Below are 111,187 nucleotides of genomic sequence, written 5' to 3' on the forward strand. Positions count from 1 at the left end.
TCTGTTCAAGAAGATCTGCGCGCCTTGCCACACCGTGGGCGTCACCGATCACATCGGTCCCGATCTCCTCGGCGTCACGGACAGGCGTGATCGCCTGTGGTTGTCGGAGATGATCATGCATCCGGCCAGACTGCGCGCAAAGAAAGACCCGACCCTCGCCGAGCTCGAGGCGAAATACAAAGGCGTCCGCATGCCAAACCTCGGCCTGTCGGCGAGCGACGCATCGGACCTCATCTCGTATCTGGCCACCAGGACGGCGCAGATTAACGAATTGCGGGCCCAACCCGAGGAGCAGCATCTCCACACCGCGCAAGGCGGGGCTCATCACGAGCACAAATAGACAATCGGTTCCCACTGCCGTACCGAGCTCTCCGTCCGGCTGACTGGCACGCTCTCTGCGCCGAAGAAACGGTCGCCGCCTATGGAAGGCAACAATCAATAACAGGTCGTGCTGACGTGGCTGACGGGCCCACCCACCCACGTGCTTTGCGGTGTCGACGTGCAGGTGGTCGATCGGCTTGAGCTGGAATTCTGCCGCATATTGTCGCCCATGTTGCTGAGGGTGCCGCTGATCGCCATTGCGGTCTTGTTGTTATCCTCGATACGCTTCTGATCGAGCTGCAAATAACAGGACGCAAAGGCATCCGTTCCCGGCTTGAAGCCATAGTTCTTACATGTTTGCGTAAGCTTCTCCGCGGCCTTCCCGGTCGCCGGTTCGTTGGACACGCAGCCAGACAGGCCGATGGCGGCGGCGAGTGCCGCAGCAATATGAAGCTTCATGATTCTCCCCCGTCAAGATTGAGGGAATGAAGCAAATCGCCGAAAAGTTGTCGAGGCAAAAGGGTCGATGTGTCGATGTTCATCAACACCTATCGCTACGTGACCCATTGCCACCAGGCTCTCAAAAAACGGCGCTAAGTGACGGGCCAATAATCTCTTCGGCAGATTGTTCGCAGCGGCGAACGTAGGCTGGCCAACCCTTAACCAGGCGGTTCATTCAACGCGGATCACGTCTCGAATGATGATCGGATCATATTGTGATGGCGCTCCGTTGAACCGTGGCAACTGATTTGCCAAACCTTCCGCTCCCTCTCGTTTCGCAAACGAAAACGCCGGCAAAATTCCTTCAAGATTGGTCTTCAGATAGACACGTCCGCACATGTGCGATCCTCCCCGACGGGGGTATCGCGACCTCTGCGGTCGTCAACAGATCACGGCAAGAACAGCAATTCGTTTGGGGAGCCAACGATCGCGAAACGCTGTCCGACTTTTCCGACAAAGCGAAGTCGAAAATGTCAGAAGGATTGTCGGAAAATGTCGGAACATATCGGGAATTGGAAACCGTCTCTGACTTTCATTTAAAGCGATCTTAGCAGCGGCGCTACTGTCCAGTCGCCTGGACGGAGTCTGTCAACGTAAACGCCTAAACCGGTTCCGCGGCCGCTGACTATGATCTCTTTACCTGAGGAGAGATTGCGTCTTACCTCCTCCGGAACACCACACAGGCGGTTGAATATGATCGGAAAGCCCTGCAGCTCGATCGACGATGGGCATCGACTGGAATAGTGCCGGTTGGCATCTGCAACGGTAAAAGAAAGCTCGACTTGCGCCCCTGCGACTAAGGCAATGATCATCGGACCAGCGTAGACGACAGCGTGCCTCCCGACAAAATAGCCAAGAAACGGAGCGCCAATCACCGCAACCGCCTTTCTGACCTCGCCCCCGCCCGGAATCGAGGACAATCTTCTGGCGACGATCCACACTGCGCCGCCACCAGAAAACACTCCGGCACAAATGCCGACAAGGAATGTGCGGTTCAGCCACTCCGTCGACGGCAAGAATTGAATGCCAAACATCTTGGCCAATAGAGGCAAAGCTCCAGCTGCCGCCCAGATCCCAATTACGATCCCCGTCTTGCCAAGCGATTGACCTGGCGCATTTCCTCGTTCGCTCATCTCTCTCCGCATTTCTCTCGACAGAGTGCACATTTGCGCACCTGTGACAGGGCGGGGGTTGTAGCGTCAAGAGCATCAATCACTGAGTGAAAACGACTTCTAACGATGGGATTCGAACCCACGATCCCTTGCCCCCCGGAGAGCGGGCTATTTTTGCGCGGCCCTCGTAGCGCAGGTGGTTGAAGGCTCTCCAGTCATCCTGTTCGGGACTTAGTTCGGGACTCCGTGACTCGTTTTTGCTTTAGCCGGATGGCTTTAGCATTGCGTCGTGTGTGTGTTCCACGAAGAGCGGATCGTCTTCCACGGTCTGCGCAAAAATGCGGTGATCAATCTGTTGGAGGTCGGTTGCACCGAGAACCAGGTCGGGGCGATCTGCAGCATGTCGGCGCAGATGGTTCAGGACTACGGCCGAGAGGTCGCACTGCGGTCATGGGCGAAGGATGCAATGAAGCTTATGGAGGCTCGCTGGAGCGAGATTGAACCGGCTGCTTTCCGAAACAAGACCGGAACATGAATTGGAAACCGTTTCCAAATTGTTGGAAACTGGCAACGTTTTACAGAGCAGAAAAATTGGAATTTAGTCAGCGTTTTCAAGAAGTTTTGGTGGGTGATCACGGGCTCGAACCGTGGACCCGCTGATTAAGAGTCAGCTGCTCTACCAACTGAGCTAATCACCCATCCAGACCGCTTCGCTGTGTGTCGCCAAGGAGCGTTACAAGAAGTCGATCTTGAAGTTAATGCGAGGCTGATATAAGTCCCGCCAAGTCGTTGTTTTGGTGGGTGATCACGGGCTCGAACCGTGGACCCGCTGATTAAGAGTCAGCTGCTCTACCAACTGAGCTAATCACCCATCCGGACCGCCTCGGCGTTTGCCGCTGCGGTCTGGAGGGGCGTATAAAGGCGTTCCCTCACCTTGTCTAGCGTCGATTGCAAAATTTCTGAGAAAAAATTCCAGCGGCCCGGAAAGCCGGCTTTTCCACAGGCGTCTGCCGCACCCCTGGCGCGTTGCGCCCGGGACGCTGGCGGCCAACTCACTGAATCGACACGCCCTCCTTGCCAATATTTGACCGCCACGCCACAGCCAGGCTGATATCTGCCTGCGGCCGCATGCGCCGCGTCAGAGCAAAAGTTCGCCGGCGGCGATCTTCACCGCATGGCCGCCGATGCGCGCCGAGTTGATCCGGCCGCCCGCCACATCGAGATGCAGGTGGATGTAGGACGGCCGACCCATTTCCACCCCCTGCTCGATCAGGAAGGGATGGTGACCATCGACCAGCTGGTCAAAATGGTGGATGGCGCCGGAAAGGGCTGCGGCAGCAGACCCCGTTGCCGGGTCCTCGAAAATGCCCATGTCAGACTTGAACATGCGGGTGTGGAACCGCGCCGTGTGATTGATGCCGCCGCGACAGTAGAGATAGGCCGATGCCAGCCGACCTTCGGCAAGCGGTGCCAGCTGCTCCCAACGCTGCGGGTCGAACTCGACGTTGGCGACGGCGGAGACATCGTGCAGCGGCACCATGACGAACGGCGAGCCGGCGCTCCAGAAAGACGGCGCATGATTCTCGAAGCCGATCTGCGAAGTCTTCAGGCTCAGCGCATCGGCCAGCGCTTGTTTGTCGAAGCGGGCGTCGAGCCGCGCCGATTTGCGCGGCAGGTCGAATTCGGCAAAGCTCGCCTCGCCGGGCTTGATGCGCACGGCGCAACGCACCGGCCCCACCTTTTCCTCCAGCACCTGCACCAGATCGGCATTCTCCTGCGATGTGCCATGCGCTGCCTCGGCGATCGCCACGGCCGCGCCGACCGTCGGGTGCCCGGCGAAGGGAAGCTCATGCCCGGGCGTGAAGATGCGCAGCCGCGCCGTGTGCGCAGCGCCCCCGGGCCTCCGGATGAACACCGTCTCCGAAAGGTTGAATTCCTGCGCGATCGTCTGCATCGCCTGATCGTCGAGCGCATCCGCCCCGAAGACGACGGCCAGCGGATTGCCCTCCAGCCGGTTCTGCGTGAAGACATCGTAGATCGCGTAGCTGAGCGGCATTTATTTCCCCTTGCGCATATACTCCGGCCACGAACTTGCAATGCCATCGGCCGGGCGGCAAGCGCAAAAACGCCATCCCGCGCGGCGCCGTTCGCTATCGGGATACCGCTGCCGCACCCGGCCGAAAGCGTTGCCGCCATTGGCTTCTCGCGACGCCTGAGCGGTACAATCGACCGGTCCCTCCGCCTGCCGGTGACGGGAATGTGATCGCTGCTGTTCGCAAGGCTCGACCGCGACGCGGATTTGGTGTTGATCTATCGCCTGCCGCCCGAACAATGCCTTGGGCTCGGGCCACGACATCCATTCAGCCGGGAGCAAGAAGCACGCCGCATGAGACCGACCCTGGACACCGTGGCTTAGGCAATGCGGCAAGCGATGCAGCGGACGGATGACCGGACGATCTGGGGCGCGTTGGCGCTCGCACTGATGCTGCACGCCCTCGCCTTCACGGCGCTCTCGCGCCTTCCCCCCAAGTCGATGCCGCCACCTCACGCAGAAGGCAGCATCGACGTCGAAATCCTGGCCGAAATGCCGCAGAAGGAGACGCTGATACCGTCGCGCCCCGCCGAGGCGAGCCAGCCCATGAGAGAAACGCAGCACGCGGAACCGAAAGCGCACCCCGATAGCAACGCTCAGCGCCGCGCCGCAGCCACACCCACGCGGCAGCCGCAGCCGCTGGGCATGGTGCACGCCGACACGCTCTATTCCGCCGGCATCCTGGCTTCGCCGCGCAGCCGACAGGCGCGCAAGGGTCTGGCGCAGCTGGCACCTGAAGAGCGGGTAGTGCAGCTCTGCAATCTGGAAGCGATGGAGCAGGTTCACCGTTGGAAAGCGGACTTCGATCCGGACTTCCTCGTCGCCTATGCCTTTTCAGGCGTGCGATTGTCAGGTGGGGTGTTGAAGGCCAATGGCGGGGCGTTTCGCAGCGAGCGGCAATGGTGGCGCATCGCCTATTCCTGCGAGGTCGCTGCGGACGGCAATTCCGTCGTCGGCTTCGCGTTCAAGGTCGGCGACGCGATCCCCCGTGACCAATGGCAGGACCTTGGCCTTCCCGTCGCCGACGCTGCCGGGGACTGAGGGCCCGGGAAACCTGAGCCGTCAGGCCGCATGATCGGCCCGGTGCAAAACCGCCCTTCGGCGCCCGCCAAGCCGCCGTCGCTTGTTGCCGCGGCAGAACTCGAAAACATGCTGCGTTGCATTAAAGACGCCATGTAATTCTCTGAATCGATTCAAGCATTTATCCCTCGCCCCTTGAACCCTGCGGACCGTCCCAGGCTGCACAGCCCTGACTGACCGCGCCGCTTCGATGGCGCGAACACCAATCTCGCGGTTGCATCGACACCGCTGCCTTCGCCCGACTGATCGCTCATAAGAATCAAACATTTGACACATACCAACCGTATGGTATGTTTTCCACATGCCCAGACCGACCAAACAATCACCCGAACGCGGCAACGCCCGGCACCGGCTTCTCGAGGCGGCGCGCGACATCATCCGCGCCAAAGGCTTTGCCGCCACCAGCGTCGAGGATCTCTGCCGCGCGGCCGACGTCACAAAGGGCGCGTTCTTCCATCATTTCGCCAGCAAGGACGCGCTCGGCGTCGCGGTCGCCGATTTCTGGGCGGAAACGACGACCGACTTCTTCGCCGCCGCGTCGTATCACGCGCCGCCCGACCCATTGGCGCGTGTTCTCGCCTATGTCGCGTTCCGCAAGGCGATCATCCTCGGCGAGATTGCCGAATTCACCTGCCTGGTCGGCACCCTGGCGCAGGAGGTCTATGCCAGCGCACCCGACATTCGCGATGCCTGCGGCCGCAGCATCTTTGGCCACACCGATACGCTGGTCGTCGATATCGAGGCAGCGCGCCTCGACCGCGGCGTTGCCGATGACTGGACGGCCGAAAGCCTCGCCCGGCACACGCAGGCCGTCATCCAGGGCGGCTTCGTGCTCGCCAAGGCTGGCAACGATCCCGCGCTTGCACGCGAAAGCCTCGACCATCTCGACCGCTATATCCGGCACCTGTTTCACGTCACCTGAGGAGGATGCGACATGAGCGATACCACCCATATCGGATGCGCCTGCGGACAGACGCGGCTCAAGGTGCAGGGCGCGCCGATCCTCGTGTCGGAATGCCTGTGCGACAGCTGCCGGGCGGCGGCCACCCGCCTCTCGACCCTGCCCGGCGCCCGCAACATCCTGACCTCCTACGAGGCCACCCCTTCCGCCGAATATCGCAAGGACCGGATCACGATTATCTCCGGTGAGGAAACCTTAAGCGAATTCCGGCTCTCCCCCGACGCCGGCTCACGCCGCGTCATCGCCACCTGCTGCAACACGCCGGTCTTTCTGGAGATGAAGGGCGCCCATTGGCTGAGCCTCTACCTGCACCTCTGGCCCCAGGCAACGCGCCCGAAGGCAGCGCTGCGCACCATGGTCGGCGACCTGCCCGATGCTTCGAGGCTGCCGAAGGACATTCCCAACCTGAAGACCCATACCGTGTCGTTCTACGCCAAGCTGCTCTGGGCCTGGATCGCCATGGGCTTCCGCAATCCGAAAATCGCGATCGCACGCAAGATCGAGGCCTGACGGCTGGGCCGAAGCATCGGCGCCTTGCTGTGGCCATCCAGGTGAAAGAGCAGCACGTGAGCGGCGAGACCCTGCCGGGCGAAATCAATACTGATTGTGCCGTTGCCTTTGGCATGTATGGTGCCGGCCATGGACAAGACCACGACATTCCCGCTTTCGCTCCCAGGCTATGAAATCGAAGGGCTGATCGAAGCGGATGCGTCGCGGTTGATGCCGCTTTTTCATAGCTGTCAGGACTATGTGGTGCTGGAACGCGGCCACCCGCCGGACGCCGCCGTGGCGCTGGAGGAATTTCGAAGCTTTCCGCCCGGACGAACCGCTGCCGACAAATTCGTCTTCGGCTTGAAGTCAGCCACCGGCGCGCTCGCCGGCATGCTCGCCTGCGACCGCGATTATCCGCAGGAGAAATCCTGGTGGATCGCGCTTCTGATGATCGACCCGGCCCTTCGCGGGCAAGGCGTGGCGAAAGCCCTGTGCGGCGATTTCTTCGGGTGGCTGAAGACGCAAGGGGCCGACCGCGTGGAACTCGCCGTCTTCGCCGAGAACGTGGCCGGACTTTGCTTCTGGCAAGGTCAGGGCTTCACGCTGGTTCGAACCGCAGGGCCGGTCGCAATCGGCATGAAGCAGCATAGTCTGCAGGTTTTGGCCCGGCCGTTATGAACGGCTGAACGCTGCAAAGTTAGCCTAGAAGCCTAATCTTCCGCTTGAAAAGCGGCGCCTGTTGGGGCAACAGCGCCTGCGATTTTCGATCATTGGCCGCCATCCGCGCGTCGCATGCGCATGCCCGGGGACTTTTACGCCCTGCCGAACGCGCCGCAAAGCTCACGGCGACGTTTCCAGAGCGCTGCAGGTGCCGCAGCAACACGCTGCGGCCACGCTCCGTGTCATCACGCGCTGCCGCGCGGGATCACCGCTTGCCGTCGAACAGCCAGGTAAGGATCGGCAAAATGAACGGCGGATAATTGTGCGCACCCGGGTCCGGCCCCCAGATGGCAATCGCCTCGTCGATCTCAGGCTCCGGATCGTCGGCGATATGGGCTGCCACCTTTTCGACCAGCGCTTCGGCCGTCTCCGCCACGCGGTAGAGCCGGAACACCGTCACCGCCCGCCCCATATGGAGCACGTGGTAGCCAGGCTCGGCAGTTGCCGCGCCGAGGTCGATGCCGGTCTCCTCAAGCGCCTCCCGACGGATATTGCCGGCGATATCGCAGCGCCCGTCGACGATGTCATCAGGCTCCAGCGAGCCTGAGGGGCTGTAGACCCGGGCCGGATTGGCCGTGTGCGAGCCCATGCGCACGAGGATCAGCGCGCCATCGGAAGACACAATCACCGGCATGGCGAACAGGTGGAAGGCGGCGTCCGTGCGCGTCTTTCGCCACCACAGGAAGGTCGAATAGGGCACCACGTGCCCCTCGCCCACCACGCGGCCGTGCTCGATGCGAAGCGCCCGCTGCAGCACCATGCGCCCGTCGAAGAGGTGCGGGTTGGCGGCGATTTCCGCCCGCCAGTTTTCCTGGGCGGCCCCCACCTGATCCAGATGGAAAGGGTGCGGACTGTCCTTGACGCGGATATCGACGCCCGAGATCGGCAGGATTTCGCCTTCGTCAGGCCATTCAGCCGTGTTGCTTTCGAGGATTGCCATCGTCACACGTCCAGCGTCATCGCCACGGGGCAATGGTCCGATGCCTTCGGCCGGTCCCAGCCGGTGCGCGGATAGCGCTCCACCTCCTGTCCCGGCGGAAAGATCGTGCGGAAGGGCTGGCCGCCGCGGATGATTTCCGGCACCTGGGATGCGTTGCGCCGGGCAAGGGCTGGCGACAGCCAGATATAGTCGAGCTGGCAGAGGTGCCGCTCCTGCGGCCCGCGGCTGTGAAACAGCGTCCAGCGGTCGAGCACTGGCCGGCGCAGCATCGGGTTCTCGACGAAACCGTCCGCCGTCAGCGCGTCGAGCGCGCTTTGCTCTTCCTCGCGCGGCACGAACTCGTAGCCGTTGCGGCGGTCGCCGAGAATGTCGACCTTCTCCTGGTAATCGTTCATGTCGCCGCAGATCGCGAACATCTTGTCGGCCGTGTGCCCGCGGCCGAAGCGGCTTTCGATGATGTGGCGCACGGCTTTCGCTTCCGCCACGCGCACCGGCATCGTCGCCTGGCGCCCGTCCATCCCGTCGCGCGCCGGGCCCATGGATTTGAAATGCACCACATAGAGCGTCAGCGGCCGCCCGCCGATGCGCAGATCCAGCTCCAGGCAGTCGCGCTTGAAGATCCGGTCGGTCGGCCGGTTGGAGGAAGCGAGCGCATCGTTGAAGATATCGAGATCCGCATAGGTCAGCCCCGCGTGGCTTTTCACCTCGAGGCACTCGATCGGCTGGCCGTCGCGCGTCTCCTCGCGCATCAGAACCGCCACATCGATCCCACGCGAATCATTGCCCTCGATCAGGTATTTCTGGCGATAGCCGTTGCCGACCATGCGGAAGAGATAGTTGTATTCGAACGCCTGCAGCGACGCCATGTTGTCGGCCTCCTGCAGGCAGAGAATATCCGCATCGCAATCGGCAATCGCGAGCGCCGACATCTGCCGCGTATCGTCCGTATGGGCGATCGTGCGCGCCTCTTCCAGCCGCTGATACTCTGCCTCGCTCTTCACCTCGAAGAGCCTCAGCACCCGATCCTGCTTGAGCTGATTGCGAAAGCCGGAAAAATCGAAGCGGCTCATGAGATTTTCAATATTGAAGGTGGCAAGTCTAAGGGACATCAAGCAATTCCATGACTGAAGTGCCGCGGAGATTAGGCATTGAGCCGCAAATGTCGAGGATGATTTGGCCGGGGGTGGCGTGAGGAGGGATCGCCTTGCCAGTGGCTGGCGTTAACGCCTTGGCGAAACGCTCATCGTCTGCGATGTCGATTACATGAGGCCGCGCCGCCTCTGGGCGACTGCTGCAGAGCGGCAATACCTGCTGCCCCATGGCCCTCCCGCGTGCGCAACGGGTCTCGATGTGCTCCCGCCATCCACATGACGATGGTGTGTGGGCCAGCGGACCTTGCCATGGTGGCTATGCCGGTGAATGACGCCATGTGTCTTCTGTTGACATATGAGGGACAGCCCATAAGCTGCGCGCACGCCTTTGAGATCGACACCGTTACCGGAGACAGGGATCATGCAGGTGCCCCTCAGACACGCATGGCCAAGCGCATGAGACGGTTTCTGCTCGTGAGCCTCGCCCTTTGCTTTTCGGCCTTGGCGACCGCCGCCGCAACGCTCGACACCATTACGAAGCGCGGAACCGTACGTATCGGTTACATCTCTGATCAAGCGCCATTCTCCTCCGCCCAGCCGGGTGCCGAGCCGGTGGGATATGCCATCGACCTGTGCCGCAAGATTGCTGACGAGATCGAACATCAATCTCCGCAACTGAAACGCGAGTTTGTCGAGATGACGCTCGCCGGCGGCTTCGATGCAGTTGAGAATGAAGATATCGACTTGCTGTGCGGTTCCATCACCGTGAACTTGAAGAGGCGGGAAATCGTCGATTTCTCACAACCGATCTTCCTCACCGGGGCGAGCGCGCTGCTGCGCAAGGATTCGCCCAGCTACCTGCAGGCACTCTTTCGCACCGAACCGGCCATTCACGCCGTCAGCGAGCGCGCTGCCACAAACGTCATCGGTATGCGCGCCAACACGACGACGGCAGGGACGCTTCGCGAGCAACTCGCAACCCAGGAATCGACAACAAAGCTTGCCGATTTCAACACGCATGAGGACGGGCTCCAGGCGCTGGAGGACCGCCGGATCGATGCCTATATCGCCGATCAGGTGCTGCTCATCAACCTTGCCAAGCGGGCGCGCGATCCATCCTCGCTATCGGTCGGCGATCGCCTGATCACGCATGAACCCTACGCGATCGCGTTGCGCCGCAACGACGCCGACTTCCGTCTGCTGGCAGACCGCGCGCTCACGGATTTCTACCTTTCGGACGAGTTTCTGCCGCTGCTGGAGAGCTATTTCGGAGCCGAAGCGCCGATGCTGCACACGCAAATCATCATGCAACACGTGCCATAGGTCGCGTGCGGCGGGCGAAACATGCGATCCGGCGCATGCGAGGCTCGGGCCGGTCGACGCGTTTTGTGGGGCGTCCGAAGACGCTTGGCACTGCGATCCAGACCGCCGTTCTCGCGTAGCGCATATTCGTTGAGCAAGTCCTCGAACGCGTCGGGATTATCCCACCCGCTGTCACATCTCCGGCAGGCCGGCCTTTCGGAATCCGTCGACAAAATGGTCTCGTACAGCTGCATCGCGCAGCGGCTGGGAGCGGAGCCAATGGCCGATCGTGAAATGAGGGTGGGCGATCAGGAACAATTCTGCTTCTCGCCGCGCCTCCTCGCGGTGGCCCAGCTGCGCAAGCGTAGCCGCCAGGAACTTGCGTGAGTTGGTGCGATAGGTGTCTTTCCTGCGCAGTGTAGCGGTTGCCGCCTCGTAGTCGCGCGCGGCGTATTGCGCCTGCCCAAGATGACAAAGATACCAGCAGGCCGGATAGGGATTGAGGCGCAGCGCTTTTTCGATCTGCGCCAGTCCGTCGGCCACCCTGCCGTCGAGCACGGACATGTCGGACATGGCGGCCCAGGTGTCTGCGTGGTTCGGGTCGAGCTCCAGCGCCTTGGCGAAGGCGGCCTCCGATTCCTCCCATCGCCGCTCATAAGCCAGAATGGTCCCAAGGATGTAACGGCAGCCGGCATCGTTGGGATCAAGGTCGATCGCCTTCTGCGCGAGCGTCACCGCCATCCGGCGGTTGGGATCTTCCGGCTCGCCGAAATGCGTCCAGGCAAGCCAGCGGTTGTAGGCGAGCAGACCGACCGCCTCCGCATAGGATGGCTCGAGCTCGACCGCCCGCTGGAGCAGCATATGGGCCTCACGCTCGGTTTGCGGCGACTCTTCCGTCAGCAAGCGGGCGCGCACGCACAGCTCGTATGCCTCAAAGTTCTTCGGCCGCTTGCGCTGCGTCGGGATGGTCAGCCGGCCGACAAGGGCCTCGACAATCTTGGCGTTCACTTCATCCTGTAATTCGAAAACATCTTCCACCGTCCTGTCGAACCGGTCGGCCCACAAGTGCTGGCCGCCGAGCGCATCGATCAATTGAGCATTGATGCGCACACGGCCCATGGCGCGTCGGGCGCTCCCCTCAAGCACGTAGCGGACGCCGAGTTCCTGGGCGACCAGCCTGATGTCGACCGGCTTGCCCTTGTAGCCCTGCACGGAATTGCGCGCGATGACGAACAGGCCGGCAGTGCGGGAGAGGTCGGTGATCAGGTCTTCGGTCAAGCCATCGACGAAAGGCGCGTCCGCTTCATCCCCGCTCATGTTCGTGAACGGCAATACGGCGATCGAGGGACATTCGGGCAGCGGCAATTTGCTCTGCAGCGCATCCGGCCAATGCCACACGTGGACCGGGCGCGTGAGGTTCTTCAGGTAGCGTTCGCCCGCATCGAAGAACCGCTCGCCGATCTTGCCGACGATCTCGCCGTGAACCTTGGCCGAAATGCAGATACCGCCCGGTTCGGCCTGCGTCTCCAGGCGCGCCGCGACATTGACGCCGTCGCCGAGCACGTCCGAGCCGTCGTCGATGACATCGCCCAGATTGACGCCGACACGCAAAAGCAGGCGCCGGTCTGCGGAAGGCCCGACAGCAACAGTGGCCCGTTGCATTTCCAATGCCGCTGCGACCGCGTCGACAGCGCTAGCGAATTCGATCAGGAATCCGTCGCCCATGGCCTTGAAGATGCGACCGTTGTGGCGCATCACGGCCGGCTCGATAACGCCGGAACGCAGTTCCCTGAGGCTCGCCAGCGTTTCGACTTCATCAGCCTCCATCAGGCGTGAATATCCCACCACATCGGCAACGACGATGGCGGCAAGGCGACGCTGAAGAGATTGATCCGTCATGTGAGGACAAGCCTAACGACCGAATTGGCAGGGTATTGTTCGACCGCAGGTGAGTCAACAAGTGGCAGGAGGTCACGCCGGGGCGACGCCCACCCGCACGATCCCCACCGCCACCACATCGCCGACGCCTTTGCCCGGACGCACGCGTGCCGCCAGCGAGACAGAGGAGATCGATCTGGTCTTCGCGCCGGCCCCGATCTTCGCCTCGAACCACCCTGGCACCCGATCACGCTTCAGCCGGACAAGCGCTTCGCCGTGCAAGGAGCGGTGATTGCTGGAGCTTCACGGAACCTTGACTGGCGTCTTTCAAATAGGCCCAGGCGCAATTCATGCCGCTTGACAGTAGAACGAGCCGACAATAGAGACGCATCCAGGTCCACAGGGTGACCTGCCGCTCGCATGGCGTTATCGCCAGTGGTTAACCCCTGCCTTGGACAAGCTGATCGCCATTTCCCCCTAGGGGCAGTTGGAGCGATGGCAATGCGAGCCCCATCAAAATCATCCGACTTGCCCATGACGGGAGTTTTTGATGAGCGACCAATCGTCGTTGCCGGCTGAGCCGAAAAATTCACTCTTGAGTGGATCGATCCGATCCGCCTTCATTCGAACCAGCCTGCCAATCATCGTCGTAACGACGATAAGCGGCCTGCTGACCGTGGCCGATGCCATGCTTCTCGGCGCATTCGTAGGGGCTGATGCCCTGAGTGCGGTGACGTCAGTGTTTCCAATCTCAATGTTGTTGCTGGCTGTCTCGACCATGGTCGGCATCGGCATGGCCAGCATTTTGGGACGTCGACTAGGTGCCAAAGACATGGATGGGGCAATCGGCACCCTCGCTTCGGCACAGGGCCTTGCCCTTGCTGTCGCTGCCCTGGCAATGCTGACTTTTTTTGGACTGGGTGCCCATGTTGTCAGCTTGGCGGCGGGCGGCAACGTCCACCTTGGTGAGATGGGGTGGACTTTCCTTGCTATTTCATTTGCGACCGCACCGGCAGGGTTTCTGCTCTCTGTGCACGTCGACGCGCTCCGCATGGAGGGGCGGGTTGGCTTCATGGCTATGGCAGGCGTGTTGGTGACGCTCGCCAATATCGGTTTCAACGCATTGCTGATCGGGGTGTTTGATTTTGGAGTGGCTGGGTCGGCCTGGGGTACGGCCCTGGCGCAGGTATTGGGGCTGGGTGTCGTTGTTGTCTATCGCATGAGTGGCAGAGCAGGCCTGCCGATGGTCGGTTTGAGATACGACGGTGAATGGCGAGAAATGCTGGCCCTTGGGGCACCGCGCAGCCTCAATTTCATCGGTATTTCGCTCGGCTCGGCGGCGGTACTGTTCACCCTGCGACGGCTGGAGCTGCCGCAATCCGACATGACGATCGCAGCATATGGGGTGGTGATGCGCTTGATGACATTTGCCTTCCTGCCGCTGATGGGTATGAGCCTGGCCCTGCAGGCAATTGTCGGCAATGCGGTCGGTGCCAGGCAGGATGAGCGGGCGAAGCAGACGCTTTATTTTTCGCTTGCCGTAAGCGGAGTTTACTGCCTGCTGGTGCAACTGCTGCTGTTTGGTGCACGCGGCTGGCTGGGCGGACTTTTTGTGCCTGATGCCCCTGTCGGGCTGGAGGTGGCACGCATTGTACCACTGTACCTTCCAGCCTATGTCGCTTTTGGCCCGGTCATGATGGCCGCCAGCTATGCGCAAGCCATAGGCAGGGCGCGTCGAGCCGCTTTTCTCTCGCTGGGGCGAGCATATCTGTTCGCGATTCCACTGACCTTGGCCTTGCCCCACATTTGGGGTGAGACCGGTGTGTGGGTCGCCGCTCCGATGGCCGATATCTTGATGCTGATGCTCAGCATGTTGGTTTGGTGGCGTGCCCGCACTTACACCTCGCGAAAGGCCGGCGGCTTCGGATCAGGTTCACTCACTCCATAATTGGGTCATGCCCGCATCGCCACCGACGCGAGCGCGGCATCGGTCGACGAAATCGTTACGTATTTCCCGCTTGCCGGTGGCCCGCCGCCGGCGAGCGCTTACGCAATCGCTGTAATCTCCAGCTCCTGCCCGCCGACTGTCGCCACATCGCCGACGCCCTTGCCAATCAGCACTCTTGCCACCGGCGAGACATAGGAGATCGATCCGGTCTTCGGATCCGCCTCGTCCTCGCCGACGATGCGGTAGGTCTGCACCCGGCCGTCGTCGCGGCAGAAGGTGACTGTGCTGCCGAAGGCGACCACGTCGGTCGAGGTTGGGGCAGAGACGAGTTCGGCGGTGCGCAGCCGTTCGGCAAGATAGCGAAGGTCGCGCAAGGGACCGGCCGCCTGGCGCCGGCGCTCGTTCACGTCGTCGATCCCGCTCGTCGCATCATAGGCCGCGCGTGCCTCGCGCTGCTGCTCTTCCAGTGCCTTCAGCCCCGCTTGCGTGACAAGGTTCGGATGCGGCGAAACCGGGCGGTCAGGCAGAAGTGTTTCCGCAGCGGTTTCGGCACTTTCTTCCTTGGTAAAGGCAACACTCACGATCGAACTCCGTTTCGGCGCAGGCCGGCTTTTACATAGCATCCGGGCGAAAGCCCACCACGGGCAGAACCGAAGCGATGGATGCCCGAGCGCAAACGATGATATTGCCTCATCCGTTCGCAGCGGTCACCCCGCATTGTCCCGATGTCCGCCGATAACACCGTCACCGGCCGGCGACACGCTCTTTTGGCGGGGTCAACGCGCTCGCGGCTCCAACACCGTCACAATGCGAAAATCCTCTGACGACCGGCGGAAAATGCCAGCAGTACGCCTCCATAAAAACAACGGGATACCGCGATTTTCTGACTCAGTTTGTGACGTGAAAGACCAAGCCCGGCAAACCACCCTGCCGCCGCGCTGCGCTCGGCGCGGCGCGGCGGTCGCCCTCGAACAACGGCCCGCCCTGCAGCGCGAGTTCATCGCGCGCCAGTGCCACCAGCGCACCGGCCTGCCCCGCGGCCGCCAGGAGGAAGGCCTCGTCGAATCGGCCGGCCAGTTCCGGATCGAGACGAAGCAGCAGCCGCGGCAGCCACTTGCCCTTGCCGGACCAGCAACCGCGTCCAAGGAGCGCTAGGTCGCACAGCGGCTGGTGAAGGGCGCTAGCAATCGCCCGCACCTCCGCCTCTGGCCGCTCGTCCTTCAGGTCGTCGAGCAGGTCGGTGATCTGGTAGCGCAAGAGGTTGCGCCGCTCGGCGCCGATCTCGCCTGGCCCTCGCGCAAGCGCTGCGCTTGCCTCGGCCTGCAGGCTGCTGCCGCGTTCGATATTCCGGCCGATCACCGCGCCGCCCGCCAGCATGTCGAGAAGCACGGGGTGGCCGCCCGCAACATCCTGATCGACGAACCAGTTCAGCGTTTCGAAATCGTGGACGAATGCCTCGACGGGAAACGCGTCCGTCGTAAAGCTTTCCCGCCAGGCGCTTTCCAGGGTCTCATGCAGCACGACGAGATCGATATCCGAAGACGGCGTGCCCTCGCCACGCAGGATCGAGCCCGCGACGATGGCAAAGGCCGCGTCCGGGAAGCGCTCGCGCACAATCGTTTCCGCCGTGCGCACCGCCGCCAGGCGCTGCTCCACCTTTCTTGCGTCTTCGGCGAGATCCGCCTGGCTGCTTTTTTCGTTGTTCGACAAACCCGTCCCATCCCCAAAACGAAAAATCCCCCCGCGGCCGTCATCTCACGGGAGGATTCGTGACTGAAAGGCAAAACCTGCCGTCGCCGCTTTTCGGCGGCAACTCGGGCGCTCCTCGTGTTACTGCAGCGTGCGCGTCGGCGCCTGGCCGGGCTGGCCGGCCGATGCCGCCGCACCCGCCGGGTCTGCCGTGTTGCGCTGGCCGTCGAGGCCCGTTGCCACCACCGACACGCGGAACGTGCCGTCGAGTGTGCGGTCGAAGATCGAGCCGACGACGATGTCGGCCTCGTCGTAGACTTCCTCGCGAATGCGGGTCGCCGCTTCGTCGACTTCGAACAGCGTCATGTCCATGCCGCCGGAGATCGAGATCAGCACGCCCTTGGCGCCGCGCATCGACACTTCGTCGAGCAGCGGGTTGGCGATCGCGGCTTCCGCCGCCATCAGCGCGCGGCCCTCGCCGGTCGCCTCGCCGGTGCCCATCATCGCCCGGCCCATGCCCTTCATGACCGACTTCACGTCGGCGAAGTCGAGGTTGATCAGGCCTTCCTTGACGATCAGGTCGGTGATGCAGCCGACGCCCGAATAGAGCACGCGGTCGGCGATCACGAAGGCGTCGGCAAAGGTGGTCTTGGCGTCGGCGATGCGGAAGAGGTTCTGGTTGGGGATGACGATGACGGTATCGGCCGCCTCGCGCAGACGCTCGACGCCCTCTTCAGCCATCTGCATGCGGCGCTTGCCTTCGAAGCTGAACGGCTTGGTGACGACGCCGACGGTTAGGATGCCGGCCTTGCGGGCTGCCGCTGCAATCACCGGGGCAGCCCCCGTGCCGGTGCCCCCGCCCATGCCGGCGGTGACGAAACACATATGCGTGCCGCCGAGGTGATCCATGATCTCGTCGATCGATTCCTCCGCGGCCGCCCGCCCGACTTCCGGCAGCGAGCCGGCGCCCAGTCCCTCGGTCACCTGCGCGCCCAGCTGGATCAGCCGCGATGCCTTCGACATCGCCAGCGCCTGCGCATCGGTGTTGGCCACGATGAAATCAACGCCCTGCAAGCCCTCGGCGATCATGTTGTTGATGGCGTTGCCGCCACCGCCGCCGACACCGATCACGGTGATCTTCGGGCGCATCTCGGTGATCGTCGGCTTCTTGAAATCGTTCATGGCTTTGTCTCCTAGGGCGAACGCCGCCAAAACAACGGATCGGGGCGAATCAGGCAGCTGTTATTTTAGGAATTGAAAAAAGCCACGGAGAAGGCAAGAGAAAAGGGGAATGTCACTTTCCACACATGATTTGTAATTTGGCGTCACGGCGGAATTTCAGGTTGCCGGCCGGATCGCGCCGTCGGACTAATTAAGTCATTTTATCAGAGACTTGATTCAACTGCACCGCTGCAACCACCATTTGCCCCGGATCGAACCAGCAGCACTCTCTTCTGGCTTCGGCAGACCGAAAAGGTGCAGCACATCTCTTCCCGCTCCCTGTCAATTGGGAAACAGCGTCATCGCAGCACCCAAATGACGCAGACGCGAACTCCGAAATTGCGGCGAGGTTTTGCCCCTCACCCCAACCCTCTCCCCGCTTGCGGGGCGAGGGAGACCCGAGATTGCGGCCCCGTTTCAATCCCAGCACTTCTCCCATTCCCTCCTGCTGGATGAAACGCTGGGCGCGCCACACGCCCCTTCTCCCCGCCTGCGGGGAGAAGTTCCCGGTAGGGGGATGAGGGGCTGAGCGGAATGCGCGGGACGACAGTCGCGGCGCCGGTGGCGGCAGTCGCGCCAATCTCCTGCCTAAGCCGCAAAGCTCGGCCGCGCCCGCACCCGCTCAAGCCAGCGCTGGACGTTTGCAAGATCGCCCGGCACCTCCATCCCGAAGACATCGCCGAGCCAGGCGCAGACGCCCGCGGTGATATCGGCGATCGAGAATGTCTCGCCGGCAAGGAATGCCCGGCCGTCGGCAAGCTCCCGGTCGAGCCAGGCCCATTTTTTCGGCACCGCCTGTCGCTCGGTCTCGGCAAAGGCAGGAAACTGCGTGAGCCTCTCCTTGAAGAAGGCATCGGAATGCAGCGCCACGTTGCCGATCGTGCCGAAGATTACCAGCTCGGCCCGCCGGTTCCACATCTCCACCCTGGCGCGGCTGACGGCGTCGCTGCCAAAGAGCTGCGGCTCGCGGTGCGTCTCCTCGAGATAGCGGCAGATGGCAACGCTCTCGGTGATAACTGTGCCGTCGTCGAGCTCCAGCACCGGGATCTGCCCGAGCGAATTGAGCGCCAGGAACGCCGGCGCCCTGTGCTCCGCCTTCGAAAAATCGACATCCACCATCGGCAGCTCGATCCCCTTCTCCGCCATGAAGATGCGCACCCGGTACGAATTCGGTCCCATGCCCTGATAGAGTTTCATCGCTTCCTCCCATCGACTTGCGCGACACCACCGTCGCCCGTTCGCTGATCCCAGCACTATGCCATACCAGTTGCTTTTAGCAACCAGTTTTATTTAACGTATCGGTTTATCTCCGGAGAGAGGATAGACCGCGGGGTAAGGCAAGTCGGAAACAGATGATCGGCCAAGCCAGCCGGGTCAGCAAAGCTGACCCGGGTCAGCCGAGTTGACCTGGGTCAACTGAACTGACCAGGCCATACCGGGCAAACGCGTGCAGGCACATGCGAGCGGCCGCGCCACCTATGCCAGATTTGACAGGAGCAGATGTCGGTGGGCCTGGAACGCGGCCCGCTCCTGACGCCAGTGTTCGAGATGGCCGTCGCGCGCCAGCCGTTCGGCGACATCAGCTCCGAGCATCGAGACCATCGCCGCCTCGTCGCCCATGTGCTCCAGCACCGCCTCAACCATGGCAGGAAGTGCGGCGTCACAGGCGATGCCGTAGCTGTCGCAGAACAGCCGCAGGCGCGCGCTGCCGTTTCGCAGATCATCGAATGCCGCAGCCACCATTTCGCTCGAATGAAACGACAGCGGCACCGTCCAATAGGCGAGATAGGCAACGTCCCTCAACCTCGGCCCCGGCCCGGCGAGATCGAAATCGATGACCGCGGCCGGACGACCGTCGCGAAAGATCAGGTTGTAGGGCGCAAAATCATTGTGGCAGATGACCTCGTGGCGCGCGCTGTCCGGATACCGGAAAGCCCAGCGATCGGACGCTGTGTGGACGAAATCGACCGTTGCGTCGTGATAATCGCGAAGCAATCGGGCAGCAGCAACCAGCGCCTGCCCGTCCTGCCACAGTTCCGGCGCGCAGTCGGCCTGACCGTCGAGAAAGGCGAGGATCTCGCGCCCCTGCCCGTCGATCCCCAGAAACCGTGGTGACGCGCCGAAGCCCTTGGCTTCCAGGTGAAGCGACAGCCGGTGGATGCTGGCGCTTTGCGGCCCCATCCGCCGGCGCACGGTGTCGCCGATCCTGACGACACCGGCATTGACGTTGCCGCCCGAAAGCGTCGTCGCTGCAGCATCCAGATCTTGGCTCATCGGCTCACCTCTCGCGCAACCCATGGCCGCGGCGGGAAGGTCGGCTGCCGGCGCGCCGCTGTCAATGCGGGCGGCGTAATGCACCGTTTCCCGCCTCCGGCCCTCTGGTGTTGCGGGGTGGTCCGTTCGCATGCACACAAGCGGGTTGATTGCCGCCCGGCCACATGGTCTGTTGCCGCAAACAGGAGCCGCCCATGTCAATCAGAGCCCTCGCCCTTGCCGCCATTGCATTTTTCAGCGCCGGCGCTTCCCAGGCCGCCCTTGCCCCCAACTTCCAGCGCGCCAACGAGTTGACCGCCATCATCACCGCCGTGGCAGAGGCCGTGCCGAAATATCCGATCGACAAGATCATCAAGCAGGGACGTGATCGCTATGCGGTGATCGCCGGCGAGTGCACCGTCATCGCCCGCATCGTCGGCCTGCCGGCAAAGCCCGGGCTGGTCGGGCCGAAGCAGTTCAAGGTCGAGCTCGAAAGACCCCGCTGCGATTGATGGCTCTGGCGCCCCTTCGAACCGGCGCCGATCCCGCCGACATGCGGGCGCCATCAACGCCCGCCTGTCGCCCTCAAAGCCGCCAGGCGCTCGCAATCGCAAAATTCGCCTTCTGCCCGACGGGGATCGCGGTATCGCCATAGGCCTTCAGCGCCTGGCCGTCCGGCAGAGCCAGCGTCAGGGCGAAGCGTTCGCCCTCATAGACGCAAGCCTTCACTTCCAGCGCAATGCCCTCGGCATCCGGCCGCACATGCTCCGGCCGCACCAACACGTCGCGGTGAAGGCCGGCAGGCGCTGACCCGATCGCCCCGCGAAGCTGCGGCCAGGCGAGCGCGCGCGGCGCATGCTCGGCCACGGGCACCTTCAGGATCGAGCCGCGGCCGATGAGCCCGCCGACGACGGTGCCCTCGGGCCGTGCGTAGATGTCCGCCGGCGCCGCCAGCTGTACCAGCCGGCCCTCCGACATCACGGCGACATCGGTCGCCAGCGCCATCGCCTCCGACTGGTCGTGCGTCACATAGACCATCGTTGCACCGGAGCGTTCGTGGAAGATGCGGAAGGTTTCCTCCATCGACTTGCGCAGATGCTGGTCGAGATTGGCGAGCGGTTCGTCGAGCAGCACCACGTCAGGCGACGTCACCAGGCAGCGCGCCAGCGCCACCCGCTGCCGCTGCCCGCCGGAAAGGGCTGCCGGCCGGCGCTCGGCATAATCGGTGAGTTTCACCAGCGCCAGCGCCTCGCCCACCTTACGCCGCCAGGTCTCGCCGGAGATGCCGCGCACCTTCAGGGGATAGCCGACATTTTCCGCCACCGTCATATGCGGCCAAAGCGCATAGGACTGGAACACCATCGCCATGTTGCGCTTTTCCGGCGGCAGCGCCCGCGAAGCATCCGATAGCCGGCGTTCGCCATAGTCGATCGAGCCGTCCGTCGGCTGCTCGAAGCCGGCGATCATGCGCAGCACCGTGGTCTTGCCGCAGCCCGATGGTCCCAGCAGCGCCAGAAACCCGCCTTCGCGCACCGTCAGCGAAACGTTGGAGACGGCAGGCCGGCCGCCGCCGAAATCCTTGGTGAGGTGATTGAGGATCAGTTGCGCCACGGCAGCACGCCTTCTGGAAGGTAGTTTGCAAGGGTTTCGAGCGCCGCCATCAGCACTATGACCATGATGACGACCAGCACCGACAGCGCCGAGGCGAGATCGGACGAGCCGCTGTCATCGAGATTGAAGATGGCCACGCCCAGCGTCTGCGTGCCCGCCGACCAGAGCAGCGCCGAGACCGTCAGCTCATTGGCGGCGATCAGGAACACGAGGATGATCGAGGCACCGGCCGCCGGCGCCACCAGCGGCAGGATCACGTCGCGCATGCGCCGGAAGAAACCAGCACCCGATAGCCGTGCCGCCTCCTCCAACGACGGGTCCATCTGCAGGAAGGCGCTCATCACGGGCTTCAGGCTGACGGCAAGGAACGAGGAGAAATAGGCGATTAGGATGATCCAGATGGTGCCGTAGAGCGAGACATTGAGGATCGGCAACGGCGCTGCGAAGGTAAGGATGAAGGCGACCGCCAGCACGATGCCGGGCAGCGCATAGGGGATCTCGATCAGGATGCCGAGCGTGCCGGCAAGCACACCCTTGCGCCGGTTCATGAGATAGGCGGTCGGCACGGCAACGACCAGCAGCCCGAGGGCGGCCGAACTGGCAAGGAACAGCGAATTGCCAAAGGCGCTCAACGTCATCGTCTGGCGAAACAGGATTTCCTCATAGGCGCGCAGCGACACCGTCTGCCAGGTGAGCGGCACGCCATAGGCCGGCACCAGCGAACTGGCGATCAGCGCCGCGAACGGTGCCACCAGAACCAGGAACAGGATCGCCGCCAACCCAAGTTCAACCAACACCCGGAAACGCCCGAGCGAAAACGCGGCATTGGCCCCGGAAAGGCCGATGATGCGGTAGTCTTTGCCCGAAAGCGCCCGCTGCTGCAGGATCAGCCCCATGGCCGCGATCGCCGCGATCAGGCTGGAGATGAGCGCGATCTCACCGAAGGTGCCCGAGCCGAAGCTTGCAAGCCGCGTGTAAATCAGTGTCGGAAGCACGGAAATTCCGGCGGGAATGCCGAGGATCGCCGGAATGCCGAAATTGCCGACGCCGGAGACGAAGGCGATCGCAGCACCGGCGATCAGCCCGGGGGCTGCCAGTGGTGCGACGATATCGCGGAAGACGCGAAACGGCGATGCGCCGGAAAGCCTTGCCGCCTCCACCCCGTCGCGCGGCGAGGCGGAAAGCCCCGCCTTCAGCGCCAGGAACACCAGCGGCGCGTGCTGCACGCCGAGAAGCAGCGAAATACCGAAGAGCGAGTAGAGCGGCTGCGGGCTTCCGAGCGGCGGCGCGATGCCCAGCGTCTTCAAAAGCGGGCTTGCCGGCCCGGTCATCTCCACCCAGGCAAGCGCCGTGACCTGCGGCGGGATCATCATCGGCAGCATGAAGGCGAAGCTCAGGAAAAGCTTGCCCCTGATATCGGTAAGCGCCACGGCAAAGGCGAAAAGCGCGCCGATCACGACCGAGATCAGCATGCCGCCTGTCGCAGTTATCAGCGTGTTGCGGATGGCGGCATAGGTCGCGGGCTCGGTGAGCACGCCGATGGAATGGCCGCTCGCAAGCCCCGAAAAGCCGGCTTTGGCGAGGCTGATCAGCGGCAGCGCGCAGAGCAGGAAAAGGCAGGCGAGCACGAAGGGCACGAGCCAGCGCGGCTCGCCGGCCGGCGACGCGCCGGGCTTTGCCCGCCTCAGGCGCAAGGGGCCGCCATTGGAAATGCGCAGCCAGCGGGGCCGGCTGCGCATGGTTTCACTCTGTTTCGACATTCAGGCGATCAGTTCGTGCCGAAGATGCCGGAGAAGGTCTTGAGATCGGCGTCGGAGTTCTTCACCGCCGAAGCCGCGTCGATCGGCAGCACCTTGATCGTCTCGCGCGCAGGATAACCCTCGGGCAGCGCCACGCCGTTGCGCGCCGGGATGTAGCCCATCTTCACCGCCGTCTTCTGCCCCTCTTCGGAAATCAGGAAGTCGACAAACTTCTTGGCGGCGTCAGGGTTCTTGGCGGTCTTCAGGATGCCGACCGGCTCGGTGACGGCGGACACGCCTTCCGCCGGGAAGACGAACTCGACCGGAGCGCCCTTGGCCTTCTCGCGGATCGCCATGAAATCGACGATCATGCCATAGGCCTTCTCGCCGGTGGCGACCGCCTTCAGCACGCCGCCATTGCCGCCGGCAGCCGTCGCGCCGTTTTCGGCGAGCGCCTTGTAATAGTCCCAGCCGAGGCCGTCGATGCCGGCGAGCGTCTGCGCGTGGATGAGTGCGGCACCCGAGGTCAGCGGGCTCGGCATCGTTACCAGGCCCTTGGCGTCGGCCTTGGCGAGATCCTGCCAGCCCGCGGGCTTGGTCGAGGCCGAGGTGTTGTAGATGATGCCGGTGGTGATCATCTTGGTGGAATAGTAGGCGCCGTCGGCATCATAGAGTGCAGCATCGTAGCTTGCCGCTTCCGGCGACTTGTAGGCGAGCAGCTGGCCCGCTTCCTTCAGGCGCTGCATCGTCACGGTGTCAGCGATGAGGAGCACGTCGGCAACCGGGTTGCCGGCTTCGATCTCGGCCATCAGCTTGGCCATCAGCTTCGTCGTGCCTTCGCGCACCCATTCCACCTCGACGCCGGGATTGGCCGCCTTGAAGGCGTCGACGGTTGCCTGCGCATCCTCGTTCGGCTGGCTGGTGTAGAGCACCAGGCTCTCGGCAAAGGCGGCGGTGGAAAGCAGCGAGGCGACAAGCGCACCGGCAACGACGGAGACAAACGATTTCATCGACATATCCTCGGTTCAAGATGGCGCCGAGGCTTAGTGCGGATGTTTTACAGCGGTGTGACAGGTCTCACTCATGAGCGTTCGTTCAAGACCCGACCTGTGGATGCAGGCGAAGTTCATCGGGGCGTCGAAGGAAGGATGCCGCGGTAGCGCACATGCACGTTCGCCAACATATACAGGAACTCGCTATCACTATACTGCGCATAGTCGTAAACCTTGTAGACGCGAGCGAAATTCTCTGCCGCAAGCTTGGACTCCGGACCGAATATGTTGTCGACTTTACCAAAGTAGAAACCGAGATCCTTGAGATATCGCTGGATCAGACGAACGTCGGCCCCTGCCGCGTGAGCTTTCAGCTTCTCGAACTCCTCCTTTACGAACATGGACAGACGATCGTCGCTCCTCTTCGTGCAAAGCAACGTACAGCCAAGGTTCCCCACCTCGATCGCTGTGCTTATCGCATTCAGGATGAGATCGTAGTTGACGTGCGCTCCGCTCAAGGGCGCGGTGGCCACATTGAAGGACAGCATCAGGGAGGCAACCATCGACTTCACGGAAAAAGGGCTATTCAGGGAATAGCTCAGCACTTCGAAGACGCAACCGTCACCTTTGTAATCCGACGACAGATCAAGAACGCTGGCGAGATAGTCGCTATCGACCCCGCTGATCCGGTTGTTTTCGTCGTACCGAAGGCGCCCCTTCGCATCGTCGCTGCCATCCCCGGCGACCAGCACCTGGGTCGCTTCCAGAGAAAGCTCTCTGAGAGCAACCCCAATACGGCGCATGAGGATTGTGGCCATGACCGCCTCTGCCGCAGTCTTTTCCATTCCATGCGCGGGAACCAGGGCAGTCGCTTCGCCGATATACGCTTCAAGCGTGCCGAACGTAGCGTTGAACTCACCCTCTAGCCGACCGTACCAAAGTGGCGACCGCGCTGTCAGAGCAAAGCTCTGGCTTTCCAGTTTCCGCCAGAGCGCCCCGAAGTCATTGATTGTGAGCTCGAACACGTAGGGAATGTCCAAAGCAACATTAAATTCATCCGCCATTGGTTGCCTCCCGACGAACCCGGCACCGCCACCTGAAATAGAGTGCTCCCCAAGGTTACACTCACACATTGGCTGAGGGCGGCATAGCTATCCAAACGGGTTACGAGGCCCGCGTCGGCAGCAACGGGCCATGCGTCCGTGCCCGCATCTGAACCCGCCAGCGCGCCTCCCTCAAAAAAAATCGGCCCCGATGTCACACCGGCTGATCCTGTCTCGTCATGGTATCGGAACCAACGAAAGGAAACGGAACCATGACTGCCAAGATCGACCTTTTCGCCGCTGCCCCGCAACTGATGAAGAGCTGGACCAACGTGTCGATGGCCATCGCCGCCAGCCTCGAGCCCGATCTCATCGAGCTCGTCAAGATCCGCGCATCGCAGATCAATGCCTGCGCCAACTGCATCAATATGCACACGCAGGAAGCCCGCGCCAAAGGCGAGACCGAACAGCGCATCTACCTGCTTTCGGCCTGGCGCGAAGCCCCTTGCTATTCCGAACGCGAGCGTGCAGCACTTGGCTGGACCGAGGCGCTCACGCGCCTGTCGGAAGGTCATACCCATGAAAGCGCCCGTCAGGCGCTCGCCGAACAGTTCACCGAGGAGGACCAGGTGAAGCTCACGCTCATGATCAACGTCATCAACGGCTGGAACCGTCTGGCCGTCGGCTTCGGCCTGTGGATCGAGCCGGCAGCGGCAAAGTCTGCGCAGGCGGCCGCCTGATGGCGGGCAATGCCCATGAGGACGCAGCGGCGGGTTTTGACCCGCTGCGTCCGAAACTCATCCGTGTCGCCTATCGCATGCTCGGCTCGGTCGCCGACGCAGAGGACATGGTGCAGGAGGCCTTCATCCGCTGGATGGGGGCCGACCGCTCAGCTGTGCGCGAACCCGAAGCGTTCCTGCGCCGCACCGTCACCCGGCTCTGCCTCGACCAATTGAAGTCGGCGCGGCTTAAGCGCGAGACCTATGTCGGCCCCTGGCTTCCCGACCCCGTCGTCGAGGAGGAGCCGGAGGAAGACGTCACCCTGCCGCTGATGCTCGCCCTGGAGCGCCTGTCGCCGCTCGAGCGCGCCGCCTTTCTGCTGCACGACGTCTTCGGGCTCGGGTTCGAGGAAGTCGCCGCCACCATCGATCGCGATCCCGCCGCCTGCCGTCAGCTCGCCGCCCGCGCCCGCACCCATGTGCGCGAAGGCCGGCCCCGCTTCCAGGTCGAACAGTCGCGCGGCATCGAACTGGCGGAGGCCTTCTTCACCGCCTCGCGCAGCGGCAACCTGAAGGCGCTCGGCGCCATGCTCGCCTCCGATGTCAGCATCCACGCCGACGGCGGTGGCAAACGCTCGGCCGCCATGCACCCGATCCTCGGCTTCGATGCGGTCATCAAGGTGCACGAGCAATTGGCCGCCCTCTTCCGCAAGCACGGCTCCGATCTCGTGCGCGCCGGCTTCATCAACGGCCTGCCCGGCTTCGTCACCCGCGAGGCCGACGGCGAGCTGCAGTCGACAGCACTCGAGATCGAGGACGGCAAGGTGGTGGCGATCTACATCGTGCGCAACCCGGACAAGCTTGGACATCTGCATTAGCAGATGTCCGCCAGCGGCATGAAGCCGTTGCCCTGATGCGCTCACACGCTCGGACGCCAATTGCTGCGCCGGGCTTATTGCCCGATGCGGCGCTCCTGCATCTCTTCGCCGACGAAACAATTGTAGCCGGCTTTGGCGTCGACGCGTCGCACAAACGGCTCGGATCGCTGAAGCCGGGCAACGTTCGGCCCCCGTATCTCGACGATCAGCTTGCTGAGGATCGCCTCCCGAAAATCGCTCGTATCCGAGACTTTCAGGAGAAAGGCGCCGTCTCCACCGATCACGCAATGCTCGTAATAGGCGTCGAGATCCGGGATCGATTCCAGGTCCCCGCGTGGCAACAGGATCGGCAGTCCGTCGATGACGATGCCCTGGGCGACAGTCGAGTTGCGGGCGACGGGCGCCGGTACGCCGGAATTGTTCGCCCCGTCCCCCGAAATGTCGATCACGCGGCGCACACCGCGAAATGGGCTCAAGCGGAAGAGGTGTCGGGAAAACGCAAGCGCGTTGGAAATCGAGGTGAAGGATATCCGCCGTGTCGGTTGCCGTTGCAAAGTCTCGGAAAACTGGCGGGCGGTGTCGACGCCGTCGATCAGCGTCCAGGGCAAGACCTGCACGGCTGAGCCACCCCACTCGACATAGGTCACCGCGATCCTGCCGATCGGCCCGCTCCGGATGGCAGCGACCAGTTCCGGCTGAAGAAAGGCATCCACATAGCCTTGGCGCTGCAGCTGCTGCTCGTCGATCTCCATCGAATAGGAGACGTCGACGGCAAGGACCAGCTCGAGATCGACGTCAAACGAGGACCGCTCGGCGGACGTGCTGCCCGCCAGGAGACCGACGCAGACAAGAAGGGCGCAGTGCAGTTTCATCGCGGTCGCGAGCCCGTTGCGCGATGATATTACGCCCGTTCGGCGCGCTCGCAATGCGGGGGCGGCGCGCGCTCCATATCGTCGAAGGCGTAAACCACATGGAGCTTCACGACGGTGAGAAATACGTCGACCACGGCGGCACGGACCGCGCACCTCAGCTCGCGTCCGAAGGCCCAAGCCTGGTGTCACCCCTCATTGAGGGTGATCAGGCCGGCCGTCAGACTGCGGCCTGTTCGGCGTCACAGGAAGGCTTCAGGAAGCCGAGAATTTGACCGTTACGCCGCGCTGCCGAAAATACGCCTGCATGAGCTTCCGGCCGGAACGGTTGTTCTGCACGAGCCTGGCCGGGTCGAATACGGCCTCTTTCAAACCCGCCCGCGTCAACGCGGCCTTGAGCGTCGCGATATGCATGTCGATATCGGCATTGTCCGCCTGGAGCGATTCATAAATCCGGTTTGTTGCATCTGCTACGGTCGGTTCGCTCACGATTACACTCCTGTCATTGCCTGGCTGGCGCTTACCACATTTTTCGGCTTGACCCTATTGTGCTGAAAAACGCCCACGTCAATGGGTGGCGGCAAATTGGAGGATTGCGCCCGCCTTCGAAAAGGCAAGCACCGGAAGCATACCAGCGGGAACCGGCCCCTTGCGGTCGAAACGCATTGCAGCTTCGCACCGGAAGGGTCTTTTGTTCGGGGCGGAAATCAGATTTCCTTGAGTTTCGCTGGGCTGTCGAGGCTTCCGATCAAAGTTGCGCTTGCATCATTCAACCCCAAGACAGTGGTTGCGATATCGTGGGCTCGAAAACGATCTACGACCTTGTCGAGCGCCGCCACTGCCGTGATATCCCAGAAATGGGCCTGCGAAACATCGATAACCACGCTCGTACCCTTGGCTTCCTCGATATCGAATGCGTCGATGAAGACATCGGCCGAGGCGAAGAACACTTGCCCTGATACGCGATACTTCACCTGCCCGCGACTGGCATCGGTCTCTGTTTCCACCTTCATCAGGCGGGCAACCTTGAAGGTGAAGAACACGCCGCTCAAGAGAACGCCGATGGTGACGCCGAGAGCAAGGTTGGCGCTGAACACCGTGACAACAACGGTCACCACCATGACGGCGCTGGACATCTTCGGGTGAACGACCAGCGTCTTCAACGACGACCAATCGAACGTATCGATAGACACCATTACCATGATTGCAACGAGGGCAGCGACAGGAACCTGGGAGACCCATGGCTTCAACAGAACCATAAGGACGAGCAGGAATGCGCCGGCGAATAGCGTGGAAAGTCTTCCCCGTCCGCCATATTTCACGTTGCTGACAGTCTGGCCGATCATGCCGCAGCCAGCGATCCCTCCGAACAGGCTCGCGGCCGTGTTGGCGATGCCAAGGCCCGCACATTCCCTGTTCTTCGAACTTGGCGTGCCCGTGAGATCGTCAACAACACTTGCCGTCATCATCGATTCCAAGAGGCCAACCATGGCTATGGCAAGTGCCGGGCCGGCGATGATCGTCAGCGTCTCCAGCGTCATCGGCACGGCGGGCCAGCCAAAGACCGGCAGGGAATCGGGCAATTTTCCGAGATCCGCAATTGTCATGACCGGCAGCTGCAAGGCGATCGATGCGACTGTCAGGACAACAATGCAAATCAACGGGGATGGGATGGCGGTCGTGATCCTCGGTACGAGGTAGATGACTGCGAGGCCCGCCGCCAGCATGCCGTAGGCAAGCCAGTCTCCCCCGACAATATGCGGCAGTTGGGCTGCGAAGATGAGGATTGCCAATGCATTGACGAAGCCCGTCCGCACGGATCTCGAAACGAAGCGCATCAGGACCCCGAGACGGAGAAGCCCGAAAACGATCTGGATCACCCCGGCAAGCAGTCCGGCGGCGAAGAGATAAGCAAGTCCGTGAGCATGAACCAGGGGTGCCGCGACAAGGGCGACCGAGCCCGCAGCGGCAGATATCATTGCCGGACGGCCACCTGTGAAGGCGATGACGATGCCGATTATGAAAGAAGCAAACAGGCCGACCTGCGGATCGACGCCTGCAACGAAGGAAAACGCGATAACCTCTGGAATCAGCGCGAACGTCGCGACGGCCCCAGCGAGCATTTCGCGCATGGGATTGGCGGACCAATCCCGGCGGATCGAAGAAAATTGCATCTGAAGAGTTCTCGCAAAGCATGGCGAACGCGCTCTGCTGAGCGGTCGTTTGAATGGCATGCAGGTTTTGCGTGGTCTGGCGGATCGGCGGCCAGAAGAGCCACCCGGAATTTCACCGGGTCCGTGGTGAGTAAATTCGTAATATCGCAAACTTTCCGCATTGCAATATGAAATTGCAATGGCGGCGATCGGCGCGAAACGGCCGTTCACACGATGAACGGCGGCTTCTCCATTGCGTATGGGTCGAGGCAGGAACTGTCCGGCTACCGCCAATCGGCGATCAGGCGAGGACCTGGTGCGCGCCGGCTTCATCAACGGCCTGCCCGGTTTCGTCACCCGCGAGGCCGACGGCGAGCTGCAATCGACCACACTCGAGATCGAGGACGGCAAGGTGGTGGCGATCTATATCGTGCGCAACCCGGACAAGCTGGTGCATCTGCACTGACGCCGATTGCGCCCAAGTGCGGCTCAGCGGACTGCGGCCGGTGCCGGCGGCGACCCGTTTTACGATGAGCGAGAGCCGGGTCAGCGTCACCGCATGGAACGCACGTCGTTGCCAGTGCTGTGGCGTATGGCGCTGGGCCGATCTGGCGGCTCGACATTGGTGAAATCGGCGATGGCGGAGCAACCATCGACCCGCCTGTTCCCGACTTTTTGGCAATCTGGTATGGTTGCGTGCCATGAGCTTGAGCGTAGGCCATTCGCCATCGAAACGACGAGATGGGTGACGACGGGCCAGGGTAACAGCAGGCACGAGGGCACTTTCGGGGCCACTTCAATGTCGCCATCGCCATCCATCGCAACGCTCGACACCAGAGCGCTCAGGCAGCATTCCGAAGCGCTTTTCAGCCGCTGCCAATGGTCACGGGAGCAATTGCTGTCCTTCCAGGCGACGCAACTGCAATCCATGTTGCAGCACGCCATCCATTCCTCGCCCTATTATCGCGACACCATCGGTGCCCTCGTGGCGCGGGAGGCGGCGCTCGCCGCCTTTCCGGTATTGAACAAGCACGCGCTCATGGAAAACTTCGACCGGATCGTCACCGACACGAGGCTCGACCGACATCAGGTCGAGCGGCACCTCGACGGCGACGATCCGGGAAGCCTGCTGCTTGGTGAGTTCAGCGTGGCCGCCACCGGCGGAACGACGGGCGAGCGCGGGATCACCGCGTTCGACGGCGCTGCCTGGCTGGCTGCGATCGCCACCATGGTGCGCTTTCAGAGAATTATCGGCATCGAGGAAACCACGCGGAGCATGGCGGTCTTTGCGTCGTCCCCTGTCCACATCTCCCATAGGATCGGCGCCGAGTTGCGGGCGATCCGGCCCAAGGCACCCGGGCTGAACGTGCTGATGCCGACCGAGACGATCGTCGAAACGCTCAATGCCTATCAGCCCGAAGTCATTTCGACCTATCCCTCATTCGTACGCGTGCTGGCCGCTGAGCAGGAGGCCGGACGGTTGCGGATCAGGCCAAGGCTATTTCGCACCAGCGCCGAAACGCTGACGCAGGATGTGCGCGCTATCGCAGCCGAGACCTGGCAGGCGACCGTCGCCAACAGCTATGTCTGCACCGAGGCCGGGCCGATGGGTCACGAATGCCTGCGCGCCGATGGCCTGCATCTCGCCGAAGATGCCTTCGTCTTCGAAGTGGTCGATACCGACAATCGCCCCGTCGCTAACGGCACCCAGGGCGCAAAACTGCTTGTGACGACGCTGACCAACCGCACGCTGCCATTGGTGCGCTACGAGATCTCCGACATGGTCACCATGGCAAGCGAACCCTGTCCATGCGGCCTGCCCTTCTGGCGCATCGCCTCGATCGCCGGACGCCGGGAGGAAATGCTTCGTTTCGCCAAACGCGGCGGCGGCACGATCGATGTCCACGCGCACCGCCTGCGCTCGCCGCTGACGGGCACGGCCGGCGTGCGGCAATTCCAGTTCGTGCCGCTGCCCGACGGGCTGGAAATCAGGATCTCGGTGTTTCCAGGGATCGTCGCCGATGCCGTGAGCAGGAAGATCGAGGACGCGATCCGCGCGACGCTCGACGCGGTCGACGCCCAACCTTCAATCCTTGCCGTCAAGGTGGTCGACGCCATCGATCGCTCGGGCGCCGGGGCAAAGGTAAGGCTGGTGGCAACAGCGGCCGCGCGCTCCCCGGATAAGAGATAACACCCGGGGCTGCGTCGTCTGCAGCCCCGGCCACCGTCGCGTCACGCAATCGCACTGGCGGCGACCGCCACGTCGTTGTCCAGCGGATAGACCGGCCGGCGGACGCGTCGGTACGTGCGTGCGCCGATATTTGCGGTGCTCAAGCCATCGGCGTCGACTTCGATGATCTCTGATGCGATCGGGCCGAAGGCGGCGCGGAAATGCTGCTGCGACTTGACGACGACGACGTCGTAGGTCGCGGGCTCGATGCCGACGGCGCGAAAGAGGTTCTGGTCGAGCAACTGCTGGCGCTCGCTCGAAATCAGGATGTCAATGCCGGAGACATGGAAGCGCACGCTTGGGCCGAGAGACGCCGGCAGGCCCTTAAACATCGGCCCTTCGAAGATGATCCGCCCGTCGGAGATCGCCTGCACCGTGCCCTTGACCCGGATCGGCCCGCCGCCGACGGAAGGGTCGATCTTGCAGCCGAGCGTCACCTCGCGCTCGGCCCCGAGCCCTGCTTCGATCAGCTCGGCAACGACCGCCGGGTCGCACATCGCCCCGAAGGCGGCATTGGTGACACCCGCCTGCAAGAGGCCCGAGAGCAGGCAGGTGGAATCGCTATAGGCGCCGCAGCCGGGATTGTCGGAGAAATCGGCGATCACCAGCGGCCCGGGCTTGCGCTTGACTGCCAAATGTTTCGCGATGGCGCCCGGCAGTGCCGTCAGCGGCAATTGTTCATCCTGGTGTTCGCGCCGCTGCCAGATCTCGTCGCAGAGCCGCTCTGCATGCGCGATCGCATCGGCGTCAGCCACCTTCGCCTTGTCGTAGCAGATGACGGCCGAAGGGCCGGTGTTGTGGATGTCGGCGTCGTAGAAGCCGGCATTGATGGAGGTCGCGAGAATACCGTCCTCGCGCGCGATCGCATCGGCGATGTCAAGCAGCTCGGTCATGGCGCAGGCATGGGTGGTGCGGCCATCGTTGCAGCCGTTGATCATCGGCGGCTGGCGAATGGCAATGGCGGGCGCGATCTCGCGGCGCATCGCCGCTTCCAGCAGGGCCCCGGCTTTCGTCGCGCATTCCGCCATGTCCACATGCGGATAGGTGCGGAACGAGACGGCAATGTCGAGAAGGTCAGCCATCTCAGGCGCCGAATTGGCGTGCAGGTCGAAGGTGGCGGCGATTGGCAGGTCGGACCCGACAATTCCCCTCACCACCTGAAGCAGCTGGATCTGCGCGTCGTCTGATGTCTCCGTGCACATGGCGCCGTGAAAGACGATGAAAACGCCGTCGAGCTTTTCGCCCTCAAGTGCTGCCGTCACGTCTGCGACGAAGCGCAGGCGCGTCGCCTCATCGATCCGGCCACCGGGCTCGGCCCGGGCCGCCACCGTATAGACCGGCTCCCAGCCAAAACGGTCGCAACAGTCGATGAAGCCGCCGATTTCCGAATTGGTGCCGCGGCAATTGTCCTCGATCGCCGCACCCTTGAAATAGTGGCACATCTCGAAATCCTTGAAGCCGGTCTTCAGCTTCGAGAACGTGTTGGTTTCCTGGTTGAACTCGAGAACGGCGACCTTGAAGCTCATGGCATGCACTTTCATTCGGGGAATGGGAGAAGATCGAAGAGACGGGCGCCGGGGAAGCGCGAACACCCCGGCGCCGCGCCCGTCGCATGTTGCGCCCTGCGTGAAACGCAGCACGCGACATGCGAATTCCTTGGGAGAGGCTTGCCGCTCACAGTTTCCTTGTGAGGCTGCAGCTCATCCATCACCCAGGAGAGACCATTGAAGTGCCGACAGCGGCTATAGTTGCGAGCGGTTGCCGCGATGTCCCTTCTCCCCGCACGCGGGGAAAAGGTGGCCGGCAGGCCGGATGAGGGGCTTTAGTAAACCAGGCCACGAAGCTCGCCTGCCCGCCCCTCGCTATCTATCGGAAATATTCGCTCGTGCTTTTCGGCCGCGCCATGATGTCGAAGTCGAAATACTGCTTGCGGATCTTGTCGTAGGTGCCGTTGGCCATGATCGCCTCGAGCCCGCCGTTGAGCTTGCCGAGCAGCTCTTCGTTGCCCTTGCGCACCGCCATGGCGTTGCCCTGCGCCGTATCGAGGATGAAGCTGTCGCCGACGAAATCGCAGCAGCCGCTATCGTCCTTGGCCAGCCAGTCCGTCAGCGCCATCTGGCCCTCGAGGATCAGGTCGAGCCGGCCATTGGCCATATCGAGGAACACTTCGCTGAGTGTCGGGTAGAGCTTGACCTCGCTGTCGGGGAAGAACTCCTGCAGCGCCTCGACGGCCACCGAACCGGACTGCGTGCCGATCACCTTGCCCTTCAGCGCTTCCGGCGAAACGTCTGTTAGCCCCAGGTCCTTGCGAGCAATGAAGCGCATGGCGTTGAAGTAATAGGGCTTGGTGAAGTCCACTTCCTTCTTGCGGTCCTCGTTGATCGCCATCGAGGCGATCATCACGTCGAATTTCTTGGCTTGAAGTGCGGGAATGATGCCGGACCACTCGTTGGTGCTCCACACGCATTCAACCTTGATCTCGGCGCAGACCGCCTGGCCGATGTCATAGTCGAAACCTTTGATCTCGCCACCAGCCGTCACATAGTTGAATGGCGCATAATCGCCTTCCGTGCCGATCGAAAGCTTGTCCGCCGCAAGGCTCGTGCCGGCCATGGCGCAGGCGAAGAAAAATGCTGTCGCACGCATGAACTTCTTTTGCATGTCGTTCCCTTTGTCATCAGTCTCGGCGCCTTCGGGTTATCGCCCGCAAAGCCGCGCATCGGGCCGGACCCAATGTCGATTTCGCCTGCCAATCCCTGAATTTACTGCCGATCGTTGTTGCGTTTTCGCTTTATTATTCGTCGACAATGGGCGACGTTCCCGCGCTTCGCAATGCCAAAGAAATAATCCCAGACATCTAAAAAATTCATATATGGTCGAGCGGATCGACCGCCTTCCGGAGAACCCCATGCGCGATCTGCCAAGCCTCAAATCCCTGCGCGCCTTCGAGGCGGCCGCCCGCAATGGCAGCCTGACGGCGGCGGCAAACGAGCTCTGCATCGGCCAGGGCGCCATCAGCCACCAGATCCGCATCCTCGAAGACAATCTTGGCCTCAGCGTCTTCATCCGCAAGCAGCACGGCGTCGAGCTGACGCCCGAAGGCGCCCTGCTCTTTGCATCCTGCAACCGCGCCTTCGACGATCTCGAAGGCGTCGTCCAGCATATCCGCCCGCGCAACACCCAGAAGATCCTGCGCGTCAAGGTCGGCCCGTTCTTCTCGATGAAGCTGATCGCGCCGCGCATTTCCGCGTTCCTCAGCGAAAATCCCGGCCTGCAGATCCATCTCTCCCATCTCGAAACCAACACGCCGGCGACCGGCACCGCCGACGTGATCATCGACTATTGCCTGCACCCGCCGCCCGCCCGGTTTTCGCAGCGGCTCCTGCGCGAGCGCCTTGTGCCGGTCTGCGGCAGCGCCATTTGGCAGGCGCAGGCCGACAAGCACGACCTTCTTTCCGGCAACCGCCTGCACTATCGCGGCCTGCAGGAATGGCAGAGCTGGATCGCCTCCTCCGGCCTGAGGCTCCCGCCCAGCCGCCAGGACCTGATCTTCGACGACCAGCACATCATTCTGGAAGCGGTGAAGGAAGGACAGGGCGTCGCGCTGATCGACCGCACCATGGTGGAATACGAACTGAGATCCGGTCAGGTCCGCCTGGTGCACGACCACTTTTACGAACCCAATGAGACCTACCAGTTCGTCTGCCAGGAAGAGCTGTTCCGCACCAAGCCGGTGACGAAGAGCTTTCTCGGCTGGCTCCTGCAGGAAATCGACGACCGCCAGCGGCGCTATGCCGAGATTGCCGCGGCCGCCGGCTCTTCCCGTTAAGCCGCTCACGTGCTCAAGAACGGCACAATCCCATGCCTTCAGAGGCTGCAACCCGGATGCTTGTAGAGGTCCGCCTGGGAGAGATCGGGTGGGCATTGCGTCTTGGTGCCGCCGCTCTGGCCGCACGCCGCAGCCTTGATCTGGGAAATCGCGGAGTATTTGCCCTGGGAAACGTGCACTCGCACGCAAACCTTGGTGCCGGCGTTCCACCACGTATTGTTGCCGCCGACGTCCTCATAGCCGCGTGCCTGCATTTCGCTTTCAGCTCCCGGTGCACGCGCGCCCACGAGATCAGCAACGTCGGACGGGGATTTGGCGAAAGCACCTGTTGCGAATGTCAGCGATATCGCCGCGAAAATCAGGGTTTTGCTAGACATGCGATCTGTCCTCCACAGTTGCGCCTACGGGCTCTTGAACTTGCGCCTGCAGCGCTCAAACCAGCTTGAAGCAATCGTCCGACAAAAGCCGGAACGGGCGATGGCTATCCGCCGCCCATGCGACGGCGGCAAGCCGTTTGGCCGTTGCGGCGTGACGCGGTTGAACCAGACGTCGAAGCCGCCGAGGTAAATTACCTAGCACTCATGTGACGATCGGGAAGTACGTAACTGTTAATTGTAACGATAACGGTCCGCGATCAGGAGAGCCCCCGCTAGCCCACCGCCGCAGGCTTGCGCCCCAACCGCAAGCCGAAAATCAACGGCACGGCGATCGCATAGACGACGACGACCGACAGCCAGATCGCACCCGGCCATTGCTCCCTGACGGCGAAGTAGAAGCTTGAAAACGCCAGCGGGCTGACGATCGAGGCAAGGCTCACCACCGACGCCAGCACGCCCTGGAACTGGCCTTGTTGGCTGTCATCGACCTCTCCGGTCGCCAGCGCCTGCAGCGCCGGCACGCCGATGCCGCCGAGCGCGAAGACCGGCATGATCGCGAAGATCATCCAGCTCTCCGTCGCAAGCGCCATGACGATAAGTGCTGCGCCGACGCTGGCGACACCGGTCAAAATGGCCCCGCGCTCGCCGAGCAGTTTTACCGCCGGGCCGGGTAGAAAGGCCTGGGCAAGGGTCTGGCAGACGCCGAAGGTGCCGAGCGACAGCCCGACCCAAAGCCCGTTCCACTGGAAGGTATCGCCGCCCCAGAGCGCCCAGCAGGTGCCGTAGGCCTCGCCGGTGGCGCTGAAGATGAAGAATATGACAATGATTGGCAGCAGGCGCTTCACCGAGAAAACCCAGCGCAGGGGCGCGAGCGGGTTCAGCGCCGAAAGATCGAGTTTCTCCCGGCTGGGCGTGCGCGATTCCGGCAGGATGAACAATGCCAGCAGCAGGTTGCAGCCGTTGAGGGCCGCCGCCGCGATGAAGGGCAGCCGTAGCCAATGATCACCAAGAGCGCCGCCAAGAACGGGGCCGATGATGAAGCCAATGCCGAACATGGCGTTGAACAACCCGAAGCGGCGGGCACGCTTCTCCTCAGGCGAAATGTCGGTGATGTAGGCCATCGCCACGGAGATGTTGGCGCTCGTCAGTCCGGCAATGGCGCGGCCGATGAACAGCACGAGGAGATTGGGCGCAAAGGCCAGCAACAGGTAGTTGATGGCAGCGCCGCCAAGCGAAATCAGAAGCACCGGCCGGCGGCCGAGGCGATCGCTGAGCGCACCGAGCACCGGCGCAAAGACGAACTGCATGGCCGCGTAGAGCGCGGTCATTATTCCGATAAAGGGCGCGACGTTGTCGGTGTGGGTCACCTCCTTCAAGAGCGAAGGCAGGATCGGGAAGATGAGGCCGATGCCGACGGCATCGAGCACGATGGCAATGAAAATGACGATAAGGGGTCTGGTCATGGCACGCTCCGGCGGACGCGAGCATGCGAACGCCTCAAGCGCCGATAGCTCGCGATCAGGGCTATGCACAATTCCCCGCATCGGATCGTTTCCGGCGGGAATTGCGCAGCGAGTTTAAAGGCTTGCAGCGAATAGTGCGCCATAGGTGAAGCGCGACGCTACAAGGTGTGTCAGTTATTGATTTTGGGAGCCGCTGGCCGATCCCTGCCCAAGAGCGCAGGGATGACATGTGCTTGACCGCCTGGACGCCAATTCGTCCACCTGTTTACTCCGCCACTGAGCGGATCAAGGGAAGCGGTCGCTTTTCGCGACGACCGACAATTACGCCGATCGGCCACGCGCGACAAGTCGCTTTTTTCGAGGGATCGATCACGATTGCCCGGCTGCATTCAGCACGCCGTGACGCGTCGGAAATGCGCGTGCCGCAATCAGCTGTGCCGCCAGACTTTGACGGCAGAGATCAGCAAAATCACAGCGAGGGCCGGCTGCAGGACGCCGTTCGCCACGATGCGACGCGGTTGAGGAACATAGACGCTTCAACCGCGCCGCGCCGTATCCGCTGCTTCCGACTGCGGATGTCGATGCGGGCTTACTGCCCATGCTGCTTGCGCATCGCCTCGGCGATCTGTGCTTTGACGCCGTCTATTCCGAAACTTGCACCCTTCTGCATCGGCGGAAATTCGATCGCCGACTTTGCCAGCTCCTCAACTCTTTGCTGGACGAGGACAAAGCGCCAGAACTCGAACTTGTACCATTCAAAATACTCTTGCGAACCGACGTTGCCCTTGAAGAAGGCCGTCCGCTCGAACGGATCAAGGCGCAGGTTCACAACGGTCGGCACATCCAGCTTGATGGTGTTGCCGATCCAACCATCAGGCTGTTCCATGAAGGTGTATTTGTAGTCATCGATACGGGCCGCGCCGAGCACGCTTTCGGCGAAATACCAGATCTCGTGACGGTTCGACGGGCCGGTTCCAGCGAGCAGGCTGGTCTGATCATAGCCATCAAGGTGAACCTTGTAGGTCTGGCCACTGAGTTCCTTGCCCGCTCTCAGTTCGACGGCAATGTTGGTACTCCCGGCAGCGGCCACAAGTGTGGGGAACCAGTCGAGGCCGGACATCAGCCCGTTGCATATCGAACCCGGAGGAACATGCCCTGGCCACCGGATCATTGCCGGAGCGCGGAAGCCGCCTTCGTAGGTGGTGCCTTTTCCGCCGAAGAACGGTGTCTGTCCGCCATCGGGCCAGGTAAAGTTTTCCGTGCCGTTGTCGGTGGTGAATATGACGATGGTGTTGTCATCGTCGCCCATGTCCTTGAGCTTTTGCATGGTGTCGCCGACAATGTCGTCCAACTGGGCCATTCCTGCTTCATGGATGGTCCAGCCATTCTCCGAGTTGCGCATCTTCTCGTACTTTTCCGACAGATGCGTAACGATGTGCATCCGTGTCGGGTTTAGCCAAAGGAAGAACGGCTTGCCGTCGGCCTTTGCCTTGTCGATGAACTTGAAGGACAGGTCCCGAATTTCGTCATCGACCGTCTCCATGCGCTTCGGGTAGAGCGTGCCGGCATCCTCGATCTTCTGTTTGCCGATCTTGCCCCATCGCGGCATTTCCGTCGGGTCGTCCACTTCGGTGGCCCAGGAGTGGACCATGTTGCGCGGACCGACAACGTTCAGCAATTCCTGCGGATAACCAGGATGCGCAGGGTCTTCCATCGCATCCAGGTGGTAGAGGTAGCCGAAGAATTCATCGAACCCATGAACGGTCGGCAGGAACTCGTTGAGATCGCCGAGATGGTTCTTGCCGAACTGTCCTGTGGCATAGCCCATCGACTTCAGCACCGTTGCGATAGTGGGCGCAGCAGCAGGCAGACCGATGGGCGAGCCTGCCTGTCCGACCGTGGTCATGCCGGTTCGAACCGGAAGTTGCCCGGTAATGAAATTGGCCCGTCCCGCCGTGCAACTCGCCTCGGCGTAGTAATCTGTAAAGAGCATCCCCTCTGCGGCAAGCTTGTCGAGATGGGGAGTGCGGCCCGCCATCATGCCGCGATTGTAGGCACCGATATTCCAGATGCCGACATCGTCCGCCATGATGACCACTATGTTTGGTTTCTTGCCGGCTGTTTGCGCCATCGCGCTGCGGCTCATGGTAACGCTCGCAGTGGTGCCAATTGCCGACATCGCCAGCAGCGACCCGCCGGTTAACAGTATATCTCTTCGCGTTGGAGTTGCATCGCTTGCCATGCTCATTCCTCCGTTTGGTCAGGCAAAAACAGAGCAACGCGCGGTGCGGCGGGATTGTAATGGGGAGGCCGTGGCTTCGGATTGCTCTGTCGTGAGAGCCGCGCGAAATCGCGTTCCTTGCCGATCCTGGCAAGGCCTGTCGGCTCGCCTGATCCAACACTATGCTACCACAAATGAGCCGATTGCAAGTCACGGTAGGTAACGGGCCCGATTAAAGCGACGCGGGCCAAGAAATGCAACTCAGGATGGAGTCTCTTGGGTACCCAAAGATGCCTTGATGATACAGTAGCCGCAAGGTCGAAAGCGACCCTTGTCGCATTTGCTGTCTACTATGCTCTGGCGCGAAGCGACCAACGATGGCTCATTCAGTTCCGGCAAGCCCGCCGGGGCGGCGTCGGCTCCAAACACAAGCCGAAAACCAACGGCACGCAGATCGTATCGATAACGACGACCAAGAGAAACCGACATTGATGCATCAGGCACCAGGATGACAACGAAGGTGCCAAGTGTTGCATTTTGTGATGCAAATGAGAGTGCTTCAATCAGCTGTGCCGCCAGACCTTTGCGGCAGAGATCAGCAAAATCACAGCGAGGGCCGGCAGCAGGACGCCGTTAGGTACGACACCTAAAAGCAATCCACCGATGAAGGTGCCGACGATCGAGCCGGCCGCCATCATGAGGAGGAAGCGCGTGTTGCGTCTCAGAACGGAGAAGCTTTGGTCTCGACTGTATCGGGTAAAGCCGACCAGCATCGTCGGCAGGCTCACGGCCAGTGAAAGGCTGCCCGCCAGTTTTATGTCCGCGCCGAACAGAAGCACGAGGGTCGGTATCAGCAGTTCGCCACCGGCGACACCCAAGAGCGAGGCGACGATGCCGATGACGAAGCCTGCCACGACGCCGGCAACAAGCTGCGCCGATCCAGTCAGGAGTGGCTGCCCCGCTGTCGCATGATGGCCCGCAACCAGAATGACCGCGATCACGACGAGCAAGGCCGCGATGACCTTATAGAGGGTTTCGGACCGGAGACGCGTCGCCCACCCTGCCCCGAACCATGCGCCCAACAGGCTGCCAGCGAGCAGATTGACCACAATGGACCAGTTTTCCGCAATCGCTCCAAACGGAACGGTGGCGGCCCGGAACGGCAGGGCTGTCGCAACGACGACCAGGCTCATCGCCTTGTTGAGGATGACGGCTTCCAGCGCGGCGAAGTTGAACAGGCCAATGAGCAGCGGCAAGCGGAACTCTGCCCCGCCAAGGCCGATGAGGCCGCCGAGTGCGCCGATCACTGCGCCGCCGCCGAATGCTGCCGGCGCGCTGCGCGCAGGAGTGGTGGACGTGTTTGCAGAGGTTTCCATGAGCGATAGGAATATATCCAAATGTAACGCTTCGGATAATCAACAGATGCTGACAGGTGTGCCACAGTATCGACGGTCTATCTCGTCAGCGAAGGAACCTTTTTGTGGATAGCAAGCTGCGCCGCGTCGTTCTCATCGTCGCCCTGTTGAACCTGGCCTATTTCGGGGTTGAATTCCTCGTAGCGCTTGCGATCGGCTCCGTGTCTCTCCTCGCCGACAGCGTCGATTTCCTGGAAGATGCGTCCGTCAACATCCTGATTTTCTTTGCGCTTGCCTGGACAGTGCGCAGCCGAGCCCGGGTCGGCATGGCGATGGCATTCATTCTGCTTGTCCCCGCGCTTGCCTTCTTGTGGACGGCCTGGGCGAAGTTCATGGACCCGATCCCGCCCGAACCCTTTGCCTTGTCGCTGACGGGCTTCGGCGCGCTTCTGGTCAACCTGTTCTGCGCCTACCTTCTCGTCCAGTACCGTCATACGAGCGGCAGCCTGACGCGGGCAGCGTTCCTGTCTGCCCGCAACGATGCCTTCGCCAACATCGCGATCATCGGCGCGGGCCTGGCGACGGCTTACCTGTGGCATTCGGCCTGGCCGGATCTGATCGTGGGGCTGGGGATCGCGCTGATGAACATGGATGCAGCGCGGGAAGTCTGGGAAGCCGCGCGCGAGGAACACGACGCCGTGGCATAGTTCGTGCCGGCTGGCGCCACAACCGCGCGCCAAACGCGGCCGCAGCCGACAAACGCCGGCTGAAACGGGTGACCCAAGCACTAAAGCATTTCCAGGAAAAGCGCGGAGCGGTTTTCCGTCAGGAAATGCGTAAAAACAGAGACATAGAGCGTTTCTGTGTTTCCGTCTAAATCGGAAACGCTCTAGGGGCGCCCGCCAGTGCGGCGTCCCCGACCTCGCCCTCTGTCCAAAAAAACGGCGCCCCACCTGACGGCGGTCGCGGACGGTTTGCTTCGCTGTCCGGAGCCACCCGCCCTGCACCACCCGCCCCATTTCGCACCAGGGCCGGCCGAACACGCGCGACGGCCGGAGGCCTCAGCCGCGCCTTGCCGCTTCGATCGCGGCAACGTCGATCTTCCTCATGGTCATCATCGCGTCGAAAGCACGCTTTGCCTCAGCGCCGCCAACCGCAAGCGCCTCGGTCAGCACCCGCGGCGTGATCTGCCAGGAAATGCCCCACTTGTCCTTGCACCAGCCGCAATCGCTTTCCTTGCCACCGTTGCCGACAATGGCGTTCCAGTAGCGGTCGGTTTCCGCCTGATCGTCGGTGGCGATCTGGAAGGAGAACGCCTCGCTATGCGTGAACGCGGTGCCGCCGTTGAGCCCGATGCAGGCAACGCCTGCAACCGTGAACTCGACGACCAGGACGTCACCCTGCTTGCCGGACGGATAGTCACCAGGCGCGCGAATGACGGCCCCCACAGCGCTATCCGGAAAGGTCTTGGCGTAGAAGCGGGCTGCCTCCTCGGCGTCCTTGTCGTACCATACGCAAATCGTGTTCTTGGCCATGCCTGTCTTCCTCTCGCTGTTCGTTTCCCACTTGGCGGTTGAGATAAGGCGCTGCCCATCATTCTCCAGTCCGGGCCAGCCATTTGGGTAAAAGCCAAGCGGGCACAGAACCGGCAGGCCACACCTGCCCCTTGATCGCTTGCGAGAATTCAGTTCAGTTTGACGAGCGCCGGCGGCCAGTACGTGCCGTTCGCAACGCCGTCGAGCGGGCCATAAAAGCGGAACGTCAGGCGGAATTTTTGCCCCTTGGGGATCGGGAGCCAGTTTCCATCCGGCGCGTCGGCGGGCTTGTCGGTTGCGAAATAGAGCGTCAGCGAACCGTCCGAACCAAACTCCGGATGCGTCTGCTCATTGAGCAGGAAGCGGTTCAGAGGGTTCGGCAGAACGCGGAAATGGACATTGTCGACGGCGATGACCGACCAGAAATACTTGGCAAAGCGCGACGGCAATGCGTCCTTCGGGAAGGTCATCTTGTAGGCGTGATCGCCGGTCAGGTCGCCACCGCTCTCGTCCTTGCCGCCACGATAGTAGAGAACCTCCGGCTTGATGTTCGCCCAGATGCCGCCATTGTTGACCAGCGTTCGTGCCATGTAGTCCAGGCCATATTCTCCAACCACGCCCGGGCGCGCCCATCCGTTGCGGATGACGCCATGGCCGATCGTCTGGCCTGCCTTGCCGATCTGCGCGAAGGCCTGTTGCTTGATGATGCCGTCCACGCGGCTGCGTTCTTGCGCATTGTCCTTGATCGCCGACGCGATCGCGCGCGCATCGGCCTGCCGTTTCTCAAGCCCGACGCTTAAATCCGGTTCGCCATCCAGCGCCGCGGCAGCGGCCTCGAATGCCTCCACGCCCGGGAGTTTGTCGAGATCGAAGATCGGCGTCTTCGGGATATCCGGCAGCTTTGGCGCGCCGGTCGCGCGCAGCTTGAAATCATGCTGTAGCGCCACGGCCCGCTCCGGATCGTTGCCAAGCGCCACGCGGGCCAGAACCCGGGCATGCGGCACCGGCAGATCGATGCGCATCATGTTACCGGGCAATTCGACCTTCGCGCCCTGCAGGCATACGGCAAAATCCCCCGAGGCTCTGCCGGGAAACAGGCGCTCGTTGATGTTGGCGAGCGTCTCGCCCCAGCCGTTCAGGAACTGGACCGTGTAATAGCGGTCGTTGATTTCGGGGACTGTGACGATGGTGCAGCTATTCTCGTCCACCGCAACCCAGGCCTCGGAATAGGCGACATCCAGGTTGGGATTGGGCCAGTCGACCGCGCCGGGCTTCCGGTGGATCAGTTCGTTCCACTTGAAGCCCTCCTGGAAGTCGAGCTGCTGCTGCCGCGTGATGAGCAGGCGGCCAAGAAGATAGATATAGGCTTCGCTGACTTCCTCGTCGGTTGCCTGCTGAGCCAGCGCCGGAGAGCCGACCGACACGAGGCCGCACATGAGCAACAGGCTGACGGTGGACTGCAATCGGTTCATGGTCGCTCCTCCCTGTTTTCGCAGCGACGATGCGCTTTGCCGTGTCCCAGGGAAAGTACGTTACGGTTACATCGCCGCCGAATGGTTTCGGCTCACCAGCGCCCCTGCCACACGCGCGACCAAACAGCTTTCCCGCTCAAAGTTAGGGGAAGATCGCTTCGCAGCCCGCGCCCGGCGAATGCCTTTCGCCTGCGCTCATCCCGCCTGCGCCGTCCCATGGGCATGGATCACCGCGTCTGCCTCCTTGCCGTAGAGCTCCTCGAAGTGGTCGAAGCTCTTGGAGAAATAGCCGATCCCTTGCGTTGCCGAGCGCAGCGCCCGCGCCAGCTCGTCGAGCACCGCCCCCGGCACCAGCGCGCGAAAGACATCCCAGCCTTTGGCGGCTTCGTCGCGGTCGAAACCCAGCACCTGCCCCTTGTAGGTGGAAACGATCGGCACCAGGCTGCCGGAATAGATCGACGGAATGTGGATCTCGACACGCACCACCGGCTGCATCAGCACAGCGGAGGCTTGCGACAATGCCTGGCGCACCCCCATCTTGGCGGCGGCGCGGAAGGCGAATTCGGAGCTGTCGACGGCGTGATGTTGTCCATCTGTCAGCGTCACGCCGACATCGATCACCTGGAAGCCGAGCGGCCCCTTCTCCATCGCCTCGCGCGCACCCGCCTCGATCGCGGGAATGAAGTTGCGCGGCACAGCGCCCCCTTTCACCGTTTCGTTGAAGCTGAAGCCGCCGCCGCGCTCGTTGGGGTGCACGCTGAGCTTCACGTCGGCAAACTGCCCGGCGCCCCCCGTCTGCTTGCGGTGGCGGTAATGCACATCGGAGGGTTTCAGCACCGTTTCGCGATAGGTCGGGCTCGGCGGCCGGTCGGTGACCCCCACATGGAAGACATCGGCCAGCGTCTTGCAGAGATCGCGCAAGTGCACCGGCCCCTGCACGCAGATCAGCTGCGCGCCCGTACCCTCCTCCTGCATCACCTTCAGGCTGCGATCGGTCTCGGCAAGCTTGGCCAGCGTGCCGGAAAGCTTGGTCTCGTCGCGCTCGCTGTCTGGCACCAGGATGCGCTCCAGCATCGGCGTCGGCGGCACCGTCCAGTCCGGGGCTTCGTACGCGGCCGTGGCGGTCAGAAGGGCCGGCACCGGCAAATGGTCGGATTTGACGGCGGCAAAGATCGTACCGGGCTCCGGCGTCCCTGTCGCAAGCGGCTTGCCGGTTGCCGGGTCCTGCACCGAGCCGACACCGCCACCGCCGAGCGGCGCCCCCTGCTTGATGCCACCGGAAAGTGCCCGCACCAGCACGGTCTTGCCGACATTCTGACGGTGGTAGGCGTGGAAGCTGACGGCGGCGAGGCCCGTCTCAGGGATCTTGCTTGCTGCGCCCAGCCGTTTTCGCAGCATGTCGACCGGCGGCGCCTCATGTCTCAGCGCCTTCATCAGCCGCAGGATGCCGTTGCTGTGGCTAGCAGCCCCGACAAGGACAGGAATGATCCGGTTCTCCCTGAGCAGCCGCGAGGAAATGGCATAGATCGTGTCGCTGGCCGGCTCGCGATCCTCGATCAGCTCTTCGAGCAGCCAGTCGTCGAACTCCGAGAGGTGTTCGAGCAGCTCGGCGCGCGCTTCCTTCTCGCGCTCCAGCGTCGTGTCCGGGATCTCGATCAGCGCCGAGGTCTGGCCCTCGCGATAGCGCCAGGCGCGTTCGGAGATCAGGTCGCAGCTGCCGACGATCCTGTCACCCTCGCGGATCGGCACCTGGCGCAGGATAAGCATGTGGCTGGAATAGTCCTGCAACGCCGCGATGACGTCGCGCAGCCGCCCGCGCGGCTCATCCATGCGGTTGACGAAGATGATGCAGGGCGTGCCCGATGCCTCGATCACCTTGAGATAGGGTGCCGCCAGCACCGCCTCCTCCGGCGCCGGCGAGACGCAGAGCACGCAGGCGTCGCTAGCCAGAAGCGCGTGCTGCGCATGGGCGAGCGCTTCGGTGGCGCCGGGCGCGTCGAGCGCACACCACGCCTCCTTGCCGATCTCGAATTCGGTGACGTTCAATCCGTAAGGTGACATGACCTTTCTGGAGCTTTCCCCCAGCGCAGCCAGTTTTTCCACCAGCGTGGATTTACCTGTCTGCGAAGGTCCAACTACCGTGAAGCAGCGCATCGGCGATCCTCCCCTATCGAGATCGCGAGAGCGCCGTGCGTTGCAACGCCCCGCCTCCTCTTAATTCTAGGGCAGCTTTCTGACTTTCAAAGGCGTTGCGCAAAAACGTGGGGCCGCAGCAGCGCGCAATACCGCGGACCATACGGGCGTCACCGCACAAACTGATTGCAAAACAGTATCAGTTTTGCAATAACATCACGCGGGAAACCAGACCCCTGCGCGTTGCACGGCGCTGCCGGACACAACGCGCGCCCGGAACGTCAGCATCGGAGGCCGTCCGCATGTCGCTCACGCTTTATCTGCATCCGCTCGCCTCTTTCTGCCACAAGGTGCTGATCGCGCTCTACGAGAACGACACGCCCTTCGACGCCAGCCTGGTGGACCTTCTGGACCCTGAGGAGGCGGCCCGCTTTGCCGAGCTCTGGCCGGTCGGCAAGATGCCGGTTCTGCGCGACAGCGCCCGCGACGCGACGATCCCGGAAACCTCTGTCATCATCGAGTATCTCGATCGCCACTATCCCGGCAGCCAACCGCTGATCCCTGGGGACGTCGACGCGGCGCTGCAGGCGAGGCTCTGGGATCGCTTCTTCGATCTCTACATCCACGTGCCGATGCAGAAGATCGTCACCGACACGCTGCGCAGCCCCGGCGAGAACGATCATCGCGGCGTCGCCGACGCCCGTTCGGCGCTTGGCGTCGCCTATGCCATGGCCGACCGGCATTTCGCCGCCAACGCCTTCGCCGGCGGCGCCGCCTTCAGCCTTGCCGATTGCGCGGCGGCGCCAGCGCTCTTCTATGGCGGTATCGTCGAGCCCTTCGCCGACAGCTACCCGCACCTGTCGGCCTATTTCGAACGGCTGCTCGAACGCCCGTCCATGCGCCGCGTGCTGGCCGAAGCACGGCCCTACTTCCACATGTTTCCCTACAAGGATCTCATGCCGGCGCGGTTTCTCACCGGCGGCTGAAGTCGGCCGCCGGCGAACTCCAGGATACGGACTGAGACTTACTCGACCTGCTTCGGCGGCGTGCCGATTGGAAACGCGATGGTGACGAAGCCGGCGGTGCCTTCCGGGCGGTTCTTGGCTGCGAATTCCTGGAAGACCTTCAAGGTCAGCGACACGGGCGTTTCGGCCACCTTGAAATTGTAGCCGAGCGTACCGCCGACGGCGGCGATGCGACCCTTGAAATCGCCGAGCCTTGCCCCTGAGCCACTATCGCCCGTCACCTGCTGGTAGAAGTAGCCGGCGACACCGGCGGAAAACTGCGGGCTGAAATGCTGGGTAACGGCCCATTCCGCGTGGAATTCCGTGCCCGTGCGATAGTTCGTCGCCGGGTTCTCGCCGTTGAAGGTAATACCGGTGGCACCCGAAAGATCGAAGCCGGTTTCCGGGTTGAACCACGTGCCGGCAAACGTCAGGTCGCCTGCCCAGCGGTTGAAGGAAATGTTGGCAAGCTCGCCCTTCTGGTAGTCGCCGATCGGAATGTTGAGGCTGGCATTCGCCGTCCAGTGGAAATCGCCCTCATGCCAGCCGAGCGAGGCGCCGAGCACAGGGTCGCCGATGGTAAAGACCGAATCGGAGGCCGAGGCCGAGCGGCCGGCACGCGGGGCTGAAAGCGTCGCGTCGACATTGGGCCCACCGAAGGGCACGATCGCGCTCAAACCGAGATTGCCGCCAAGCACCTCCTCGGGCATGATCCAGAGGCCGGTGCCGAAGACGCCGACCAGGTTCGCCTTGACGTCGCCGACGATCTCGCCGCCGAGGGGAAGCTGCTTGTTGCCCTTGAGCTCGCCGACATAGAAGTAGTTGTCGTTCTGGAAATAGGTTCCGGGCGGCGCAAGCAGGCCGGCCAATGGGCCGCGGGCACCGAGCAGATAGAAGCCCGCGCCGTTTTCGGCGGCCTCGGCCACCGAAAACGGCGCGATTGCCAATGTCAGGCCAGCGGCAACAGCCGACGCGGAAGCTAGGCTTTTGGCGTATTTCATGACAGTGATTCCCCTCGAATCTCAGCCGTGACGATACCATTTCACCGTGTGTGAGCCAGCCCTAAGAAAACGGGAGGTCACTTTTGGGTCATGCGGGAAGCCGTCTGCGCGCAACTCGCGCCCGCGGCCTTGCAGCCGCCCTCGGCGCCGCTACCTTACGCCCGACGCCTCGCCTCTCGCTGTAGGGGCGCTTCGCCCCGTTTGGCGACATCGACCAGCAAAGGAGCCTGACCATGGAATACCGGCTGCTCGGCCGATCCGGCCTGAAGATCTCGACACTGACAATGGGAACGATGACGATCGGCGGCGGCGGCAAGTTCGCGCAGGTCGGCAATGTCGGTCTCGACGAAGCCCGCCGCTATGTCGACATGTGCCTCGATGCCGGCGTCAACCTGATCGACACCGCCGACATCTATTCCACCGGCGGCTCGGAGGAGATCATCGGCAATATCCTCGGCGGCAAGCGCAAGAACGGCGTGCTTGTCGCCACCAAGGCGCGCTTCAACATGGGACCGGGCCCGAACGAAGGCGGGCTCTCGCGCCATCACCTGATTGCCGCCTGCGAGGCGAGCCTCAGGCGGTTGAAAACCGACGTCATCGATCTCTACCAGGTGCACGAATGGGATGGCCAGACGCCGCTCGAAGAAACAATGGAGGCGCTCGACACGCTCGTCCATCACGGCAAGGTGCGGTATATCGGCTGCTCCAACTATTCCGGCTGGCACATCATGAAGGCGCTCGGCATCAGCGCGCTCGACCGCCGCCATCGCTTCGTCAGCCAGCAGATTCACTACACGCTCGAGGCGCGCGAGGCCGAATACGAGCTGCTGCCGATCAGCCTCGACCAGGGGCTCGGCGTGCTCGTCTGGAGCCCGCTTGCCGGCGGCCTGCTTTCCGGCAAGCATCGGCGCAACCAGACGCCGGATGGCACCCGCCAGCTTGCCGGCTGGAACGAGCCGCCGATCCGCGACGAGGAGCGGCTGTGGAAGATCGTCGACATGTTGGTGGCAATTGCAGGCGAACGCGGCGTCTCGCCGGCACAGGTTGCGCTTGCCTGGCTGATCGACCGCAAGGGTGTGACCTCGGTGATCATCGGCGGGCGCAAGGAGGAACAGTTCCGCGACAATCTCGCCGCCGCCAGCCTGAAACTGACCGACGAGGAGCGCGAATTGCTCGATGCCGTCAGCCTGCCGCCGGTGCTCTATCCCTATTGGCACCAGCTGCGCAGCGCCAAGGACAGGCTCGGCGAGGCCGATCTGTCGCTGCTGGGGCCGCATGTTTGAAAATGCCAGGTTGCAGTCTGGACAAAAGCCCCTCATCCGGCCTGCCGGCCACCTTCTCCCCGCATGCGGGGAGAAGGAAATCCGCGGCAACCGGCCGTACTCAAGGTTATGCTCTGACGGTGGCTTCGTTTCAGCAGCCAACGTGATGTGCCGGTGCCACCGCGATTCACGTCCCCTCTCCCCGCCTGCGGGGAGAGGGTTAGGGTGAGGGGCAAACCCGAGGTATGGGCAATCCGGCCACGCTTGACCCATTGTCAGCCAGCGTTCCTAAACCGGTGCCAGTGCCGACGCACCCGAAAAAACCACCCCTTGACTTCCCGCCCAAACGATCCATTTTATATCATATGATACGCCAAAAAGTTTCATAGGAGACGATCATGCCCAGCGCGCAGCCGGCTCTTGCCCCCGAACGGGATGCCGCAAGACATGAGGAAGCCGTCATCGTCAAGGCGGTGGTGAGGGCCTGCGACTTGTGGAAGCTGACCAACAAGGAAGCATCGCAGCTCTTCGATGTACCGATCGCCACCTGGAACCGGATGAAGGCTGGCGATTTCAAGGGTCGGCTCGATCAGGACAAGCGCATGCGTGCCAGCCTGATCGTCGGCATCTTCAAGAGCCTGCGCCTCTATTTCAACGGGCCGCTGACCTACCAATGGCCAAAGGCAGTCAATACCGGCCCTGTGTTTGACGGCCAGTCTCCGGTCGATCTGATGATCGAGGGCGGCATACCGGCGATGATGAAAGTGCGCCGCTATCTCGATGGCCTGCGCGGCGGCCTATGATCCCTGAGATCGATTTCACCGATCCGGCCACCGTCCGGCTGATCTCGACCGCCTATATCGACGAGCCGGCCGTCAAACCGCTTTGCGACGACGAAGACGATATCGAGATCCTCAACCGGCTGGAGGCGCTGACGTCGGCGCGGCTGAGCCAGCTGGCGCTTCCGGCAGGCGTCAGCCCCGCCGAGCTTCTGAACGATAGTTTCGGCTATGGCTGGTCGCTGATCAACGCCGCCTTCTGCCACGCCCGCCCACCGGGCAACCGCTTCAACACCGAGGATCGCGGCGCCTGGTACTGCGCCTTCGGCGACAATGCGCTCGAAACCTGCCAGGCCGAGATCGTCTATCACCGCACCCGGGCGCTGGCCGACGCCGGCATCTTTCAGGATATCGGCGCCTATCGCGAGCTGATCGCCGGCTTCACCTGCCGCTTCCACGATGTGCGCGGAGAAAAGGATGCCGCCTATCTCGGTCCCGACCCGGCCCTTGCCTATCCCGCCGGCCAGGCGCTCGCCGCGACAATCTTTGCCGATGGTGGCAACGGCCTGATCTACCCCTCCGCCCGCCATGCCCAAGGCGAATGCATCGCCGTCTTCCGCCCCGCTGTCATCCAGAACATCCGCCAGGGCCGCACCATCACCTTCGCGTGGAAGGGCACGCGGGAGCCGGAGATCCGACGCGAAGGCTGAGCGTGCCGCAGCCGTGTTGCGTAAGCCAAGAGTTGCACGAGCCCGAAGCGTTCAGCCGATCGTACAATTCTTGCCCGCATTCCGGCCCTGTGCCGGAACCCAGCCAGCCCAAGTCCTTGGGCTGAAAGACGCGTTCCTGACGTGAACGACGTCAGGTCACTCGATTCCGGCACAAGGCCGGAATGAGGGAAGTTGAACCGTACACCCTCTCCGTCGAACATTTCGCGGTGGCCAACCGCCCGGCGCTTGGGAACTGGCCGAAACGCCGCCCGTCGGCAGGCTGGCGAGTAGCTGAGCCGTACCAGCGGCGGGTGTGCACCATCGTCGGTAGATGTTCCACGCTTCCCGCCCGCAGTCCCTTCGCGTTTGCCGAGGGCGCCGTTACTGAGCGGCCTGGCAAGCCCGCAGCGCCTTGAAGGCGGCATCGGTTCCCGCCAGTTTCACGACAATGGGATTGCCGCCTGCCGGCGTAATCGTCACCGCCGTCTTCTTGGCCAGGTCGTAGATGAAGTCAGGATTGTTGACCCACACAAACGCACCGCGATAGCCGTCCATCACCTGGCCCTTCGCCTCGCCACTGAATTTCTCGCCATCGACATCGAACAGAACCGCAAGCTTCTCGTCGGCTGCAACATTGGCATCAGCCTTTGTGTAGAGTGCCATGTAACCGCGCAGCGCCGCCGTTGCATCGATACCCATCTGAACTTGTGTCCCGTCTGCATTTGATTTCGTAATCAGGCATCCCGGTCCCATGTTGTCCTTCACCAGAATGTCCCAGCCGGCTTCCGAACCGAATTTACTCTGGGCCATCGCACCCGTTGCAACGAGGGCGGTGAAAGCCACTGTCAGTCCAACTGCAATCTCCGTTTTCATAGCAATCTCCTTCTGGTTAGCAGAAATTACCTAGCCAAGCGCGGAGGACGCCGTTGAGGGCGACGCCAAAAAGGGTGCGCCGCAACGGCTTCAACACGAGTTTGCGGGCGAGAACAGAGACTGCAACTGCGGCATTCTAATGGAACCGAGAGAAATACTGTCGGCGTTACCGCCTGGATTGCACCGGCAATAAAATAATTCCGTGTATTAACCGCTCATTAAACTTGGAATCACCGGAAAGTTGATAACGTGAACGCGGCGGCTTGCTTTCGGGCATAGCCGTCAAACGCAGATCACGCAGGCAACCCTAGGGCGTTCGGCAACGGGCGCCCTTTGCGTTTCTCCGTCAAACGGGGCCGAGCAACGACACCAGATGCGATAACATCCTAACGCGAACCACGATACCGGAGCGCGTCGGCCACCAGCGCGAAGGCGGGCGAGGTCTGGCGTCGGCTTGGATAATAGAGGTGGTAGCCGGTAAAAGGCGGGCACCAATCGTCGAGAACCTGCACCAGCCGGCCCGAAGCAAGGTGTGGTGCCACGGCATCCTCGGGAAGCAGGAGCCCCTACTGCAACTGATCGACCGCCGAGACAAGATAGCTGTCATTTTCGTCGACGAAGCCCCTGCACGCTTCGCTATCCCATTGCTGCATTGTCGATATCAGCCAGATCCGATCCCAGGCCGACCAGCCGATATGCCGCAATCTCGAAAGCTTGTTCTGAATTGGCTTGGACATGCACGCATTCCCGACACCCATGGAACTGCAAAACGGAAGAAACGCCGTTATCCCTTGCTCCGGTACCTTCCATCGAACGGCCGCCACAACGGCGCTGGCTGGGCGCCCTTCTGAAAAGGCAAAAGCCTTCTGGAGATGGAAAACATGCCTCCGTCGTTGTAGCCGACCAGCAGGATCGCGTCGGCAGTGCCGTTCTCCAATCCATCGAAAACGTCGACAAGCCCGGCAAACGAAGGAAGCGACTGCTCTGCTGCCAAAATATAGTCTGTCGGATAACCGCCCCAAAGCAGCAGGGTCTGCTCGTAATAGGTTTTGATGAAAGACGCTTCGACTGGCCGTTGCCACGTACCGTTGACGTCACAGAGGTAGAGAGACCACCCATCCTTCAAACAATCGGCAATCCGACCCGGCTCGCCGTGAAAGAATTTCTGCATCGTTTATCAACCTTTGGGTGCAATTCTGACGACAGCCCTTTGTAAGACCACTCACGCTATGGGAGCAAACGAATACACATGGACACGATGGGTGTTATGTTGCGCTTCGAAGGTGTATCGATTTCCCAACCGGCTCTCGAGCATGCGCTCGGCTGTCCGGTCGTGTGGTCGCGCCAGACCTCGCACGGCGGACAGCACGCTCAGGTCGACGTCTCCATGCGTGACGAGGATGCGGTCGCTTCCGATAACAAGGTCAGCTTCTGGAATTGGATCGATTCAACCATTCGCAAGCTTGGCGACAACGTTGCGAAACTGGTCGATGATGGCGCGGTCCAGAGTGCGCAGCTCGATGTCGGCCTGCCATTTTACGGCTCGAACATGGTCTCATCCGTCGTGGTTCCGAGCTCCATCTGCGAACTGGTCGGGCGCAGCAGGATTGCGATTGCCGTGACCTATTATGCGACAAGCGACGAACCCGAGGTTCTTGCCTGATACCGCGAACAACCGCTTTCGCCGGGGCCAAATGCGGCAGGCGAACGCCTTCCTGTCTGGCCAGGCCGAGAAAGGTGCAGAGGCCAGCATCAACCCCATGACCTCCTAACGCGAACCACGATACCGGAGCGCGTCGGCCACCAGCGCGAAGGCGGGCGAAGTCTGGCGTCGGCTTGGATAATAGAGGTGGTAGCCGGAAAAAGGCGGGCACCAATCTTGCAGAACCTGCAGCAGCCGTCCCGAAGCAAGATCGGCCGCCACGGCATCCTCAGGCAGATAGGCGAGCCCCAGCCCGCCGAGTGCCGCGTTCAGCCTGAGCGCGATGTTGTTGAAGACGAGCTGGCCCTCGACGCGCACCTTCACCTCGCGGCCCTCTTTTTCGAATTCCCAGGCATAGAGGCCGCCATGGGTCGGCAGGCGCAGGTTGATGCAATTGTGCTCCGTCAGCTCCTGCGGCGTCAGCGGCGCTTTCCGCGTGGCGAAATAGGCGGGTGCACCGACTACGGCCATGCGCATGTCAGGCCCGATGCGCACGGCGATCATGTCTTTCGCTACCTGCTCGCCAAGGCGCACGCCGGCATCGTAGCGCTCCGAGACGATGTCGGTCAGGCCATAGTCGACGATCACCTCGACATGGACATCCGGATAATCGGGCAACAGCCGCGCCAGCGCCGGCCAGAGGATGCGATCGGCCGCGTGCTCGCCGGCGGTGATGCGGATCGTGCCCGCCGGCTTGTCGCGAAACTCGCTGAGGGCTGCCAGCTCCCGGTCGATCTCGTCCAGCCGCGGGCCGATCGACAACAACAGCCGCTCGCCGGCCTCGGTCGGCGACACGCTGCGCGTCGTGCGCGTCAAAAGCCGCAAGTCCAGCCGTGCCTCGAGACCGCGGATCGTGTGGCTGAGCGCCGATTGCGAGACCCCGAGCTGCGCTGCCGCCTTGGTAAAGCTGCGTTCCCGTGCGACAGCAAGGAAGGCAATGAGGTCGTTGATCGACTGACGCGGCATTCATGAATTCCTCTCATAAGGGCTTGCGAGATTTACCATCTAATCCTGATTAATCCCACGCCTTAAATTACCTGAGACGACGCAACCACGTCAGGCCCGCCATCGGACCCCACATCAGGCCCAATGGGGGCCACGCGGCATTTACTAGGGATCGAGGCCATGAACATCAAACGCAGCGGCTGTGCAGCCTCGGCCAGGGGACCAGCCGAATATTTCACCGGCACGGTGCGGATCGACGCTCCCTTCAGCGCTGCCGCTCCGGCGCGCGTCGGTGGTGCCACCGTCACTTTCGAGCCCGGCGCGCGCACCGCCTGGCACACGCACCCGCTCGGCCAGACGCTCATCGTTCTTTCCGGCCTCGGCCGCGCCCAGCGTGAAGGCGGCCCGGTCGAGGAGATCCGCCCCGGGGACATCGTCTGGTTCGACCCGGGCGAGAAACACTGGCACGGCGCCTCACCGACCGCCGCCATGACCCATATCGCCATCGCTGAAGCGCTCGACGGCAAGGTCGTCGACTGGCTGGAGAAGGTCGACGACGCGGATTACGGTGCTGAAATCAAGGCAGAATAATCGCCAACCCTTGCGGCCCCCTCTCCAATCCCTGCCCCTCTCTATCCCTGAAACATCGTCATTCGCGACAAGGAACAGCCCCATGGAAAAGCGCACACTCGGCAAAAGCGGCCTTGAAGTTTCGGCCCTCGGTCTTGGCTGCATGGGCCTCAGCTACGGCTACGGCCCGGCGACGGAAAAGCAGGCGGCCATCACCCTGATCCGCACCGCCCATGAGCGCGGCGTCACCTTTTTCGACACCGCCGAAGCCTATGGCCCGTACCTCAACGAAGAGCTTCTCGGCGAGGCGCTCGGCCCCATCCGCGACAAGGTGGTGATCGCCACCAAGTTCGGCTTCGACTTTAATGAGCAAGGCGGGCAAAGCGGCATGAACAGCCGGCCGGACCAAATCCGCAAGGTCGCGGATGCAGCCTTGAAGCGCCTGAAGACCGATGTGATCGACCTGTTCTACCAGCATCGCGTCGACCCCAACGTGCCGATCGAGGACGTGGCCGGCACGGTGAAGCGGTTGATCGACGAGGGCAAGGTCAGACATTTCGGCCTGTCGGAGGCCGGGCCGCAGACGATCCGCAAGGCCCATGCGGAACAGAAGGTCGCAGCACTCCAGAGCGAATATTCGCTCTGGTGGCGCGAGCCGGAGGCCGAAATCCTGCCGCTGCTCGAAGAACTCGGCATCGGTTTCGTGCCCTTCAGCCCGCTCGGCAAGGGCTTCCTCACCGGCGCCATCAACGCCGACACCACCTTCGAAGCCAAGGATTTCCGCAATGTCGTGCCGCGCTTTGCGCCCGAAGCGCGCAAAGCCAACCAAGCGCTGGTTGATCTCCTCGCTCAGATCGCCGCCCGCAAGGAAGTAACGCCGGCGAAGGTCGCGCTCGCCTGGCTGCTGGCGCAAAAGCCCTGGATCGTGCCGATCCCCGGCACCACCAAGCTCCACCGGCTCGAGGAAAACATCGGCGCTGCGGCCGTGCGACTGAGCGCCAGCGATCTTGGCGAAATCGACAGTGCACTCGCCGAAGTCACCATCGAGGGAGATCGCTATCCGGCCCACCTGCAGGCACGCGTCGGCCGTTGATCGCCAACAGCATGAAAGGACCAACAGGGATGGAAGGTATCAGGGACAAGGTCGTCGTCATCACCGGCGCCAGCAGCGGCCTCGGCGAGGCAACGGTTCGCCGGCTTGCCCGGGAAGGCGCCCGGCTAGTGCTGGGCGCGCGCCGCATCGACAGGCTGCAGGCACTCGCCGACGAACTCTCGCTCGGCAGGCAATCAGCACTTCAAACCGACGTCACGTCGTTCGAGGAGGTTACGCGCCTGGTCGACCATGCGGTCAGCCTCTATGGCCGCATCGATGTCATGCTCAACAATGCCGGGCTGATGCCGCATTCGCCGCTCGAGCGCTGCAAGGTGGACGATTGGGACCGCACCATCGACGTCAACCTGAAGGGCGTGCTCTACGGCATCGGCGCGGCACTCCCGCACATGAAGGCGCAGATGGGCGGCCACGTCATCAACGTCTCGTCAGTTGCCGGCCACAAGGTCGGCCCCGGCGGTGCGGTCTATGCCGCCACCAAGCATGCCGTGCGGGTGATCTCGGAAGGATTGCGGCAGGAGGTAAAACCCTACAACATCCGCACGACCATCATTTCGCCCGGTGCCGTTGCGACCGAACTGCCCGACAGTGTCACCGAAACGGACGTCGCGCAGAATGTGCGCGCCCTCTATGAGCGCGTGGCGATCCCCGCCGACAGCTTCGCGCGCGCCGTCGTCTTTGCCATGAGCCAGCCTGAGGATGTCGACATCAACGAGATCCTGTTCCGCCCGACCGCGCAGGAATACTGACGGGCATTGCTCTGGCTGCCCGAAGCAGTTCGGCCGGCGCAGGGCGCCGGCCGACAATCGTCGAGAAAAACCGGATAGGACCGCCCGGACTTACCGCGGCGCCAGCCCCTCCAACTCGTTCAGCCGCTTCATGGCCGCCTGTTGTGCCAGCAGACCGTAGTTGATGCCGCTCGCGTTCAGCGTACTGCCTGCCTGGTATGGAAACTGGTTGAAATCGGAGAAGAACTCCTTGATCTTGCCCTGGACCGGGACGAGCAGCCACATGTTGCGGGCGAGGAAATCCATGGCTCCGCCCCCTTCCTTGATGCCGCGTTCGTACGGATCCATTCTAAGATTGGCAATGTTTGCCCAGCTTGGCACCTCGCGCGTCGCCGTCGCAATGTTGCCCTCGCTGTTGATGGCGAAACTCAGCTTCCAGTCGTTCCAGCGGATGGCATTGAGATTGCCGCCCTGGTCGAAATAATAGACGGAGTCGCGCGGCGGTTCCTTTGCCTCGCCCTTGAGAAGTTCGGTCAGGTCAAAGCCGTCAAGGTGCACCTTGAAGGACTTGGTTCCCGCCTGGAAGCCTTCCTTCATCTGCCCCTTGACGTCGTTGATGCCGGCGGCCGTGGCGAAGGTCGGCAGCCAGTCCATCAGCGTCACGGGATCGTTGATCTGCGTGCCCGGCTTCACCACGCCCGGCCAGCGCACCATCATCGGGATGCGGAAGCCGCCCTCCCAGGTGGTGCCCTTTTCGCCATGGAACATCGTCATGGCACCATCGGGCCAAAGCGCGATCTCGGCGCCATTGTCGGTGGTGTAGAGCACGATGGTGTTCTCGGTGATGCCGAGGTCGTCGAGTTGCTGGAGAAGCTGCCCAACGTGGCCGTCATGCTCCACCATGCCGTCGGCATGGATGCCCTTGCCAGTCTTGCCAAGCGAGTCCGGCTTCAGGTGCGTGAAAATGTGCATGCGTGTCGAGTTGAACCAGACGAAGAACGGTTTGTCGGCCTTGTGCTGGCGATCGATGAAGTCCTTGGCGGCAGCCAGGAATTCCTCGTCCACGGTCTCCATGCGCTTGGTGTTGAGCGCGCCGGTGTCCTCGATCTTACCGTCGGCAAAGGAGTGGATGACGCCGCGGGGCCCGTACTTCTTCTTGAACTCCGGATCCTTCGGATAGAAATAGCCTTCCGGCTCTTCCTCGGCGTTGAGGTGGTAGAGATTGCCGAAGAACTCGTCGAAGCCGTGGTTGGTCGGCAGATGCTCGTCGTGGTCGCCCAGGTGGTTCTTGCCGAACTGGCCGGTGGAATAGCCCTTGGTCTTCAGCACGTCGGCGATCGTCGGCATCCAGTCCTGGATGCCATGCGGGTCGCCGGGCATACCGATGGTCAGAAGCCCGGTGCGGAATGGTTCCTGGCCGAGAATGAAGGAAGCGCGGCCGGCCGTGCAGCTCTGCTGGCCGTAGCTGTCGGTGAAGATCGCACCCTCGGCCGCGATCCGGTCGATATTGGGCGTGCGGTAGCCCATCAGGCCCATCGTATAGGCGCTGATCTGCGGAATGCCGATGTCGTCGCCGAAGATCACGAGAATGTTTGGCGGCTTGCCGCTTCCGGAGGCTGGCTGTTGCTGCGCCCTTGCGGCGTTGAGCGGCGCGCTGGAGCCGACCATGGCGGCCGCGGCAAACATCGTGCCGCCGAGAAGCAGGCTGCGACGATCGACGTCGAGTGAAGTCTGGGTTTCGCTGCTGGATGGCTTATCGACATTCTCTACCATGCTGATCGTCTCCTGTTGGTGAGGATTGCAGTCGTCGATTGCGCTGAAACTCGGGTTTTCGAACTTTCCTGAAGGGGCCGCTCGGACGGCCGAGGCCACCTTTGCTTCGCCGGTCGGCACATGGCTGGCGGCCCACCGGTCACGCCGGAAAAACTACCACGCCAAAAGCGGATCGAAGGAGTACGTAACAGTTACGCAAAGGCGGTTGATCGCCAGGAATGCCGCTTCCACACCGGAACGGCACGCCGCAATCCGCATCGCTGCTGCACCTGGCCGCAAGCGAACACCCGGGCGCCGACGATACAGCACGGCAACAAGAACACGGCCGAAATTCGCGCTCTCCCTCCTGCCCGCAATGTTGCGGCAATCCGACCGCGCGATCTCTGCGGCGTCATTTTCCAGCCGCCCTGACGCATGACCAGGGATGCAAACTTGAGGATGTGAATGCCGATATCCCTGCTGCCGGCCGAGGCCGTGGAAGCCGATGCCATCCGCAATCTGAGGGTCGATGAGAGCCAGACGGATTTCATCGCCAGCAACGACGAATCGCTGGAAGAACTGGCCGAACGCCCGGAATGCGTCGGCTTTGCCGTCATGGCCGAGGGAGAGCCCGTCGGTTTTGCCATGTACGCGCTCGACCCTGACGACGGCAACCACTGTATCTACCGGCTGATGATCGACATCAGCCATCAGGGCAAGGGGTTTGGCGGCAAGGCGCTCGCCGCTTTGGTCGAGACGATGGCGACCATCCCCGGATGCGACGCGATCTATCTCGGGGTCTACCCGGACAACACCCGCGCCCACGCGCTCTACCAGCGCTTCGGCTTTCGCGAAACGGGCCAGAGCATCGGCGGCGAAACCGTGCTCAGGCTCGATCTTGCCGGCATGAAAACCTGATCCAGCGGGCAGTCGCGCCACCTCGAGCAGCCCGGGAAATCCGCGATTCCACGGGAACGCCGGCCACAACCACCAGTAAACTCAGGCGAGCAATGTGAGATTTTGCCGCACGCCGGAAATCGACAAATATGAAGCAATTATAATAAATTAAAACACATGTGGATACAAAGCCTTATCGGCGCGGCAAAATTCACATAACTTGAAGTTGCATGCTGTGGCATATTTGTGACAGCAACCCTGATCACTGCTTGCTAGAAGCCGGCACCCCATTAAGTGGTGCCAAATTCTACGGAGCATTGACATGTCGCATAAGCTTATCCTTTCCGCCGCCATCCTGGCAGCGCTCGCAGCACCGGCCGTAGCAGCCGACGCCGTTGCGGACATCGCTCCCGCTCCGGAAGCGCAGGCAGCCGAGGCGTTCACCTGGACCGGCGGTTACCTCGGCGTTCAGGGCGGCGGCGGCTGGCTGGACGGCAAGTTCAGCGTTCCCGGCGCAAGCGTCAGCGAAGATTTCAACGGCGGCCTGATCTCTGGCTTCGTCGGCTACAACTACCAGTTCGGCGATTGGGTCATCGGCGCTGAAGGCGATCTGACCTACAACTGGAACGACAACAAGTACGACATCTTCGGCACCGACGTGAAGGTCGGCACCGACCTCGCAGGCTCGGTTCGCGCCCGCGCCGGTTACGCCTTCGACAACGCGCTCATCTACACGACCGCCGGCTGGACCGCGACGAGCGGCTACGTCGAAGTCCCGGGTATCGGTGACGTCGACCGTACCTTCAGCGGCTACACCGTTGGCGCTGGCGTTGACTACGCCTTCACCAACAACATCTTCGCCCGCGCCGAATACCGCTTCAACGACTTCGGCAGCAAGACGATCGAAGACGTCAAGGTCGACCTCGACCAGCACCAGGTTACCTTCGGTATCGGCGTGAAGTTCTAATCCTGCCCCACCGAAAGCCTTTTTGGCCTTTGGTTCGCGCCGCGCCTCTCTCCGAGACGCGGCGCTTTTCATTTGCAGCTCGCACAACGAGCAGAACCTTTCGCCGAAATGCCCTACCTCGACAACAGGTCAGCCCGAGGCCACGGACGTCGTCGCCACAGGCTGTTCTCCCGGCATCAGCTCGGCCATCATCCAATCGCAAAAGGCCAGAACACGGGGGTCCTGGGCAGAGCTTTCGGGATAGACGAGGTGATAGGCACAGTCCCCGGCGACGCTGACGCCGACGTCGAACAATTGCACCAGTCGCCCCTCGGACAGCTCGTTGCGGATCATCGCGAGATCGACGAGACCAACCGTGCCACCCGCGATGACAGCCTCGACCACATGGCTGGTGTCGGTAAAGGCAACGCATCGGCTGTCGTCGAAATCGTCGATCCCGGCCGCCCCCATCCACATCCGCCAGTTCGGCCAGAGCATGCCTTCGGTGGTGCACTCGACATGACACAGCGTCTGGCCGAAGAGATCGCGCGGCGTCTTCGGTTTCGCACCGGCCGCAATCAGGTTCGGGCTGCAGACCGGTGCGATCACCGCTTCGAACAGGCGCTCGGACCGTGTCCGTCGATATCGTCCGGAGCCGAAGCGTATGGCGATGTCGACATCGTCGGCGTCGAAATCCCTGATCTCGTCGGTGATGTCGAAGGTAAGCTCGATGGTCGGGTTGGCGGCGCGGAACTGCGATAGCCGCGGCAACAGCCAGTTGGTGGCAAAACGCGGGCTGAGCGACACGCGCAGCTGCCGTGCGCCCCGCTCCATCCGGCGCGCCCGGCCGACGGCCCGCTGCAGCGTCTCCAGCGCCTGAACGGCCGCCTCGAACACCACGGCACCCGCCGGTGTCAGCTGGATGCTGCGGCTGGTGCGGGTGAAGAGCACGAGACCGAGCTGGTCCTCGATTTCCTTGATCTGGTAGCTGACCGCCGCCGGCGTCAGCCCCACCTCGTCGGCGGCGCGGGTGAAATTCAGATGTCGACCGGCGGCCTCGAAGGTTCTGAGTGCGCGGGTTCCTGGCAGCATTCGGCTCATCGATCTTCAAACCAGCCTTGATGATCCCTCGAGAACTACTTGTTTTTCTTCGGCCAATCAATGTCCGATGATCATCGTGAGAGATGCGGCAGCAGCCCCATCGCAAACCGGACCCCTGGAGCAATATCATGCCTGCCGACCCAACCTCTTCCACCGCACAACGTAACGGTCACGCGGCAAGTGCTGCCGATCTCTCGCCGCTCGCCTTTGCCGGCTACGCCCACTTCACCGCCATGCAGGTTCGCGATGGCAAGGTGCGCGGTCTCGATCTGCATCTCGCTCGCCTGCGCAACGCATCGATCGAAATGTTCGGCAAGGCCCTGCCCGACGAAGAACTGCGCTCCCATCTGCGCGCAGCACTCGCCGCCTCGCCGGCCGACCACTCGCTGATGGCGACCGTCTATTCGCCGGCGGGCGAATTCACCGTTGCCGGGCCGGATGTCGGGCTCGAGGTGCTTGTCAGCACCGGTCCGGCCTCATCAGGTCCGAAAGGTCCGCTGGCGCTCAGGACTGTCGGCCACGAGCGCACGCTGCCGACCGTCAAGCACGTCGGCGAGGTCGCCAAGACCTACTATCTGCGCCAGGCCGCGGCGGAGGGGTTTGACGACGCCGCCTTCGTCGACCGTCAGGGCCGCCTCACCGAAGCCTCGATCTGGAACCTCGCCTTCTGGGACGGTGACGCTATCGTCTGGCCTGAGGCCGAGATGCTGACAGGCACCACCATGAGCATCCTGCGGCGGCAACTGGCCCGGCTTGGCATCGCCCAGCGCACGCAGGAGATCAGGCCGGCCAACCTCGCGGGCCTTGCCGGTGTGGTGATGAATTCGTGGACACCAGGCATCGCCGTCAGCCGGATCGACCAGACACCTCTGCTTGACCCCTCGGCTTTCCTGGGGCTGCTGCATCGGGCCTACGAGGCCGAGCCCCTCGTCTCGCCATGACGGCACGGCTCCAGGCTGGCGAGCGCTAGAGCATTTCCAGGAAAAGTGCGAAGCGGTTTTCCGTCAGGAAATGCGTAAAAACAAGGTGCTGGAGCGTTTCTGCGACTCTGTCTAAGCCGGAAACGCTCTAGGTGCCACCGCCGGCGTCAGCGCCGCCTCATCGGCCGCACCGGCGGAATTTCGCCATCGACCGTTTACCTCGAAGGCGCGTGATACGCGGGCACGGGACCGTATCCGGCGCCTGGAGCTTCAAGCGCCGTTTAACGATCCACAGAGACCACCTGTCCTTCAATGATCGATCCTGACGATCGCCGGTCGAACGGACGAATTTCCGCCCCGCAACCCGGGATCTGCAGGCCTGGCCGCCGGCAATGGCGGTGGCGCGCCCTGCGGAGCGCCGGCCACCATGCCGCAACACTGGCTATTCGAACTTCTCGGTGCTGTCCGCCTTACCCTTCACCCAATATCCCGATGCCTTGATCCAGGAGAGCGGGTAACCGCGCTCCTCGGTCAGATGCGCGCGGATCGCCCGCGTCACCGAGGCTTCGGCCGCGACCCAGACGAAGGTGTTGGGCTCGATGACGACGGAGCGCAGGACGGCGAGGAGAGCTGAAGCGTCGGTTGCCTGATGCAGCGGGCGATAGGCCCAATGGCATCTGAGCTCGGCCTTCGTCTCGAACGCCTGTTGTTCGGCAGGATCGGCGATCGCGGCAATGCTGGTGATGCGAGCGCCTGCGCCAATCTCCTCGATCCGTCGACCGATCGCCGGCAGTGCGGTCTCATCGCCGATCAGGAGCCAGCGCTCGACATTGGAAACGACGGCCGAACCGCGGGGCCCGCCAATGTTCAAGGCGTCGCCCGGGCGTGCATTCATCGCCCACTGCGTGATCGGCCCGGCCTCGTGCAAGGCGAAATCGATCACCAGAGTGCGGGCGGCCGTATCATAACGACGTGGCGTATAGTCCCGCCGTTCCTCGGTGCCATCGGCTGAAGGCACGATGATCTTGACGTGATCATCGGCCCCAAGGCTGACGAAATCGGCAAGGTCCTCGCCCGAAAGCGTGATGCGCAGCATGCCGGGCGTGATGCTCTCGGCCTCGGTGACCACAAGCGAACGTCGCTTGAGATCGTGGCGCACGCGCTCGATCTTCGGCGCTGTTGCATTGTGGGAAGAAGTCTGGGTCGTGTCCATCTGTATCCTTTTGACGCTCGTCGATGTCGATCCGCAGGACACAGTCGCGCAGACCGAAGCCGCTTGAGCCGTTCGATCATACGCGTTGAGTGACGTTAACGCTTACGTGACCGGACAGCGCCCGGCCATTTCGACCGTTGTAGCGGAGATGGCGCGCCGGTGCAACGCGCCGCGAGAGCGCATCGTGGCTGCGACGACCGAGCCGCAACACTGCGAAACGAAAAAGGCGCGCCCGCTTGAGCGGACGCGCCTTTGACGAAAAGCAGGATGGTCGCGATCAGGCCGCCAGCGCCAACGCTTCCCCGCGGACGAGATCGCCGAGACGGCGAATGCCCTCTTCGATCATCTTGTCGTTGGCGCAGGAGAACGAGAGGCGCAGCGTGTTCTCACCGGAACCATCGGCAAAGAAGGCACGGCCGGGCACGAAGGCGACCTTGGCGGTCTCCAGCGATTTGGCCAGAAGTGCCGTGCCGTCCATGCCCTTCGGCAGCGTCACCCAGACGAACATGCCGCCTTCGGGCTTGGTCCAGGTCACGCCATCGGGCATGTACTTCTCAAGGGCCGCCAGCATGGCGCTGCGGCGATGCTTGTAGACCCGGTGGATCTTGGCGACCTGGGCATCGAAGCCACGCTCGGCAACCGTGCAGATCGCCATCTGGTTGATGGTCGAGGAATGCAGATCGGCCGCCTGCTTGAGGAGCACGAGCTTTTTGATCACCGTTTCCGAGGCGCAGACCCAGCCGACGCGCAGGCCCGGAGCCAGCGTCTTGGAGAACGAGCCGCAATAGACGGTGCGGGTGTTGTTGATGTCACCCTTACGGGCGATTTCCAGCGCCAGGATCGGCGGGATCGCCTCGCCGTCGTAGCGCAGCGACTGGTAGGCCGCGTCTTCGATGACGGCGATATCAAGCTCTTCGGCAAGATCGAGCACGCGCTCGCGCCCTGCCAGGTCCACCGTCTCGCCGGTCGGGTTGGAGAAATCGGCCGAGAGATAGGCGAACTTGACGCGGCCGCCGGCGGCTTTCGCCGCTTCCGCATAGGTCGCAGGCGTGCGGTTTCCGCCCGGGTTCAGCTGGTCGTAGTGCGGCTCATAGGCGTTGAACGCCTGCAGCGCGCCGAGATAGGTCGGCCAGGTCACCAGCGCCGTGTCGTTGGGCGACAGGAACAGCTTGCCGATATAGTCGAGGCCCTGCTGCGAGCCGGAGGTGATGAAGATGTTGTCGACACCGGCCGGAATGCCGATCTTTTCCATCTGCTTGGCAAGCCATTCGCGCAGCGGCTTGTAGCCTTCGCTGACGGAGTACTGCAAGGCAGCGCTTACGGCCGGGCCGGAGAAGATCTCCGCATAGGCGTCCTTGAACTCCACGTCGGGAAACAGCTCGGGATCGGGAATACCGCCGGCAAACGAGATGATGTCGGGGCGGTCGAGCAGTTTCAACAGTTCGCGGATCTCCGAGGCGCGCATCCGGCTGGAGCGCGTCGCGAATATGTGGTCCCAGTCGAGCATTGGGTCGTTTCCTCAAGGATTTTTGCAGCGGGCAGCGCCATAGGGCTCGCGTTCCGCATTCATTGTCTTTGTCCTTCGACAGGATCATGGCGGCTAATTTATGTCAATGTTGTTGACCTAAATCACGCGATTTTCTGGCTGCGCCGCCCCTCACCCAGCGTCATGCAATCAACGTTGCGTCAACCCCGTGCGACCTCCGGTATCCCGGCGCTTACGCGTCGTCGGGCGACGTCCGCGTAACCGTTACAAACTTGTCCATCGCCAAAACAGGGCGCAGGCTCCCCCGTCAATCGTCTGCATATGACCGGACGCATTCTCGATCACTCAACGATAGGAGGATTACGCCATGAGTACGCATCAGGGAGACGACGATCAATCCGCGAACGGGCATCCGTCGGGGGTCAGCCGGCGAGACCTTCTGCTTGCCGGCAGCGCGCTTGCGGCAGCAGCGCTGACCACGTCGGGTGGAGCGACGCCGGCAAGCGCGCTGCAATCCACGTCGGCCGCGGCCAGTGGCGCCAAGCCGAACATCCTCATGATCATGGGCGACGATATCGGCTGGTTCAACCCGAGCATCTACCATCGCGGCATGATGGGCTATCGCACGCCCAACATCGACCGCATCGGCAACGAGGGCGCGATGTTCACCGACTGGTACGGTGAGCAGAGCTGCACCGCCGGCCGCGCCGCCTTCATCACCGGCCAGTCGCCGATCCGCACCGGCCTCACCAAGGTCGGTCTCCCCGGCGCCGATGTCGGCCTGCAGCCGGAGGACCCGACAGTCGCCGAACTGTTGAAGGCGCTCGGCTACGCCACCGGCCAGTTCGGCAAGAACCATCTCGGAGACAAGGACGAGTTCCTGCCCACCAATCACGGCTTCGACGAGTTCTTCGGCAATCTCTACCACCTCAACGCGGAGGAAGAGCCCGAGAACCCGGATTATCCCAAGAGCCCCGAGTTTCGCAAACGCTTCGGCCCGCGCGGCGTCATCCACTCCTATGCCGACGGCCGGATCGAAGACACGGGAGCGCTGACCAGGAAGCGCATGGAAACGGTCGACGAGGAATTCCTGGCCGCTGCGCTCGATTTCATCGATCGCCAGCACAATGCCCAGAAGCCCTGGTTCTGCTACTTCAATTCCACCCGCATGCACGTCAACACCCACCTCAAGCCGGAATCGGAGGGCAAGACCGGCAAGGGCGTCTATTCCGATGGCATGGTCGAGCATGACGGCATGGTCGGCCAACTCTTGAAGAAGCTCGACGATCTCGGTCTCGTCGAAAACACCATCGTCGTCTACACCACCGACAACGGTGCCGAGGTGATGACCTGGCCGGATGGCGGCAACACCCCGTTCCGCGGCGAGAAAGCCACCAACTGGGAAGGCGGCTACCGCGTGCCGACCTGCATCCGCTGGCCTGGCGTCATCAAGCCGAACACCATCTACAACGACATCGCCTCGCACTACGACTTCATCCCGACCTTCTGCGCGGCTGCCGGCGAGCCGGATATCGTCGAGAAATGCAAGGCCGGCTATCAGGCCGGCGCCAAGACCTTCAAGGTGCATCTCGATGGCTACAACCTCGTCCCCTATTTCAAGGGCGAGGTGAACGACGCTCCACGTCGCGAGTTCCTCTACTGGAACGACGACGGCGAGCTGGTCTCCGTCCGCTTCCAGGATTGGAAGGTGGTGTTCAAGGCACAGGAAAGCACCGGTATCGGCGTCTGGCGCGACGCCTTCACCACCCTGCGCGCACCCAAACTCTTCAACCTGCGCGCCGACCCCTTCGAGCGTGGCGATGAATCGATCGAGTACGAGAAGTGGTTCTTCGACAGGGCCTTCGTGGTCGTGCCATCGCAGGCGATCGTTGCGAAATGGCTGACAAGCTTCCAGGACTTCCCGATCCGCCAGAAGCCTGCGAGCTTCAACCTCGACGACGTCATGGCCAAACTGTCCGGGTCCGGCAGCAAATAGGTGTTGAACACAAGGTCCGGGCCCCAGCGCCTGGTCCTTGTGCCCTTCCGAGCACCACTGATCAGTCGGTGGCCTCGAGGCTTGCAAGGGCGTCGGCGATCCGCGGCGGCGCCTTGGGCCGCGCATACATTCGCTCGAGATAGGCCTTGAGATTGGGGCAGCTGTCGATCAGCCCGACCTCGTTGCCCCAGTCGATCACATAGACGGTGACGCAATCGGCGATGCTGATCCGGTCGCCGACGACAAAAGTACGTCCATCCATGTGGCGCTCGAGCACCTGTGCCATCGCCGCAAACTCCTCCCGGGCAAGCGCGATGTCCTCGGGCAGGCGCTTGTCTTCGGGATACAAAAAGCTGTGCTTGGAGATCCGCCATAGCGGCTGCTCCAGTTCGGTGACGGCAAACAGCGACCAGCGATAGGCCTGCGCCCGCTCAGTCAGGTCGGCGGGCATCAGCCCCTTGGCGGCGTATTTCTCCGCCAGATACATCACGATCGCCGCGGATTCCGTCAGCACCATATCTCCATCGACGAGGACCGGAACCTTTCCGGCGGGGTTGAGGCGCAGGAAATCCGGGTGGCGGTTCTCGCCACCCAGCAAGTTGACGGGTATGAACTCGAAGTCGGCATCAAGTTCCTGAAGCGCCCAAAGTGCGCGAAGCGAGCGTGTCGGGCCCAATCCATAGAGTTTCATCATCTTGGCCTTCCTTCGTTTCGGTGGGTTTGCAGCGTCGCCAGGCGATCGAACGGCGGCCCTGAATGGCTGATGTGATCCTTGCGAACATGTCCGGCATCGAACTTTACATCCGTCCTGGGTGTTTCGATATCTTTCGCCAAGCCATGAGGGCGGATTCGGTTTCCCAGAGTTCCTGAAGGAGGTGCGGAAAAGGTTGTCCCGCCAGATCGTCGCAAAAATCTGCGGACCGCTTGCGCGTTCCGCCGTCTATTCGCGCTGCACGGCGAGACGCGTCGCCGATCGCGGCACCGCAGAAATGCGCCATTCGGCTGAAGCCGGAACGGGCGCAATATTGGCGCAATCGCACGGCCGCATATCAGCCGCTCGGGTGGAGCATTTCCAGGAAACGTGCGAAGCCGTTTTTCCTAGGCAAATGCGCAAGCACGCTCGAATGATGCAGCCACGCAGAGGGAATACCAGGTGACGACAGCCAGCAACGACACCATGACCTTTTACCGCGACAATGCCGAGAGCTACGCAGCGCGCGACCGCAAGCCTCCGGCCGATCGCCTCGGTGCCTTCATCGCCCGGCTGGCGCCCGGCGCCGCCGTGCTCGACCTCGGTTGCGGCGGCGGTCACGACAGCCTGCATCTGATCGAGGCCGGCCTTGACGTCACGCCCTGCGACGGCTCCGCGGAACTGGCGCGCGCCGCGGAACAAAGGATCGGGCGCAAGGTCGAGGTCGTCACCTTCCAGGAGATCGTGTGGGACCAGAGGTTCGACGGCATCTGGGCCGAAGCCTCGCTGCTGCATGTGCCGCGAACCGAACTGCCCGACGTGCTGGTGCGCGTTCTCAGGGCCCTGCGCCCGGGCGGCCTGATCCAGGCGAGCTTCAAGGCGGGCGAACGGGAAGGCCACGACCGCTTCGGCCGTTACTTCAACTATCCCTCGGCCGCCTGGCTGCAGACCTGCTTCGAATGGGCGGGATGGTCTGACATCACGATCGAAGAGGCTGACGGCGGTGGCTACGACAACGAGCCGACCCGCTGGCTGCATGTCAGCGCGACCCGCGCCGATTGACGGCCCGACGCGCCGAATGATGGCGAGAGCCGGCAATCGGCGACGGCCCTGAAAATCGGCCGGCTGTCAGTTCGCTGTCCCGAACATGGCGTCGACGAAATTCTCCTTCGCCGCCGCCTGATCCAGCGAGCGACCTCGGCTGAACACAAGTGTTCTCCGCGCATTGCGTCCGATGACGACGACTGTCACTTCGACGATGGCGTCGTCATCGGTCGCGGCTTTCACCGCTGTCCGCAAGGCTGCCATGCCGCGAACCGTGACTGGCTCCCACTGCGAAGTGATGCTGACATCAGGGCTACAGCGTTTTTGATGGCATCCGCGAACGAATATCTTCATCGCCAACAGGGCCGTGCTGATCCTGTCCCACCAGATAGTACCAAGATGCCACGCCGTCGTCCTCTCGCCCTTTCCGGCAGTAATAGCAAAGCACACGCTTCCGCGAAGTTGCGCGAAGTGGAAGGAGAAACCCTTGGGTTCACTCGCTGAAACGATTGCCGTGCGCGATCCACGCGGTTCCAAGGCCGAACACACTCGAAGGCCGGACACTCGAACGGAACCCACCGATCGCCGTCGACCGGCCAAAAATCTTCGATCCGCCTTGCTGTCCTACGCCTCGCGGCTGAAGTAACTCAGGATTAGAAGCGTACAGATCGCCCCGATGATCAGGGCGTCGAAAAGTGCAAAGTGCTCCAGAAAGCTTGGCATGGCACATCCTCCTTCCAACTAAACCTATGAGAGCATATTTTTGTTCCGATTGGAAGGTTTTCTGGGAAAATATACTTTATTGATCAATATCAAGCTCGAGACATGACTCTGCATTGCAGCATTAAATTACTGCAGCGCACAAAGATATTGCCGGAAAAGCGGACCGAAGCCGCAACCAGTAAGCGTGCCATATCCATCGCAAGCGACGACGAAACGGCCACCAGGACCGCTGGCTGCCTTCTCCGCTCGGTTGAGAGCGTCAAGGCACGCGCCAGAGAAAGGCGCGAAGGCAAAGGGTCGGGAACACCGTCCGCGGACGCTTGCTACCAAACTTCGACGATAGACCCAGGAGGACAGGCTCGGATGATCTTCCGGCCAGGAGAAATCCGCGGAACGATGCTCACGCGTCGATCAAGGATCTCGACGCCGCCAGAAAGCGTGAGGGGCCTGCCGAAGCTGAGCCATGGCTAGCCGACAGGTTTCCGTCATCGATACGCGCTAAAGGTCAGGCGGCCGGCTGGACCGATTTGACGCTGCCGTTGCTGTCGACGATGCAGTTGAACTTGCGCCCGCCGGCGTCGAGATCGACGCTGTAGGAGGCTGCATCCAGCTGGCGCGAGCTAGTCGGCAGAACCTTGCTGCTGTCGACCTGGGCGGTGCCCGCAGCCGCATTGGCGCAGATCAACTGCAGATCGGCCGGTGCCGTCTGCAGGCTCGTGCGCGCCATCTCCTCAGGCTTCGGTGGTGACGACGACTGGCAGCCACCGAGAAAGGCAAGGCCGATGCCCGCCGCCAAAATCCAGCTTTTTGAACGCATTATCCCCTCGCTCACCAAGAATTATCCTCTTGTAGATCCAGTCGCTCCCCGACTGGCCGTCCCCTACCCCGATCGGTCGGCGATGCCTCCTCAACCATGCGCACCTGATGCACCCCGCAGAATGCACCGGACGGGATATGCCTCCCGGACGCGCCCCCTGCCCGTTCGCCTGTCCGGATCCCTTCTTCAAACACCCTTGTAGAGCGCGGCCCCCTGCATCAGCACGATCACCTTTGCACCCACCTCGACCCGCGAATGCAGGTCGGTGACGTCGTCATTGTTCAGGCGGATGCAGCCGGACGACACGTCGAGCCCGATCGTCCACGGCTCCACCGTTCCGTGGATGCGGTAGATCGTGTCCTGGTCGCCCTCGTAGAGGTAGAGCGCGCGGGCGCCGAGCGGGTTGTCCGGGCCGCCGGGCATGCCTGCTGCCCATTTCGCCGCGTTCGCATCACGGGCCACCATTTCGGGCGGCGGCGTCCAGGTCGGCCACTCGGCCGTGCGCCCGACGCGCACGATGCCGGCCCAGCCGAACCCCTCGCGCCCGACGCCGATGCCGTAGCGGATCGCCTGCCCGCCGGGCTGGACCAGGTAGAGAAAGTGCTGGTTGCCGTCGATGATGATCGTGCCCGGCTTTTCCGCCGTGCGGAACGGCACCACCTGCCGGCGAAAGGCCTCGGGCAGCTGGTTGTTGCGGGCATAATATTGCCGGGCTTTCTTCTTGTCGTAATTGACCCATTTCTTGGTTCTGGCGTCGTAGATCTGGGTCTGCGCCAGCGCTGCCGGCGGCCCGAAGCACAGGCCCGCGGCCAGCATCACCAGCCCAAGCTTGCGCGTCTGGGTCATGAAGGAGGAGCCTTTTCGATCCGCTGTCGTCTTCATGGTTTCGCCCACCCGTCGATGCGTGCCGCGTTGTCTTCAACCCATTTCTTCGCGTAGTCGGCCGGCGCCTGACGCTCGACCTCCAGCGCGTAGCTCATCTTCGTCACTTCTTCCGGCGAGAAATCCACCTGATCCAGGAACTTGGCGATCTCGGGATGTTTCTTGCCGAAGCCCGTGGCGTAGGCGATCTGGAAATGCGCCGCGTCCCAGGAGGTCGCCGCCGTCGACTTGCTGATCCACAAGGGGTCGTCGGCACCTACGATCTTCCACTTGGCCGGATCGTGCGGCGGTTCCTCGATCCGGGCGATCTTGTGCAGTTCAAAGACGTGGTGCGGCGCATAGCAGTAAAACACCATCGGCCGCGCGGTCGCGATCGCCGCATCGACACCCGCCATTGCCACCTCTTCCTCCGCCTCGAACAGCGTCAGGTTGGCGCTGTAGCCGTAGCTGTTGGCCCGGGTCCGCTCGATGCCGGTGGAAAGCCAGGTCGGTGCGCCGATCCACAGCTCACCCTTGCCGTCGCCGTCCGTGTCGAGGATCTTGGTCTTCTCGGGGTCGCTGAGATCGGCGATCGTCTTGATCGTCGCGGCCGCCTCCGGCGTGGCACAGAGACCCTGCCAGGCCGGCACGCTGCGCGCGCCGAGCGTCGCGACACCCTTGTCGGTCACATACTTCTTGACGATGTCGCCGAAATTCGGCTGCCAGACTTCCGGTTGAATATCGACGTCACCGGTCTCGAAGCCGACGAAGGCGTTGAGCGTGCCCAGTTCCTTCACCTCCGCATCGAGGCCGAATTTCTTGGCGATACTGACCTTGAGAATGTTGGCCGTCGCCTGGCCGGAAGGCCAGTTGGGCATGGCGATCACCAGATCCGCCGCCGCAGCGGGAACAGCGGCTCCCAGCAGCAGCGCCAGGCAGGCCGACATGCAGAACTCGATACGTCTCTTCACAGTCCCCTCCGAGCAGCTTGACCGATCGACTTGAATGACTTGCGAATGCGCATGAAATGCTGTGCGGGTGGCGGGCAATGCCCGCACCCTATGGAATGCAACTGTTCCCGTGGCCGGGCCGCTTTCCGGCCCCGGCAGCGTTTCCCGCCGCCCTGTCTTCTTTGGCCGGCAGGATGCCTACAGGATCGACGTCCGTCAACGCCCGGCTACACCGGACGTTGAAAGGACCGTGATTTTTTCGATCAGCCGGCAGTTGTCCCCAGAACCGGCAAGCTCAGGCCCACCGGCTATTGGGTCGCCGGCACTGCCACCGTCCGTCTGCGCCAGCGCCGCCAGCCGAGTGTAGCGGCGACGGTGGCCAGAAGCACGATCAGCACCTCGGCCACGAAAGTCCAATGGAAGAGGAAGTTGAGATACCAGGGTTTGTAGAGCGCCGGAACGTGCACGAGGTTCACGCGCAGATCCGAAAACGGATAGAGCCAGCGGATATCGGCGGCGATGGAATCCATCAGCAGATGCAACAGCACGTTCGCCAGGCCCACGCCGACGAGGATAAGTTGATTGCGTCTGCCACTCATCGTCAGCGTCAGCGCCAGAACCGCTGCGACAACCAGCCAGAAAAGCGGCGTGTGCGTCCAGTAGTCATGGTGCGGCGTCTGCCGGCCGTCGATCAGGTAGAAATAGGCGAGATCGAAATCAGGCAAAACCGAGCAGATGATCCCTGTCGCAAGGATCGAACCGGATTGCGCCGGCCGCCCGCGCGCGATGAAACGGCTGAGCAGATAGCCAGCCGGCAAATGAGCAATGAACACCAACGGTCTCCCGAAGAGTAGGGGCGTGAATCGCATAACGCGAACAGGAGCGAGATTGCAACTCATTCGGCCAAATTCGTGACGACCTTGCGTTAGGCGCAATTAAGGCTCACAGTGTTTCATCGACATTGGCCAGCTTGGCTTTTCGCGGCGTCAGAGGCTTTCGACCCGCCATTTTCCCCATTTTCGACCGTTGAAGTGTGCGCGCCGCGCATGCTCGGCATTCCTCGAACGCCGTGTGCTGACATGATCATAGGTACGATCATGCGTTTCGACTTCAACCGCGGATACGGCTTTGTCCAGCCGGAAAACGGTGGTCGCGCAATCTACGTCGACGCGCGGGCGCTTTATAAATCTGGCATCAAATCGATCTTTCCGGGCCAGACTTTCCGCTTCGAAATATGGAAAGACGAAAAGGGGCGCATCGCCGCCCGCAACCTACGGCTATGACGCAGTCGACAACGAACCCGACCGCCATGACCGCAACGCCGAACACGTTCCGGCGTCGGAAGGAGACGTCATGTTCAGCCGAACCAAGCACCGCACCGTCCACTTCAGCGAACCCTTCCAGTTGCCCGAAGTCGAAGGAATGCTCGCGGCCGGAGACTATGAGGTGGATGATGACGAGGAGCTGATCGAAGGCATTTCGTGGCTCGCCTACCATCGCGTCGCCACGTTTATCAAGGTGCCGGCGACGACGGACAATCAGCAGTGCATGCGCATGGTCGCGATCGCGCCGGACGAGCTCGACCGCATCATCGCTGTCGACCGCGCCAAACATGCCTTCGCCCCGCCATCCAAGCCCTGAAGGACAAGAACCAATGCCCGCACATCGCTTCACCGTTGGCTTGTCGGTCCGCCTCAGGGATCGCAGCCATATCCCGCCGAATGCGGCGGAAACTTATCGCATCACCGCCATCATGCCCGTTCGCGACAGCCAGCCCCAGTATCGCATCCGCAACGACGAGCTTGGCCAGGACCGCGTCAGCAAAGAGGAAAACCTCGAACCGATCGAGTGGGGCATGCCACGGCACTAAAGCATGTCGCGCAAAAATGTGCCGCGGTTTGCGACAACGACATGCGTAAAAACAGGAACTTGAAACGCAGCAAGCGAACCCTCGAGATCGCGATGCGCTCCAGCAAAGGAACCGCCATGACCTACTACGGAAAACTGAAGCAACTGCTCCAATGGAGGGGCACGCCGGCAATTGCCGCCAACAGCAAACCGATCACCCGAAAGACATCCGCCCGAAAGCCGAAATCCCTGTCGGACGGCGAGCAGAAAGGTGTCAACGAAAGCACCGTCAAATTGCGGCGCGGCCGCGAGACCCTGGAGCGACATCGCCTCTTATGAAAGGCAACAGCAGGATTTGACATGAGCAAGAACCACGAACAGCAAAACCACACGCTCCTGGGCTGGCAGGCTCAGGGCGGTCCGCCGCGCCTGAGCGGCGATCTCTATCAGTTCGGCCGACGCGTCGAAGCGGATGGATCCTGGACGATCTATCACGTCTTCACGGGCACGCCGGCGCATATCGGCTCCTGGACCATGACCGGCCTCAACCGCCGCAACGCGGAAAAGGCACTGGCGATCCTGAACACGCATTGAGCCGCAATGCGCCTGGCCGAAGCCGGATGCCCTCTGCCCCGCAGCGCCGTGCATGTCTTCAGACGCACGAAGGTCGCGCTGCAACCACGTCGAATCGTTTCGGCTTTTTGGCCTTCAACCGGGTACGACCTCAGGAGACGGGCATTCGAGTCGACGCCCGTCGAAATCCACCACTTCGGGCGCGCCCGGCCTCCCCCTTGGGCTGCGCGGTCCAGCGCCAACATTTTCGTGCCGTCCCGCAACCGGAGAAGATCCATGCGTCGCGTTCTATGGGCCCTCGCCCTGGTGCTGGCGGCAACGTCATCAGCCCTTGCCGCCTGCAACGACGATCTGCTGACAATCTCGATGTGGTCGATAAAACCGCTCGACAGCCATATGAACGAGCTGTCCTTTACCGTTCGCTCCAGCGCTGGAAAAGGCATTCGCATGGTCGATGCGCAACTGGGCTTCACCGACGCGCTGGGCGCGACGATCGGCCCGCTGGAGCTTGACAGGGACATCGCCATTCCCGCCGGCGGCACCTTTACCGGCAAGCGCGTCTGGGGACCCTTCACGATCGAGCGGCTGCTGAAGATCAATGCAGACGACATCACCGCCTACACCTGCGTGCGTGCGGTCATTTATGACGACGGCTCGAAAGAAACATTCGACTAAAGCATGTCGCGCAAAAGTGTGCCGCGATTTTGCGATAACGACATGCGCAAGAACAAGAACTTAAAGCGCGCCAAGCGAATCTGAAAGATCGCGACGTGCTTTAGGCACTCCCAGGGAGAACCGCCAAGCGGTTCTCCGACAGGAAAAGCGCGCAAAGAAAAAGGCCGGGAAATCCCGACCTTCTCAATATCGTCTCAATGGCCAATGCCAGTACATCCGTGGTCAAGGACCAGAGACGAAATATCGGTGATTACGCAGCAGACAGGTTGTCGGCAGCGCTCTTGCCCGAACGTGCATCGCGAACGATGTCGAAACGGACCTTCTGGCCTTCGACGAGCGAGCTCATGCCGGCGCGTTCAACAGCAGAAGCGTGCACGAAAACGTCGGTTGCGCCGTCGTCCGGAGCGATGAAGCCAAAACCCTTGGTGGTGTTGAAGAACTTTACGGTTCCAGTATTCATAAGAATTTCCTTTCAATCAAAAAGTTCGCCGCCCGGATTTGCGCCGGACACGGCAGTAAGATCGATTTTGATAGGAAAGGTCAGCTTGAACGCCGGTCGGCGAGAAAACAAAGCTCAGCAAGCAAGATCGATGGCGGTTCCTTTACAGGCACATTGTGTTCTTAGCAAGGAGCGATATCGACTATGGAAATACGTTCGCCGCTTGTGCAGCATTTCGACGTCACAATTTGCATTCAGGTCCACTCCCGATGGCCGCGCCTGCCTCGGCTCCCCGCGGGATCACGCCAGCGCGGTCCGCGTTGCAGCAGGCGCCTCTGGCCTCACTGTAATCAAGGCCAAATTTTTCTCATGCCTCGCCCCAAAAATCGCCCTTTGTCGCTGCGAAGGATCCGCTGCTATCTGCCGGCCGAAACTGCAACGCAAAGGAAAACATCCATGAACCTTCGCCTCATTACCGCCGGCATGCTGTTGGCGGGATCCACGATCACAACGGCCGAGGCTCGTACGATCTGCACCCTGATGGTCGATGCGGGGGGCGAAGCCACCGTGCTGCAAGAGGGCGATTGCGACAGCCGCGTCACCCCGGCATCGACGTTCAAGGTGGCGCTCAGCCTGATGGGCTACGACAGCGGCTATCTCAAGGACGAGCACGAGCCGACGCTCGCCTTCCGCGAGGGCTATGTGGATTGGGGCGGCGACAACTGGAAGCAGCCGACTGATGCGCTCCGCTGGATGAAATATTCCGTCGTCTGGTTTTCCCAGCAGATGACGAAGTCGCTCGGCGAGAAGGCGTTGCACGACTACGCCACGAAATTCGGCTACGGCAACGCCGACTTTTCCGGCGATCCCGGCAAGAACAACGGGCTTGAGCGCGCCTGGATCGCCTCGTCGCTGAAGATCTCGCCGCGCGAACAGGTGGCCTTCCTGGAAAAGCTCGTCAACGGCCGGCTTCCTGTGAGCGCGCACGCCACGGACATGACGCTGAAGGTGGTGGAAGAGCGCCAGATCCCCGGCGGCTGGACCGTGCATGGCAAGACCGGCGCCGCCTTCCCGCGCCGGGCCGACGGCAGCTTCGACTACGCGCGCGGCTGGGGCTGGTTCGTCGGCTGGGCACAGAAGGACGACAGAACCCTGGTCTTTGCCCGCCTGATACAGGACGAGAAGACGGAGCCCGGCACCCCTGGCGTGCGTGCCCGCGATGCCTTCCTCGGTGAACTTCCGGCGCTGCTTGCCGCCAGATAGGCCTACTTGATGGTGCAGATACCGTTGGCGCCGCCCTTGCCGGTATAGGAAACGGCAGGCGAGCCATCCGGGTTGATGCTGAGCGAAATCGTCACGCCGGCACCCTTGGCCTCGAAGTAGTTGTCGTTGAACTTCTTCAGCTTGCCTTCCTTGCCATTGATGTAGATCGGCCCGCCCTCGTCTGCGTGAACCTCGATATTGCCAGGGCAGGTGGCATTGACCAGCGGAATGCCGGCAAAGGCGGGCGCGGCCAGAGCGAATGCAGCAATGGTGGCGCCGGCACGCAGGCTTATCTTCATGACACTCTCCTCAAGGACCGTAATCGACAGAGCCGGGCCAGAGTCCGGGGACTTGGGGCCAAGCGGCCGGATCGTGACAGGATCGGGATGGGTGTCAAGCAAGCGGCGACCGGCCGGACGGCGGTGGGACGCTTTGGCCCAGACGAGAAAAGACCCGCCGCGGTCAGCACGCGGCGGGTCTTTGCAGATGCGGATCACCAACGGGGAGGCTCGCTGGGATCACGTGAACCGCCTGACTGGGAGGCTATCAGATGGTTCGCATTGCTCTTGGCAAAGGTCATTGCCTTGCATGTCATGGATACTAGCCCACGCCCGAGGCGACAGGTGTTCCCAAGGTAACAGCCCATGAAACACGTCGAAGGCGGCAGGTGGCAGCCCCCCCTTTTTCGCTCGACCGCGGGGCCCGAGCCTCAAGCCACCACGGGATCGGCAGCGGCGGTCGATGGGCGGACGGCATCCCGTCGGGCCGCCTCCCCCCACCGGCACAAGGCGGCGGCCGCCACGTTCAGCGCCGCGCCACGCTCCGTCAGCGAGTAGACGACCTTGGCGGGCTGCTCGGCATAGACAGTGCGGTCGACAAGCCCGTCCGCCTCCAGTTCGCGCAGCTGCTGGGCCAGCATCTTTTCGCTGATCGCCGGTATCGACTGGCGAAGGCGGCCGAACCGCCGCGCCGCGCGCCCGAGCTCGCAGAGAATATCGACCTTCCACTTGCCTTCGATCGCCTTGAGTGCGGCGGCAAAGCCGCAATTTTCCATTGTCGGGTTCACGATATTCTCCTTGACCGCCCAGCAAACACGTCTCCGCGGCCAAGGGACTTACCCCTTCGGGGATAAGCACTTACCCCTGGGGGTAAGCACTTACCCCGGCGTAACCACTTACCACCCGGTGCGTATTGTGCGCCCCATCCGCCACCATACCTCTGCCCCGCGACGGCAAAAATGTGCGTCGCGCCAATGGATATGGAGATTTGCAATGAAGCCTTCAATCAGTGTCTTGGGAACCGGGCGCATGGGATCGGCGCTGGCGCTCGCCCTGCTCGACGCCGGGTATCGCACCACGGTCTGGAACAGGACAACGGCGAAAGCCGAGCCGCTTGGCGCACGCGGCGCCACCGTCGTGCCATCCGTCCGGCAAGCGATCGACGCGGCCGAGATCGTCATCGTCAATGTCAGCGATTACGGCGCGACATCAGCCTTGCTGCGTGCAGGCGACGTCGCGCCCGGTTTGCGCGGCAAGCTGATCGTCGAGCTGACGTCCGGAACGCCTGAGGGCGCGCGCGAGACCAGCCGGTGGGCAGAAGCCCAAGGTGCCCGCTACATCGACGGCGCAATCCTCGCGACGCCCGACTTCATCGGCACCGACGCGGGCACGATCCTGCTCTCGGGTGCGCCTGAACCCTTCGCCGAGAACGCGGATGTCTTTCGCGCACTCGGCGGCAACGTCCAGCACATCGGCACCGAGCCGGGGCTCGCCAATGCGCTCGACAGCGCCGTGCTGGCGCTGATGTGGGGCGCCCTGTTCGGCGGGCTGCACGCCATCGCCGTCAGCAGAGCCGAAGGCATCGACCTTGGCGAGCTTGGCCGGCAATGGACAGCGACCGCCCCCGTCGTTCAAGGGCTGGTCGCCGACCTGATCAAGCGTACCCATGCCGGGCGGTTTGAAAGCGACGCCGAAACACTTTCGTCGATCTCGCCGCACTACGGCGCCTTCCGTCATCTCAAGGATCTGATGGTGGCGCGGGCAATCGACCGGAGCGTCGTCGATGGTTATGAGCGTGTCTTCCAGCGGGCCATTGCGGCCGGCCATCTGCATGACGACTTTGCAGCCCTCTCCCAGTTCACGGGAGAGACGTAACGCCGGTTTCGACGGAGCCTACGGACCTTTTCGGTCTGCAAGGGCTCCGTCGGCCGTGTTCCAGGAAAAGTGCGGAGCGGTTTTCCGTCAGGAAATGCTCAAAAACAGAGACATAGAGCGTTTCTGTGTTTCCGTCTAAATCGGAAACGCTCTAGCCTGCGGTCGCAACCGCCTCCGAGACGATGCCCTTCGACACCACGCAGCGCCACGGCACGTTCTTCGGCCCGACGCCGACCATCACCACCGTGCTCGCCCCTGATGGTTGCGAGCTCAACGCGGTGACCGTGCTTTTTGCTTGCCGGCCGACCATGGCAAGGCACGCCATCTCGTCGGTCTTGTCGCCGGCCCCAGTTGCTTCCGTGCTCGCTTGGGCTGCCACCGGTTCCGGCGCTGCCTGTTCGAGCGCCTCCGTCTTGGAGCAGGCGGCCAGTCCCCCTGCTACCAGCGCCACGGAAATAATCGTCAAAACCTTGTGCATCGTGCCATTGTCCTCCTGTTTGGCGCGAAACCGAAACCCGGAGCAACGCCGCGTCGGCACTGCCCCGACGGTCAGGGACGGCACGCGACAACGCAAAGCGGCCGGCGCATCGCCCCCTCAGGTCGATCCGCCGGTCTTGCCGCCAAGCTTGTCTCTTGCCCCACCCCTTCCGGCTCCTGCACGACGTCTTAAATCGGTTCCCATTCAAGGAAAAGATGATGCAGCAAGCTTGAGACGTTATACTAAGTCGTTTGCGCGTTACGCCTTAGCGCGCCAGCGGCCCATGCGCCTTTTTCCAGGCATCGATGCCGCCTTCGATATGGCAGGCACTGATCAGTCCGGCAGCTTGCGCCGCCTCGACCGCCATCGCCGAGCGTTCGCCGAAGGCGCAGTAGAAGACGATGCGCTTGCCGGTCGCAAGCGCCAGCTCATGCAGCATGCCGCCGGCGCCGATGTTTTCCCGCAGCTCCGGATAGGGCGCGTGCAGCGCGCCGGGAATGGCGCCATGTTTTTCGCGCTCCGCCTTTTCGCGTAGGTCGACGATCGCCACGTCCGCGCGGCCGCTCAGCGCCATGGCTTCGACGGCTGAAACCGCCCAGCCCTTGGCAGCGATCTCGTCCTGGTGCAGACCGACATGGATGTTGGCCGGCACCGCCACATCCATCATCTTCGGGTTCGGCAGGTTGAGATTGTTCATCAGGTCGACATATTCGTCGACCGATCCGACCTTCAGGCGCGGATTGAAGCGCTTTTCCTCGCCGATGGTCGAGACCGTGTCGCCCTTGTAGTCGTGGGCCGGATAGACCAGCGTGTCGTCGGGCAGCTTCAATAGCTTGTTGAAGATCGAATCATATTGCTGGCGCGGATCGCCGTTCTGGAAATCCGTGCGGCCGGTGCCGCGGATCAAAAGCGTGTCGCCGGTAAACACCCGCCCACCGGTCAGAAACGAATAGCTGTCGTCCGTATGGCCGGGCGTGTAGAGCACGTCGAGGCTCAGGCCCTCGATCGAAACGCGGTCGCCCTCAGCCACCCGCATGGAAACCACGTCGGCGGCGGTCTGTTCGCCCATGACGGTGATGCAATGGGTACGGTCGCGCAGCGCCCCGAGCCCGGTGATGTGATCGGCATGCAGGTGGGTGTCCACCGCCTTGACCAGTTTCAGGTCGAGCTCGCGCACCAGCTGCAGGTAGCGGTCGACCTTTTCCAGAACCGGGTCGATGATCAGCGCCTCCCCACCCTGTCGGCTGGCAATCAGGTAGGTGTAGGTGCCGGATGTGCTGTCGAAGAGTTGACGAAAGATCATCGGCTTGTCCCTTGCACGAACCTGCGGCATCCCGCGGGGAAAATTTCACCCGCTGGATGCCGCAAGGCTTGAAGAACGTCTGCACAATGCGCCTGAAACCGGCTCCGATTTGAGGCACGGCACCCGAGAGCGCGCAGCGCTTTTGGGGCAACGGCATGCGAAAACCGGGAACCTGAACCACGGCGCATGAACGCGTTCTCGTGCAACCTGCTTCAGGCGGTATGCGGTGGCGCGGTGAGCCGCACCAACACTTATTTCGGCTGCGGCACGATCCGGATATAGGGTTTCGGCGCGCGCCAGCCTTCCGGATACTTCTGCTTGGCTTCCTCGTCGCTGACCGAGCCGGCGATGATCACGTCCTCGCCGTTCTTCCAGTTCACCGGTGTTGCCACCTTGTGCTTGGCCGTGAGCTGCAGCGAATCGATCACCCGCAGCACCTCGTCGAAGTTGCGGCCGGTGGTCATCGGATAGATCAGGATCAGCTTGACCTTCTTGTCCGGCCCGACGACGAAGACGTTGCGCACGGTCTGGTTATCGGCGGCGGTGCGCTGCGTCGGGTCGCCCGATACCGGCGCCGGCAGCATGCCGTAGAGCTTGGAAACGTTGTAGTCGACGTCGGCGATCATCGGGAAGTTCGGCTCTGCTCCTTGCGTTTCCGCGATGTCGCTGACCCAGCCGGCATGGCGGTCGAGCGGATCGACGGAAAGTCCGATGATCTTGACCCCACGCCGGTCGAATTCGGGCTTGATCTTGGCCATGTAGCCGAGCTCGGTGGTGCAGACCGGCGTGAAATCCTTCGGGTGCGAGAACAAGACGGCCCAGGAATCGCCGATCCAGTCATGGAACTGGATCTTGCCTTCCGTGGTTTCCGCCTGGAAATCCGGTGCGATGTCGTTGATTGCAAGTGTCACGATAAACCCCATCATTTGAATAGGCTGACTTCCGCCATACACGGCACGAAGTTTGCCACTTTTGATGCGATAGGCAACTTCTAAAGAAGAGGTAGAGACGAGAGGCGGTCGCCCCGCCGCTGTGGTAATCTGGTGTCAGACCGACCTGCGCTGAAATTGACCGATTGCGTGGAACCCTGTGCGGCCATCGGGCGAAGAGCGGACCTCAGAGCGATGCCTTGGCTCCGGCTGGGAATTGCGAAGCTGCCGGTGGCCGACAACTGATCACCCGAAGGGCCGGGCGATTTTGGCCTCCCGATCGCGTCGACAGTCCCTGAGCGAACGAGCGCGGGTGCCTTTGCGGTTCTGTCCTTGCCGAAAACCGAAACCGCTCCGGCGCAAGAGGTCGATATCAGCGGGTCGGCATGCGGTCGGAGCTGCTGTCCATGAGCGATACGCGAAAAATTGCGGCCATCCTCGTCGCCGACGTTGTCGGCTACAGCCGGCTGGCCGGTGCCGACGAAGAGCGTATCCTGGCGCGGCTTCGCACGCTGCGCAGCGACCTGATCGATCCCACCATCGCCGTCTATAACGGCCGCATCGTCAAGCGCACCGGCGATGGCAGCCTGATCGAGTTTCGCAGCGTCGTCGATGCGGTGCGCTGCGCCATCGAGGTCCAGAGCGCGATGCTCGAGCGCAATGCCGGCGTGCCGGAGGACCGGCGCATCGAGTTCCGCATCGGCATTCACCTTGGCGATGTCGTCGAGGAAAGCGATGGAGACCTGATGGGCGACGGCGTCAACATCGCCTCGCGGCTTGAGGGTATAGCCCGCCCCGGCGCCATCTGCCTTTCCGAGGATGCCTACCGCCAGGTGAAGGCGCGCCTCGACCTCGCAGCGACCGACCTCGGCGCCACGCAACTGAAGAACATCGTCGAGCCGATCCGCATCTACGCGCTGGAGATCGGCGTTGCCCATGCGGCCGATGGCCGGGCGCAGGCCCCGTCACCGCCCCCCTCACAGGCAAGCACGCCGCCGCAGCCGCCGAGCCCTTACCACCTGCCCGAAAAACCCTCCATCGCCGTTCTCGCCTTCGACAACATGAGCGGCGACGGCGAGCAGACGTATTTTTCAGACGGCATCAGCGAGGACATCATCACCGACCTCTCCCGGCTGTCGGAACTGCACGTCATCGCCCGCAACTCGTCGTTCGTCTACAAGAACGCGGCCGTTTCCGTGCCGGAGATCGCCAAGGCGCTCGGCGTGCGCTATGTGCTCGAAGGCAGCGTCCGCAAGGCCGGAAACCGCGTGCGCGTCACCGCGCAGCTGGTCGATGCCAATGACGGCGGCCATGTCTGGGCAAATCGCTTCGACCGCGATCTCACCGACATCTTTGCCGTTCAGGACGAACTGACGCGGGAGATCGTGACCGCGCTGAAAGTTCAGCTGACGGGCGGCGACAAGGGCCCACTCGCCGGCGGCCGCCCGGTCGACGTCAAGGCATACGAGCTGCTCTTGCGTGGCCGCGAGCAGGCCTCAGTGCACACGCGTCTTGCCAATGCCGCCGGGCGCAACCTCGCCGAGGCCGCTGTCGCCATCGAACCGGATTATGCCGCCGCCCATGCGCTCATCGCCTTCACCCACGTGCTGGACTATATCAACGACTGGAGCGCGGAGCCCGAGCAGTCGCTGCGCACCGGCCGCGCGCTTGCCGAAAGGGCCGTCGCCATGGCACCGGACCAGCCAGAAGGCCACTTCGCGCTCAGCATCGCCTGCATGTGGATGAGAGAGCTGGACCGGGCGCAGGACGAGGCGCATCTGGGGTTGGCGCTGGCGCCCAATTCGGTGCAGCTCCACATGGCGCTCGCCCATGCACTGATCTTTACCGGCGACCCGAAGGCCGCACTCGCCGAACTCGACATTTCCATGCGCCTCGATCCGCTCTATCCCGAACTGCTGCTGCAATTCCTCGCCGACGCCCACTTTTCGCTCGGCGCTTACGAAACGGCGATCCTCGCCATCGAGGCGCGGCTGATGCGAAACCCGCAGTCCGAAACCGCCTATGCCCTGCTCGCCTCCTGCCACGGCCACCTCGGCCACCACGAACGAAGCCGCCAGGCATGGACGCGGGCGCTGGACCTCAACCCCAACTTCTCCATCCCCCGCCGCCGCCGCATCCTGCCCTTCCGCAACCCGGAGGATTTCGAACGGCGGGTGGAGGGCTTACGCAAGGCGGGGTTGGTGGAGTGAGGTTCGGGGAGGCGTGGTGTCTGCCAGGCCCATCGCGTCCCTCTTCCACTCAGATGCGCGCAATTGTGTAGCAAATGCCACCAGTCGGTCGTCCTGCTCGGCGTCCGCTTTACGCCAATAGGAGACGTGTGCTCTGTGCGGAAAGGTGACTGATTTGGGGCCGGAAGCGGACTGTCCGGTTCCGAAGAGCAAGGCTGATAAAGCAGACATCCACAGCGCGTTCGAAACATGAAGTACCGTTTCGAATCTCCTCGGGCGCGCCACGCCCGATGATGATGGACTCTACGTCTACGCTATAGCCGTCTAACGCCACATTTTTCGCATCGCCGCCCTCCCCTTTCTTAAGCGAAGTTTATCACCAGCTACGCCGTAGGATTGTATTGCCTCGTGTTTCATGCCAGTGACCGGCGAAGACGCAGAACGGGCGGGCCGCGATGTGGAGTTTTCCTCCTCGCGGTATTCTGTGTGTGGGGGGCGCATGATGATGCATAAGAATTATCTTTATAAGTCAGATGTTTCGCGCAGGCATTGCGCCAAGCCGGCATTTTTCCCGACGTTTCTGGCCTTGATCTGGCTGATCGTCCTATGGCCGGCAACGGCGGCTCAGGCGGCTTGCACCTCCCCACAGACGGCAACCATAACCTCGGGCGGTACAGCAACCTTTGCTTGCGCGGATTTCGGCTTTGATTCGCCGGCCATCGCACCGCCATCCCATGGCAGCCTAGTTTTCGGAATGCCGTCAAACACCCCGCTCATCTACACCAACAATGGTGACGGCGCGACATCCGACACGTTCATCGTCAAGGATGATAACGCAGTACCGATTACATTCAACGTCACGATCAATCCGTCGGCCTCCCCGCTGACGGTCACACCTTCAAACGTTGCCACGCCGGCGATCGGCACGTCCTACAATCAGACGCTCAGCACGAGCGGCGGAACCGGCCCCTATACCTACTCGCTCGTGGCAGGCAGCAACCTGCCGCCCGGCCTCACCCTTTCCTCCGCCGGTGTCATCTCCGGCACGCCGACCGGCTCGGGTCCCTACAATTTTACCGTCCGCGTGGTCGATTCGACGACACCGACAGCCAATACGCTCGACAAGGCCTACAGCGTCCTCATCGCTGCGCCTGTCATCGACGTGACGCCTGACAGCCCGCCGGACGGCGGCGTTGGCACGGCCTACAGCGTGCAGTTTTCGGCAAGCGGCGGCACCCCGGGTTACACCTATACCCGCGACAGCGGCAGCCTGCCCGCGGGCTTAAGTCTCTCAGGCAGCGGTCTCCTGTCCGGCACACCATCGGCGGTCGGCAGTTCGACTTTCAAATTGAAGGTCCAGGACAGCACCACCATCTCGACCGGCGGCGTGCACTTCCTCCTGCAGGACGTTACCGTCACCATCAATGCCGTCCCCCCGGTGGTGCTGACGCCGACGACCGGCACGGCCCTGACCGCCGGTGCGGTGGGCTCTTCCTACTCGAACGCGTCCATTTCGGCGACGGGCGGCGCCGGAACGATCACCTATGCCGTCACCTCCGGTTCGCTGCCGGCGGGGCTCGCGCTCAACACATCGACCGGTGCGATAGCGGGCACGCCAACAGCCGGGGCACTTGGAACGACGAACTTCACGGTGACGGCAACGGCCGCAGCGGCCGGGTCGGCCGCCGCCAGCTATTCGATCACGATCACCGCGCCACCTTTGGTCCTGGCCCCGCTCGGCGGTCCATTGACATCAGGCACGGCGGGTGTCGCCTATTCGACAAGCATTTCGGCGACGGGCGGCGTGGGAACCGTCACCTATGCCCTGACGGCAGGTGCGCTTCCGCCAGGGCTCACGATGAATACGTCGACCGGAGCAATTAGCGGCACGCCGACCGCTATCGGCACGTTCAATTTCACAATTACGGCGACTGCCGCGACAAGCGGCTCGGTTGCAGAGGCCTATCAGATCGCGATCGTCGGGCCGCCACTGAATCTCTCGCCGGCGTCAGGCACTGCATTGACCGGCGGCGTTGTCGGTTCGGCCTATACGGACACGTCGATCTCGGCGAGTTCCCCCTTGGGTGGGGTTACCTTCTCAGCAAGCGGACTTCCGGACGGCCTGATGATAAACGCTTTAACGGGCGAAATCACAGGCACGCCAACGGCCGCCGCCCTTGGCACCGCAAGCGTTGACGTCGAGGTAATGTCGATGTTCGGCAACGTGGAGCAAGCCACCTATCCGATAACAATTGTGGCGCCACCGGTGGTGCTGACGCCGACGACCGGCACGGCCCTGACCGCCGGTGTGGTGGGCTCTTCCTACTCGAACACGTCCATTTCGGCGACCGGCGGTGTCGGCACGATCACCTATGCCGTCACCTCCGGCTCGGTGCCGGCGGGGCTCGCGCTCAACACATCGACCGGTGCGATAGCGGGCACGCCAACAGCCGGGGCTCTTGGAACGACGAACTTCACGGTGACGGCAACGGCCGCAACGACCGGGTCGGCCGCCGCCAGCTATTCGATCACGATCACCGCGCCGTCGGTGGTGCTGACACCCGCAACCGGTTCGGCGCTTTCGACCGGTACGGTCGGTGTGGCCTATTCGGACACTTCGATTTCGGCGAGTGGCGGCGTGGGGACGATCGGCTACGCCGTGACGAGCGGTGCGCTTCCCGCAGGGCTGAGCCTCAACGCATCGACCGCTGCGATCACGGGCACACCGACCGCCGGAGGCTTTGGCACGGCGACTTTCACCGTGACGGCCACGGCAGCGACATCGGGTTCCGCGGCGGCGAGCTACACGATTGCCGTGGGAGCTACTGCCGTGGTGCTGACGCCGGCCAGCGGTTCAGCGCTTTCAGCCGGTACGGTCGGTGCCGTCTATTCGGACACCTCGATTTCGGCGAGTGGCGGCGTGGGGACCATTGGCTATGCGGTGACGAGCGGTGCGCTTCCCGCAGGGCTAAGCCTCAACGCATCGACCGCTGCGATCACGGGCACACCGACCGCAGGAGGCTTTGGCACGGCGACTTTCACCGTGACGGCCACGGCAGCGACATCGGGTTCCGCGGCGGCGAGCTACACGATTGCCGTGGGGGCTACTGCCGTGGTGCTGACGCCGGCCAGCGGTTCAGCGCTTTCAGCCGGTACGGTCGGTGCCGTCTATTCGGACACCTCGATATCGGCGAGTGGCGGCGTGGGGACCATTGGCTATGCGGTGACGGCCGGCGCACTTCCCGGCGGCCTGAACCTCAATGCTTCGACAGGTGCGATCAGTGGCACGCCAACGGCGAGCGGTGATTTTTCCGTCACCATTACGGCGACGGATACTGTCGGCACGAGCGGTTCGGCCGGCTATTCGCTGAAGATCAAGCCGCCCGAGGTGAAATTCGTCTTCACCCCGCCAGGCGGAGCGTTGGATGAAGCGATGGCAGGCGAAGACTACAGCCAATCGATCACCGCAAAGGGCGGAACGGGGGCGCTGATCTACAGCATCGTTTCGGGCAGCTTGCCGAAAGGCCTGGTGCTGAACATCTCGACCGGCGAACTCACCGGCCCGCTTTCCGTCGACGCTGCCGGCACGCATAGCTTTGCCATTCAGGTGCGCGATGGCACTGGTGCTACCGGCAAGGCGACGTTCACCTTGCCGGTGAAGCGGCGGACAGCCACGGTTGTCGACCTCATCGTGGATGTCCCGGCCGGTGGGACGCCTGCGAATGTGTACCTCAACCGCGGTGCGACGGGCGGTCCGTTCACGGGGGCTGAGCTTGCCTTTGTCGAGCCGGCGAATGCCGGCACGGCGACGATCATTCGCGGCGAGGTGGCAGCGGTTGGCGCTGCCACAGCTCCTGCCGGTTGGTATTTGCAATTCAAGCCCGATCCCGCCTATTCCGGCGAGGTGCAGGTCGGCTACAGGCTGATCAGCGCGCTCGGTACGTCCAATACCGGGGTCGTCACCTACCGGCTGGCGCTTGATGCGGACAGGGTCGCCGAGGACATCGATGCATTGGTACGTGGCTTCGTCGAGACGCGGCAGAACATGATCTCCTCGGCCATCAAGGTTCCGGGGCTTCTGGAGCGCCGCCAGATGGAGGCGGCGACCGATCCGGTCACCGCGCGCATGATGCCGTCGCAGGACGGCATGGAGGGGAGCGTTTCCACCAGCCTGCGGCAGATAGAGGCGGCGCGCGACAATGCCGACGGCGTTAGTGCGGCCGCGTCCTCGCCGTTCAACATCTGGATCGACGGCACCTTCCTGGTGCACAACCGGGATAACAATGATGGTCGCTGGGGCAGCTTTGCGATGATCAACACCGGCGCCGACTATCTCCTGACGGAAAAGGCGCTTGTGGGTCTGTCCTTCCACTATGACCGGATGAGCGACCCGAGCGATGAGGATGCAGAACTGACCGGCAACGGCTGGCTTGCGGGTCCCTATGCCTCGTTCGAGATAGCCCGCAACATCTTCTGGAACGCCAGCCTGCGTTACGGCGGCTCATCCAACGATATCGACACGGCGTTCTGGGACGGCACGTTCAACACGACACGCTGGCTGGCCGACACCGCACTCGAGGGGCAATGGGATATCGACGAAGCGACAACCTTCACGCCGAAACTGCGTATCCTGTATTTCTCCGAAAGCGTCGACGACTACATGGTTCGAAACGATGCCGGGGAAACGGTGGATATCGGGGGGTTCGACGAGGAGCAGTTCCGTGTCAGCCTGGGAGCGGAGATCGCACGATCGTTCACGCTGGAAAACGGCACGCAAATGACACCGAAGCTGGGCTTGACGGGCGGCTACTCGGGCCTCGATGGGTCGGGTGCCTTCGGCTCGCTGACGGCCGGGGTGTCGTGGCAGACCGCGGACCTGTGGATGCTGGACCTGAGCCTGTTGCTCAACATCGCCGACGGCGGCGAGACATCCACTGGTGGACGCGTGCGGACTGCAAAGCAGTTCTGAGGAGCGCAACTCCGTTTCGACAGGATGAGATGGAAGCGCCGTTGGCGTGTCAACGCGAAGTGAGAACTGCCGCCATGCGAATGTGGAACGATATTTTTCCGCGCTGCGCTCCAATGTGCTGGCGGTAGCAGGCTAGGAAGTTCGAACTGACAACATGTGCGAGCGGTCAGTGAGAAGCGGTTGTTCCGTATCGACCTTGAACAGACAGTCGAATAACTTCTCATGGCTCCCGAAAGCAGATTCAAACACTTCACTTGTCGGCTACCGCCAGCGAATCCGGAACCGCTGAGCCAGGAGCAACCGACGTCGCTCCCACGCCATCCGGGTTACGACGCGTAGCTGAGAATGGGCGCGGGCGCGCCGTCGGACCATCTACGTCAGGAAGGCAGTGTGAAATCGCCAACAGTGAGAGTCATGGCCGCGGCCGAGGAAGATCTGGCGATCGAAACGGTCGTGCTTGCGTTTGCGGCGGATCCGATGGCGCGATGGGGCCGAACAGTCCGAGTGCGTCAGGAGCGGTCGTCGTTCACTTCCGGTGCGCCTCCGCGATCATCCACGCGACCACCATGTCGATGGCACTGGAATTACGATAGCGCGGCCACACCAGATAGAAATCCGACGGTCCGAAGAGCGATCCCTCCAGGGCTCGAATGAGGCGACCTTCCTCCAGGTCCCGTTGGACGAAATCCCGGTTCGCGAGAACGATGCCTTGTCCCGCGATCGCAGCCTCGATCGCATGGGACGTCTGGCTGAAGCTGATCCCCTTGAACGACGTCCGCTCCAGTTTTCCGAGGTGTTTTTCGATGAACTCCGGCCAGAAATTGTGGGCATCGTGCAGGAGCGTGTAGCCGGAAAACTCCGCTGACGTCTTTGGCGGCGGTCGCCCGGATAGCAGCATCGGACTGCCAACGGCAACAATCTCTTGGCCGAACAGCAACTCGGTTGCCAACCCCGGCCCGAATGGCGGTCGTCCGTAGCGCACAGCAAGATCGACACCATCAGCCTGGAAGCTGGACATGCGTTCCGTGGCGAGAATATGCAGGTCAAGCTCCGGATGTCGGGCCGTGAAGTCGGGCAGACGGGGAATCAACCATTTGGACGCGAATGTCGGGGTGGTACTGATCGTAAGACGAACTGGCTGCGGTTTCAGCGCACCCGTCGCTCTTGCGATAATCTCGAAGGCCCGTCGGATATCGGCGATATAGGCACGCCCCTCGCCCGTCAGCGCCAATGTCCGCGGCAGCCGCTCGAACAGCTTCACGCCGAGCTCGCCTTCAAGTCCGCGAACCTGCTGCGCGACCGCTCCCTGGGTGACGCCGAGCTCTTCGGCAGCAAGCCTGAAATTCAGATGCCGCGCGGCAGCCTCGAATGCTTTGAGAGCGTTCAGTGACGGAAGCTTTCCGGGAGCGTCGATCATTCAATAGTTTTTCTACTGCCAGATAAAAGTTGAACTGCTTCGTAAACCCGCGGCGGAAATGGTATGGCAATGCATAGGAATAGGCAATTCGTATGATATTTCCGCGTGAGAGGAGCAAAAGATGTCAGTAGAAAAAGTGGCTATCGTTACAGCTGGTGGCAGTGGCATGGGTGCCGAATGCGCCAGGCGACTGGCTGCCGATGGTTTCAAAGTGGCCGTACTTTCTTCGTCGGGCAAAGGTGAGGCGCTTGCGGCCGAGCTCGGTGGCCTCGGCATCACCGGCTCGAATCAATCCAACGACGATCTCAAGCGCCTGGTCGACGCGACCGTGGAGAAATGGGGTCGGATCGACGTCCTGGTCAACAGTGCTGGACACGGCCCGCGAGCCTCCATCCTCGATATCACCGACGAGCAGTGGCATACGGGAATGGACGTCTATCTGATGAATGTCATTCGCCCGGCGCGGCTCGTCACGCCGGTCATGCAGGCGCAGAAGTCCGGCGCGATCATTAATATCTCCACTGCCTGGGCGTTTGAGCCGTCGGCAATGTTTCCGACATCGGCCGTGTTCCGCTCCGGCCTGGCCGCCTTTACGAAGATTTTTGCCGACACCTACGCTGGCGACAACGTCCGCATGAACAACGTTCTGCCCGGCTGGATCGACAGTCTTCCGGCCACGGAAGACAGGCGCGAGGCCGTACCGATGAAGCGCTACGGCACAAGCGCCGAAATCGCTGCGACCGTTGCCTTTCTTGCTTCCGAGGGCGCAGGCTACATCACCGGGCAGAACCTCAAGGTCGATGGTGGCCTGACACGCTCCGTGTGACGTGAAAAAGCTGGGCTAACTCGCCTTTGCGCTTCCCGGCCTCATCCGGGGAAGCAATGTCGTCTTCGTCAAGCGGGCTCGACGGCCACAGCCTCAGCGACCGCCAGCTCCGCCATGGCCAATGCCGCCTCGCGGGTCCTGGCGGCGGCGATGAAGCGGCCGTTGTGGCAGAAGGTGGCGCCCTCAACGCCGCAGGCGGCTTCCAGCGCCTCGTTGGTGAGGCCGGCCCAGGCGGCCGGCAGGTCGGCGCGCAGCTCAAAACCCTCGTCGGCGCGGCGGATGCCGGTCAGGGTCCAGTCCTTGTCGCGCGGGTGGACGACGAACAGCAGGTGGTCGGCGCCGGCTTTTACGATGGCCGGGCGGAAGGGCATGCCCATCGGCAGCTCCAGCACGCGGCCCTCGCCGGTCGCAACGATCGCCTGGTGCACGACGGCTTCGGCGCGCAGTTTTGCTGCACTCCGTCCGACGCTCGCCTCGACGAAGCTGCGGGCGATCACAAGCGCTGCGTGGAAGGCGCGCTCGTCGGCATCCGGATCGGTCTCGTCGAAAACGGGCTTCAGGGTTTCAAGCAGCGCCGGCAGCGTCAGGCCGGCAAGCGGCCCGGCGATGGAGGGGCTGAGCGCGCCGTTGTCGACCAGATCGACCGCCAGCACGAAACTGCGGTCGAAGGAGGCGTGCACCGCCTCGACATGCGCTTCCGGGACCCCGGAGGCGACGAGGTAATCGCGGCCATAATGCTTCCAGATCAGGCCGAACGAGCTCAAAGGCTGGCCGTCCTCGCGCAGCGGTGCGCCGCGCTGGTGATGATCGAAGATCTGCGCTTGCGCATCATAGGCGCCGCCGACATCGTAGATGATCCTGTTGGAGCCGGGCGTGATCCACTCCGGCGCCCGGCTGCGCACGATCTTCGCTTCGGGAAACAGCCGGGTCAGGATGACGCTCGACATCAGCTCGTCGGCATGGAAGCCACCGGAATGGGTGACGAGGAAATCTGGGGTCATGCCGGGATGCGCCTTGTGGTTTTCTGATGGGTGTCCGCCGCAGCGGCATTTGTGGTTGGCACCAGATAGCCTTTGAATGGCGCCATCTCAACCCATCCCAGGGTTTTTCCGGCACGGGCGGCCTGCGTTCGGCATTCGCCGGCCACCGCGCGCGTCACCCATGGCCGAGATCGAACGACCAGGTCTGGCCCACCAGATCCTTGCCGAAGGAATGGTGCGGCGCTTCCTCGACAAGCGTGAAGCCGGCGCGCTCGTAGATGCGGCGGGCCGAAGTCAGAACGCTGTTGGTCCACAGCACCAGCGTGTCGTAGCCGACGGCGCGGGCGCGCTCGATACAGGCGGCAACCAGCGCTGCACCGACGCCACGTCCGCGCGTATCCGGCTCCACATAAAGCAGCCTGAGCTTGGCGACACCGGGCTTGTCGCTCGCCACCAGAAAGATCGAGCCGACGATGCGCCCATCGATCTCGGCAATCCAGGCGGCCTCGCGGGCCGGGTCATAGGATTTGACGAAATCCGCAAGGATGCCCGCAGCCAGCGCCTCATACTCCTGGTTCCAGCCATATTCCTCGACATAGAGAACCGTCTGGCGGTGGATGATCCAGCCGAGATCGCCCGGCCGCAGATCGCGCAACTGCAGCGCCCCTCCTGCCTTTTCCCCAAGGACTTCACTGACGATGCCCGTGGCCGCGATCAGCCGCCTGCGCTCGGTCGGGGCAAGGGTATCGAGCAACGCGCCGATGGTCGTGCAGGTGTTCTGCTCCAACGCGGCGAAGGTGGTGCGCCCGACCGGGGTGAGCGCGATCGGCTGCCGGCGGCCGCCTTCCGGACGCTCCGCCTTCTCCACCAGCCCACGATCGGCAAACCGCTTCAGCGTGCGGCTCAGCTGGGCGCGGTCCACTTGAAGCGTCCGCATGAGGTCGGCCGCGGTCGGCTCGTCGCGATGAGCAAGCTCGTAGAGGATGCGGGCTTCGGTGAGCGTGAACGGGCTCTGGTCGAGATGGGCGTTCAGCAGGCCCAGACGGTTGGTATAGAGGCGGTTGAAGGCGCGCAGCGCCGCCACGTCGGGGTGGTCGTTGGGGAGTGTCATCGGGGTGATCCAGCCTTAAGTTGACTCAATCAACAATGATTTGTTGATTGAGTCAACATGCAATTATCCTGACACCGTGTGCTCAGGCATTGCAGGCATGAGCGCCGAACCGACGAGGAGGTCGCGTCAGTTCTTGGCACCGAGCGCCAGCCGGCAGGCAAGGCCGGCAAAGACGCCGGCGAGCAGATATTGCGGCAGCCTCCTGAACCGGGCGGGTGCCGAAAGCCGGCTGCGGATCTGGCCGCTGAGCAGGATCACCGTGCCGTTGACGAGAAAGCCGATGCCGTTCAGCACCGTTGCCAACACCAGCGTCTGCACGATGATCGCGCCGTTTCCCGGCCGGATGAACTGCGGAAACAACGCCAGCACGAACAGCGCCATCTTCGGATTGAGCAGGTTGGTCAAAAGCCCCTCACCCAGGATCCGCCGAAGCGACAGGCGTTTCAGCGACGAGGACGGCGAAAAGTCGATCGCGTGAGAACGAAGGGTCTTGAAGGCGAGATAGAGAAGATAGGCGCAGCCGGCCCAACGCACGATCTCATAGGCGATCGGCACGGTGGCGATCAGCTGTGACAGCCCCAGCGCCGCGGCAAGCGCGTGGCAGTAGGTGCCAAGCGCAATGCCGGCATAGGTGAGAAACCCCGCCCCCTGCCCCTGGCTGACGCTGCGCGAAGCGATCAGCAGCATATCGGGACCCGGCGTGGCGGTCAGCACCAGCGAGGCAACGGCAAAAAGTGCAAGTGTGGAAAAATCCGGCATGACATCTTCCTTTGAGGTGGCCGGAATTTCGGTTTAGCCGGATTCGCGGGAATGGCAAGGCCGGAGCGAAAGACGGCACGACATGCCATTTCCTCAAGGAAACGCCGGCCCGGAAGAACCACCGGATTGGCGGGCGACAGGATCGGCAAGACAGGCGCGGCAAGAACAGGCGCGGCAAGCGTTTGCGCGCAGGCGTCTGCGTTGCGGGACATGTACCGGCATTGTCACAATCGGCGTTGCCACGACCGCCTGCCCGCCCGCTTCGTTGCCGCGTGAACGAAGAACAAGCGCCAATCACCATGCCGTTTTCTGCGTTAAGCAACGCGACAAATCCAGGTTGCACGCGACGTCGTCTGAACGTAGAGCACATTGCCATAGTATAATCAGGGGTTGAAATTTTATGTCGATTTCAGTCAAGACATTGCTCGCCGCCGCGGTCGTCGGCTTCTTATTCGTGCCGGGCCTCGCCAACGCCGAAGCCTTGGCCCAGCTCGAAAAGCAGGGCTACAAGGTCAGCAAGCTCACAAAGAACAAGGCTGGTTCGCAGGGCTGGATCGCGTCGAACGGCGACAAGCGGTTTTTCTGCCGCATGAATGTCAGCATAGCCGTTGTAAGCAAGAAGGAACTGGTGGGCATCACTGCGGGCGGGCGCCTGGTTAAGATGAACCGCGCCACCTACGAAGCGACGTTGGGTGGGCCCGATCCGTCCCTGCCGCTCTGGAGCGACCTTCAGGCCGGCCGCGTCAAGGCCCCTCACGTCAAGGGCTGCACGCCCCTTCGCTGATCTGCACAGGCAGGCCTGCACCTTGGTTTAGCCGCAGGCCTGCCCTCGCGATCGGTCGCCCGCACCTTAGCGATAGTCCACCCAGATGCCGCCGGCATCGGCCGAGCGCACGCAGTTTTCCACCCAGCGCACACCTTCGAGCCCGGCGTCGACGCCGGGGAAGACGAGATCTTCCAGGCCCTCGGGCGCAAGGCCTCGTGTGCCGCTGATCGCCAGCCCGAAGCGGCGATAGAGATTGGCCCAGGCCTCGAACAGGCCTTCCGGATGGCCACCGCCGATGCGGTCGTCAATCCGGGCTTGCGGGTAGAGATAGTCCATGCCGCGCTCGAGGATGCGCACGGGCTCGCCCTGGATCTCAAAGGAGAGCTGGTTCGGCCGCTCGTCCCACCATTCGATGCTGGCCTTCGAACCGACGATGCGCACCTTCTGGCCGTGCATCGAGCCGGCATTGACGGCGCTTGACCAGATATTGGCGATGGCACCGTTGTCATATTCCATCAGGGTCACGGCGTTGTCTTCGAGCGGCGCCCGGCTCTTGACGAAACTCTGGCGCGCGCACATCAGCCGCTCGATCGTCAGGTGCGGCAGGATCACCTCGGAAAGGTAGAGCGGGTGCGTACCGACATCGCCGAGCACATAGCTCGGCCCGGCAAATTTCGGGTCGACGCGCCAGCGGGTCGATGGATTCTGCTCCTCGACAGCGGCGCTATGGAAGCCATGCGCGAACTGCAGGTTGACGATGCGGATCTCGCCGAGATCGCCATTTCTCACCATGGCGCGGGCCTGCTCGATCATCTGGTGGCCGGCATAGCCGTAGGTGACGCCGACGATACGGCCGCGCGCCTGCGACAACGCCTTCAACTCCTCGGCCTCGGCCACCGTAAAGCAGAGCGGTTTTTCGCAGATCACATGCAGGTCATGTTCCAGCGCCGCCTTGCAGATGGCAAAATGGGTGTTGTTGGGCGTGGCGATCGACACCGCCTCGATGCCGTCGGGTCTGTCGACCTCGACGGCAAACATCGTCGCATAATCCGGATAGCTGCGAGACGGATCGAGCCCGAGATCGACGCCGAAGGCGCGCCCGCGCGCCGCATCGATATCGAAGGCGCCAGCGACCAGCTCGAAGGTGTTGTCCCTAAGCGCCGCGGAGCGGTGGATCGAGCCGATCTGGCTGCCGCGCCCGCCACCCACAATCGCCCAGCGGATCGGCCTGTTCTTCGCTTCCGTCATGGTCAAGTATCCTGTCTATGACGCATGGCGTGCCTGATGGCACCGACATGCATGAAATCAAAAGTTTGAACGGCTCTGTGCGTACTGATTACAAATCAGAAGCCGACTGAAGCGAGGTAGTCGCGGCTCTCCCGGACATCCGCCAGGCTGCCCGCGACGCTTCTCGGGTCGCGCTCCTGCTCGACCGTGATGAAGCCGTGGTAGCCGATGTCGGCAAGCGTCTGCCTGATGGCGGGATAGTCGATCACCCCGCGACCGATCGGGCACATGACACCTTGACCGCAGGCCTCGAAGAAGCGGATCCTTTCCCCCATCACCCGGTCGAACACCGCCTGGTCGATATCCTTGAAGTGGACGTAGTCGAGCCGGTCGGCATAACGCCTCAGCGTCTCCACCGGGTCCATGCCGGCGTAGAAAGTGTGGCCGGTGTCGAGGCAGAGGCCGGCGGTCTCCTGCGGCACGTCGCGGGCGATGCGCTCGATCTCGTCGGAAAATTCGATATAGCCGCCGGCATGGGGATGGATCACCGCCCGCACGCCATGGTCGCCGGCGCGCTCGGCGATCGCCTTGATATTGGCGACCATCCCAGCCCAGGCCTCGTCCGAAAGTCGCGGCGCGAGCTCGAAATGCCCGGCCGCATAGTCCCGCTCGTCGTGCCCCCAGTCCATGACGGTCAGATAGGGCGTCGCAAACCGCTGGCGGGCCACCTGCGGCGGCTGCGGCAACCTCGTGATGACGGCGCAGATCTCGTCCGTCTGGCGCAGCAGGCTGTCGCGGTTGTCGGGCGAAACCAGATCGTCGAAGATCGTGCCGGCGACGATGAAGAGGTTGCGCTCGGCAAGGGCTGCGGCAACCAGCCGGTCGTCGAGCGGCACATAACCGTAAGGTCCGAGCTCCAGCCCGCCATAGCCGGCTGCGGCCGCCTCGTCGAACACGCGGCGCCAGGCCGGCAGGTCGGGATTGTTGACGTCGTCCACGCCCCAGCAGCAGGGGGCGGTCGTGATCGTGATGCTCACGGCTTCATTCCTTGATCGAAGGGGTGTTGGCAGGCCGCGGCTCAGCCGCGCGGCCAGTATTTGTCGACGTATTTCTGGATCTCGGCACGCATGAAGCGGCCGGACTGGTCGGCCCTCTCCTCCCAACCGAAGACGCAGGCCGTGACGATTCCGTCGAAGCCGACCGCGGCGAGCGAGGAGAAGAACACGTCCCAGTCGATCTCGCCCTGGTACATGTCCATGTGCTGGTGGATCGTCACCTTGGCGCCCGGCGGATTGACGATGTAGCGCAGGCCCGAGGAGGCCTTGTGATTGTAGGTATCGGCGACATGGACGTGGTTGATCAAAGGCCCGGCGTCGCGGATCATCCTGGCCATGTCATCGCCGAAATAGAAGGTATGCGGCGCGCAATAGAGGAATTTGACGTTGTCGGAGCCGATGGTCTTCAGCATGTCGATCGCCGGATGCAGCGTCTCGCACCAGTCTTCGGGATGTGGCTCCATGTTGAGCGTCACGCCCTCCTTTTCGAATACCGGCACCAGTTCCTCGATCGACCGCCACCACGCGGCCTCGCTGTGCTCGTGGCTGTGCATGCCGCCGCAGCAGCTGGAGCGGTGGCCGCGATCGGGCGATGGCCCGCGCCCGAACTCCGAATTCATCGTGTCGCAATCCATCTCGACGGCAATGCGGATTGCTTCCTTCCAGTAGCGCACCGCCGCCTGGCGCTCGTCCTCGTGCGGGCTTGCCCAGCGATACATCGGCAGGAGCGATGCGAGCTTGACGCCATGGTCGGCCAGCGCCTTCTTGAACTCGGCGATGCGCGCCTTGTGCGCCCGTGGCCGCACCCACCAGGGCAGGAAGTCGTCGCGCGGCGACAGCTCGATATGGTCGTAGCCGAGGTCGGCCGCCTTGCGGCAAAGCTGATCCAGCGGCAGGTGGCGATGCATATGCGGGTCGAGTGCGATTTTCATGGTGCTCCTCCGTCATCCCTTGGCCATGAGCGCAGCGGGATGCTCCTTCGCGGGATCGTTTCGAACTTCGGTGTGTCCTCCCGAACTGCCAATAGGATAGCCCCGCCCCACGGCCCGGTTCCAATGCTTCGATGATCAAATTTGATCATTGACCGCACGGACCGCGAATGCTGATCTCAATTTGCGGATCCGGAGGTGACGGTGGCGAAGAAGACGTTGAAGGATGTGGCCAGCGAAGCCGGCGTTGGCACGGCCACGGTCGAGCGCGTACTCAACGGCCGCGGCGGCGTGCGGCCGGAAACGGTGGAGAAGGTCCTCGTTGCCGCCAGAAGGCTCGGCTATGGCCGCGCCCTGCCGGAGGCCCATCGCGGCGTCGTTCGCATCGAGGTCATTCTCGTTCGCCCGGAGACCAGCTTCTATTCGCGCATGAACGAGGCCTTCGAGCGCATCGCAGCGTCGCTCGACCACGATATCGCCGTCCACCGCACCTTTGCTCGCGAGAACGACCCGGTCGATTTTGCCCGCATCATTGCCAATCCGAAGCTGCGGCGCTCGGCACTGATCGTCGTGGCGCCGGATCACCCCGACGTGGTGGAGAGCGTCAGGAAGGCCGCAAGCCGCGGCATTCCCGTCGTCCAGATCATGACCCGTCCCGCCCCGGAACTGCCCTATGTCGGCATCGACAACTATGCCGCCGGCCGCACCGCCGCCCATTACATGTCGCAGATGCTGTCGGCACGCGCCGGCACCCTCGTCGCGCTTTGCCACAGCGGCGCCTACGAGAACCACAAGGAGCGCATTCGCGGCTTTTCCACCTATCTCGCCGAACGGGGCAGCCCCGCGCACCGTTTCGCCGAAGTGATGTTCGACCGCGACGACGAACATGATGCGATGGAGCTTCTGGGCAAGGCGCTTGCCCGCGACCCCGATATCGTCGGCGTCTACAGCGCCGGCGGCGACAACAAGGGCGTCGCCCGGATATTGAACGGCAGGGCCAGGGACGCAATCTTCTGGGTCGGTCATGAGCTGACCGACCAGACGCGGCACTACCTGCGACAAGGGCTGATGGCAATCGTGCTCGACCAGGCGCCGGAGATCCAGGCCCGGCGCTCGATCGACCTCACCTTGAAAAGTCTCGGCCTCATGGAGGTCGAGGTCAGCACCGAACCCGTTCGCTTCCTGACCGTGACCTCGGAAAATCTTTGATCAAAGGCCCGCCTGCGGCCAGTATTCGCATCGAAAACAGTGCCATTTCCCATCCAAAGCACGCGCTCGGCGCACTTTTTTCGGAGGGGCGGCTGCCTCGCCCAAGGCCCTGTATCGTAAGGTTTCCAAACGATTTTTTCAGGAGCGCCCGCGGTCCCGCCGGCCGGTGATACCGCTCTATCCACTCAAAAATGCCTTGGCCAGGTTGCCTTGACGGTCGCCCTGGCTATATTAGCGATGCCTGAACGCCACTCATTATTCGAGTCGCACGATATTTTCGGGCCCCCTTCACCCGACAAAACTCCTTGTCGGTGGACGAACGAAGGAGACACTTCATGTCCTTTAAGAAAAATCTGAATAAGGCTACCGACGCCACCGTATCCCGCGTCAGCATCGGAGCCGCCGTAAAGCGTTCGCGTGAATCCCACGGCTACACTGTCGATGAAATGTCGGTCACCACAGGCCTGACGGAAACCGAAATTTCCAAGGTCGAACTCGGCGCAGATACCGATCCCGTCAAGCTGCAGCGCATCGCCGCTGCCTTGCAAGTACCGCCTACCACCTTCACCGCCATGCGATAGCGGCGGTGCCGGGCATCATGCCCAAGCCGGGCGCATTGCCCACCCCGATTGCGGACTGGACGTTCCATTCTCTTGCAGCAAGGCGGAAATGCCGCTGCTTCAAGCCGAGAATCTGAACTGAAATCTGGCCGTCACGGCCATTGGCTCAAAAGGGAAAGCCGGGGTTTTGCCCCGGCTTCCTTCGTTTTCAAAGGGCGCGACACCCCGCGCGCCGCGATAGATAGACCTTATTCCTCGCCGCCCTATCCAGGACCGCCTCGCCGGTGACGTCGAATAGCGCCTTCTTCAGCGCTCGCTTAGGAAAACAAAGCCGAAGCGGGGTACGGCAATGCAAGCGGCGGCATCTCGTCGCGCGCAAAAAATCGCAGCGACCGCGTCTCTTCGTCCGTCCACGCTCCTCCGTATTCGACGACCCGGCATGCGAACAACGTGACGACATACTCGACCCGATCGCCATTCGGGTAGGTATAGCGAAAGTCCCGCCCGCCGAAGACGCCGAGAATGGCGGCAGGGGTGACCGCAAGGCCGGTTTCCTCCATCACCTCCCGAATGATGGCCTCCTGCGGCGTCTCCCCCGGCTCGATCGCGCCGGCCGGCAGACTCCATCCCTCGCCCGACGCTTTCTCCTGCAGAAGCAACTTGCCCGCATCGTCGTGGACGACGGCCGCGACGGAGGGCAGCAGGAGCAGGCGGTTTCCGATCAGGCCGCGCAATTCCGTCAGATACGATCTCATCCAGGCTCTCCCTCGGCGCGCAAGCCTCAGTTGAATACCGGAAAGAGTGGCGCCCATGAGGCGCTGCCGGCTGCCGGCGGATGTTTCCGCGATGAGCCGACAAAACGCCTCTCGCCGCATAACGCCCTGCCCAAACAGAAAAGCCGGGGTTTCCACCCCGGCTTTTCTCATTCAACTGTCGGATAAGGCTTAGTTCTTCGCCTTGTCGACCAGCTTGTTCTTGCCGATCCACGGCATCATGCCGCGCAGCTTCGCGCCAACTTCTTCGATCTGGTGGTTGTCGTTGACGCGGCGGATGCCCTTGAATCGGGCTGCACCCGACTTGTATTCCTGCATCCATTCCGAGGTGAACTTGCCGGTCTGGATGTCGGTGAGGACGCGCTTCATTTCGGCCTTGGTTTCAGCCGTGATGATGCGCGGGCCGGTGACGTATTCGCCCCACTCTGCCGTGTTGGAGATCGAGTAGTTCATGTTGGCGATGCCGCCTTCATAGATCAGGTCGACGATCAGCTTCACTTCGTGCAGGCACTCGAAGTAAGCCATTTCAGGCGCGTAGCCGCCTTCGACCAGCGTTTCGAAGCCGGCGCGGATGAGCTCGACGAGACCGCCGCACAGAACGGCCTGTTCGCCGAAGAGGTCGGTTTCGCACTCTTCCTTGAAGTTGGTTTCGATGATGCCCGAACGGCCGCCGCCGACGCCGCAGGCGTAGGAGAGCGCGAGGTCAAGGGCGTTGCCCGAAGCGTCCTGGTGAACGGCAACGAGGCAGGGAACGCCGCCGCCCTTCTGGTATTCGCCGCGAACCGTGTGGCCCGGGCCCTTCGGCGCGATCATGACGACGTCGAGCGTCGCCTTCGGCTCGATCAGGCCGAAGTGAACGTTGAGGCCGTGGGCAAATGCGATGGCAGCGCCGTCGCGGATGTTGCCGGCGATGTCGGCCTTGTAGATTTCGGCCTGCAGTTCGTCAGGCGTTGCCATCATGATCAGGTCGGCCCACTTGGCGGCTTCTGCGACCGAGAGAACGGAAAGGCCATCGGCCTCGACCTTGGCAGCGGTTGCCGAACCCGGCTTCAGAGCGACGCGGATTTCCTTGGCGCCGGAATCCTTCAGGTTCAGCGCGTGGGCGCGGCCCTGGCTGCCGTAGCCGACGATAGCGACCTTCTTGGACTTGATGAGGTTGATGTCGGCATCACGATCGTAATAGACGCGCATTTGAATGGTCCTTCCCGTTAGTTGTCTGTTGTTTCCGCTACGTAACATCTGAACCGATAGATCCAGACATCACCCAGCAATTCCGTGTTCTGCAGAAACTGCCGCGCTTGCCGGCGCACAGTCTTGCAATTCCAGTGCTGCAGCGGCCTTTGCGTCTCTTCGACACCCGGCGCTGCTGGCAGAGATCTCCCCGCCGTTAGACCTTCTTGCCGTAAAGCGTGAGGAAGGCGCTGACCGCCTGCTCCGCCTTGCGGCTGAAACCTTTTTTCATCTCGCCGGCCTCTTCGCCCAGCAGCATCTTCAGGTGCCAGTCGGAAACGACCAGCCCGTAAAGCGCGCCATAAGCCTCGTCGGCATCGTCGAAGGCCAGGAGCCCCGCCTTGCGGCCGGCCTCAAGCAGAGCGGCTGCCCGCCGCCCGATCTGCCGGCGGCCGCGCTCCTGCAGCATGTGGCCGAGCTTGGAGCCTTCGCGGCTTGCCTGGCCGATCGCCAGCCGGTTCAAGGCCAGCGACACGTCGCCGGAGAGAACCTCAAGCAGATCCTTAGCAAACACCACCAGGTGCCGGCTGAGACTCTCCGCGTCGAGCGCACTTGCGGCAACGTCCTGCGTGCGAACCTTGCTCGCCTGGAAGCCGATCATCGCCGACAAGAGCCCGTCGCGATCGCCGAACCACTTGTAGAGGCTTTCCTTCGAGCAGTTGGCCGCCCGGGCGACGCCTGCTGTCGTCAGCGCCTTCTCGCCGCCGTCGACCAGCAGACGCAACGCCTCTTCAAGAACGACGCCCTGACGCTCGGTCAAGCCGCTCCCGGCATTCGCCTCTCTTGTCGCAGCAACGCTTTGCACCTGGCTCCACCCAATTCAGTACCGTACGGTACGGTTCGCATTCTTCTAGTGAAGCGCGTTGAAAGCGTCAAGACGATTTTGTCGGGTGAGCGAAATTTTGGCTGAGCCGGTGTATCGGGATCCTGAGCGGTTGCTGCAAGCCGGTGGGGTCGATGCACCCGTCGGCATCGGAAGGCATCCGCCCTATCTGTCATGCGCGGCTTCGCCGTTCCCTCCTCCAACGACGCTCCTTCCGGAACGAAAGGCATGCGATAGCTGCAGCGCATCGCCATCAGCCGGCGATGGCCAAACCTCCGTATCGGCCGGTTTCCTTCTCGATCTCGCCGACCAGGCTGTCCAGCGCCGGGTTTCTCGATTTCCTTGCACGGCGGACGACATAGGCGAGCGATGGCGGCCGAGGCAGCCGGTCAGTGACGACGTGCATCTCGCCACGGATATGCCGGTCACTCACCAACGCCACACCCATGGCTGCATTGACGGCCGAGACGATCCCGGCGGCACTCGAGCACTCGAAGACGGTTTCGAGAACCGCATCGTCCTGGCCGATGTCGAGTGCCCACTGGCGGTAGAAGCACTCATCGTCGAACGACAGAAACGGGATCGGGCCGTCCTGCGGGAGCGCCAGATCCGGATGCTTCACCCAATGAAGCTCCTCACGGTACAGCACGACGTCGGCGGGACGCACCTCATGGCTGAAGACCTGGACGATGGCGGCATCGAGTTCGCCCCGTTCGAGCATGGCGCGCAGGACGAGGCTCATGCGCACCTTGGTGCGAACCGAGACATTGGGATGCAGGCGCCGAAACCTGCCCAGGATGCGGGCAAGGTCGGTACACGCGGTATCTTCGGTAAGACCGAGGGCAAGCCTGCCCGCCAGCGGGGTCTTCGAGAGGCTGAGCAGAGCCTCGTCGTGCAACCCGAGGATACGGCTGGCATAGTCGAGCAGGTCTTCCCCCGCAGCGGTGAACATCGGAGCCTCCGGCTTCCGGCTCAGCAGATCGCAGTCAAGGCTGACTTCCAGCCTCCTGATCTTGTGGCTTACGGCAGACTGCGAGAGGCCCAGCGCAGTGGCCGCGCGGGTAATGCCACCATGGTGGCGGATTGCGCAGAGCGCCCGCAATGCGTCGATCTCGAGGCGGCGACTGTTGAGTTCGGTCATGGCCATCTCCGTTCCAATCTCTTCCGAAATGGACTTATCACGAACGACGCCCGCCATGACACAGATTTGCGCGATGTCATGCATCCATCGAAATTTGTCATGTGCGCGCTTGGCACTATCCGCCTATTGGTTGCTCATATTCCCACAGCCAGAGACCTCGATGACCGACATTGCGCTTCCTTCCGCCAACGCGAGCCGCCATCCGCTGCTCTGGCCTTTGCTCGCCACGCTGCTGATCATCGGGTGGAGTTCAGGCTTTGTCGGCATCCGCTATGCAAACCAGGAGGCTGGTGTCATGCTCCTCCTCTTCTGGCGCACGCTGCTGTCGGGACTGATCCTTCTGCCTTTCGCGTTGGCCATCGGGCCGCGCCTGTCGATGCGCGCGGTCAGGGATCAGGCCCTGTTCGGCGTCATGGCCGTGTTCCTGTATCTCGGCGGCTTCGCGCTGGCGATCGAGCAGAAGGTGCCGACGGGCCTGGTCGCGCTCATCGCCGACCTCCTGCCGCTGGCGATCGCTGCCCTTTCGCAGCCCGTCCTCGGCGAGCGCCTGACCAGGCGGCAATGGCTGGGCACCGCGATTGCCGTCGTCGGCGTCTTGATCGTGTCCTTCGACAGCCTCAGCTTCGGCACGGCCCCGGTGTGGGCCTACGGACTGACCGTCGGTTCGATGCTGATCTTCGCCGTCGCCTCGGTCCTGCACAGGCGACGCAAGACGCAAGCCATGCCTGTCCACCAGAGCCTGTGCATCCATACACTGACGGGTTCGGTTCTCTTCGGCCTGTGCGCGTTGACCCAAGGCAGCCTAGCGCCGCCGATGACGCGCGATTTCGCAATCGGGATGATCTGGCTGGTCCTGATCGCAACGTTCCTCGCCTACGCCGTCTACTACACCAGCCTGCGACTGTTCCCCGTGGCCAAGGTGAGTGCCGCGATCTACCTCAGCCCACCCGTGACGATGCTGTGGGCCTGGATGCTGTTTTCAGAACCGCTGACAGGCGCGATGTTCGCGGGGCTCGCGGTGACGCTGGTTGGTGTGTGGATGACCTCGCGCGGTTGAGCACATGCTTGTTCCGGACACCGCAGTGCCGTGCGCGGCCACTGGTTGCATTTGCTGGCCACCACCGCGCTCATGCAGCTAGAGGCTCAGCTTCCGTGCCCCATTTCACCTGCCGGCGTCTGCCCCACAGTAAACAGGGCGACCGACGATGCGACAGGCTTTTCGTCAGCTCTTTGCGAACCGGGCGGCGACAATGGCCAAATCCCCTCTCCCCGCATTCTTGGGAAGGGCTAGGGTGAGGGCAAATCTCGCGGGCGCTTGAGCAGAGCGAGTGCGCCCGCCTCAGGCGCCGGCGCGCCGCACATCTGGAATGACGCTGCCAAGGACGCCACGAACCAGAATGCGCGCTGCCTTCGCCCGCCCCTCGTCGTTCGCCGAAGGCTGCAGGAGCGCGACCAATGACAGGCCCTCCAGCGCGGCAAGCAGGGCTTGCGCGTGAACACGCGCTGCGCTCCCGCTCATGTCTCCACTGCCAAGGCTCGCCAGCGCCGTCGAAAGCGCCAGCGTTGCCCGCTCCAGGCGGGCGGAAAAGATTGCCGCTATGCGCGGGCTGCGGTGGCTGGCCCCGACGATTTCCAGCCAGGCGGCCGCTTCGCCGGCGTTCCAGTCCCGCATCGAGGCGATGTGATCGGCAACAAGCGCCTCTTCGAGCCCCGCGAGATCGCTTGCCATGGTCAGTGGAAACGCATGATCCGGCAGCAATTCGGCAACCAGCCCCTCGACGATCGCCTCCTTGCCGTCGAAATGCACATAGACGCCGCCGATGCTCATGCCGGCCTCGCGGCAGATGTCGCGGATCGACGTCGCGGAAAAGCCTGACGTGATGAAGCAGCGCATGGCGGCATCGAGAATGTGGCGCCGGCGTTCGTCGGCCCTGTCGCTGGATAGGCGTGGCAAGAGATCCTCCCCGTAAAAACGAACGTTTGTTCTCATGCAATTGACGGGCCTGTCAACTGATCATAAAGAACGAACGTTCGTTTTATGGAGATTGATTTGAGAACCTCTGCCTCTTCCCTGCCCCCGATCTATGCGCTCCAGTCCTGGGCGATCTTCATGGGGCCTTCGCTCACCGCCGGCACCACCATTTATCTGCTCATTCCCTTTCTTCTCGAGCGCGGCTGGAGCGGCCCCTACGCTGTGATGGTGCCGCTCGGCGCAAACTTCCTCCTGATGTTCGCGATCACCTTCGCCGGTCTGCGCCGGGAGGGCGCAACGAAGGCCTGGCGCGAGCGCCTGCGGCTGCCCCGGCCCTCGGGGGCCGATATCGCGAGCGGCGTCTTCATCGGCCTGTCGATGATCGTCTCCATCGTTTTCCTCGAAAGGTATGTGCAGGATTTCATCCTCGACAACGTGCCGATGCGCCCGCCGGAATGGTTCCTCGACGTATTGAAAACCTCCGGCACCGTCTTCGGCGCGCCTGGGCTCGGGCGCTGGGATTTCCTGGCGCTGCATCTGATGCTGTTTGCGCTCAACATCTTCGGCGAGGAACTGCTGTTTCGCGGCTATTTGCTTCCGCGTCAGGAAGCCGCCGGCTACCGCCATGCCTGGATATTGAATGGCCTGCAGTGGACCGCCTTCCACTGGTTCTGGTTCCACGTTCTGCCGGGGCTCCTGCTGACGAGCCTGCTGCTCTGCTGGATCACGCAGCGCCGCAAGAGCACCTGGTGCGCCATCATCGGTCACGGCATGCCGAACGGCTTGGCCGTCATCGGCACCTTCCTGACCGTCTCGGGGCTGAAAGGGTAACACCAGGGAGCCCTTGGCTGCGGGAACATTGCGCCTCCCCGCAGCCAAAACATTACAATAATATAATGATCTCAATGCTTCACGGCCCGGCCGTTTGTGCCTATTTGCTGCTAGGATGATTTGCGCCTGTGATGATGGCGCGCAAAAGCCGGGAATGGGCATGAACAAGACAGGCAAGACGGCACGCACCGAGAGCACGCAGCGCGACGACGCGACGCCCAACGTCACCTTCATTCCTGGCGTAGCCCCCATCAGGCGCAAGCGCCGCTCGCGCACCTGGCTCTGGGTTCCCGTCGTGCTTGCCGTCGTCGGTGCCGGCTATTACGGCTGGACGCGCTATGCGACGAACCCGACCACCACTGCCATGGTCACAGAGGTCGTCGCGCGCGGCGATATCGAAAACAGCGTGACCGCCGTCGGCACCCTTGACGCGATCAAGTCGGTTGATGCCGGCGCCCAGGTCTCCGGCCAGCTGAAGGCCCTGCACGTCGATATCGGCGACAAGGTCGAGCAGAACCAGCTCGTCGCCGAAATAGACCCCGCGACCATCGAAAACCGCATCGAGATCGACCAGGCCGAGCTTGCCAATCTGCAGGCGCAGCTGATCTCGAAGAAGGCTCAGCTCGTCTTGAAGCAGGCCAATATCGACCGCCAGCGCAACCTGGTGGTTGCTAAAAGCATCGCCCAGTCGACGCTCGACCAGGCGATCGCCGATCTTGCCGCGGCCGAAGCCGACGTCAACGCCATCGAAGCGCAGATCCGCAAGCAGCAGGCGACGCTTGCCGGCGACAAGGTCGATCTCGGCTACACCAAGATCTTTGCCCCCATGGGCGGCACCATCGTCGCCAACCCGGCCAAGGAAGGCCAGACGCTCAACGCCAACCAGACGACGCCGACCATCGTCACCATCGCCGATCTCTCCACCATGACCGTCAAGGCCCAGGTATCGGAGGCCGACGTCGGCAAGCTCAAGGTCGGCATGGACGCCTACTTCACCCTGCTTGGCCAACCGGGCAAGCGCTTCGAGGGCAAGCTGCGCCAGATCCAGCCGATGCCGGACACGGCAAACAACGTCGTGCTCTATTACGCCCTCTTCGACGTGGCCAATCCTGAAGGCGAGCTGATGATGTCGATGAGCGCCCAGGTGTTCTTCGTCCAGTCCGCGGCCAAGGACGTGCTGGTGGTGCCGAGTGCGGCATTGCGGATGAGCGGTGAAAAAGGCACGGGCCAAGCTGGCGGAAAACGTGGCGGCAACGCAGGCGCTGCCGGCGGCAAGGCCGGCGCTTCCGGCGGTAGCGCCGAGGTGACTGTCGTCACCGCCTCCGGCGCGCTCGAAACCCGCGCCGTCGAGGTCGGCATCCGCAACCGCGTCAATGCCGAGATCAAAAGCGGCTTGAACGAAGGCGATACCGTCGTCGTCGCTACCGGCTCCGACACCCCGGCTGCAGGCAACCGCGGCGGCCAGCGCGGCATGCGCATGCCGCCGATGTTCTAAAGGCCAATTCAAGAGTTCGCCATGACCCCGCTCCTCTCGCTCCGGCACGTCAGCAAGACCTATTTCAACGGCGATCTCGCCGTCGAGGTGCTGCATGGCGTCTCGCTCGACATCGAGGCCGGCGAATTCGTCGCGATCATCGGCCAGTCCGGCTCGGGCAAGTCGACGCTGATGAACATCCTCGGCTGCCTCGACCAGCCGACGGAGGGCGATTATCTCATCGACGGCGAACGGGTGTCGGGCTTCGACACCGACGAGCTGGCGGCGCTTAGGCGCCGCACCTTCGGCTTCGTCTTCCAGAGCTACAATCTCATTCCGACCGCGAGTGCCCAGGAAAACGTCGAGGTGCCCGCCGTCTATGCCGGCATGTCGGCGCGCGACCGCCACGACCGCGCCGAAGCGCTTCTGCACCAGCTGAAGCTCGGCGAACGGCTCGACCATCGCCCCAACCAGCTTTCAGGCGGCCAGCAGCAGCGCGTGTCGATCGCTCGCGCCCTGATGAACGGCGGCCGCGTGGTGCTGGCCGACGAGCCGACCGGCGCGCTCGACAGCCAGAGCGGCTCCGACGTCATGGCGCTGCTGCGCGACATGAACGACAAGGGCCACACGGTCATCGTCATCACGCACTCGCGCGAGGTCGCCGAACAGGCAGATCGCCTCATCGAGATCCATGACGGCCGCATCGTCGCCGACCGCACCAAGAAGGGCCGCGCCAACCCCGAGGCCGCGCGGGCGCTGAGCCAGACGGCGAGCGAAGGCTCGGCGGCGATCGCCGATGTCACCGAGGCCGTCAAGATGGCGTTTCGGGCGCTGCGCGCCAATCTCTTCCGCACCGTCCTGACGTTGCTCGGCATCGTTATCGGCGTCGGCTCGGTGGTCGCCATGCTGGCGATCGGCACCGGGGCGCAGGATTCCGTGCTCAACCGCATTTCCTCCATGGGCTCGGACCTGCTTGTGGTCAGGCCGAGCATGGCGAATTTCCGCGGCAGCGCGGGGGGAAGCAACGTCACCCTTGTGCCGGCCGATGCCGACGCCATTCTCGAAGTGCCGAACGTCGCCTTCGCCGTGCCCGAGCTGACCAGCAACGTCACCGTGCGGCGTGGCAATGTCGACTACCAAACCAGCGCCAACGGCACGGTGCCGCAGTTCACCACCGCCAAATCCTGGAAGATGCAGCAGGGCGAATTCCTCACCCAGGACGACATGGACAGTTATGCGCCGGTCGCGGTCCTTGGCCAGACGGTGGTCAAGACACTGTTTCCTGATGGAGACAGCCCGCTCGGGCAATATGTGCTGGTCAACAAGATCCCCTTCCAGGTCATCGGCGTGATGGCGGAAATGGGTGCCACCTCCTTCGGCAACGACCAGGACGACGTCGTGCTCGTGCCGCTGACGACCGGCAGCATGCGCCTCTTCGGCCAGCGCAACGTGCGCACAATCACCGTACAGGTGAAAGACGCCGCCGCGATCGACATCACGCAGCAGACCATCCAGGCCCTGCTCGACCAGCGCCATAAGCGTCAGGACACCCAGATCACCAACATGTCGTCGGTGCGAGAGGCCTTCACCGAAACCTCCAACACGATGAAACTGTTCCTCGGCTCGGTCGCCGCCATCTCGCTCTTGGTCGGCGGCATCGGCGTGATGAACATCATGCTCGTTTCGGTCAGCGAGCGCACCCGCGAGATCGGCGTGCGCATGGCAACCGGCGCGCGCCAGCGCGACATCCTCTTGCAGTTCATCATCGAGGCGCTGGTGGTCTCGGCGATCGGCGGCACGCTCGGCGTCCTGCTCGGCCTCGGCGTCGGCGCGCTCGCAGGCCAGTTCGGCATGCCCGTCGCCTTCACGCTCGGCCCGGTGGCGCTCGCCTTTGCCTGCGCCTTCCTGACCGGCCTCGTCTTCGGCTTCCTTCCCGCCCGCAACGCCTCGCGCCTGCAGCCGGCGGTGGCGCTCAGTGCCGATTGAGGGACTTGCTTACGCCAGCCAGTGGACAAAGCGCACGACGCCACCGAAAGTGGCGTTTTGCAGCCTGTGGGTGTGATTCGCGATGTGGAAGATCTTTGCAGTTCTCTATAGCCTGGCCTTTGCTTTCGGCCTGGTCTTTATCGGCTATCTGATGGCGATCGGCGCTTTGGTCGGCCTGACGTCCCTCGGCTGGATCGTGATTTCCACGAGCATGGTCATGGCGCTCGGCACGGCAACTGGCCTCGTTGCCTACGCCTTCAACCTGAACGTCCCTCCACTCGCACTCTGGCGGCCCTTCAGCTGGCTTGCCGGGGTCTGGGCGCTCTTTGCGTCCTACACCAGCTTTACGAAGTTCCTGTCCGTGGCCGCGGGTTCATCCGGCAACGATCTCATTACCAATGTTCTCTGGCTGTGCCTTGCTCTTGCCATCCATGGCTTCAGCTGGCTCGGCGTCTGGCGCTATGGCCGCCGTGTGTCGGCGGCCGCCTAATATGGTCGTGCACCGCTACCCCGCGTAGGCGAAGTAGACTTTGCCGCGAGCGGGATCGACGATCGTGACGCTGCCGCCCCCTCCGTAGGAATAAAACGATCCACCGGACTGGATCGCCTTGTTGGCCTCGTCTGTCCGCCCTTTTTCAATCGGGATCGAAAAGCCGTATTTTTCCAGGTATTCCTCCAGGTTCGGCGGATGGCGCGCAGGAAGCTCCACTTCCATCATCTCCGGCCTGTCGTCATAACGATGCCAGAGGCTTACAGCTTTATCGTTGCTGCCGTCGTCGACGGGTGTCGCACGCCACGTTCCTTCTGCACCCGAGAGCACCTCGCCGAGCCGGCTTCCCTGTCCTCGTGCCCAGGATGCGCTCTTGTCCGTCAGCCGATAGACAACGAAACCGGTTTCATTGTCGCCGGGCATGAAACCCACACCGAACAATTCCTCCAGGCGATATTCGATCTCCGCGACTTCGAGTGGCTCAGGGACGCGCCCGAGCAAATGGTT

The 111,187-nt window shown here is 62.7% G+C and carries 107 protein-coding genes, 2 tRNA genes, 4 pseudogenes and 1 other annotated feature (1 of these 114 cut by a window edge); of the genes and pseudogenes, 48 read left to right on the forward strand and 65 right to left on the reverse strand.

The genetic code is table 11. The features are described 5' to 3' along the window. Positions 1-340 (forward strand): c-type cytochrome (locus AC1Q80_RS10360; protein ID WP_492360376.1); only part of this gene is annotated, 340 nt, incomplete at its 5' end. Positions 341-435: 95 nt separating this feature from the next. On the opposite strand, the gene AC1Q80_RS10365 is transcribed toward AC1Q80_RS10360, so the two are convergent. The 3 genes from AC1Q80_RS10365 to AC1Q80_RS10375 all read right to left on the reverse strand — a co-directional run bounded on the left by AC1Q80_RS10365 (position 436) and on the right by AC1Q80_RS10375 (position 1,955). Beyond that, entirely contained in the window at positions 436-780 is a 345-nt protein-coding gene (locus AC1Q80_RS10365) for a hypothetical protein (RefSeq protein ID WP_492360377.1), read from the reverse strand. 213 nt (positions 781-993) lie between these two features. Next, positions 994-1,161, reverse strand: a complete 168-nt coding sequence (locus tag AC1Q80_RS10370) for a hypothetical protein (protein WP_492360378.1) — start codon at positions 1,159-1,161, stop codon at positions 994-996. A 197-nt stretch (positions 1,162-1,358) separates the two neighbouring features. After that, positions 1,359-1,955 carry a hypothetical protein gene (locus AC1Q80_RS10375; protein WP_492360379.1) on the reverse strand — a complete coding sequence of 199 codons (597 nt, stop codon included), beginning with the start codon at positions 1,953-1,955 and terminating at the stop codon, positions 1,359-1,361. 277 nt (positions 1,956-2,232) lie between these two features. Between AC1Q80_RS10375 and AC1Q80_RS10380 the strand changes: the two are divergent. Beyond that, a pseudogene (locus tag AC1Q80_RS10380) lies at positions 2,233-2,469 on the forward strand (hypothetical protein); the annotation flags it as partial. An 87-nt stretch (positions 2,470-2,556) separates the two neighbouring features. On the opposite strand, the gene AC1Q80_RS10385 reads toward AC1Q80_RS10380, so the two are convergent. The 3 genes from AC1Q80_RS10385 to AC1Q80_RS10395 all read right to left on the reverse strand — a co-directional run bounded on the left by AC1Q80_RS10385 (position 2,557) and on the right by AC1Q80_RS10395 (position 3,990). After that, a tRNA-Lys gene (locus tag AC1Q80_RS10385) sits at positions 2,557-2,632 on the reverse strand. 97 nt (positions 2,633-2,729) lie between these two features. Further along, a tRNA-Lys gene (locus AC1Q80_RS10390) sits at positions 2,730-2,805 on the reverse strand. Between the two features lie 267 nt (positions 2,806-3,072). Then, positions 3,073-3,990, reverse strand: a complete 918-nt coding sequence (locus tag AC1Q80_RS10395; RefSeq protein WP_173420401.1) for a PhzF family phenazine biosynthesis protein — start codon at positions 3,988-3,990, stop codon at positions 3,073-3,075. A 375-nt stretch (positions 3,991-4,365) separates the two neighbouring features. Between AC1Q80_RS10395 and AC1Q80_RS10400 the strand changes: the two genes are divergently transcribed. The 4 genes from AC1Q80_RS10400 (at position 4,366) to AC1Q80_RS10415 (ending at position 7,237) form a co-directional block, all read left to right on the forward strand. Continuing rightward, on the forward strand, positions 4,366-5,067 hold the full coding sequence (locus AC1Q80_RS10400; protein ID WP_234902807.1) for a DUF930 domain-containing protein: 702 nt from the start codon (positions 4,366-4,368) through the stop codon (positions 5,065-5,067). A 340-nt stretch (positions 5,068-5,407) separates the two neighbouring features. Beyond that, the gene (locus AC1Q80_RS10405) at positions 5,408-6,028 is read left to right on the forward strand and encodes a TetR/AcrR family transcriptional regulator (RefSeq protein WP_492360380.1); all 621 of its coding nucleotides are present in this window, start codon (positions 5,408-5,410) and stop codon (positions 6,026-6,028) included. Between the two features lie 12 nt (positions 6,029-6,040). Beyond that, a complete protein-coding gene (locus AC1Q80_RS10410) occupies positions 6,041-6,577 on the forward strand; it encodes a GFA family protein (protein WP_492360381.1) in 537 nt (178 codons plus the stop codon). Positions 6,578-6,706: 129 nt separating this feature from the next. Further along, positions 6,707-7,237, forward strand: a complete 531-nt coding sequence (locus tag AC1Q80_RS10415) for a GNAT family N-acetyltransferase (RefSeq protein WP_492360382.1) — start codon at positions 6,707-6,709, stop codon at positions 7,235-7,237. Positions 7,238-7,484: 247 nt separating this feature from the next. On the opposite strand, the gene AC1Q80_RS10420 is transcribed toward AC1Q80_RS10415, so the two are convergent. Both AC1Q80_RS10420 and AC1Q80_RS10425 read right to left on the reverse strand, forming a co-directional pair. Next, positions 7,485-8,219, reverse strand: a complete 735-nt coding sequence (locus AC1Q80_RS10420) for an NUDIX hydrolase (RefSeq protein ID WP_492360383.1) — start codon at positions 8,217-8,219, stop codon at positions 7,485-7,487. Between the two features lie 2 nt (positions 8,220-8,221). Beyond that, the gene (locus AC1Q80_RS10425) at positions 8,222-9,328 is read right to left on the reverse strand and encodes an endonuclease/exonuclease/phosphatase family protein (protein ID WP_173420405.1); all 1,107 of its coding nucleotides are present in this window, start codon (positions 9,326-9,328) and stop codon (positions 8,222-8,224) included. 426 nt (positions 9,329-9,754) lie between these two features. Here AC1Q80_RS10425 and AC1Q80_RS10430 point away from each other — a divergent pair, with 426 nt between their 5' ends. Then, positions 9,755-10,633: an amino acid ABC transporter substrate-binding protein gene (locus tag AC1Q80_RS10430; protein WP_492360786.1), complete on the forward strand. Its 879-nt coding sequence runs from the start codon at positions 9,755-9,757 to the stop codon at positions 10,631-10,633. Positions 10,634-10,804: 171 nt separating this feature from the next. Here the strand turns inward: AC1Q80_RS10430 and AC1Q80_RS10435 are convergent, their stop codons facing one another. Then, positions 10,805-12,511: an adenylate/guanylate cyclase domain-containing protein gene (locus AC1Q80_RS10435; protein ID WP_492360384.1), complete on the reverse strand. Its 1,707-nt coding sequence runs from the start codon at positions 12,509-12,511 to the stop codon at positions 10,805-10,807. A gap of 529 nt (positions 12,512-13,040) precedes the next feature. Here AC1Q80_RS10435 and AC1Q80_RS10440 point away from each other — a divergent pair. Further along, entirely contained in the window at positions 13,041-14,438 is a 1,398-nt protein-coding gene (locus AC1Q80_RS10440; RefSeq protein WP_492360385.1) for an MATE family efflux transporter, read from the forward strand. Positions 14,439-14,536: 98 nt separating this feature from the next. On the opposite strand, the gene greA is transcribed toward AC1Q80_RS10440, so the two are convergent. The 5 genes from greA to AC1Q80_RS10465 form a co-directional block, all read right to left on the reverse strand. Further along, complete coding sequence (gene greA, locus AC1Q80_RS10445; protein WP_492360386.1) at positions 14,537-15,019, reverse strand: transcription elongation factor GreA; 483 nt, start codon at positions 15,017-15,019, stop codon at positions 14,537-14,539. 307 nt (positions 15,020-15,326) lie between these two features. Beyond that, positions 15,327-16,148 carry a nucleotidyltransferase domain-containing protein gene (locus AC1Q80_RS10450; protein WP_234941872.1) on the reverse strand — a complete coding sequence of 274 codons (822 nt, stop codon included), beginning with the start codon at positions 16,146-16,148 and terminating at the stop codon, positions 15,327-15,329. A 120-nt stretch (positions 16,149-16,268) separates the two neighbouring features. After that, the gene (gene ftsZ / locus AC1Q80_RS10455; protein ID WP_112810910.1) at positions 16,269-17,309 is read right to left on the reverse strand and encodes a cell division protein FtsZ; all 1,041 of its coding nucleotides are present in this window, start codon (positions 17,307-17,309) and stop codon (positions 16,269-16,271) included. A 627-nt stretch (positions 17,310-17,936) separates the two neighbouring features. Then, the gene (locus tag AC1Q80_RS10460) at positions 17,937-18,545 is read right to left on the reverse strand and encodes a glutathione S-transferase family protein (RefSeq protein WP_492360387.1); all 609 of its coding nucleotides are present in this window, start codon (positions 18,543-18,545) and stop codon (positions 17,937-17,939) included. Positions 18,546-18,824: 279 nt separating this feature from the next. After that, a complete protein-coding gene (locus AC1Q80_RS10465; protein WP_492360388.1) occupies positions 18,825-19,622 on the reverse strand; it encodes a phosphotransferase in 798 nt (265 codons plus the stop codon). Between the two features lie 194 nt (positions 19,623-19,816). On the opposite strand from AC1Q80_RS10465, the gene AC1Q80_RS10470 reads away from it, so the two are divergent. Further along, complete coding sequence (locus AC1Q80_RS10470) at positions 19,817-20,113, forward strand: hypothetical protein (RefSeq protein ID WP_173420413.1); 297 nt, start codon at positions 19,817-19,819, stop codon at positions 20,111-20,113. 73 nt (positions 20,114-20,186) lie between these two features. Here the strand turns inward: AC1Q80_RS10470 and AC1Q80_RS10475 are convergent, their stop codons facing one another. From AC1Q80_RS10475 to AC1Q80_RS10490, 4 genes are all read right to left on the reverse strand, one after another. Continuing rightward, positions 20,187-21,212 carry an ABC transporter ATP-binding protein gene (locus tag AC1Q80_RS10475; RefSeq protein ID WP_492360389.1) on the reverse strand — a complete coding sequence of 342 codons (1,026 nt, stop codon included), beginning with the start codon at positions 21,210-21,212 and terminating at the stop codon, positions 20,187-20,189. After that, a complete protein-coding gene (locus tag AC1Q80_RS10480; protein WP_492360390.1) occupies positions 21,200-22,951 on the reverse strand; it encodes an ABC transporter permease in 1,752 nt (583 codons plus the stop codon). Before AC1Q80_RS10480 ends, AC1Q80_RS10475 begins: the two co-directional genes overlap by 13 nt. A 29-nt stretch (positions 22,952-22,980) precedes the next feature. Continuing rightward, a complete protein-coding gene (locus tag AC1Q80_RS10485; protein ID WP_492360391.1) occupies positions 22,981-23,961 on the reverse strand; it encodes an ABC transporter substrate-binding protein in 981 nt (326 codons plus the stop codon). Positions 23,962-24,077: 116 nt separating this feature from the next. After that, positions 24,078-25,007 (reverse strand): peptidoglycan-binding domain-containing protein, encoded by a 930-nt coding sequence (locus AC1Q80_RS10490; RefSeq protein ID WP_492360392.1) that lies wholly within the window; start codon positions 25,005-25,007, stop codon positions 24,078-24,080. A 251-nt stretch (positions 25,008-25,258) separates the two neighbouring features. Here AC1Q80_RS10490 and AC1Q80_RS10495 point away from each other — a divergent pair, with 251 nt between their 5' ends. Together AC1Q80_RS10495 and AC1Q80_RS10500 are read left to right on the forward strand one after the other, a co-directional pair. Next, positions 25,259-25,726, forward strand: coding sequence for a carboxymuconolactone decarboxylase family protein (locus AC1Q80_RS10495; RefSeq protein ID WP_492360393.1), 468 nt, complete (start codon positions 25,259-25,261; stop codon positions 25,724-25,726). Next, complete coding sequence (locus AC1Q80_RS10500) at positions 25,726-26,583, forward strand: sigma-70 family RNA polymerase sigma factor (protein WP_492360394.1); 858 nt, start codon at positions 25,726-25,728, stop codon at positions 26,581-26,583. The genes AC1Q80_RS10495 and AC1Q80_RS10500 overlap by 1 nt, the downstream gene beginning before the upstream one ends. Before the next feature lie 74 nt (positions 26,584-26,657). On the opposite strand, the gene AC1Q80_RS10505 is transcribed toward AC1Q80_RS10500, so the two are convergent. From AC1Q80_RS10505 to AC1Q80_RS10515, 3 genes are all read right to left on the reverse strand, one after another. After that, positions 26,658-27,455 carry a DUF1194 domain-containing protein gene (locus AC1Q80_RS10505; RefSeq protein WP_492360395.1) on the reverse strand — a complete coding sequence of 266 codons (798 nt, stop codon included), beginning with the start codon at positions 27,453-27,455 and terminating at the stop codon, positions 26,658-26,660. A 252-nt stretch (positions 27,456-27,707) separates the two neighbouring features. Further along, positions 27,708-27,944 carry a hypothetical protein gene (locus AC1Q80_RS10510; protein ID WP_492360787.1) on the reverse strand — a complete coding sequence of 79 codons (237 nt, stop codon included), beginning with the start codon at positions 27,942-27,944 and terminating at the stop codon, positions 27,708-27,710. A gap of 215 nt (positions 27,945-28,159) precedes the next feature. Next, positions 28,160-29,626 carry a SulP family inorganic anion transporter gene (locus AC1Q80_RS10515; protein ID WP_173420421.1) on the reverse strand — a complete coding sequence of 489 codons (1,467 nt, stop codon included), beginning with the start codon at positions 29,624-29,626 and terminating at the stop codon, positions 28,160-28,162. A gap of 70 nt (positions 29,627-29,696) precedes the next feature. Continuing rightward, positions 29,697-29,752, reverse strand: a sequence feature (sul1 is cis-regulatory element that is thought to sense ions involved in sulfur or methionine metabolism; They are found in Alphaproteobacteria). 157 nt (positions 29,753-29,909) lie between these two features. Between AC1Q80_RS10515 and AC1Q80_RS10520 the strand changes: the two are divergent. Next, a pseudogene (locus AC1Q80_RS10520) lies at positions 29,910-30,071 on the forward strand (RNA polymerase sigma factor SigJ); the annotation flags it as partial. Between the two features lie 333 nt (positions 30,072-30,404). Beyond that, positions 30,405-31,796: a phenylacetate--CoA ligase family protein gene (locus AC1Q80_RS10525; protein WP_234941870.1), complete on the forward strand. Its 1,392-nt coding sequence runs from the start codon at positions 30,405-30,407 to the stop codon at positions 31,794-31,796. A 41-nt stretch (positions 31,797-31,837) separates the two neighbouring features. Here AC1Q80_RS10525 and AC1Q80_RS10530 read toward each other — a convergent pair whose 3' ends face one another. Both AC1Q80_RS10530 and AC1Q80_RS10535 read right to left on the reverse strand, forming a co-directional pair. Next, positions 31,838-33,361 (reverse strand): M81 family metallopeptidase, encoded by a 1,524-nt coding sequence (locus AC1Q80_RS10530; RefSeq protein ID WP_492360396.1) that lies wholly within the window; start codon positions 33,359-33,361, stop codon positions 31,838-31,840. Between the two features lie 340 nt (positions 33,362-33,701). Further along, positions 33,702-34,496: a transporter substrate-binding domain-containing protein gene (locus AC1Q80_RS10535; protein ID WP_492360397.1), complete on the reverse strand. Its 795-nt coding sequence runs from the start codon at positions 34,494-34,496 to the stop codon at positions 33,702-33,704. A gap of 247 nt (positions 34,497-34,743) precedes the next feature. Here AC1Q80_RS10535 and AC1Q80_RS10540 point away from each other — a divergent pair, with 247 nt between their 5' ends. Then, positions 34,744-35,664 (forward strand): LysR substrate-binding domain-containing protein, encoded by a 921-nt coding sequence (locus tag AC1Q80_RS10540; protein WP_209790846.1) that lies wholly within the window; start codon positions 34,744-34,746, stop codon positions 35,662-35,664. A gap of 38 nt (positions 35,665-35,702) precedes the next feature. Here the strand turns inward: AC1Q80_RS10540 and AC1Q80_RS10545 are convergent, their stop codons facing one another. The 4 genes from AC1Q80_RS10545 to AC1Q80_RS10560 form a co-directional block, all read right to left on the reverse strand. After that, positions 35,703-36,041, reverse strand: a complete 339-nt coding sequence (locus AC1Q80_RS10545; RefSeq protein WP_173420424.1) for a hypothetical protein — start codon at positions 36,039-36,041, stop codon at positions 35,703-35,705. 272 nt (positions 36,042-36,313) lie between these two features. Continuing rightward, positions 36,314-37,504 (reverse strand): TCR/Tet family MFS transporter, encoded by a 1,191-nt coding sequence (locus tag AC1Q80_RS10550; protein WP_492360398.1) that lies wholly within the window; start codon positions 37,502-37,504, stop codon positions 36,314-36,316. A gap of 589 nt (positions 37,505-38,093) precedes the next feature. Next, positions 38,094-39,746 (reverse strand): arylsulfatase, encoded by a 1,653-nt coding sequence (locus tag AC1Q80_RS10555; RefSeq protein WP_492360399.1) that lies wholly within the window; start codon positions 39,744-39,746, stop codon positions 38,094-38,096. A gap of 542 nt (positions 39,747-40,288) precedes the next feature. Next, on the reverse strand, positions 40,289-41,101 hold the full coding sequence (locus AC1Q80_RS10560; protein WP_492360400.1) for a sulfite exporter TauE/SafE family protein: 813 nt from the start codon (positions 41,099-41,101) through the stop codon (positions 40,289-40,291). A 104-nt stretch (positions 41,102-41,205) separates the two neighbouring features. Here AC1Q80_RS10560 and AC1Q80_RS10565 point away from each other — a divergent pair, with 104 nt between their 5' ends. After that, positions 41,206-41,787: a cation efflux transmembrane domain-containing protein gene (locus AC1Q80_RS10565; protein WP_209790842.1), complete on the forward strand. Its 582-nt coding sequence runs from the start codon at positions 41,206-41,208 to the stop codon at positions 41,785-41,787. Between the two features lie 354 nt (positions 41,788-42,141). Here AC1Q80_RS10565 and AC1Q80_RS10570 read toward each other — a convergent pair whose 3' ends face one another. The 3 genes from AC1Q80_RS10570 to AC1Q80_RS10580 form a co-directional block, all read right to left on the reverse strand. Then, on the reverse strand, positions 42,142-42,615 hold the full coding sequence (locus AC1Q80_RS10570) for a VOC family protein (RefSeq protein WP_209790841.1): 474 nt from the start codon (positions 42,613-42,615) through the stop codon (positions 42,142-42,144). A gap of 149 nt (positions 42,616-42,764) precedes the next feature. Further along, positions 42,765-44,087, reverse strand: coding sequence for a DUF1214 domain-containing protein (locus tag AC1Q80_RS10575; protein ID WP_492360401.1), 1,323 nt, complete (start codon positions 44,085-44,087; stop codon positions 42,765-42,767). A 195-nt stretch (positions 44,088-44,282) separates the two neighbouring features. Continuing rightward, positions 44,283-46,241: an elongation factor G gene (locus tag AC1Q80_RS10580; RefSeq protein WP_173420431.1), complete on the reverse strand. Its 1,959-nt coding sequence runs from the start codon at positions 46,239-46,241 to the stop codon at positions 44,283-44,285. 281 nt (positions 46,242-46,522) lie between these two features. Between AC1Q80_RS10580 and AC1Q80_RS10585 the strand changes: the two genes are divergently transcribed. Further along, complete coding sequence (locus tag AC1Q80_RS10585; RefSeq protein ID WP_492360402.1) at positions 46,523-47,206, forward strand: glutathione S-transferase family protein; 684 nt, start codon at positions 46,523-46,525, stop codon at positions 47,204-47,206. 38 nt (positions 47,207-47,244) lie between these two features. On the opposite strand, the gene AC1Q80_RS10590 is transcribed toward AC1Q80_RS10585, so the two are convergent. Next, positions 47,245-48,225 (reverse strand): SphA family protein, encoded by a 981-nt coding sequence (locus AC1Q80_RS10590; RefSeq protein ID WP_492360403.1) that lies wholly within the window; start codon positions 48,223-48,225, stop codon positions 47,245-47,247. A gap of 233 nt (positions 48,226-48,458) precedes the next feature. On the opposite strand from AC1Q80_RS10590, the gene AC1Q80_RS10595 reads away from it, so the two are divergent. From AC1Q80_RS10595 to AC1Q80_RS10605, 3 genes are all read left to right on the forward strand, one after another. After that, complete coding sequence (locus tag AC1Q80_RS10595) at positions 48,459-49,508, forward strand: aldo/keto reductase (RefSeq protein WP_492360404.1); 1,050 nt, start codon at positions 48,459-48,461, stop codon at positions 49,506-49,508. Between the two features lie 377 nt (positions 49,509-49,885). Then, positions 49,886-50,290, forward strand: coding sequence for an antitoxin Xre-like helix-turn-helix domain-containing protein (locus AC1Q80_RS10600; protein ID WP_173420435.1), 405 nt, complete (start codon positions 49,886-49,888; stop codon positions 50,288-50,290). Next, a complete protein-coding gene (locus AC1Q80_RS10605; protein WP_492360405.1) occupies positions 50,287-50,976 on the forward strand; it encodes an RES family NAD+ phosphorylase in 690 nt (229 codons plus the stop codon). The genes AC1Q80_RS10600 and AC1Q80_RS10605 overlap by 4 nt, the downstream gene beginning before the upstream one ends. 381 nt (positions 50,977-51,357) lie before the next feature. On the opposite strand, the gene AC1Q80_RS10610 is transcribed toward AC1Q80_RS10605, so the two are convergent. The 4 genes and pseudogenes from AC1Q80_RS10610 to AC1Q80_RS10625 all read right to left on the reverse strand — a co-directional run bounded on the left by AC1Q80_RS10610 (position 51,358) and on the right by AC1Q80_RS10625 (position 53,020). Beyond that, positions 51,358-51,849, reverse strand: a complete 492-nt coding sequence (locus AC1Q80_RS10610) for a hypothetical protein (RefSeq protein ID WP_173420437.1) — start codon at positions 51,847-51,849, stop codon at positions 51,358-51,360. Positions 51,850-52,235: 386 nt separating this feature from the next. Then, a pseudogene (locus AC1Q80_RS10615) lies at positions 52,236-52,406 on the reverse strand (LysR substrate-binding domain-containing protein); the annotation flags it as partial. Positions 52,407-52,415: 9 nt separating this feature from the next. After that, on the reverse strand, positions 52,416-52,586 hold the full coding sequence (locus AC1Q80_RS10620; protein ID WP_492360406.1) for a hypothetical protein: 171 nt from the start codon (positions 52,584-52,586) through the stop codon (positions 52,416-52,418). A gap of 47 nt (positions 52,587-52,633) precedes the next feature. Then, a complete protein-coding gene (locus AC1Q80_RS10625) occupies positions 52,634-53,020 on the reverse strand; it encodes a hypothetical protein (RefSeq protein WP_492360407.1) in 387 nt (128 codons plus the stop codon). A 78-nt stretch (positions 53,021-53,098) separates the two neighbouring features. Between AC1Q80_RS10625 and AC1Q80_RS10630 the strand changes: the two genes are divergently transcribed. Beyond that, entirely contained in the window at positions 53,099-53,512 is a 414-nt protein-coding gene (locus tag AC1Q80_RS10630) for a hypothetical protein (protein WP_492360408.1), read from the forward strand. 105 nt (positions 53,513-53,617) lie between these two features. Here AC1Q80_RS10630 and AC1Q80_RS10635 read toward each other — a convergent pair whose 3' ends face one another. Continuing rightward, complete coding sequence (locus AC1Q80_RS10635) at positions 53,618-54,517, reverse strand: LysR family transcriptional regulator (RefSeq protein ID WP_492360409.1); 900 nt, start codon at positions 54,515-54,517, stop codon at positions 53,618-53,620. A 159-nt stretch (positions 54,518-54,676) separates the two neighbouring features. On the opposite strand from AC1Q80_RS10635, the gene AC1Q80_RS10640 reads away from it, so the two are divergent. From AC1Q80_RS10640 to AC1Q80_RS10650, 3 genes are all read left to right on the forward strand, one after another. Then, positions 54,677-55,087, forward strand: coding sequence for a (R)-mandelonitrile lyase (locus AC1Q80_RS10640; protein ID WP_173420439.1), 411 nt, complete (start codon positions 54,677-54,679; stop codon positions 55,085-55,087). Between the two features lie 82 nt (positions 55,088-55,169). Beyond that, complete coding sequence (locus tag AC1Q80_RS10645; RefSeq protein ID WP_492360410.1) at positions 55,170-56,159, forward strand: aldo/keto reductase; 990 nt, start codon at positions 55,170-55,172, stop codon at positions 56,157-56,159. A 29-nt stretch (positions 56,160-56,188) separates the two neighbouring features. After that, on the forward strand, positions 56,189-56,926 hold the full coding sequence (locus AC1Q80_RS10650; protein ID WP_209790833.1) for an SDR family oxidoreductase: 738 nt from the start codon (positions 56,189-56,191) through the stop codon (positions 56,924-56,926). Between the two features lie 90 nt (positions 56,927-57,016). Here AC1Q80_RS10650 and AC1Q80_RS10655 read toward each other — a convergent pair whose 3' ends face one another. Then, positions 57,017-58,678 carry an arylsulfatase gene (locus tag AC1Q80_RS10655; protein ID WP_492360411.1) on the reverse strand — a complete coding sequence of 554 codons (1,662 nt, stop codon included), beginning with the start codon at positions 58,676-58,678 and terminating at the stop codon, positions 57,017-57,019. Positions 58,679-59,122: 444 nt separating this feature from the next. Here AC1Q80_RS10655 and AC1Q80_RS10660 point away from each other — a divergent pair, with 444 nt between their 5' ends. Then, a complete protein-coding gene (locus AC1Q80_RS10660) occupies positions 59,123-59,575 on the forward strand; it encodes a GNAT family N-acetyltransferase (protein WP_492360412.1) in 453 nt (150 codons plus the stop codon). A gap of 301 nt (positions 59,576-59,876) precedes the next feature. After that, complete coding sequence (locus AC1Q80_RS10665; RefSeq protein WP_173420444.1) at positions 59,877-60,521, forward strand: outer membrane protein; 645 nt, start codon at positions 59,877-59,879, stop codon at positions 60,519-60,521. Positions 60,522-60,650: 129 nt separating this feature from the next. On the opposite strand, the gene gcvA (AC1Q80_RS10670) is transcribed toward AC1Q80_RS10665, so the two are convergent. Next, positions 60,651-61,601 (reverse strand): transcriptional regulator GcvA, encoded by a 951-nt coding sequence (gene gcvA / locus AC1Q80_RS10670; RefSeq protein ID WP_492360413.1) that lies wholly within the window; start codon positions 61,599-61,601, stop codon positions 60,651-60,653. Positions 61,602-61,729: 128 nt separating this feature from the next. Here gcvA (AC1Q80_RS10670) and AC1Q80_RS10675 point away from each other — a divergent pair, with 128 nt between their 5' ends. Then, the gene (locus AC1Q80_RS10675; protein WP_492360414.1) at positions 61,730-62,542 is read left to right on the forward strand and encodes an aminotransferase class IV family protein; all 813 of its coding nucleotides are present in this window, start codon (positions 61,730-61,732) and stop codon (positions 62,540-62,542) included. 421 nt (positions 62,543-62,963) lie between these two features. Here the strand turns inward: AC1Q80_RS10675 and AC1Q80_RS10680 are convergent, their stop codons facing one another. After that, positions 62,964-63,734, reverse strand: a complete 771-nt coding sequence (locus AC1Q80_RS10680) for a siderophore-interacting protein (protein ID WP_492360415.1) — start codon at positions 63,732-63,734, stop codon at positions 62,964-62,966. A 277-nt stretch (positions 63,735-64,011) separates the two neighbouring features. Beyond that, the gene (locus AC1Q80_RS10685; protein WP_209790827.1) at positions 64,012-65,241 is read right to left on the reverse strand and encodes an aminotransferase-like domain-containing protein; all 1,230 of its coding nucleotides are present in this window, start codon (positions 65,239-65,241) and stop codon (positions 64,012-64,014) included. Positions 65,242-65,587: 346 nt separating this feature from the next. Between AC1Q80_RS10685 and AC1Q80_RS10690 the strand changes: the two genes are divergently transcribed. Beyond that, positions 65,588-67,216 carry an arylsulfatase gene (locus AC1Q80_RS10690; RefSeq protein ID WP_492360416.1) on the forward strand — a complete coding sequence of 543 codons (1,629 nt, stop codon included), beginning with the start codon at positions 65,588-65,590 and terminating at the stop codon, positions 67,214-67,216. 61 nt (positions 67,217-67,277) lie between these two features. Here the strand turns inward: AC1Q80_RS10690 and AC1Q80_RS10695 are convergent, their stop codons facing one another. Next, positions 67,278-67,910: a glutathione S-transferase family protein gene (locus AC1Q80_RS10695; protein WP_173420449.1), complete on the reverse strand. Its 633-nt coding sequence runs from the start codon at positions 67,908-67,910 to the stop codon at positions 67,278-67,280. A gap of 483 nt (positions 67,911-68,393) precedes the next feature. Between AC1Q80_RS10695 and AC1Q80_RS10700 the strand changes: the two genes are divergently transcribed. Beyond that, entirely contained in the window at positions 68,394-68,969 is a 576-nt protein-coding gene (locus tag AC1Q80_RS10700) for a class I SAM-dependent DNA methyltransferase (RefSeq protein WP_492360788.1), read from the forward strand. A 66-nt stretch (positions 68,970-69,035) separates the two neighbouring features. Here the strand turns inward: AC1Q80_RS10700 and AC1Q80_RS10705 are convergent, their stop codons facing one another. The 5 genes from AC1Q80_RS10705 to AC1Q80_RS10725 all read right to left on the reverse strand — a co-directional run bounded on the left by AC1Q80_RS10705 (position 69,036) and on the right by AC1Q80_RS10725 (position 73,135). Next, on the reverse strand, positions 69,036-69,311 hold the full coding sequence (locus AC1Q80_RS10705) for a hypothetical protein (protein ID WP_492360417.1): 276 nt from the start codon (positions 69,309-69,311) through the stop codon (positions 69,036-69,038). Between the two features lie 868 nt (positions 69,312-70,179). Then, positions 70,180-70,491 carry a hypothetical protein gene (locus AC1Q80_RS10710; RefSeq protein WP_173420451.1) on the reverse strand — a complete coding sequence of 104 codons (312 nt, stop codon included), beginning with the start codon at positions 70,489-70,491 and terminating at the stop codon, positions 70,180-70,182. A gap of 186 nt (positions 70,492-70,677) precedes the next feature. Then, entirely contained in the window at positions 70,678-71,307 is a 630-nt protein-coding gene (locus AC1Q80_RS10715) for a L,D-transpeptidase (RefSeq protein WP_234902900.1), read from the reverse strand. A gap of 62 nt (positions 71,308-71,369) precedes the next feature. Beyond that, positions 71,370-72,299: an ABC transporter substrate-binding protein gene (locus tag AC1Q80_RS10720; protein WP_492360789.1), complete on the reverse strand. Its 930-nt coding sequence runs from the start codon at positions 72,297-72,299 to the stop codon at positions 71,370-71,372. 311 nt (positions 72,300-72,610) lie between these two features. Next, on the reverse strand, positions 72,611-73,135 hold the full coding sequence (locus tag AC1Q80_RS10725; RefSeq protein WP_492360418.1) for a metal-dependent hydrolase: 525 nt from the start codon (positions 73,133-73,135) through the stop codon (positions 72,611-72,613). Positions 73,136-73,399: 264 nt separating this feature from the next. Between AC1Q80_RS10725 and AC1Q80_RS10730 the strand changes: the two genes are divergently transcribed. The 6 genes from AC1Q80_RS10730 (at position 73,400) to AC1Q80_RS10755 (ending at position 75,398) form a co-directional block, all read left to right on the forward strand. Then, positions 73,400-73,585, forward strand: coding sequence for a cold-shock protein (locus AC1Q80_RS10730; RefSeq protein WP_209790819.1), 186 nt, complete (start codon positions 73,400-73,402; stop codon positions 73,583-73,585). 70 nt (positions 73,586-73,655) lie between these two features. Beyond that, positions 73,656-73,943: a hypothetical protein gene (locus tag AC1Q80_RS10735; RefSeq protein WP_077504932.1), complete on the forward strand. Its 288-nt coding sequence runs from the start codon at positions 73,656-73,658 to the stop codon at positions 73,941-73,943. 13 nt (positions 73,944-73,956) lie between these two features. After that, positions 73,957-74,172, forward strand: a complete 216-nt coding sequence (locus tag AC1Q80_RS10740; protein ID WP_173420456.1) for a hypothetical protein — start codon at positions 73,957-73,959, stop codon at positions 74,170-74,172. Further along, the gene (locus tag AC1Q80_RS10745; protein ID WP_492360419.1) at positions 74,151-74,489 is read left to right on the forward strand and encodes a hypothetical protein; all 339 of its coding nucleotides are present in this window, start codon (positions 74,151-74,153) and stop codon (positions 74,487-74,489) included. Before AC1Q80_RS10740 ends, AC1Q80_RS10745 begins: the two co-directional genes overlap by 22 nt. A 21-nt stretch (positions 74,490-74,510) precedes the next feature. Further along, entirely contained in the window at positions 74,511-74,744 is a 234-nt protein-coding gene (locus tag AC1Q80_RS10750) for a hypothetical protein (RefSeq protein WP_492360420.1), read from the forward strand. Between the two features lie 255 nt (positions 74,745-74,999). Further along, on the forward strand, positions 75,000-75,398 hold the full coding sequence (locus tag AC1Q80_RS10755; RefSeq protein ID WP_492360421.1) for a hypothetical protein: 399 nt from the start codon (positions 75,000-75,002) through the stop codon (positions 75,396-75,398). A 250-nt stretch (positions 75,399-75,648) separates the two neighbouring features. On the opposite strand, the gene AC1Q80_RS10760 is transcribed toward AC1Q80_RS10755, so the two are convergent. Next, a complete protein-coding gene (locus tag AC1Q80_RS10760; protein WP_025427573.1) occupies positions 75,649-75,858 on the reverse strand; it encodes a cold-shock protein in 210 nt (69 codons plus the stop codon). A 435-nt stretch (positions 75,859-76,293) separates the two neighbouring features. Between AC1Q80_RS10760 and blaOXA the strand changes: the two genes are divergently transcribed. Continuing rightward, positions 76,294-77,100 (forward strand): class D beta-lactamase, encoded by an 807-nt coding sequence (gene blaOXA, locus AC1Q80_RS10765; protein ID WP_492360422.1) that lies wholly within the window; start codon positions 76,294-76,296, stop codon positions 77,098-77,100. Positions 77,101-77,102: 2 nt separating this feature from the next. Here blaOXA and AC1Q80_RS10770 read toward each other — a convergent pair whose 3' ends face one another. Both AC1Q80_RS10770 and AC1Q80_RS10775 read right to left on the reverse strand, forming a co-directional pair. After that, positions 77,103-77,399: a hypothetical protein gene (locus tag AC1Q80_RS10770; RefSeq protein WP_209790815.1), complete on the reverse strand. Its 297-nt coding sequence runs from the start codon at positions 77,397-77,399 to the stop codon at positions 77,103-77,105. Positions 77,400-77,809: 410 nt separating this feature from the next. Further along, positions 77,810-78,166 carry a winged helix-turn-helix transcriptional regulator gene (locus AC1Q80_RS10775; protein ID WP_173420461.1) on the reverse strand — a complete coding sequence of 119 codons (357 nt, stop codon included), beginning with the start codon at positions 78,164-78,166 and terminating at the stop codon, positions 77,810-77,812. A 205-nt stretch (positions 78,167-78,371) separates the two neighbouring features. On the opposite strand from AC1Q80_RS10775, the gene AC1Q80_RS10780 reads away from it, so the two are divergent. After that, positions 78,372-79,253, forward strand: a complete 882-nt coding sequence (locus tag AC1Q80_RS10780) for an NAD(P)-dependent oxidoreductase (protein ID WP_492360423.1) — start codon at positions 78,372-78,374, stop codon at positions 79,251-79,253. A 151-nt stretch (positions 79,254-79,404) separates the two neighbouring features. Here AC1Q80_RS10780 and AC1Q80_RS10785 read toward each other — a convergent pair whose 3' ends face one another. From AC1Q80_RS10785 to AC1Q80_RS10795, 3 genes are all read right to left on the reverse strand, one after another. Beyond that, positions 79,405-79,731, reverse strand: coding sequence for a hypothetical protein (locus AC1Q80_RS10785; protein ID WP_209790813.1), 327 nt, complete (start codon positions 79,729-79,731; stop codon positions 79,405-79,407). A gap of 265 nt (positions 79,732-79,996) precedes the next feature. Then, positions 79,997-81,034 (reverse strand): MBL fold metallo-hydrolase, encoded by a 1,038-nt coding sequence (locus AC1Q80_RS10790; RefSeq protein WP_209790812.1) that lies wholly within the window; start codon positions 81,032-81,034, stop codon positions 79,997-79,999. Positions 81,035-81,285: 251 nt separating this feature from the next. After that, complete coding sequence (locus AC1Q80_RS10795) at positions 81,286-81,945, reverse strand: peroxiredoxin (protein WP_173420465.1); 660 nt, start codon at positions 81,943-81,945, stop codon at positions 81,286-81,288. Positions 81,946-82,370: 425 nt separating this feature from the next. On the opposite strand from AC1Q80_RS10795, the gene AC1Q80_RS10800 reads away from it, so the two are divergent. The 3 genes and pseudogenes from AC1Q80_RS10800 to AC1Q80_RS10810 all read left to right on the forward strand — a co-directional run. After that, positions 82,371-84,173 carry an adenylate/guanylate cyclase domain-containing protein gene (locus tag AC1Q80_RS10800; protein ID WP_492360424.1) on the forward strand — a complete coding sequence of 601 codons (1,803 nt, stop codon included), beginning with the start codon at positions 82,371-82,373 and terminating at the stop codon, positions 84,171-84,173. 733 nt (positions 84,174-84,906) lie between these two features. Further along, on the forward strand, positions 84,907-89,121 hold the full coding sequence (locus AC1Q80_RS10805; protein WP_492360425.1) for a putative Ig domain-containing protein: 4,215 nt from the start codon (positions 84,907-84,909) through the stop codon (positions 89,119-89,121). Between the two features lie 390 nt (positions 89,122-89,511). Next, positions 89,512-89,610 (forward strand): annotated as a pseudogene (locus tag AC1Q80_RS10810) (GNAT family N-acetyltransferase); the annotation flags it as partial. A 37-nt stretch (positions 89,611-89,647) separates the two neighbouring features. Here the strand turns inward: AC1Q80_RS10810 and gcvA (AC1Q80_RS10815) are convergent. Further along, a complete protein-coding gene (gene gcvA / locus AC1Q80_RS10815) occupies positions 89,648-90,538 on the reverse strand; it encodes a transcriptional regulator GcvA (RefSeq protein ID WP_492360426.1) in 891 nt (296 codons plus the stop codon). 121 nt (positions 90,539-90,659) lie between these two features. On the opposite strand from gcvA (AC1Q80_RS10815), the gene AC1Q80_RS10820 reads away from it, so the two are divergent. Next, a complete protein-coding gene (locus AC1Q80_RS10820; protein WP_173420469.1) occupies positions 90,660-91,364 on the forward strand; it encodes an SDR family oxidoreductase in 705 nt (234 codons plus the stop codon). 68 nt (positions 91,365-91,432) lie between these two features. Here AC1Q80_RS10820 and AC1Q80_RS10825 read toward each other — a convergent pair whose 3' ends face one another. The 3 genes from AC1Q80_RS10825 to AC1Q80_RS10835 all read right to left on the reverse strand — a co-directional run bounded on the left by AC1Q80_RS10825 (position 91,433) and on the right by AC1Q80_RS10835 (position 94,214). Next, on the reverse strand, positions 91,433-92,365 hold the full coding sequence (locus AC1Q80_RS10825) for an MYG1 family protein (RefSeq protein ID WP_492360427.1): 933 nt from the start codon (positions 92,363-92,365) through the stop codon (positions 91,433-91,435). A 154-nt stretch (positions 92,366-92,519) separates the two neighbouring features. Beyond that, positions 92,520-93,455, reverse strand: coding sequence for a bifunctional helix-turn-helix transcriptional regulator/GNAT family N-acetyltransferase (locus tag AC1Q80_RS10830; RefSeq protein ID WP_492360428.1), 936 nt, complete (start codon positions 93,453-93,455; stop codon positions 92,520-92,522). Between the two features lie 126 nt (positions 93,456-93,581). Next, positions 93,582-94,214, reverse strand: a complete 633-nt coding sequence (locus AC1Q80_RS10835; protein ID WP_492360429.1) for a LysE family translocator — start codon at positions 94,212-94,214, stop codon at positions 93,582-93,584. A 400-nt stretch (positions 94,215-94,614) separates the two neighbouring features. Between AC1Q80_RS10835 and AC1Q80_RS10840 the strand changes: the two genes are divergently transcribed. Beyond that, complete coding sequence (locus AC1Q80_RS10840; RefSeq protein ID WP_492360430.1) at positions 94,615-94,998, forward strand: hypothetical protein; 384 nt, start codon at positions 94,615-94,617, stop codon at positions 94,996-94,998. 66 nt (positions 94,999-95,064) lie between these two features. Here AC1Q80_RS10840 and AC1Q80_RS10845 read toward each other — a convergent pair whose 3' ends face one another. The 3 genes from AC1Q80_RS10845 to AC1Q80_RS10855 form a co-directional block, all read right to left on the reverse strand. After that, positions 95,065-96,228: a Gfo/Idh/MocA family protein gene (locus AC1Q80_RS10845; protein ID WP_492360431.1), complete on the reverse strand. Its 1,164-nt coding sequence runs from the start codon at positions 96,226-96,228 to the stop codon at positions 95,065-95,067. 95 nt (positions 96,229-96,323) lie between these two features. Then, the gene (locus AC1Q80_RS10850; protein ID WP_492360432.1) at positions 96,324-97,244 is read right to left on the reverse strand and encodes a sugar phosphate isomerase/epimerase family protein; all 921 of its coding nucleotides are present in this window, start codon (positions 97,242-97,244) and stop codon (positions 96,324-96,326) included. Between the two features lie 41 nt (positions 97,245-97,285). Next, positions 97,286-98,194 (reverse strand): sugar phosphate isomerase/epimerase family protein, encoded by a 909-nt coding sequence (locus AC1Q80_RS10855; protein ID WP_173420477.1) that lies wholly within the window; start codon positions 98,192-98,194, stop codon positions 97,286-97,288. Positions 98,195-98,395: 201 nt separating this feature from the next. Between AC1Q80_RS10855 and AC1Q80_RS10860 the strand changes: the two genes are divergently transcribed. Beyond that, positions 98,396-99,400, forward strand: a complete 1,005-nt coding sequence (locus AC1Q80_RS10860; protein WP_492360433.1) for a LacI family DNA-binding transcriptional regulator — start codon at positions 98,396-98,398, stop codon at positions 99,398-99,400. Positions 99,401-99,735: 335 nt separating this feature from the next. Beyond that, positions 99,736-99,981: a helix-turn-helix domain-containing protein gene (locus AC1Q80_RS10865; RefSeq protein ID WP_077505834.1), complete on the forward strand. Its 246-nt coding sequence runs from the start codon at positions 99,736-99,738 to the stop codon at positions 99,979-99,981. A 296-nt stretch (positions 99,982-100,277) separates the two neighbouring features. Here the strand turns inward: AC1Q80_RS10865 and AC1Q80_RS10870 are convergent, their stop codons facing one another. From AC1Q80_RS10870 to AC1Q80_RS10885, 4 genes are all read right to left on the reverse strand, one after another. Beyond that, positions 100,278-100,715 carry an NUDIX domain-containing protein gene (locus AC1Q80_RS10870; RefSeq protein ID WP_492360434.1) on the reverse strand — a complete coding sequence of 146 codons (438 nt, stop codon included), beginning with the start codon at positions 100,713-100,715 and terminating at the stop codon, positions 100,278-100,280. Between the two features lie 189 nt (positions 100,716-100,904). Then, positions 100,905-101,924 (reverse strand): ketol-acid reductoisomerase, encoded by a 1,020-nt coding sequence (gene ilvC / locus AC1Q80_RS10875; protein WP_077505830.1) that lies wholly within the window; start codon positions 101,922-101,924, stop codon positions 100,905-100,907. Positions 101,925-102,120: 196 nt separating this feature from the next. After that, positions 102,121-102,768, reverse strand: coding sequence for a TetR/AcrR family transcriptional regulator C-terminal domain-containing protein (locus AC1Q80_RS10880; protein WP_492360435.1), 648 nt, complete (start codon positions 102,766-102,768; stop codon positions 102,121-102,123). A gap of 271 nt (positions 102,769-103,039) precedes the next feature. Continuing rightward, positions 103,040-103,927 (reverse strand): LysR family transcriptional regulator, encoded by an 888-nt coding sequence (locus AC1Q80_RS10885; RefSeq protein ID WP_492360436.1) that lies wholly within the window; start codon positions 103,925-103,927, stop codon positions 103,040-103,042. Between the two features lie 160 nt (positions 103,928-104,087). Between AC1Q80_RS10885 and AC1Q80_RS10890 the strand changes: the two genes are divergently transcribed. Then, positions 104,088-104,984 (forward strand): DMT family transporter, encoded by an 897-nt coding sequence (locus AC1Q80_RS10890; protein WP_492360437.1) that lies wholly within the window; start codon positions 104,088-104,090, stop codon positions 104,982-104,984. 282 nt (positions 104,985-105,266) lie between these two features. Here AC1Q80_RS10890 and AC1Q80_RS10895 read toward each other — a convergent pair whose 3' ends face one another. After that, positions 105,267-105,881 carry a TetR/AcrR family transcriptional regulator gene (locus AC1Q80_RS10895; RefSeq protein WP_492360438.1) on the reverse strand — a complete coding sequence of 205 codons (615 nt, stop codon included), beginning with the start codon at positions 105,879-105,881 and terminating at the stop codon, positions 105,267-105,269. Positions 105,882-105,977: 96 nt separating this feature from the next. On the opposite strand from AC1Q80_RS10895, the gene AC1Q80_RS10900 reads away from it, so the two are divergent. The 4 genes from AC1Q80_RS10900 to AC1Q80_RS10915 all read left to right on the forward strand — a co-directional run bounded on the left by AC1Q80_RS10900 (position 105,978) and on the right by AC1Q80_RS10915 (position 110,680). Continuing rightward, entirely contained in the window at positions 105,978-106,730 is a 753-nt protein-coding gene (locus AC1Q80_RS10900) for a CPBP family intramembrane glutamic endopeptidase (protein WP_492360439.1), read from the forward strand. A gap of 160 nt (positions 106,731-106,890) precedes the next feature. Then, entirely contained in the window at positions 106,891-108,225 is a 1,335-nt protein-coding gene (locus AC1Q80_RS10905; protein WP_492360440.1) for an efflux RND transporter periplasmic adaptor subunit, read from the forward strand. Between the two features lie 21 nt (positions 108,226-108,246). Then, positions 108,247-110,190: a MacB family efflux pump subunit gene (locus tag AC1Q80_RS10910; protein WP_209790797.1), complete on the forward strand. Its 1,944-nt coding sequence runs from the start codon at positions 108,247-108,249 to the stop codon at positions 110,188-110,190. Positions 110,191-110,272: 82 nt separating this feature from the next. Next, positions 110,273-110,680 carry a hypothetical protein gene (locus AC1Q80_RS10915; protein WP_209790796.1) on the forward strand — a complete coding sequence of 136 codons (408 nt, stop codon included), beginning with the start codon at positions 110,273-110,275 and terminating at the stop codon, positions 110,678-110,680. Between the two features lie 15 nt (positions 110,681-110,695). Here the strand turns inward: AC1Q80_RS10915 and AC1Q80_RS10920 are convergent, their stop codons facing one another. Next, a protein-coding gene (locus tag AC1Q80_RS10920) for a hypothetical protein (RefSeq protein ID WP_234941866.1) crosses the window boundary here: on the reverse strand, positions 110,696-111,187 show its 3' portion. The gene runs 183 nt beyond the window's last position; only the last 492 of its 675 coding nucleotides appear in the window; the start codon falls outside the window, past its right edge; the stop codon is at positions 110,696-110,698.

Source organism: Ensifer sp. GW823-FHT05D09 (genome assembly GCF_058795755.1).

Excerpts from the sequence above, each read along its gene's own strand:
- AC1Q80_RS10365 (WP_492360377.1), bottom strand. The coding sequence starts at position 780 with ATGAAGCTTCATATTGCTGCGGCACTCGCCGCCGCCATCGGCCTGTCT.
- AC1Q80_RS10370 (WP_492360378.1), bottom strand. The coding sequence starts at position 1,161 with ATGTGCGGACGTGTCTATCTGAAGACCAATCTTGAAGGAATTTTGCCG.
- AC1Q80_RS10375 (WP_492360379.1), bottom strand. The coding sequence starts at position 1,955 with ATGAGCGAACGAGGAAATGCGCCAGGTCAATCGCTTGGCAAGACGGGG.
- AC1Q80_RS10395 (WP_173420401.1), bottom strand. The coding sequence starts at position 3,990 with ATGCCGCTCAGCTACGCGATCTACGATGTCTTCACGCAGAACCGGCTG.
- AC1Q80_RS10400 (WP_234902807.1), top strand. The coding sequence starts at position 4,366 with ATGCAGCGGACGGATGACCGGACGATCTGGGGCGCGTTGGCGCTCGCA.
- AC1Q80_RS10405 (WP_492360380.1), top strand. The coding sequence starts at position 5,408 with ATGCCCAGACCGACCAAACAATCACCCGAACGCGGCAACGCCCGGCAC.
- AC1Q80_RS10410 (WP_492360381.1), top strand. The coding sequence starts at position 6,041 with ATGAGCGATACCACCCATATCGGATGCGCCTGCGGACAGACGCGGCTC.
- AC1Q80_RS10415 (WP_492360382.1), top strand. The coding sequence starts at position 6,707 with ATGGACAAGACCACGACATTCCCGCTTTCGCTCCCAGGCTATGAAATC.
- AC1Q80_RS10420 (WP_492360383.1), bottom strand. The coding sequence starts at position 8,219 with ATGGCAATCCTCGAAAGCAACACGGCTGAATGGCCTGACGAAGGCGAA.
- AC1Q80_RS10425 (WP_173420405.1), bottom strand. The coding sequence starts at position 9,328 with ATGTCCCTTAGACTTGCCACCTTCAATATTGAAAATCTCATGAGCCGC.
- AC1Q80_RS10430 (WP_492360786.1), top strand. The coding sequence starts at position 9,755 with ATGGCCAAGCGCATGAGACGGTTTCTGCTCGTGAGCCTCGCCCTTTGC.
- AC1Q80_RS10435 (WP_492360384.1), bottom strand. The coding sequence starts at position 12,511 with ATGACGGATCAATCTCTTCAGCGTCGCCTTGCCGCCATCGTCGTTGCC.
- AC1Q80_RS10440 (WP_492360385.1), top strand. The coding sequence starts at position 13,041 with ATGAGCGACCAATCGTCGTTGCCGGCTGAGCCGAAAAATTCACTCTTG.
- ftsZ (WP_112810910.1), bottom strand. The coding sequence starts at position 17,309 with ATGAACGATTTCAAGAAGCCGACGATCACCGAGATGCGCCCGAAGATC.
- AC1Q80_RS10460 (WP_492360387.1), bottom strand. The coding sequence starts at position 18,545 with ATGAAACTCTATCAGGGCATGGGACCGAATTCGTACCGGGTGCGCATC.
- AC1Q80_RS10465 (WP_492360388.1), bottom strand. The coding sequence starts at position 19,622 with ATGAGCCAAGATCTGGATGCTGCAGCGACGACGCTTTCGGGCGGCAAC.
- AC1Q80_RS10470 (WP_173420413.1), top strand. The coding sequence starts at position 19,817 with ATGTCAATCAGAGCCCTCGCCCTTGCCGCCATTGCATTTTTCAGCGCC.
- AC1Q80_RS10480 (WP_492360390.1), bottom strand. The coding sequence starts at position 22,951 with ATGCGCAGCCGGCCCCGCTGGCTGCGCATTTCCAATGGCGGCCCCTTG.
- AC1Q80_RS10485 (WP_492360391.1), bottom strand. The coding sequence starts at position 23,961 with ATGAAATCGTTTGTCTCCGTCGTTGCCGGTGCGCTTGTCGCCTCGCTG.
- AC1Q80_RS10490 (WP_492360392.1), bottom strand. The coding sequence starts at position 25,007 with ATGGCGGATGAATTTAATGTTGCTTTGGACATTCCCTACGTGTTCGAG.
- AC1Q80_RS10495 (WP_492360393.1), top strand. The coding sequence starts at position 25,259 with ATGACTGCCAAGATCGACCTTTTCGCCGCTGCCCCGCAACTGATGAAG.
- AC1Q80_RS10500 (WP_492360394.1), top strand. The coding sequence starts at position 25,726 with ATGGCGGGCAATGCCCATGAGGACGCAGCGGCGGGTTTTGACCCGCTG.
- AC1Q80_RS10505 (WP_492360395.1), bottom strand. The coding sequence starts at position 27,455 with ATGAAACTGCACTGCGCCCTTCTTGTCTGCGTCGGTCTCCTGGCGGGC.
- AC1Q80_RS10515 (WP_173420421.1), bottom strand. The coding sequence starts at position 29,626 with ATGCAATTTTCTTCGATCCGCCGGGATTGGTCCGCCAATCCCATGCGC.
- AC1Q80_RS10525 (WP_234941870.1), top strand. The coding sequence starts at position 30,405 with ATGTCGCCATCGCCATCCATCGCAACGCTCGACACCAGAGCGCTCAGG.
- AC1Q80_RS10530 (WP_492360396.1), bottom strand. The coding sequence starts at position 33,361 with ATGAGCTTCAAGGTCGCCGTTCTCGAGTTCAACCAGGAAACCAACACG.
- AC1Q80_RS10535 (WP_492360397.1), bottom strand. The coding sequence starts at position 34,496 with ATGCAAAAGAAGTTCATGCGTGCGACAGCATTTTTCTTCGCCTGCGCC.
- AC1Q80_RS10540 (WP_209790846.1), top strand. The coding sequence starts at position 34,744 with ATGCGCGATCTGCCAAGCCTCAAATCCCTGCGCGCCTTCGAGGCGGCC.
- AC1Q80_RS10545 (WP_173420424.1), bottom strand. The coding sequence starts at position 36,041 with ATGTCTAGCAAAACCCTGATTTTCGCGGCGATATCGCTGACATTCGCA.
- AC1Q80_RS10550 (WP_492360398.1), bottom strand. The coding sequence starts at position 37,504 with ATGACCAGACCCCTTATCGTCATTTTCATTGCCATCGTGCTCGATGCC.
- AC1Q80_RS10555 (WP_492360399.1), bottom strand. The coding sequence starts at position 39,746 with ATGGCAAGCGATGCAACTCCAACGCGAAGAGATATACTGTTAACCGGC.
- AC1Q80_RS10560 (WP_492360400.1), bottom strand. The coding sequence starts at position 41,101 with ATGGAAACCTCTGCAAACACGTCCACCACTCCTGCGCGCAGCGCGCCG.
- AC1Q80_RS10570 (WP_209790841.1), bottom strand. The coding sequence starts at position 42,615 with ATGGCCAAGAACACGATTTGCGTATGGTACGACAAGGACGCCGAGGAG.
- AC1Q80_RS10575 (WP_492360401.1), bottom strand. The coding sequence starts at position 44,087 with ATGAACCGATTGCAGTCCACCGTCAGCCTGTTGCTCATGTGCGGCCTC.
- AC1Q80_RS10580 (WP_173420431.1), bottom strand. The coding sequence starts at position 46,241 with ATGCGCTGCTTCACGGTAGTTGGACCTTCGCAGACAGGTAAATCCACG.
- AC1Q80_RS10585 (WP_492360402.1), top strand. The coding sequence starts at position 46,523 with ATGTCGCTCACGCTTTATCTGCATCCGCTCGCCTCTTTCTGCCACAAG.
- AC1Q80_RS10590 (WP_492360403.1), bottom strand. The coding sequence starts at position 48,225 with ATGAAATACGCCAAAAGCCTAGCTTCCGCGTCGGCTGTTGCCGCTGGC.
- AC1Q80_RS10595 (WP_492360404.1), top strand. The coding sequence starts at position 48,459 with ATGGAATACCGGCTGCTCGGCCGATCCGGCCTGAAGATCTCGACACTG.
- AC1Q80_RS10600 (WP_173420435.1), top strand. The coding sequence starts at position 49,886 with ATGCCCAGCGCGCAGCCGGCTCTTGCCCCCGAACGGGATGCCGCAAGA.
- AC1Q80_RS10605 (WP_492360405.1), top strand. The coding sequence starts at position 50,287 with ATGATCCCTGAGATCGATTTCACCGATCCGGCCACCGTCCGGCTGATC.
- AC1Q80_RS10610 (WP_173420437.1), bottom strand. The coding sequence starts at position 51,849 with ATGAAAACGGAGATTGCAGTTGGACTGACAGTGGCTTTCACCGCCCTC.
- AC1Q80_RS10620 (WP_492360406.1), bottom strand. The coding sequence starts at position 52,586 with ATGTCCAAGCCAATTCAGAACAAGCTTTCGAGATTGCGGCATATCGGC.
- AC1Q80_RS10625 (WP_492360407.1), bottom strand. The coding sequence starts at position 53,020 with ATGCAGAAATTCTTTCACGGCGAGCCGGGTCGGATTGCCGATTGTTTG.
- AC1Q80_RS10630 (WP_492360408.1), top strand. The coding sequence starts at position 53,099 with ATGGACACGATGGGTGTTATGTTGCGCTTCGAAGGTGTATCGATTTCC.
- AC1Q80_RS10635 (WP_492360409.1), bottom strand. The coding sequence starts at position 54,517 with ATGCCGCGTCAGTCGATCAACGACCTCATTGCCTTCCTTGCTGTCGCA.
- AC1Q80_RS10640 (WP_173420439.1), top strand. The coding sequence starts at position 54,677 with ATGAACATCAAACGCAGCGGCTGTGCAGCCTCGGCCAGGGGACCAGCC.
- AC1Q80_RS10645 (WP_492360410.1), top strand. The coding sequence starts at position 55,170 with ATGGAAAAGCGCACACTCGGCAAAAGCGGCCTTGAAGTTTCGGCCCTC.
- AC1Q80_RS10650 (WP_209790833.1), top strand. The coding sequence starts at position 56,189 with ATGGAAGGTATCAGGGACAAGGTCGTCGTCATCACCGGCGCCAGCAGC.
- AC1Q80_RS10655 (WP_492360411.1), bottom strand. The coding sequence starts at position 58,678 with ATGGTAGAGAATGTCGATAAGCCATCCAGCAGCGAAACCCAGACTTCA.
- AC1Q80_RS10660 (WP_492360412.1), top strand. The coding sequence starts at position 59,123 with ATGCCGATATCCCTGCTGCCGGCCGAGGCCGTGGAAGCCGATGCCATC.
- AC1Q80_RS10665 (WP_173420444.1), top strand. The coding sequence starts at position 59,877 with ATGTCGCATAAGCTTATCCTTTCCGCCGCCATCCTGGCAGCGCTCGCA.
- gcvA (WP_492360413.1), bottom strand. The coding sequence starts at position 61,601 with ATGAGCCGAATGCTGCCAGGAACCCGCGCACTCAGAACCTTCGAGGCC.
- AC1Q80_RS10675 (WP_492360414.1), top strand. The coding sequence starts at position 61,730 with ATGCCTGCCGACCCAACCTCTTCCACCGCACAACGTAACGGTCACGCG.
- AC1Q80_RS10680 (WP_492360415.1), bottom strand. The coding sequence starts at position 63,734 with ATGGACACGACCCAGACTTCTTCCCACAATGCAACAGCGCCGAAGATC.
- AC1Q80_RS10685 (WP_209790827.1), bottom strand. The coding sequence starts at position 65,241 with ATGCTCGACTGGGACCACATATTCGCGACGCGCTCCAGCCGGATGCGC.
- AC1Q80_RS10690 (WP_492360416.1), top strand. The coding sequence starts at position 65,588 with ATGAGTACGCATCAGGGAGACGACGATCAATCCGCGAACGGGCATCCG.
- AC1Q80_RS10695 (WP_173420449.1), bottom strand. The coding sequence starts at position 67,910 with ATGATGAAACTCTATGGATTGGGCCCGACACGCTCGCTTCGCGCACTT.
- AC1Q80_RS10700 (WP_492360788.1), top strand. The coding sequence starts at position 68,394 with ATGACCTTTTACCGCGACAATGCCGAGAGCTACGCAGCGCGCGACCGC.
- AC1Q80_RS10710 (WP_173420451.1), bottom strand. The coding sequence starts at position 70,491 with ATGCGTTCAAAAAGCTGGATTTTGGCGGCGGGCATCGGCCTTGCCTTT.
- AC1Q80_RS10715 (WP_234902900.1), bottom strand. The coding sequence starts at position 71,307 with ATGCTGGCCGCGGGCCTGTGCTTCGGGCCGCCGGCAGCGCTGGCGCAG.
- AC1Q80_RS10720 (WP_492360789.1), bottom strand. The coding sequence starts at position 72,299 with ATGTCGGCCTGCCTGGCGCTGCTGCTGGGAGCCGCTGTTCCCGCTGCG.
- AC1Q80_RS10730 (WP_209790819.1), top strand. The coding sequence starts at position 73,400 with ATGCGTTTCGACTTCAACCGCGGATACGGCTTTGTCCAGCCGGAAAAC.
- AC1Q80_RS10735 (WP_077504932.1), top strand. The coding sequence starts at position 73,656 with ATGTTCAGCCGAACCAAGCACCGCACCGTCCACTTCAGCGAACCCTTC.
- AC1Q80_RS10740 (WP_173420456.1), top strand. The coding sequence starts at position 73,957 with ATGCCCGCACATCGCTTCACCGTTGGCTTGTCGGTCCGCCTCAGGGAT.
- AC1Q80_RS10750 (WP_492360420.1), top strand. The coding sequence starts at position 74,511 with ATGAGCAAGAACCACGAACAGCAAAACCACACGCTCCTGGGCTGGCAG.
- AC1Q80_RS10755 (WP_492360421.1), top strand. The coding sequence starts at position 75,000 with ATGCGTCGCGTTCTATGGGCCCTCGCCCTGGTGCTGGCGGCAACGTCA.
- AC1Q80_RS10760 (WP_025427573.1), bottom strand. The coding sequence starts at position 75,858 with ATGAATACTGGAACCGTAAAGTTCTTCAACACCACCAAGGGTTTTGGC.
- blaOXA (WP_492360422.1), top strand. The coding sequence starts at position 76,294 with ATGAACCTTCGCCTCATTACCGCCGGCATGCTGTTGGCGGGATCCACG.
- AC1Q80_RS10770 (WP_209790815.1), bottom strand. The coding sequence starts at position 77,399 with ATGAAGATAAGCCTGCGTGCCGGCGCCACCATTGCTGCATTCGCTCTG.
- AC1Q80_RS10780 (WP_492360423.1), top strand. The coding sequence starts at position 78,372 with ATGAAGCCTTCAATCAGTGTCTTGGGAACCGGGCGCATGGGATCGGCG.
- AC1Q80_RS10785 (WP_209790813.1), bottom strand. The coding sequence starts at position 79,731 with ATGCACAAGGTTTTGACGATTATTTCCGTGGCGCTGGTAGCAGGGGGA.
- AC1Q80_RS10790 (WP_209790812.1), bottom strand. The coding sequence starts at position 81,034 with ATGATCTTTCGTCAACTCTTCGACAGCACATCCGGCACCTACACCTAC.
- AC1Q80_RS10800 (WP_492360424.1), top strand. The coding sequence starts at position 82,371 with ATGAGCGATACGCGAAAAATTGCGGCCATCCTCGTCGCCGACGTTGTC.
- AC1Q80_RS10805 (WP_492360425.1), top strand. The coding sequence starts at position 84,907 with ATGCCGTCAAACACCCCGCTCATCTACACCAACAATGGTGACGGCGCG.
- gcvA (WP_492360426.1), bottom strand. The coding sequence starts at position 90,538 with ATGATCGACGCTCCCGGAAAGCTTCCGTCACTGAACGCTCTCAAAGCA.
- AC1Q80_RS10820 (WP_173420469.1), top strand. The coding sequence starts at position 90,660 with ATGTCAGTAGAAAAAGTGGCTATCGTTACAGCTGGTGGCAGTGGCATG.
- AC1Q80_RS10825 (WP_492360427.1), bottom strand. The coding sequence starts at position 92,365 with ATGACCCCAGATTTCCTCGTCACCCATTCCGGTGGCTTCCATGCCGAC.
- AC1Q80_RS10830 (WP_492360428.1), bottom strand. The coding sequence starts at position 93,455 with ATGACACTCCCCAACGACCACCCCGACGTGGCGGCGCTGCGCGCCTTC.
- AC1Q80_RS10835 (WP_492360429.1), bottom strand. The coding sequence starts at position 94,214 with ATGCCGGATTTTTCCACACTTGCACTTTTTGCCGTTGCCTCGCTGGTG.
- AC1Q80_RS10840 (WP_492360430.1), top strand. The coding sequence starts at position 94,615 with ATGTCGATTTCAGTCAAGACATTGCTCGCCGCCGCGGTCGTCGGCTTC.
- AC1Q80_RS10845 (WP_492360431.1), bottom strand. The coding sequence starts at position 96,228 with ATGACGGAAGCGAAGAACAGGCCGATCCGCTGGGCGATTGTGGGTGGC.
- AC1Q80_RS10855 (WP_173420477.1), bottom strand. The coding sequence starts at position 98,194 with ATGAAAATCGCACTCGACCCGCATATGCATCGCCACCTGCCGCTGGAT.
- AC1Q80_RS10865 (WP_077505834.1), top strand. The coding sequence starts at position 99,736 with ATGTCCTTTAAGAAAAATCTGAATAAGGCTACCGACGCCACCGTATCC.
- AC1Q80_RS10870 (WP_492360434.1), bottom strand. The coding sequence starts at position 100,715 with ATGAGATCGTATCTGACGGAATTGCGCGGCCTGATCGGAAACCGCCTG.
- ilvC (WP_077505830.1), bottom strand. The coding sequence starts at position 101,924 with ATGCGCGTCTATTACGATCGTGATGCCGACATCAACCTCATCAAGTCC.
- AC1Q80_RS10885 (WP_492360436.1), bottom strand. The coding sequence starts at position 103,927 with ATGACCGAACTCAACAGTCGCCGCCTCGAGATCGACGCATTGCGGGCG.
- AC1Q80_RS10890 (WP_492360437.1), top strand. The coding sequence starts at position 104,088 with ATGACCGACATTGCGCTTCCTTCCGCCAACGCGAGCCGCCATCCGCTG.
- AC1Q80_RS10905 (WP_492360440.1), top strand. The coding sequence starts at position 106,891 with ATGAACAAGACAGGCAAGACGGCACGCACCGAGAGCACGCAGCGCGAC.
- AC1Q80_RS10910 (WP_209790797.1), top strand. The coding sequence starts at position 108,247 with ATGACCCCGCTCCTCTCGCTCCGGCACGTCAGCAAGACCTATTTCAAC.
- AC1Q80_RS10915 (WP_209790796.1), top strand. The coding sequence starts at position 110,273 with ATGTGGAAGATCTTTGCAGTTCTCTATAGCCTGGCCTTTGCTTTCGGC.